The 113,382-nt window shown below is 62.1% G+C and carries 104 protein-coding genes and 1 tRNA gene (2 of these 105 only partly in view); 72 read left to right on the forward strand and 33 right to left on the reverse strand.

Going from position 1 to position 113,382, the window contains the following annotated elements; genetic code table 11:
• A protein-coding gene (locus ACHHRT_RS04045) for a methyl-accepting chemotaxis protein (RefSeq protein ID WP_395497953.1) crosses the window boundary here: on the reverse strand, positions 1-106 show its beginning. Its footprint begins 1,814 nt before the window's first position; the window shows 106 of its 1,920 coding nt (coding positions 1-106); it begins with the start codon at positions 104-106; its stop codon lies beyond the left edge, outside the window.
• Positions 107-118: 12 nt separating this feature from the next.
• Positions 119-430, reverse strand: coding sequence for an STAS domain-containing protein (locus tag ACHHRT_RS04050; RefSeq protein WP_395497955.1), 312 nt, complete (start codon positions 428-430; stop codon positions 119-121).
• 320 nt (positions 431-750) lie between these two features.
• On the opposite strand from ACHHRT_RS04050, the gene ACHHRT_RS04055 reads away from it, so the two are divergent.
• From ACHHRT_RS04055 to ACHHRT_RS04115, 13 genes are all read left to right on the forward strand, one after another.
• On the forward strand, positions 751-1,482 hold the full coding sequence (locus tag ACHHRT_RS04055) for an SIMPL domain-containing protein (protein WP_395497957.1): 732 nt from the start codon (positions 751-753) through the stop codon (positions 1,480-1,482).
• Between the two features lie 227 nt (positions 1,483-1,709).
• Positions 1,710-2,939: a tyrosine-type recombinase/integrase gene (locus ACHHRT_RS04060; protein WP_395497959.1), complete on the forward strand. Its 1,230-nt coding sequence runs from the start codon at positions 1,710-1,712 to the stop codon at positions 2,937-2,939.
• The gene (locus tag ACHHRT_RS04065) at positions 2,936-3,505 is read left to right on the forward strand and encodes a hypothetical protein (RefSeq protein ID WP_395497961.1); all 570 of its coding nucleotides are present in this window, start codon (positions 2,936-2,938) and stop codon (positions 3,503-3,505) included. Before ACHHRT_RS04060 ends, ACHHRT_RS04065 begins: the two co-directional genes overlap by 4 nt.
• Positions 3,502-4,065, forward strand: coding sequence for a hypothetical protein (locus ACHHRT_RS04070; protein ID WP_395497963.1), 564 nt, complete (start codon positions 3,502-3,504; stop codon positions 4,063-4,065). The genes ACHHRT_RS04065 and ACHHRT_RS04070 overlap by 4 nt, the downstream gene beginning before the upstream one ends.
• Positions 4,066-4,178: 113 nt before the next feature.
• On the forward strand, positions 4,179-4,385 hold the full coding sequence (locus ACHHRT_RS04075; protein WP_395497965.1) for a helix-turn-helix transcriptional regulator: 207 nt from the start codon (positions 4,179-4,181) through the stop codon (positions 4,383-4,385).
• 3 nt (positions 4,386-4,388) lie between these two features.
• Positions 4,389-6,863 (forward strand): DUF3987 domain-containing protein, encoded by a 2,475-nt coding sequence (locus ACHHRT_RS04080; protein WP_395497967.1) that lies wholly within the window; start codon positions 4,389-4,391, stop codon positions 6,861-6,863.
• Positions 6,864-6,869: 6 nt separating this feature from the next.
• Entirely contained in the window at positions 6,870-7,148 is a 279-nt protein-coding gene (locus tag ACHHRT_RS04085; RefSeq protein ID WP_395497969.1) for a hypothetical protein, read from the forward strand.
• A gap of 43 nt (positions 7,149-7,191) precedes the next feature.
• Positions 7,192-7,467, forward strand: coding sequence for a P27 family phage terminase small subunit (locus ACHHRT_RS04090; protein WP_395497970.1), 276 nt, complete (start codon positions 7,192-7,194; stop codon positions 7,465-7,467).
• 3 nt (positions 7,468-7,470) lie between these two features.
• Positions 7,471-7,689 carry a hypothetical protein gene (locus tag ACHHRT_RS04095; protein ID WP_395497972.1) on the forward strand — a complete coding sequence of 73 codons (219 nt, stop codon included), beginning with the start codon at positions 7,471-7,473 and terminating at the stop codon, positions 7,687-7,689.
• Positions 7,679-7,906, forward strand: a complete 228-nt coding sequence (locus ACHHRT_RS04100) for a hypothetical protein (protein WP_395497973.1) — start codon at positions 7,679-7,681, stop codon at positions 7,904-7,906. The genes ACHHRT_RS04095 and ACHHRT_RS04100 overlap by 11 nt, the downstream gene beginning before the upstream one ends.
• A 94-nt stretch (positions 7,907-8,000) precedes the next feature.
• Positions 8,001-8,192 (forward strand): hypothetical protein, encoded by a 192-nt coding sequence (locus ACHHRT_RS04105; RefSeq protein WP_395497975.1) that lies wholly within the window; start codon positions 8,001-8,003, stop codon positions 8,190-8,192.
• A 236-nt stretch (positions 8,193-8,428) separates the two neighbouring features.
• The gene (locus ACHHRT_RS04110; RefSeq protein WP_395497977.1) at positions 8,429-9,550 is read left to right on the forward strand and encodes a phage major capsid protein; all 1,122 of its coding nucleotides are present in this window, start codon (positions 8,429-8,431) and stop codon (positions 9,548-9,550) included.
• A 436-nt stretch (positions 9,551-9,986) separates the two neighbouring features.
• Positions 9,987-10,274 (forward strand): hypothetical protein, encoded by a 288-nt coding sequence (locus ACHHRT_RS04115; protein ID WP_395497979.1) that lies wholly within the window; start codon positions 9,987-9,989, stop codon positions 10,272-10,274.
• Between the two features lie 211 nt (positions 10,275-10,485).
• Here the strand turns inward: ACHHRT_RS04115 and ACHHRT_RS04120 are convergent.
• Positions 10,486-10,561, reverse strand: a tRNA-Arg gene (locus ACHHRT_RS04120).
• 110 nt (positions 10,562-10,671) lie between these two features.
• Here ACHHRT_RS04120 and ACHHRT_RS04125 point away from each other — a divergent pair.
• Both ACHHRT_RS04125 and ACHHRT_RS04130 read left to right on the forward strand, forming a co-directional pair.
• Positions 10,672-12,246: an NAD(P)H-hydrate dehydratase gene (locus ACHHRT_RS04125; RefSeq protein ID WP_395497981.1), complete on the forward strand. Its 1,575-nt coding sequence runs from the start codon at positions 10,672-10,674 to the stop codon at positions 12,244-12,246.
• 14 nt (positions 12,247-12,260) lie between these two features.
• A complete protein-coding gene (locus ACHHRT_RS04130; RefSeq protein ID WP_395497983.1) occupies positions 12,261-12,722 on the forward strand; it encodes a CBS domain-containing protein in 462 nt (153 codons plus the stop codon).
• On the opposite strand, the gene pabB is transcribed toward ACHHRT_RS04130, so the two are convergent.
• Positions 12,723-14,669, reverse strand: a complete 1,947-nt coding sequence (gene pabB / locus ACHHRT_RS04135) for an aminodeoxychorismate synthase component I (protein ID WP_395497985.1) — start codon at positions 14,667-14,669, stop codon at positions 12,723-12,725. It lies immediately after the preceding gene.
• A gap of 227 nt (positions 14,670-14,896) precedes the next feature.
• Here pabB and ACHHRT_RS04140 point away from each other — a divergent pair, with 227 nt between their 5' ends.
• Positions 14,897-15,574, forward strand: coding sequence for a CBS and ACT domain-containing protein (locus ACHHRT_RS04140; RefSeq protein WP_395497987.1), 678 nt, complete (start codon positions 14,897-14,899; stop codon positions 15,572-15,574).
• A 9-nt stretch (positions 15,575-15,583) separates the two neighbouring features.
• Here ACHHRT_RS04140 and ACHHRT_RS04145 read toward each other — a convergent pair whose 3' ends face one another.
• The 4 genes from ACHHRT_RS04145 to resB form a co-directional block, all read right to left on the reverse strand.
• Positions 15,584-17,611, reverse strand: a complete 2,028-nt coding sequence (locus tag ACHHRT_RS04145; protein WP_395497988.1) for a penicillin-binding protein 1A — start codon at positions 17,609-17,611, stop codon at positions 15,584-15,586.
• A 124-nt stretch (positions 17,612-17,735) separates the two neighbouring features.
• Positions 17,736-18,035, reverse strand: a complete 300-nt coding sequence (locus ACHHRT_RS04150; protein ID WP_395497990.1) for a c(7)-type cytochrome triheme domain-containing protein — start codon at positions 18,033-18,035, stop codon at positions 17,736-17,738.
• Positions 18,036-18,224: 189 nt separating this feature from the next.
• Positions 18,225-19,088, reverse strand: a complete 864-nt coding sequence (gene ccsB, locus ACHHRT_RS04155) for a c-type cytochrome biogenesis protein CcsB (RefSeq protein WP_395497992.1) — start codon at positions 19,086-19,088, stop codon at positions 18,225-18,227.
• A gap of 12 nt (positions 19,089-19,100) precedes the next feature.
• Positions 19,101-20,447 carry a cytochrome c biogenesis protein ResB gene (gene resB, locus ACHHRT_RS04160; protein WP_395497994.1) on the reverse strand — a complete coding sequence of 449 codons (1,347 nt, stop codon included), beginning with the start codon at positions 20,445-20,447 and terminating at the stop codon, positions 19,101-19,103.
• Positions 20,448-20,803: 356 nt separating this feature from the next.
• Here resB and rpmB point away from each other — a divergent pair, with 356 nt between their 5' ends.
• Complete coding sequence (rpmB, locus tag ACHHRT_RS04165; RefSeq protein ID WP_395497996.1) at positions 20,804-20,992, forward strand: 50S ribosomal protein L28; 189 nt, start codon at positions 20,804-20,806, stop codon at positions 20,990-20,992.
• A 5-nt stretch (positions 20,993-20,997) separates the two neighbouring features.
• On the opposite strand, the gene ACHHRT_RS04170 is transcribed toward rpmB, so the two are convergent.
• Genes ACHHRT_RS04170 through ispG form a run of 3 tightly spaced genes read right to left on the reverse strand, consistent with a single transcriptional unit; the run spans position 20,998 to position 26,035 of the window.
• Positions 20,998-23,187 (reverse strand): RelA/SpoT family protein, encoded by a 2,190-nt coding sequence (locus tag ACHHRT_RS04170; protein ID WP_395497998.1) that lies wholly within the window; start codon positions 23,185-23,187, stop codon positions 20,998-21,000.
• Between the two features lie 2 nt (positions 23,188-23,189).
• The gene (locus ACHHRT_RS04175; protein ID WP_395498000.1) at positions 23,190-24,917 is read right to left on the reverse strand and encodes a proline--tRNA ligase; all 1,728 of its coding nucleotides are present in this window, start codon (positions 24,915-24,917) and stop codon (positions 23,190-23,192) included.
• Between the two features lie 38 nt (positions 24,918-24,955).
• Positions 24,956-26,035 (reverse strand): flavodoxin-dependent (E)-4-hydroxy-3-methylbut-2-enyl-diphosphate synthase, encoded by a 1,080-nt coding sequence (ispG, locus tag ACHHRT_RS04180; RefSeq protein WP_395498002.1) that lies wholly within the window; start codon positions 26,033-26,035, stop codon positions 24,956-24,958.
• A 277-nt stretch (positions 26,036-26,312) separates the two neighbouring features.
• On the opposite strand from ispG, the gene ACHHRT_RS04185 reads away from it, so the two are divergent.
• Both ACHHRT_RS04185 and ACHHRT_RS04190 read left to right on the forward strand, forming a co-directional pair.
• Complete coding sequence (locus ACHHRT_RS04185) at positions 26,313-27,488, forward strand: hypothetical protein (RefSeq protein ID WP_395498004.1); 1,176 nt, start codon at positions 26,313-26,315, stop codon at positions 27,486-27,488.
• Between the two features lie 23 nt (positions 27,489-27,511).
• On the forward strand, positions 27,512-28,597 hold the full coding sequence (locus ACHHRT_RS04190) for a GGDEF domain-containing protein (RefSeq protein WP_395498006.1): 1,086 nt from the start codon (positions 27,512-27,514) through the stop codon (positions 28,595-28,597).
• Here ACHHRT_RS04190 and ACHHRT_RS04195 read toward each other — a convergent pair.
• The 5 genes from ACHHRT_RS04195 to ACHHRT_RS04215 are packed head-to-tail and all read right to left on the reverse strand — an operon-like array spanning position 28,582 to position 34,524.
• Positions 28,582-30,519, reverse strand: a complete 1,938-nt coding sequence (locus ACHHRT_RS04195) for a sensor histidine kinase (protein WP_395498008.1) — start codon at positions 30,517-30,519, stop codon at positions 28,582-28,584. The two genes, ACHHRT_RS04190 and ACHHRT_RS04195, sit on opposite strands and share 16 nt — an antisense overlap.
• A 13-nt stretch (positions 30,520-30,532) precedes the next feature.
• Positions 30,533-30,961, reverse strand: a complete 429-nt coding sequence (locus ACHHRT_RS04200) for a type 2 periplasmic-binding domain-containing protein (RefSeq protein ID WP_395498010.1) — start codon at positions 30,959-30,961, stop codon at positions 30,533-30,535.
• Positions 30,962-30,979: 18 nt separating this feature from the next.
• Positions 30,980-32,251 carry a 6-bladed beta-propeller gene (locus ACHHRT_RS04205; RefSeq protein ID WP_395498012.1) on the reverse strand — a complete coding sequence of 424 codons (1,272 nt, stop codon included), beginning with the start codon at positions 32,249-32,251 and terminating at the stop codon, positions 30,980-30,982.
• Positions 32,252-32,271: 20 nt separating this feature from the next.
• Complete coding sequence (locus ACHHRT_RS04210; RefSeq protein WP_395498014.1) at positions 32,272-33,462, reverse strand: cytochrome c3 family protein; 1,191 nt, start codon at positions 33,460-33,462, stop codon at positions 32,272-32,274.
• A 24-nt stretch (positions 33,463-33,486) separates the two neighbouring features.
• Positions 33,487-34,524, reverse strand: a complete 1,038-nt coding sequence (locus tag ACHHRT_RS04215) for a tetratricopeptide repeat protein (RefSeq protein ID WP_395498016.1) — start codon at positions 34,522-34,524, stop codon at positions 33,487-33,489.
• A gap of 267 nt (positions 34,525-34,791) precedes the next feature.
• Between ACHHRT_RS04215 and ACHHRT_RS04220 the strand changes: the two genes are divergently transcribed.
• From ACHHRT_RS04220 to queA, 17 genes are all read left to right on the forward strand, one after another.
• On the forward strand, positions 34,792-36,135 hold the full coding sequence (locus tag ACHHRT_RS04220) for a sigma-54-dependent transcriptional regulator (RefSeq protein WP_395498018.1): 1,344 nt from the start codon (positions 34,792-34,794) through the stop codon (positions 36,133-36,135).
• 417 nt (positions 36,136-36,552) lie between these two features.
• Positions 36,553-37,641 carry a cytochrome c3 family protein gene (locus ACHHRT_RS04225; RefSeq protein WP_395498020.1) on the forward strand — a complete coding sequence of 363 codons (1,089 nt, stop codon included), beginning with the start codon at positions 36,553-36,555 and terminating at the stop codon, positions 37,639-37,641.
• Between the two features lie 133 nt (positions 37,642-37,774).
• Entirely contained in the window at positions 37,775-38,809 is a 1,035-nt protein-coding gene (locus ACHHRT_RS04230; protein ID WP_395498022.1) for a cytochrome c3 family protein, read from the forward strand.
• A gap of 102 nt (positions 38,810-38,911) precedes the next feature.
• Entirely contained in the window at positions 38,912-40,714 is a 1,803-nt protein-coding gene (locus ACHHRT_RS04235) for a cytochrome c3 family protein (RefSeq protein WP_395498024.1), read from the forward strand.
• Positions 40,715-40,760: 46 nt separating this feature from the next.
• Positions 40,761-42,833 carry a hypothetical protein gene (locus ACHHRT_RS04240; RefSeq protein ID WP_395498026.1) on the forward strand — a complete coding sequence of 691 codons (2,073 nt, stop codon included), beginning with the start codon at positions 40,761-40,763 and terminating at the stop codon, positions 42,831-42,833.
• Positions 42,834-42,991: 158 nt separating this feature from the next.
• Complete coding sequence (locus tag ACHHRT_RS04245) at positions 42,992-43,525, forward strand: hypothetical protein (protein WP_395498028.1); 534 nt, start codon at positions 42,992-42,994, stop codon at positions 43,523-43,525.
• Between the two features lie 28 nt (positions 43,526-43,553).
• Complete coding sequence (locus ACHHRT_RS04250) at positions 43,554-45,035, forward strand: hypothetical protein (RefSeq protein WP_395498030.1); 1,482 nt, start codon at positions 43,554-43,556, stop codon at positions 45,033-45,035.
• A 1-nt stretch (position 45,036) separates the two neighbouring features.
• Positions 45,037-45,666, forward strand: a complete 630-nt coding sequence (locus tag ACHHRT_RS04255; protein WP_395498032.1) for a hypothetical protein — start codon at positions 45,037-45,039, stop codon at positions 45,664-45,666.
• Positions 45,624-47,282 (forward strand): peptidyl-prolyl cis-trans isomerase, encoded by a 1,659-nt coding sequence (locus ACHHRT_RS04260; protein ID WP_395498034.1) that lies wholly within the window; start codon positions 45,624-45,626, stop codon positions 47,280-47,282. The genes ACHHRT_RS04255 and ACHHRT_RS04260 overlap by 43 nt, the downstream gene beginning before the upstream one ends.
• A 4-nt stretch (positions 47,283-47,286) precedes the next feature.
• Complete coding sequence (locus tag ACHHRT_RS04265) at positions 47,287-49,206, forward strand: cytochrome c3 family protein (protein WP_395498036.1); 1,920 nt, start codon at positions 47,287-47,289, stop codon at positions 49,204-49,206.
• Entirely contained in the window at positions 49,206-50,375 is a 1,170-nt protein-coding gene (locus tag ACHHRT_RS04270) for a cytochrome c3 family protein (protein WP_395498038.1), read from the forward strand. Before ACHHRT_RS04265 ends, ACHHRT_RS04270 begins: the two co-directional genes overlap by 1 nt.
• A 94-nt stretch (positions 50,376-50,469) precedes the next feature.
• Entirely contained in the window at positions 50,470-51,330 is an 861-nt protein-coding gene (locus tag ACHHRT_RS04275; protein ID WP_395498040.1) for an NHL repeat-containing protein, read from the forward strand.
• 35 nt (positions 51,331-51,365) lie between these two features.
• Positions 51,366-52,475 carry a cytochrome c3 family protein gene (locus tag ACHHRT_RS04280; RefSeq protein WP_395498042.1) on the forward strand — a complete coding sequence of 370 codons (1,110 nt, stop codon included), beginning with the start codon at positions 51,366-51,368 and terminating at the stop codon, positions 52,473-52,475.
• A 9-nt stretch (positions 52,476-52,484) separates the two neighbouring features.
• Positions 52,485-53,804, forward strand: a complete 1,320-nt coding sequence (locus tag ACHHRT_RS04285; RefSeq protein WP_395498044.1) for a cytochrome c3 family protein — start codon at positions 52,485-52,487, stop codon at positions 53,802-53,804.
• A 75-nt stretch (positions 53,805-53,879) separates the two neighbouring features.
• The gene (locus ACHHRT_RS04290) at positions 53,880-55,283 is read left to right on the forward strand and encodes a YncE family protein (protein WP_395498046.1); all 1,404 of its coding nucleotides are present in this window, start codon (positions 53,880-53,882) and stop codon (positions 55,281-55,283) included.
• A 70-nt stretch (positions 55,284-55,353) separates the two neighbouring features.
• Positions 55,354-55,554, forward strand: coding sequence for a DUF2065 domain-containing protein (locus ACHHRT_RS04295; RefSeq protein WP_395498048.1), 201 nt, complete (start codon positions 55,354-55,356; stop codon positions 55,552-55,554).
• A 21-nt stretch (positions 55,555-55,575) separates the two neighbouring features.
• A complete protein-coding gene (queA, locus tag ACHHRT_RS04300) occupies positions 55,576-56,637 on the forward strand; it encodes a tRNA preQ1(34) S-adenosylmethionine ribosyltransferase-isomerase QueA (RefSeq protein WP_395498165.1) in 1,062 nt (353 codons plus the stop codon).
• Between the two features lie 83 nt (positions 56,638-56,720).
• Here queA and ACHHRT_RS04305 read toward each other — a convergent pair whose 3' ends face one another.
• Positions 56,721-56,987, reverse strand: coding sequence for an FmdB family zinc ribbon protein (locus ACHHRT_RS04305; RefSeq protein WP_395498050.1), 267 nt, complete (start codon positions 56,985-56,987; stop codon positions 56,721-56,723).
• A 257-nt stretch (positions 56,988-57,244) separates the two neighbouring features.
• Here ACHHRT_RS04305 and ACHHRT_RS04310 point away from each other — a divergent pair, with 257 nt between their 5' ends.
• The 8 genes from ACHHRT_RS04310 to ACHHRT_RS04345 all read left to right on the forward strand — a co-directional run bounded on the left by ACHHRT_RS04310 (position 57,245) and on the right by ACHHRT_RS04345 (position 66,527).
• A complete protein-coding gene (locus ACHHRT_RS04310) occupies positions 57,245-57,580 on the forward strand; it encodes a hypothetical protein (RefSeq protein WP_395498052.1) in 336 nt (111 codons plus the stop codon).
• Positions 57,580-58,476, forward strand: a complete 897-nt coding sequence (locus ACHHRT_RS04315; RefSeq protein WP_395498054.1) for an HDOD domain-containing protein — start codon at positions 57,580-57,582, stop codon at positions 58,474-58,476. The genes ACHHRT_RS04310 and ACHHRT_RS04315 overlap by 1 nt, the downstream gene beginning before the upstream one ends.
• A 3-nt stretch (positions 58,477-58,479) precedes the next feature.
• On the forward strand, positions 58,480-59,445 hold the full coding sequence (locus ACHHRT_RS04320; protein WP_395498056.1) for a diguanylate cyclase: 966 nt from the start codon (positions 58,480-58,482) through the stop codon (positions 59,443-59,445).
• On the forward strand, positions 59,442-61,697 hold the full coding sequence (locus tag ACHHRT_RS04325; protein ID WP_395498058.1) for a LysM peptidoglycan-binding domain-containing protein: 2,256 nt from the start codon (positions 59,442-59,444) through the stop codon (positions 61,695-61,697). The genes ACHHRT_RS04320 and ACHHRT_RS04325 overlap by 4 nt, the downstream gene beginning before the upstream one ends.
• 1 nt (position 61,698) lies before the next feature.
• Entirely contained in the window at positions 61,699-64,323 is a 2,625-nt protein-coding gene (pepN, locus tag ACHHRT_RS04330) for an aminopeptidase N (RefSeq protein ID WP_395498060.1), read from the forward strand.
• Between the two features lie 127 nt (positions 64,324-64,450).
• The gene (gene efp / locus ACHHRT_RS04335; protein ID WP_395498062.1) at positions 64,451-65,014 is read left to right on the forward strand and encodes an elongation factor P; all 564 of its coding nucleotides are present in this window, start codon (positions 64,451-64,453) and stop codon (positions 65,012-65,014) included.
• A gap of 4 nt (positions 65,015-65,018) precedes the next feature.
• Complete coding sequence (gene epmA, locus ACHHRT_RS04340; RefSeq protein WP_395498064.1) at positions 65,019-65,921, forward strand: EF-P lysine aminoacylase EpmA; 903 nt, start codon at positions 65,019-65,021, stop codon at positions 65,919-65,921.
• A 12-nt stretch (positions 65,922-65,933) separates the two neighbouring features.
• Positions 65,934-66,527: an NF038143 family protein gene (locus ACHHRT_RS04345; RefSeq protein WP_395498066.1), complete on the forward strand. Its 594-nt coding sequence runs from the start codon at positions 65,934-65,936 to the stop codon at positions 66,525-66,527.
• A 31-nt stretch (positions 66,528-66,558) separates the two neighbouring features.
• On the opposite strand, the gene ACHHRT_RS04350 is transcribed toward ACHHRT_RS04345, so the two are convergent.
• The 4 genes from ACHHRT_RS04350 to ACHHRT_RS04365 form a co-directional block, all read right to left on the reverse strand.
• On the reverse strand, positions 66,559-66,996 hold the full coding sequence (locus tag ACHHRT_RS04350) for a hypothetical protein (RefSeq protein WP_395498068.1): 438 nt from the start codon (positions 66,994-66,996) through the stop codon (positions 66,559-66,561).
• 183 nt (positions 66,997-67,179) lie between these two features.
• Positions 67,180-67,428 carry a hypothetical protein gene (locus ACHHRT_RS04355; RefSeq protein WP_395498070.1) on the reverse strand — a complete coding sequence of 83 codons (249 nt, stop codon included), beginning with the start codon at positions 67,426-67,428 and terminating at the stop codon, positions 67,180-67,182.
• Between the two features lie 93 nt (positions 67,429-67,521).
• Entirely contained in the window at positions 67,522-69,270 is a 1,749-nt protein-coding gene (locus ACHHRT_RS04360; RefSeq protein WP_395498072.1) for a YeiH family protein, read from the reverse strand.
• Positions 69,271-69,313: 43 nt separating this feature from the next.
• On the reverse strand, positions 69,314-69,736 hold the full coding sequence (locus ACHHRT_RS04365; protein WP_395498074.1) for a universal stress protein: 423 nt from the start codon (positions 69,734-69,736) through the stop codon (positions 69,314-69,316).
• Positions 69,737-70,099: 363 nt separating this feature from the next.
• Between ACHHRT_RS04365 and ACHHRT_RS04370 the strand changes: the two genes are divergently transcribed.
• Together ACHHRT_RS04370 and ACHHRT_RS04375 are read left to right on the forward strand one after the other, a co-directional pair.
• A complete protein-coding gene (locus ACHHRT_RS04370) occupies positions 70,100-71,890 on the forward strand; it encodes a c-type heme family protein (protein ID WP_395498076.1) in 1,791 nt (596 codons plus the stop codon).
• Entirely contained in the window at positions 71,890-73,308 is a 1,419-nt protein-coding gene (locus ACHHRT_RS04375; RefSeq protein ID WP_395498078.1) for a sigma-54-dependent transcriptional regulator, read from the forward strand. The genes ACHHRT_RS04370 and ACHHRT_RS04375 overlap by 1 nt, the downstream gene beginning before the upstream one ends.
• A 150-nt stretch (positions 73,309-73,458) precedes the next feature.
• Here the strand turns inward: ACHHRT_RS04375 and ACHHRT_RS04380 are convergent, their stop codons facing one another.
• On the reverse strand, positions 73,459-74,277 hold the full coding sequence (locus ACHHRT_RS04380) for a uracil-DNA glycosylase (protein ID WP_395498080.1): 819 nt from the start codon (positions 74,275-74,277) through the stop codon (positions 73,459-73,461).
• 174 nt (positions 74,278-74,451) lie between these two features.
• Between ACHHRT_RS04380 and ACHHRT_RS04385 the strand changes: the two genes are divergently transcribed.
• The 5 genes from ACHHRT_RS04385 to ACHHRT_RS04405 all read left to right on the forward strand — a co-directional run bounded on the left by ACHHRT_RS04385 (position 74,452) and on the right by ACHHRT_RS04405 (position 77,703).
• Positions 74,452-75,054, forward strand: coding sequence for a nitroreductase family protein (locus tag ACHHRT_RS04385; RefSeq protein ID WP_395498082.1), 603 nt, complete (start codon positions 74,452-74,454; stop codon positions 75,052-75,054).
• 86 nt (positions 75,055-75,140) lie between these two features.
• Positions 75,141-75,611, forward strand: a complete 471-nt coding sequence (locus ACHHRT_RS04390; RefSeq protein WP_395498084.1) for a Ros/MucR family transcriptional regulator — start codon at positions 75,141-75,143, stop codon at positions 75,609-75,611.
• Between the two features lie 11 nt (positions 75,612-75,622).
• Entirely contained in the window at positions 75,623-76,426 is an 804-nt protein-coding gene (murI, locus tag ACHHRT_RS04395) for a glutamate racemase (RefSeq protein WP_395498086.1), read from the forward strand.
• A gap of 26 nt (positions 76,427-76,452) precedes the next feature.
• Complete coding sequence (locus ACHHRT_RS04400) at positions 76,453-77,157, forward strand: LolA family protein (protein ID WP_395498087.1); 705 nt, start codon at positions 76,453-76,455, stop codon at positions 77,155-77,157.
• Between the two features lie 33 nt (positions 77,158-77,190).
• Positions 77,191-77,703, forward strand: coding sequence for a metallophosphoesterase (locus ACHHRT_RS04405; protein WP_395498089.1), 513 nt, complete (start codon positions 77,191-77,193; stop codon positions 77,701-77,703).
• Here ACHHRT_RS04405 and rlmB read toward each other — a convergent pair.
• From rlmB to ACHHRT_RS04425, 4 genes are read right to left on the reverse strand one after another with little or no spacing between them, the layout of a single operon-like run.
• The gene (rlmB, locus tag ACHHRT_RS04410; RefSeq protein WP_395498091.1) at positions 77,692-78,474 is read right to left on the reverse strand and encodes a 23S rRNA (guanosine(2251)-2'-O)-methyltransferase RlmB; all 783 of its coding nucleotides are present in this window, start codon (positions 78,472-78,474) and stop codon (positions 77,692-77,694) included. The genes ACHHRT_RS04405 and rlmB overlap by 12 nt on opposite strands.
• Positions 78,471-79,103, reverse strand: a complete 633-nt coding sequence (gmk, locus tag ACHHRT_RS04415; RefSeq protein WP_395498093.1) for a guanylate kinase — start codon at positions 79,101-79,103, stop codon at positions 78,471-78,473. The genes rlmB and gmk overlap by 4 nt, the downstream gene beginning before the upstream one ends.
• A complete protein-coding gene (locus ACHHRT_RS04420) occupies positions 79,100-79,396 on the reverse strand; it encodes a DUF370 domain-containing protein (protein ID WP_395498095.1) in 297 nt (98 codons plus the stop codon). Before ACHHRT_RS04420 ends, gmk begins: the two co-directional genes overlap by 4 nt.
• A gap of 16 nt (positions 79,397-79,412) precedes the next feature.
• Positions 79,413-80,297, reverse strand: coding sequence for a YicC/YloC family endoribonuclease (locus ACHHRT_RS04425; RefSeq protein ID WP_395498097.1), 885 nt, complete (start codon positions 80,295-80,297; stop codon positions 79,413-79,415).
• Positions 80,298-80,544: 247 nt separating this feature from the next.
• Between ACHHRT_RS04425 and ACHHRT_RS04430 the strand changes: the two genes are divergently transcribed.
• Genes ACHHRT_RS04430 through nosR form a run of 4 tightly spaced genes read left to right on the forward strand, consistent with a single transcriptional unit; the run spans position 80,545 to position 88,591 of the window.
• Positions 80,545-83,022, forward strand: coding sequence for a sensor histidine kinase (locus ACHHRT_RS04430; RefSeq protein WP_395498099.1), 2,478 nt, complete (start codon positions 80,545-80,547; stop codon positions 83,020-83,022).
• Positions 83,015-85,981 (forward strand): EAL domain-containing protein, encoded by a 2,967-nt coding sequence (locus ACHHRT_RS04435; protein ID WP_395498101.1) that lies wholly within the window; start codon positions 83,015-83,017, stop codon positions 85,979-85,981. The genes ACHHRT_RS04430 and ACHHRT_RS04435 overlap by 8 nt, the downstream gene beginning before the upstream one ends.
• Positions 85,978-87,267, forward strand: coding sequence for a sensor histidine kinase (locus ACHHRT_RS04440; protein ID WP_395498103.1), 1,290 nt, complete (start codon positions 85,978-85,980; stop codon positions 87,265-87,267). The genes ACHHRT_RS04435 and ACHHRT_RS04440 overlap by 4 nt, the downstream gene beginning before the upstream one ends.
• Positions 87,260-88,591, forward strand: a complete 1,332-nt coding sequence (gene nosR, locus ACHHRT_RS04445) for a response regulator c-di-GMP phosphodiesterase, NosR family (protein WP_395498105.1) — start codon at positions 87,260-87,262, stop codon at positions 88,589-88,591. Before ACHHRT_RS04440 ends, nosR begins: the two co-directional genes overlap by 8 nt.
• Positions 88,592-88,599: 8 nt before the next feature.
• Here the strand turns inward: nosR and ACHHRT_RS04450 are convergent, their stop codons facing one another.
• Positions 88,600-89,172 (reverse strand): hypothetical protein, encoded by a 573-nt coding sequence (locus ACHHRT_RS04450; RefSeq protein ID WP_395498107.1) that lies wholly within the window; start codon positions 89,170-89,172, stop codon positions 88,600-88,602.
• A 231-nt stretch (positions 89,173-89,403) separates the two neighbouring features.
• On the opposite strand from ACHHRT_RS04450, the gene ACHHRT_RS04455 reads away from it, so the two are divergent.
• The 7 genes from ACHHRT_RS04455 to aroB all read left to right on the forward strand — a co-directional run bounded on the left by ACHHRT_RS04455 (position 89,404) and on the right by aroB (position 95,931).
• Positions 89,404-90,123, forward strand: coding sequence for a YkgJ family cysteine cluster protein (locus ACHHRT_RS04455; protein WP_395498109.1), 720 nt, complete (start codon positions 89,404-89,406; stop codon positions 90,121-90,123).
• A gap of 107 nt (positions 90,124-90,230) precedes the next feature.
• Positions 90,231-91,640 (forward strand): flagellar filament capping protein FliD, encoded by a 1,410-nt coding sequence (gene fliD, locus ACHHRT_RS04460; RefSeq protein ID WP_395498111.1) that lies wholly within the window; start codon positions 90,231-90,233, stop codon positions 91,638-91,640.
• 39 nt (positions 91,641-91,679) lie between these two features.
• Positions 91,680-92,138, forward strand: coding sequence for a flagellar export chaperone FliS (fliS, locus tag ACHHRT_RS04465; RefSeq protein WP_395498113.1), 459 nt, complete (start codon positions 91,680-91,682; stop codon positions 92,136-92,138).
• Positions 92,139-92,157: 19 nt separating this feature from the next.
• A complete protein-coding gene (locus ACHHRT_RS04470; RefSeq protein ID WP_395498115.1) occupies positions 92,158-92,571 on the forward strand; it encodes a hypothetical protein in 414 nt (137 codons plus the stop codon).
• A gap of 68 nt (positions 92,572-92,639) precedes the next feature.
• Positions 92,640-93,050, forward strand: a complete 411-nt coding sequence (locus tag ACHHRT_RS04475; RefSeq protein ID WP_395498117.1) for a flagellar protein FlaG — start codon at positions 92,640-92,642, stop codon at positions 93,048-93,050.
• 337 nt (positions 93,051-93,387) lie between these two features.
• Entirely contained in the window at positions 93,388-94,665 is a 1,278-nt protein-coding gene (gene sat, locus ACHHRT_RS04480) for a sulfate adenylyltransferase (RefSeq protein WP_395498119.1), read from the forward strand.
• Between the two features lie 162 nt (positions 94,666-94,827).
• Positions 94,828-95,931 carry a 3-dehydroquinate synthase gene (gene aroB / locus ACHHRT_RS04485; protein ID WP_395498121.1) on the forward strand — a complete coding sequence of 368 codons (1,104 nt, stop codon included), beginning with the start codon at positions 94,828-94,830 and terminating at the stop codon, positions 95,929-95,931.
• Positions 95,932-95,935: 4 nt separating this feature from the next.
• Here the strand turns inward: aroB and ACHHRT_RS04490 are convergent, their stop codons facing one another.
• Positions 95,936-97,612, reverse strand: a complete 1,677-nt coding sequence (locus tag ACHHRT_RS04490) for a formylglycine-generating enzyme family protein (RefSeq protein ID WP_395498123.1) — start codon at positions 97,610-97,612, stop codon at positions 95,936-95,938.
• Positions 97,613-97,752: 140 nt separating this feature from the next.
• Here ACHHRT_RS04490 and ACHHRT_RS04495 point away from each other — a divergent pair, with 140 nt between their 5' ends.
• Entirely contained in the window at positions 97,753-99,906 is a 2,154-nt protein-coding gene (locus ACHHRT_RS04495; RefSeq protein ID WP_395498125.1) for a hypothetical protein, read from the forward strand.
• 2 nt (positions 99,907-99,908) lie between these two features.
• On the opposite strand, the gene ACHHRT_RS04500 is transcribed toward ACHHRT_RS04495, so the two are convergent.
• Positions 99,909-101,627 (reverse strand): FAD-dependent oxidoreductase, encoded by a 1,719-nt coding sequence (locus ACHHRT_RS04500; RefSeq protein ID WP_395498127.1) that lies wholly within the window; start codon positions 101,625-101,627, stop codon positions 99,909-99,911.
• A gap of 291 nt (positions 101,628-101,918) precedes the next feature.
• On the opposite strand from ACHHRT_RS04500, the gene dsrA reads away from it, so the two are divergent.
• The 4 genes from dsrA (at position 101,919) to ACHHRT_RS04520 (ending at position 106,346) form a co-directional block, all read left to right on the forward strand.
• Positions 101,919-103,196, forward strand: coding sequence for a dissimilatory-type sulfite reductase subunit alpha (gene dsrA / locus ACHHRT_RS04505; RefSeq protein WP_395498129.1), 1,278 nt, complete (start codon positions 101,919-101,921; stop codon positions 103,194-103,196).
• A 71-nt stretch (positions 103,197-103,267) separates the two neighbouring features.
• Positions 103,268-104,398 (forward strand): dissimilatory-type sulfite reductase subunit beta, encoded by a 1,131-nt coding sequence (gene dsrB, locus ACHHRT_RS04510; protein WP_395498131.1) that lies wholly within the window; start codon positions 103,268-103,270, stop codon positions 104,396-104,398.
• A gap of 23 nt (positions 104,399-104,421) precedes the next feature.
• Positions 104,422-104,652, forward strand: coding sequence for a dissimilatory sulfite reductase D family protein (locus ACHHRT_RS04515; protein WP_395498133.1), 231 nt, complete (start codon positions 104,422-104,424; stop codon positions 104,650-104,652).
• 101 nt (positions 104,653-104,753) lie between these two features.
• On the forward strand, positions 104,754-106,346 hold the full coding sequence (locus tag ACHHRT_RS04520) for a peptide chain release factor 3 (protein ID WP_395498135.1): 1,593 nt from the start codon (positions 104,754-104,756) through the stop codon (positions 106,344-106,346).
• On the opposite strand, the gene ACHHRT_RS04525 is transcribed toward ACHHRT_RS04520, so the two are convergent.
• On the reverse strand, positions 106,324-107,151 hold the full coding sequence (locus ACHHRT_RS04525) for a 50S ribosomal protein L11 methyltransferase (RefSeq protein WP_395498137.1): 828 nt from the start codon (positions 107,149-107,151) through the stop codon (positions 106,324-106,326). The genes ACHHRT_RS04520 and ACHHRT_RS04525 overlap by 23 nt on opposite strands.
• A gap of 8 nt (positions 107,152-107,159) precedes the next feature.
• The gene (locus tag ACHHRT_RS04530) at positions 107,160-108,944 is read right to left on the reverse strand and encodes a DUF748 domain-containing protein (protein ID WP_395498139.1); all 1,785 of its coding nucleotides are present in this window, start codon (positions 108,942-108,944) and stop codon (positions 107,160-107,162) included.
• Between the two features lie 157 nt (positions 108,945-109,101).
• Here ACHHRT_RS04530 and ACHHRT_RS04535 point away from each other — a divergent pair, with 157 nt between their 5' ends.
• Entirely contained in the window at positions 109,102-109,836 is a 735-nt protein-coding gene (locus tag ACHHRT_RS04535) for a lysophospholipid acyltransferase family protein (RefSeq protein ID WP_395498141.1), read from the forward strand.
• Here ACHHRT_RS04535 and ACHHRT_RS04540 read toward each other — a convergent pair.
• Complete coding sequence (locus ACHHRT_RS04540; protein WP_395498143.1) at positions 109,822-110,736, reverse strand: S66 peptidase family protein; 915 nt, start codon at positions 110,734-110,736, stop codon at positions 109,822-109,824. The genes ACHHRT_RS04535 and ACHHRT_RS04540 overlap by 15 nt on opposite strands.
• On the reverse strand, positions 110,720-111,502 hold the full coding sequence (locus ACHHRT_RS04545) for a type III pantothenate kinase (protein ID WP_395498145.1): 783 nt from the start codon (positions 111,500-111,502) through the stop codon (positions 110,720-110,722). The genes ACHHRT_RS04540 and ACHHRT_RS04545 overlap by 17 nt, the downstream gene beginning before the upstream one ends.
• A 229-nt stretch (positions 111,503-111,731) precedes the next feature.
• Here ACHHRT_RS04545 and cutA point away from each other — a divergent pair, with 229 nt between their 5' ends.
• The 4 genes from cutA to ACHHRT_RS04565 form a co-directional block, all read left to right on the forward strand.
• Positions 111,732-112,052, forward strand: a complete 321-nt coding sequence (gene cutA / locus ACHHRT_RS04550; RefSeq protein ID WP_395498147.1) for a divalent-cation tolerance protein CutA — start codon at positions 111,732-111,734, stop codon at positions 112,050-112,052.
• A gap of 1 nt (position 112,053) precedes the next feature.
• Positions 112,054-112,263 (forward strand): hypothetical protein, encoded by a 210-nt coding sequence (locus ACHHRT_RS04555; RefSeq protein WP_395498149.1) that lies wholly within the window; start codon positions 112,054-112,056, stop codon positions 112,261-112,263.
• A 153-nt stretch (positions 112,264-112,416) separates the two neighbouring features.
• Positions 112,417-112,938 (forward strand): hypothetical protein, encoded by a 522-nt coding sequence (locus ACHHRT_RS04560; RefSeq protein ID WP_395498151.1) that lies wholly within the window; start codon positions 112,417-112,419, stop codon positions 112,936-112,938.
• Positions 112,935-113,382 carry the 5' portion of a penicillin-binding protein activator LpoB gene (locus ACHHRT_RS04565; protein ID WP_395498153.1) on the forward strand. The gene runs 158 nt beyond the window's last position, so the window shows 448 of its 606 coding nt (coding positions 1-448); it begins with the start codon at positions 112,935-112,937; the stop codon falls past the right edge of the window. Before ACHHRT_RS04560 ends, ACHHRT_RS04565 begins: the two co-directional genes overlap by 4 nt.

Raw genomic sequence — 113,382 nt, forward strand, 5'->3', positions numbered from 1 at the left:
TGAGGACCAGCAGGGCGATCATTACCAGGAAGCCCAGGGAGATCTGTTGCTTGATCGTAAGGTTGCCGACCAGCGAATCGACTATTCTGCCTATGCCGTTCAACATGGGGGTGCCTCGTTATGCTTGTCGGGTCACGGTAAACAGGGTATCCAGTTTCAATTCCGTAAACAGCTCATGGATGGGGCCGGGCAGATTGACCACGGCCAGCTTTCCCCCCTGGCTGGTCAACGCTTTATAGAGCAAGAGGATTTTGCCGATCCCCGAGCTGCCGATATGTTGGACCCGACCGCAGTCGATCTCCACCTCCTCGACCGTTGCCAGGGATAACTGCTTGAAACAGCTTTTCAGCTCTTCAGCGCCCTTCTCGTTTATGGTTCCCTGGATGGAGACACGAACCTTGGCGTCCTGTTGGCTGGTTTCGATCTGCATGGCTGGCTACTCCTCGTCGGCAAAATGCTTTGTTTCCAGGTGATTTCCCGGTTGGCGCTGCCCGTGGTGTCGCAGATTGATAGCCGTGTTAGTATACAATGAAACAGTTATATTGGTAAAGTATTTTTACATTTTTGCCGAGCGTTGTCCGACCATAACGTTGGCTGGTGGTTATTCTTGACGAAGATTGCCAACTCGCGTTAGTTGTGGAGCGGGTCACTTTGTCCTGATGGCCGGCCGGGATCGATGGTATGCTGGCAAGGTGGCCGGTAAGTGCAAAACCCCGGCGGCATGGGATCGATCAAATTGAGGAGGCGCCGATGGTTGCTTTGCCGAGGTTGCGACGGTTACTGGCTGTGCTGCTGGTTTGGGGTTTGCTCACCCCCGGGCTTGTTAGGGCTGCCGATTTTCCCCGGAACCCTGCCGATGGCTTCACCGTGCAGTTGAGTGCCTGGGCCGAAGAGGAGGTCAACAACGATCTGCTGACCGCCACTCTGGCGGTTGAGCGTAGTGGCCCCGACAGTGCCCGGCTGGCCGCCACGGTGGCCGGAATCATGCAGCGGGCGTTGGGCGAGGCTGAACGTTATCCCGCGGTGAAGGTCAGAACCGCCGCCTATGCCACCCAGCCTGTTTACGAGCGGCGGGAGGGGGTCAGTCAGCGGACCGGCTGGCTGGTTCGCCAGCAGTTAATCCTGGAAAGTACCGACATCGAGGCGGCCGCCGCCCTGATCGGCCGCCTGCAGGCCATGGACCTGCAGCTCACGGGGATGGGCTTCACCGTTTCCGATCAGCGGCGGGAGGCCAGCCGGGCCAAGTTGACCGCCGCCGCCATTGATGCCTGGCGGACCAGGGCGGAGGCGGCGGTGAAAAGGCTGGGGGGGCGGAGTTGGCTGCCCCACGAACTGCAGGTCAAGGATGATTCCTACCAGCCGGTTCGTCCCCTGCTGGCGCGGGGCGAGGCCGCACTTTCCGCCGAAGCGGTTGCCCCCGCCATCGAAGCGGGCAGCTCCAAGATCCGGGTCACGGTCAGCGGGACCGCCTGGGGTCGTTGAGGAATAAAAGTTGATGGTTAAGAGCTGGTGCCCCCGGCAGGAATCGAACCTGCGACTCCAGGATTAGGAATCCTCAAGAATAGTGTTTTATGGGGTTTAACCCTGTTTTAGTAAGCAGCTTTTTCCTTGACATAGTGGGCGGTTAGCATTAGATAAAATCCTATGATGTTTTACCGGGTTTAATCTAATCTGCTTACTATGTGCTTACTATTTTTCAGGGGGCCACCATGAAGCTGACAAAAACCACCGTCGAGAAGCTACCACACCCGGCCACCGGCCAAACCTTCTTTTGGGATTCTGAACTGAAAGGTTTTGGCGTCCGTCTGAACCCGAACTCCCGCGTTTATATCGTCCAGGCCCGCATTCAGGGCAGAACCCGGCGCGTTACTCTGGGCAAGCATGGCGTGATCACCACCGACCAGGCCCGCGATAAGGCCCGGAAGGCCCTTGTTGACATGGCCGAGGGCAAAGACCCGGCAGCCGAGAAAGCCCGTCAAAAGGCCGTAGCCGTCACTCTGCGGCAGGTGGTGGCCGACTATATAGAAGCCCGGACCCTGGCCCCTCTATCCGTCGCCAGCATTCAGCATCATTTGAACAGCAACCTTGCCGCCCTGGCTGACAAGCCCATCTCCCATATCACCCGAGACACCGTAAAAAAAATGTATCTTGCCAAGGCCGAGCAATCCCCGAGCCAGGCGGTGCAATGTTTCCGCAACCTGCGGGCGCTGTTGAATTTTGCCCGCGCTACATATCGCCACAACGACAAGCCGATTTTGACGGAAAACCCCGTCCAGGTTTTGAGCGATGCCCGGCTATGGGCCACCGTCAAGCCCAAGCGTCGAAAAATACAGGTTTCCAAGGTTGGCGCGTTCTGGAATGGCTTGATGGCAATCAAGAACCACGAATTTACCAGGGCGGCCACCCGTACCGCCTGCGATGCGGTGGCCTTCATGCTGCTTACCGGCGGCCGCAAGGATGAAGTCCTGGGCCTGACCTGGGACCGCGTGAACCTTGACGAGGGCTGGTGGTATATCCCGGACCCGAAGAATAGGAACCCGGTTCATCTGCCCCTTGCCCCGCCCTTGGTTGAGCTTCTGCGGGCCAGGCCGCAAACAGGCCCTTTTGTGTTCCCTGGCCGACTGGCAGGTAAAAAGTTTAACAACGTCCGGCCGGTGCTGGTAAAGCTGGCCCCGCTTGCAGGGGAACAGGTAAGCCCCCATGACTTGCGGCGATCCTTCCGCGCTATCGCGGCCGAGGCTGGGGTTGAACTGTGGAAGACCAAGCTGTTGATGAACCACACAATACGGGGCGACGTGACGCTTGAGAGCTACACGGAAACGAGCGATTGCCGTTATCTGGCCCCGGAGGTCGCAAAGATAGCGGAGTGGGTACTAAGGCAGGCCGAGCTTGACGCGGCAAAGATTGTTGACCTTGCCACCAGGAGGGCCAAGGGATGACGGATTTTAACGCGACCTGGCACCTTGACGACTGGACGCTTGACGATCTGTTTCTCGAAATTCTGGCCGAGCGGCAACGAATCCTGGCCGGACGTTCAGAATTTTTGCTCGGGGAAAAAATCTCGGACGATTTGCGCGAATTAAAAACGTTGCACCTTGAGATAGGCGCACGGCTGGCCGAACTCCGACCGGAAGTTACTCCCGAGCAATTCGCCAAAATAGAAAGCATTGCGAAGGAGTCCTTTATTGCCGGTTCAGAAACCGAGCGGTTCGGATCATTCGGCCTCAACTCAAGGCTCGCAGGCAAAAAGAGAAAGTACAGCCGGAAGCAGCGGGAAAAAAGGCAAAAGCGCCAGACCTGGGCAGGGTTGAACACGGCCGGAAGGGAGGCCCGCGACGAACAGATTTTAGCCGACTACCAAGGAAAGGTCAGGAAGAATAGCCAGCTAACCATAAACAGCTTTGTGGAAAAATACGCGGCAAGGTACAGCCTAAAAAGCCGGAGAATGCGCGAAATACTCAAGGCGAAAGTTGCTGACCTTGACAGCAGGAGGGCCAAGGCATGAACAAGGCAGAAATTGTTGCCAACCTGTTCGACACCGCCGAGCAAGCCCACGCATTAGAGGTGCTGCGGGAAGCGGCCGAGACCGGCGAACCGGCCCCCGGTCTATTGCGGGCGTTTCGAGCTTATGTGATTACCCCGCTGGAGGCTTGGCAAGATAGCGCAACCCCTGGCACCGAGGCGGCAGACGCGGCCACCGTGTTGTGGTTTGCAGCGCGGGACGTGCTGGAGCGGCTGCGAGACGGTGGCCTTCACGCGGCACATGTTGCGCCCTTTGCCGGAGCCTGGAAGCGGTTCCACATGGTGGCCGGTTATGACGCCACACTTGCAACGGCGAAAGCAAGCATAACGGCCCAAAGAAAGCGCCAGAAGCGCAAAACCTGGAAGGGTTTGGATCCGGCCGGGAGAGAGGCCCGCGACTCCCAAATCGTGGCCGATTACCTGGCAGCAGTTAGGAAAAACAGCCAGCTAACTATAAACAGTTTCGCGGAAAAATACGCTTCAACGTACAATCTGAAGGTCAGGAGAACCCGCGAGATTATCGAGGAAGCAGTTGGCAGTTAACCGGGTTAAGTGCCAAAAAAGGTAGTGTATTCAGCTACATAGCTTTGACTTGTTCTGTTTTGTGCGCTACGGTATCGCCAGAAGTTAAATGAAAAACTTTTGGAGGTTCCGCCATGTCACACCCCCCGCAACACACCCCCCCCTTGACCCGGCAGGAAGCGGCAGACTTCCTTGGCCTCAAAAAAGGAACCCTGGATGTTTGGGCAACACGCGGCCAAGGCCCCCGCTATTTGAAGTTGGGCCGGGCTGTCCGGTATCGTCTGGCCGACCTTCAGGAGTACATGGAGCAAAGCGTCCGTTCGAACACCACGGAGGGCTGAACCATGGCCCCCAACGCAACCGGCCCCGCCCCCCCAAGCCTCGAAAGCACAGGGAGCAGGGCCAGAAAACACGAAACACGAAAAGATGTTACCACGGCCAGGCCGGTTTTGCAAGCGGCGCTTGCCCTGCTTGGCTGCGGTTTCTCGGTAATCCCCACCGGCCCGGACAAGCGGCCCCTGGGCCCCTGGAAGCGATACCAGACAACCCCCATGACCGAAGCCACGGCCCGGCGAGCTTTTACCAACGGCGCACGGCTGGCCGTGGTTGCGGGCAAGGTTTCCGGCGGCCTGGAGTGCTTGGATTTTGACGATCCACAAGCCTTTGAGCCCTACCTTGCAACGCTGGGCGAAGTGGCCCCCGGCCTACCTGGCAAGCTGATAAAGCGGCGCACCCCTTCCGGCGGTTTCCATCTGCTTTACCGAAGCCAGGCCCCGGTTTCCGGTAATCTCAAACTTGCTTGCAAATCAGACGGACAAGTCAGAATCGAGAGTAGGGGCGAAGGCGGCTATTTCCTGACCGCCCCAAGTCCCGGCTATGAGGTTTTAGCGGGTAGCCTGACCGATTGCCCCACATTGACGGCGGATGAAGTGGCGGCCATTCACCGGGTAGCCCGAGCTTTTGACCTGCGGCCGACTGTCAGCCCCGAACCGGAAACAAAAAACACCCCCCGACAATCAACCGCCCCAAGCCCCGGCGACTTGTTTAACCAGAGCCACACCGTGGCGGACATTTTAAGCGCCCACGGCTGGAAGCCCGACCGGCCCACCAGCGGCGGCATGGGATGGACCAGGCCCGGCAAGGGCGGCGGATGCTCTGGCGTACTGCTGGAAACCGGCAATTTCTATTGTTGGTCGAGCAACGCAAGCCCGCTGGAGCCTGGCAAGAGTTATGACCCTTTCGGCCTGTTCGCGGCTTTCAACCATAACGGCGAATATTCAGCGGCAGCGCGGGAACTGGCCCGGCAGGGCTACGGCGAAGTGTCGCAAAAGTCGCAACTGTCAGTGTCGCAATGGCCGGAGATTAGCCCCCTGGTGGAGACTGAACCGGCCGCCCCCCTTCCCTTGCAAGCCCTGCCAGAAACCATACGCGAAGCCGTCAACGAGGTTGTGAATTTTGTCCAGTGTCCGGTTGCCCTGGGCGCTTGTTGCGCTATTGCGGCCGTTTCAACCGTTGTTCAGGGGTTGGCGGATGTAAAGCGGGCCGACAAGCTGACGGGCCCCACCGGCGTTTACCTGCTGGCGGTTGCTGATTCAGGAGAAAGGAAATCCACGATTGACGGCTTTTTCCTTAAGGCTATTGAGCAATGGGAAAAAGAACAGCAAGAATATGTCAGGCCATTATTAAGGGAATATACGGCGGCCCTGGAAACCTGGACAGCCAAGCGGGCCGGACTGCTGGCGGCCGTGAAGGACCGGACCAAGGCAGGCAAGGACACCGGAGACCTTGAGCGGCAAATAGTAACGCTTGAGCTTGCCAAACCAATTCAGCCTAAAACCCCCCGGCTTTTGTTCGGTAGTATCACCCCCGAAGCCCTGGCCTACAAATTAGGGACCGGCTGGCAGGTTGGCGCGGTTAATTCAAGCGAGGCCGGCGTTGTCTTTGGCGGGCATGGGATGAGCAAAGATTCCGCCATGAACAATATGTCAACGCTCAATTATTTATGGGATGGCCGGCCCCTGGCGATTGACCGCCGAACAAGTGATTCTTTCCGGGTTGACGGGGCCCGGCTGTCAATGGGCTTGGCGGTGCAGCCTGAAACCGTCCGTGCGTTTCTGGATTCGTCAAAAGGGTTGGCGCGGGGGATTGGCTGGCTTGCTCGTTTTCTGATTGCCTGGCCGGAAAGCACACAAGGCGAAAGACTGTTTCAGGATCCCCCCGAACACTGGCCCCACCTGTCAAAATTCCATAGGCGGTTAGGGGCCCTGCTGGACACCACCCCTAATTTTACCGACACCGGCGAACTTTCCCCCCTGCTGCTGGAGCTATCACCGGAAGCTAAAAACCTTTGGGTGACATTCCACGATGACGTGGAACGGGAACTGAGGCCCGGTCGGGATATGGCAGAAACCAAAGACGTTGCCAGCAAGGCAGCAGATAACGCGGCCCGCCTGGCGGCTTTATTCCATGTTTTCGAGCATGGCCTGAGCGGAACCATTGCCCCCGAACACATGAAAGCAGCGGCGGCCCTGACCGGCTGGCATTTATACGAGGCCCGGCGGTTCTTTGGGGAAATAGCAATGCCGACCAGCAAGAGCAACGCGATCCGGCTTGAAGCCTGGATTGTTGCCCGTTGTCGGCAAACAGGGGTTGAGGAAGTACCGACGCGGGACATTTTGCGCTATGGCCCACCAGCAACCAGGACAGCCGATAAACTTAACCCTGTATTGGCAGAGCTTGCCGAGGCGGGACGGTTGAAGGTGATAACGGAAAACCGGCAAAAAGTCGCTAGAATACACCCTGACATTTTAAAAGATTAATATTGTATGGCTCTCAAAGATTGGATTTTTGATTCTGGAGAGGTTGCGACACTGACAGTTGCGACAGTTGCGACAGAAGAACCGGAAGAGGTCCGGGCGCTGGGCTACGGTTGCGGCCGGTGCGAGGCGAACAACTACCTGAAGGTTGACGGTGGCTGGCGGTGCGAAGGCTGCGGCAAGATATTTGAGATCATCGGCGGGACACGCGGCCCGGTGCTGGGGGGAGGGGGCGCTCACATCCTTGGAGCCGCGCAGGGTAAAACCGGTGGGATACCTTCGATTTAGTGCGCGGGAAAAATCCCTTTGAAAAATTATCGAGGTGCAAAAAATGAAAATTCGACCCGAAGCCAAAGCAGCAGCAGACAGGATTAGGGCAGAATATCAAATTCGCGACGCGGGCGGCTTGGAGCTGTTGGCCGTTTTTGCGGCAGCGTACACCAGCGAACTTGAGGCGGCCGCGCAAGTGGCCGAGCATGGCGTCGTGGTGATTGATCGTTTCGGGCAACCCAAAAGCAACCCGGCTTCTGCGGTGTTGAGGGATGCGCGATCCCAAAAAATGCAGGCGTTGAAGCTGCTCCAACTCCCCATTGATAGCGAGGAATAAACCATGTCAAGGAAACGGACCACCCGAAGCAGCAGAAAATTGACCCCCTACGACCATGCTTGCCTGACCTGCGGGATGGGGTGCAATTACTGGACACCGGCCGAGCGCGAACGCCTGCGGAAGCTCTGGCACATCCACGGCGCCGCTCTCATGCGAGAGCCTGGTGGTGCCGGCATGGGGCCACACTTGTTCGGCGAGCCGGGCGGGGCCGATGCCGGTTGAAGATTACCGCCGGTTGGCAGCGGCGATCCTGGCCGATGCGCTCCACGACCTCAGCACCGGCACACCCCGGCAAAGATGGAATGCGGCCCGGTTCCTTTGCTCTGGTTGCTGTCAGTTTTGGCTTTCTGTTGCTGGCTTTGAATCCGACCAGGCCAGGCGGGGATTGCAAAAGGTTCGGCCATTGATCGAAAAAATTCTTGAAGCGGGGAAACCATGATTTTTCAATTTTCCCAATTTTCCCACGGGCTATTGATTCCGCAATAAAAAAGGTTAGAATTGATAAAAACCAATAAACCAATGGAGGTTTGGAAATGAAACAGACAACTTTGTTGATGAGCGATGACACCCACCGGCAACTGAAATCTTTTGCGGCTCTGCAAGGCGTAAGCATGGGCGCGGCCATTCGTCAACTATTGATGGTGGCAGATGGTGCAAAACTGCCACCCGTGCCGTGCAAGGATGGCTTTGTGCGCGTCAAGCAGGTTGTGGCGGATCACCAATGAAAATGCAGGTTTTTGGAATCGCGCCGGGAGCAGTTGCCCGGCTCTTGAACGGGCACCGAGAGGGTCGTCGTTCACCCGCTGACCTGGGGGATGGAGGCTTGCCGACCACGAGACGCGCGAGGCAGACCACTGGCGACCAGGGAGGCAACCACAGCCCGTTAGCTCATCGAGACGTGAGGCAGGGTGTGGCCGGCAGTAGAGAAACTACAGAAAAACACATAATTAAAGGTGTAATGATGGAATTGGAAACCTTAGTAAAAGGCATTGAGACGTTAGGGGAAAACCAGGCCGCTTTCGTGAAAACCTTCGGCAGCCGCCTTGCGGCAGTGGAAAGCGAGATCGACGATCGGGCCAAGGCTGCGGGCCGTCAGGGCATGGGCAGCACCGCCGCCCCGGCCGACCAGGAGCACCGGAAGGCGTTTAGCGGCTGGCTGCGGCGCGGCGACGACTCCGAACTCCGGGGCATTCAGTCGAGCCTGAGCACCAGCAGCGATCCCGATGGCGGTTTTCTGGTGCCGGAAACCCTCGACCGGGAAATGGATCGAGTAGCCGGGGAATCCGTCGCAATGCGGCAGATTGCCACCGTCAAGCAGATCAGCGAAGGTGACTACAAAAAGCCCCTGAGTTTGGGCGGAGCTGCTGGTGGTTGGGTCGGCGAGATGGAGGCCCGCGATGTAACCGATGGCCCGGAATTGGCCATGTTCGCGCCGCCCTGGGTCGAGATGTATCATATGCCGGAAGTTTCCCAAAAGCTGCTGGACCTGGCCGGATTCGACGTTGAAGCCTGGCTGATGGATGAGATTACCACCGGCGAGATCGAGAAGGAAGGCGCGGGGTTCATCTCCGGAAACAGCGTGAAGCAGCCCAAGGGCATCCTGGCTTATACCACGGTCGCAGACCAGAACTGGGAGCATGGCAAGCTGGGCTTTATCGCCAGCGGCAGCAACAGCGCGATCACCGCCGACAACCTGATTGACCTTCAGTCCGCCGCTAAACCCGTTTACCGGGCCGATGGGGTATGGTTGATGGCTGACTCCACCTGGGCCTATATCCGCAAGCTCAAAGATGGCAATGGCGACTACTTGTGGCGGCCGGGCCTGGAGCCTGATGCCCCTGATGTATTGTTGGGCAAACAGGTTTATATCGACGACAACATGCCCGCCGTCGCACAGAACGCTTTCCCGGTCGCCTTCGGTGACTTCCGGCGCGGCTACCTCATTGGCGATTGGGCCGGTGGCCGCCGGTTGGTTCGTGATCAATACACGCGCAAAGGCTGGGTAAAGCTGTACGTGACCAAGCGCCTGTTCGGTGGCGTAAGCAATCACCAAGCGATCAAGCTCTTGAAGGTGGCCGCGTAATTCAACGGGGGGCCGGGTAACCGCCCCCCTTTTTTTTGGAGGTTGGCGCGATGAAGGAAACCGAAGTTAGAGCATGGGCCACCATGGCCCGCCGGTGGAATCTCTCGAAGCGTGAAACCGAAGCACGGTTAAAGCGGGGACATAAGATCGGCGCAACGGTGCGAAAAAAGATTGTCGCCTTGGCCGGCCTTGTTCAGCCGCCCCCGTCCCGCCTCCGCAGGCGGGTGCTATGATGCCGCAGGTACACCTTGCACTGATGGCCCTGCGGCTGGCGTGCTGGTTGATGCCGACCGATCACCCGGCCCGGTCTGCCCTGGCTGATGCTGGGCGGCGTATCAGGGCCACGATCATCCGGCGATAAAAAATCTTTGGGAAGATGCGACCGCCGAAACCGCGTATGATTGCACGGAGAAATTTAACCCCGGAGAAAAACCAAATGGCTGGAGTTAAAGGACGATCAGGAGGCCCCCGGCCCGGCTCAGGTCGGCCCCGTTTGAATATGGGCGAGGCGACCACCGGCAAGGTTTACGAAACCCCGGAGGATTTCTTGCTGGACGTGATGAACGACCCCGGCACTGATGCCCGTCTGCGAGTGGATGCGGCCAAGGCTCTATTGGCGCGTGGCAAAAAAGCTGGGCAGAAGGAGAAGGCGGCCAAGGCGGCCACCGGCAGATTCGCCCCCAGCAAGCAGCCGACGAACATCGTTGACTTGCATCGGCGCTAGACCGCCTTCATGGCGTAGGTTGCCCTTGAGGGTGGCCGGTTTTTTTGTGCCTGCGTTACGCAGTAACGGCCAGGGAGAAATGCCGATTGCCGCCCGGCGGTGGCCCTGGTAGACTGAAAAAATAGTAAGCAATGGGGGTGCCGCACTGCTTACTATGTGCTTACACAATCTGAAATCAGTTTTTAGCTTGTCGTGTAAGTTGTTGTTTTTGTGGTGCCCCCGGCAGGAATCGAACCTGCGACTCCAGGATTAGGAATCCTGTGCTCTATCCCCTGAGCTACGAGGGCTGCCGCTGAAAGGTCGCGGATGCTGGTTTTCAGGGGGCAAGAAAGCCGCCCGGTTTCCGCTTGAAGAGAAAGGCTTTTTAGCATACCGACGGGGAAAAAACAAGGACGCGATGAAGTTAGCCACGGCGGAACAGATGCGGGAGTGTGACCGGCTGGCCACCACCACCTTCGGGATAGCCGGCCTGACCCTGATGGAGAATGCCGGCCGGGGGGCGGTGGAGGTGTTGGTTCGGCGTTTCGGGCCGGTGGCCGGCCTGGAGATCGCCTTGCTGGCCGGTCCCGGCAATAACGGCGGTGACGCCCTGGTGATGGCCCGGCTGCTTAACCGGCTGGGGGCGCGCCCCTGGGTGCTGCTGTTGGCCGATCCGGCAAGGATCAGCCCCGATGCGGCGGCCAATCTGCTGCGGCTTAAGGAGGCGGCCGTGCCGGTGGAGGTGGTCGTCGACAAGGAAGGGCTGGCGGAGGTAGCCCCGCGGGTTTTGGCTTGCGGCCTGGCAGTGGATGGTATTTTCGGGACCGGCTTGAGCCGCCCCTTAAGCGGCCTTTTCCTGGCGGCGGTGCGTTTGCTCAACGATTTTTCCGGTCCGGTGCTGGCGTTGGATGCCCCCTCGGGACTAAACAGCGACAGCGGCCAGGTGTTGGGGGAGGCGGTTAAGGCCGCCTGTACCGTCACTTTTGCCCTGGCCAAACCGGGCCTGCTCCTGCCCCCGGGTAACCGGTGGGCCGGGACGGTGGAGGTGGTGGATATCGGCATGCCGCCCGGGGTTTACGACCGGGTGGCCATTGAGCTGGAGCTGTTGACCGCTCCGGAACTGGCTCCTTGGCTCTCCCGACGCCCGACGGAGTCCCATAAGGGCAGTTTTGGCCATTTGCTGCTGCTGGCCGGTTCCCAGGGGAAAACCGGGGCCGCTCTGCTGGCGGCCCAGGGGGCCCTGCGGGGCGGAGTTGGCTTATTGAGTGCCTGTGTGCCTCTACCCCTGTTGCCGATCTTTGCCACCGCGCTGCCGGAGCTGATGACCATTCCCCTGCCGGGCTCCGACCGGGCCCCGGGGGTGGCGGATCTGGAGGTGGCCCGTTCGGCCCTGGCCGGCAAGAGCGCTTTGGTGCTGGGGCCGGGTTTGGGGACGGCCCCGGAAACCGTGGAGCTGGTAAGAACCCTCTACCGGGAACAGGCGTTGCCCATGGTGGTGGATGCCGATGCCCTCAATATTCTGGCCCGCACTCCGGAGATTCTGGGCCAGGCCGCCGGCCCCCGGATTTTGACCCCCCACCCTGGAGAGATGGCCAGGTTGCTGGGCCTGGGCAGCGGCCAGGTGCAGCAGGAGCGACGGCGGCTGGCGGAAAAGCTGGCCGGTGAACAGGGGGTCTGGGTGGTTCTGAAGGGTGCCGGCACGGTTGTTGCCGCCCCCGATGGCGCCGTGGCGCTTAACCCCACCGGTAATCCCGGCATGGCCACCGGCGGGATGGGGGATGTCCTGGCCGGCCTGATCGGCGGCCTGCTCGGTCGGGGGCTGTCTCCCTGGCGGGCCGCCTGTCTTGGCGTTTATGTCCACGGCCTGGCCGCCGACCTGCTGGCTGCCGACCTGAATCTGGATTTTGGCTATACCGCCTCGGAAGTGGCGACAAAAATTCCGGCGGCCTTTAACCGGCTTTTGGTTGAAGGGCCATCGGGACAACCTGGATAGGGAGAAGAGAGACAATGCCTGTTGCGCGAGAGATCATGAGCCGGGAAGTGGTGACGGTGGGGCCTGAGATGCCGGTGGAGGAGCTGGCCGCCCTGTTGTGGGCCAAAAGGATCAGCGGGGCGCCGGTGGTGGACGGAGAGGGTCGACTGGTGGGAGTGGTGACCGAAAGCGACCTGATCGATCAGGCCAAAAAATTGCACATTCCCACCGCCATCACCATCCTGGAAGCGGTTATCTTTTTGGAAAGGGCGGGGAAGGTGGAGGAGGAGGTCAACAAGATGGCCGGCAGCCGGGTGGGAGACATCTGCACCAAAAAACCGGTGACCGTGGCCCCCGATACCCCCCTGGACGAGATCGCCACCATCATGGCGGAAAAGCATCTGCACACCCTGCCGGTCATGGAGGGTCAGCGTTTGGTGGGAGTGATCGGCAAATCCGATATCATTCGCACCCTGGCCCGGCCCCCCCAGGGCTGATCAGAGCCGGACCTGGATCAGCCCCCGCAGGGAGTTGCCGATATAGATCTCCTCGGCGGTGGTCAGATCCTCGGGGCGTAAGGTTTCTTCGTAAAGGGGCTGGTCTTCATGCTGCAGCAGGTGGCGGCGCAGTACGCCGTTGAGCAGGCCGGCGGTCAGTGGCGGGGTCAGCAGCCGCCCCTGGCGCCGGACAAAAAGGTTGCTCACCGCCCCCTCGCTCAACTCTCCCCGCTTGTTGGTGAACAGTACCTCACAGTACCCCGCCGCCAGGGCCCGGCTCCGCTCCTCATCATAAAGGCGGCGCTGGCTGGTCTTATGGTAGAGCAGGTAGTGGTCCGGATCGGTGGCCGCGGAGGAGATGGTCACCCGCGGCAGTTGCTCGATTCTGCCCGGGGGCAGTTCCTGCCAGGAAAAACAGCCCTGAGTGGTGAAGGGGGCGTGTTCAAGATCCAACTCGCCATCCTTGGCCAGGGTAAGGCGGACCCGCTGGGGGAGGGTAAAAGCTTGGGCCAACTGGTGCAGGCGCTGGCGAACCTCCTCCTCATCGGCGTAGAATCCCAGGGTGGCGGCGGAGGCAAGCAGCCGCTCCAGGTGCAATTCCAGCAAGAGATAACCCGCTGGCGGCCGCCAGAGCATGGTTTCGATCAGGAGGAACGGCGGAGTCGGATGGCTGAGGAATTTGCCCTTGAGCAGGCACTCCTGCCACTCCCGCTCCGGGTCGGAATCGTAGACGATGCCCGAGCCGATTCCCATGCAGGCCTTGCCCGGCTCTTCCAGGGTCACGGTGCGGATCGGTACATTGAAGACCATCTCGTTTCCGGCGGGGCTCATGAACCCCAGGGCGCCGGTATAGACCCCCCGGGGCTCGCTTTCCAGTTCCCGGATGATCTCCATGGTATGGATCTTGGGGGCGCCGGTCACCGAGCCGCAGGGGAACAGGGCGTGGAAAATTTCCGTCAGGCCAACCCCTTCCCGCAACTCCCCCTGGATGGTGGAGGTCATCTGGTGCAGGGTTTCGTAGCTCTCCACCTCGAAGAGGGCCGTGGTGCGCACCGAGCCGGGACGGCAGATCCGTCCCAGGTCGTTGCGCAACAGATCGACGATCATTACGTTTTCGCTGCGGTTTTTGCTGTCCTGGCCCAGGAAACTGATCAGGGCTTCATCCTCCTTCGGGGTCATCCCCCGGCGGATCGTACCCTTCATCGGTCGAACCAGGCAGACCTTTCCCCGTTTGCGAAAAAAGAGCTCCGGCGAGAAGGAGAGGGTGGTTTGCCCGCCCAGCTTAACCAGCCCCGCGTAGCAGACCCGCTGATTGCGGCGCAGGGCGCGGTAAAGGTCGCCGGCTGACTGTTCGTTGGCTTGGTACTGCTTGAGGGTGTAGTTGACCTGGTAGGTGTCACCGGCGGCGATATATTGCCGAATCCTCTGGATATGCTCCCGGTATTGGTCCGGGGCAAGACTGAGGTGCGGGGGGGCGAAGCTTGTCCGGCCGGTGGCGCTGGTGGCCATCGGCTTCCCGGGGCGGCCACTGTCGGCCCCCAGGGCTTCCCCTCCCGCCACGGTGGTGCCCTGGAGGTGGTCGTAGATTATGGGGGGATCAAACACCCCCAGGAGGGCCAGCGGCTGTTCTGTTTCCGGCAGCAGGGAGTAAAGACGGGGTTCCAGTAGATAGCCCAGCTCGTAAGCGAACCAGCCCGCCAGATAATGGCCCTGGCCCAGCTCGGCCTCCAGGGCGGCGAAAAAATCGGCGACCCGGGTTTGCGGGGTCATGATCAGGAGCTTGCGGGGGCGCAGGAACAGCAGGGAGCGGTGGTTTTCCTGCGAGATTCTGGCGCTTTCCAGCAGGACAAAACTCTCTTGCCCCTCCAAAAAATGGAGAATGGAGTCCAGTTGCCGGTCGGTGAAGGGTCGCCCCGGTTTGCCATCTGGAATTGCTTGTTGGCGCATGAGGGGTTTATTAAGGCCTGTGCCCGGGATTAGCAAGGAAAAAAGCGGCGGCGGCCTCCGGGCGCGGGGCCAAAAGTGCCCTGGCGGCCCTCCCTTTCTTTACTAATCCTGTTGCGGCAGTAAGGGTAATACTTTATATAAACAGGAGTTTCCCAAATTAAATCCATTTCGCCGAGACGGCCGGGAAAATCGGCTCGGCGGCCGCCCCTTTTAACCTGGAGGAGACCATGCTGATTGAAGACTGGATGGCCAAGAACGTTTTGACCGTTGATGAGAATACCTCGCTGATGCGGGCGACCCGGATCATGAAGGAGAACGCCATTCGCCGTTTGCCGGTGGTTTCCCATGGTAAGCTGATCGGCATCGTCACCGACCGTGATGTCAAGGATGCCTCGCCCTCCAAGACCGCCACCCTGGATATTCACGAGCTTTATTACCTGCTTTCCGAGATGAAGGTTAAGGACGTGATGACCGCTTCGCCCCTGACCCTGCGGGGCAAGGACAGCCTGGAACTGGCGGCGGTGATCATGCTGGAGGACAAGATCTCCGGTCTGCCGGTGGTTGATGATAGCGGCCATCTGGTGGGCCTGCTCAGCGAAACCGACGTGTTGCGCGCCTTTGTCCGCAGCACCGGGATCAAGGATGGCGCCCGCCGCTACACCTTCGATCTGCCCGATTCCCCCGGGTCGGTGACCAGGGTGGTTGAAACCCTGCGCCGTTTCGAAGCCCGGGTGATCAGCGTCTTGACCTCCTTCGAGGACGCTCCCGAGGGGATGAAGCGGGTGTCGATCCGGGTCACCGTGGCCGATCAGGCGGTGGCCGAGGAGTTGGACCGCGAACTGTTGGCCAACTTCACGGTGGTGGATATGGGGATTGACGACGTCAAAAACCGCCCCCGCAAGTAAATATTTTTTTCAACCCTCGGCCGGCAGGCCGCGCTCTGCTTCCGTAGGAGCCGGCGGCGGGGCCAGCAGGGCCGGGGGCAGATTGTCGGTGCGGAAGGCCTCCCAGGAGATGCGCGCTCCCTCCTCCTCGGAGTCACCGATGGCATTGTTGATCGGCATCAGCACCACCCCCGGCGGCCGGGGGAACTCCGCCGCGGCCAGCTGCCCCTTGGCCTCCCGCATAAAGGCCAGCCAGATTGGAGCCGCGGTGCGGCCGCCCCCTTCGTCGCTGCCCAGGGTGGTCATCCGGTCGAATCCCACCCAGACTCCGGCCACCAGCTCGGGACTGTAGCCGATGAACCAGGCGTCCATGTAGCGGTCGGTGGTGCCGGTCTTGCCGGCGGCGGGAATACCCAGGCTACTGACGCCGCGGCCGGTACCCTCCTTGATCACTCCCTCCAGCAGCCTGGTAACCTGATAGGCGGTGCGCTGGTCAAGGGCCCGTGTCGTGCCGGGACGGGCCTGTTCCAGCAGAAGGCCACGCCGATCCTTGATGCTCTTGATAAAAGCCGGCTGCTGGCCCATGCCGCCATTGGCAAAGGCGGCATAGGCGGCGGTAAGCTCCAGCATCGATAGTTCCGAGGAGCCCAGAGCCAGGGAGAGGTTGTCGGTCAGGGGGCTGGATATCCCCAGCCGACGAGCCAGCTCCACCACCGGCCTGATCCCGATCTGCTGCAAAATTTTGATGGTCACGATATTGCGCGAATAAACCAGGCCATCCCGCAGGGTGGTGGGGCCGTGGAAGCGGTTGCCGAAATTCCTTGGCTCCCAGACCTGGCGAGGGCCGGCCCCCCGCAAGCTGATCGGCTCATCGATGATGATATCCGCCGGAGTCATCCCCTTTTCCAGGGCGGCGGCGTAGATGATGGGCTTGAAGGCGGACCCGGGTTGGCGCCGGGCCTGGATCGCCCGGTCAAACTGACTTTCATTAAAGTCGATACCGCCGCTGACCGCCTTGACCAGCCCGGTTTTGCTCTCCATGGCGATCAGGGCGGCCTGGGGCCGTTCCGTGGCCTGGGCCCCTCGCCGTCGTTTTTCCCAGTCGCGAATTCCCTGTTCCACCGCTTTGGCCGCACTCCGCTGTAGCTCCTGGTCCAAACTGGTATAGATCCTCAGGCCCCCCTCATAGAGCAGCTGCCGGCCATAGCGCTGTTCCACCTGGTTCTTTACCTGTTGCAGGAAATAGCCGTTTTCTGGGGCAATGCTTTGGGGAGGGGCCCAGAGCAGGGGGTGAAGGTAGGCCCGACGGGCGCCGGTGGGGGTGATGTACCCCTCCTCGGCCATCCGATTAAGCACGTAGGCCTGCCGCCTTTTGGCCAGGGTGTACTGGCGGAAGGGGGTATAGCGGCTGGGGGCCTGGGGCAGGCCGGCCAGCAGGGAGATCTCCGCCAGATTAAGCTCGGCGGCCGATTTCCCGAAGTAGGTCTGGGCCGCCGCCTCCACTCCATAGGCGCCGCTGCCCAGGTAGATATGGTTGAGATAGATATGGAGAATCTCCTCCTTGCTCAGGCGGCGGTCGATCCGGTAGGCCAGGATCGCCTCACGGATCTTGCGGGTATAGGTTTTTTCCCGGCTGAGCAGCAGGGCCCGGGCCACTTGCTGGGTGATGGTGCTGCCTCCCTGCCGCCGCTCGCCGGAGCGCAGGTTGTGGATCAAGGCCCGGACGATGGACCAGGCGTCCACCCCGCCATGATCGTAGAAGCGGGCATCCTCGGCGGCGATAAAGGCCTGGGGCAACTGTTCCGGCAGTTGCCCCAAAGGCACCACCACCCGGTTTTCATGGAAAACCCGCTCAACCACCGCGCCCTGGTCATCATAGATCAGAGTGGTTTGGGCCGGTTGATAACTGTCCAGGGTGCTGATATCCGGCAGATCGAGGGTGATGAAGAGAAAGAGGATGAAGCAGATCAGGGTTGTCAGGCCGGTGGCGACCCCCAGCAGGAGCAGGGATAACTGGCTGTGATTCCAGACGGCTGGACGGGGGCGGCGGAGGGTCACTTAATTCTGCCCGGTGGACGCGAGTTGAGCCCTGGGGGCACGGAGAGGAGCCGAAGAAGACCGCCCGGCTGGGGCGGTCTTCTTCGCAGGCCAAGCAAAAAAGCTGCCTGTTGCGAGGCAGGTTTTACTTCTTGTGGCAATCGGCGCAGGTGGCGCTGGCGGTGCCGTCTTTCTTGTGGCAGCCGAAGCAGAGGTTGCCGGCGTTGTGGTCGGCCATGGTGATCTTGACACCCTTGCCCATGGCAAAGAGGTTGGGATGGCACTCATTGCAGCCCATGCCCTTGTGGGCCTCACCGCTGAAGGTTACCGCGCCCAGATTGCCGCCGGCGAATTCCACGGTCTTGCCGGGGCCTACGGCCAGGGCGGCGCCGGTGAAGGCCAGGGCAGCTACAGCGGTGATGATGCCTGTGGTGACGAATTTCATCTGTGTTCCTCCTTTTTATTGTTACTGGTTGCGAACCCGTCGGCCGGCGGACAACCAAGCCGGCGGAATCCATATTGTGATACAGTTCACAAAATATTTAGATGAGGGTTATAATCCAGCCCGTTTGGCGTAGTCAATCTTTTTGTCGGGTATCTCTCGGATTTATAAGCACGATCCCGGGGGTTGTCATCAACCGTAACTGTGGAGTCCGGCGAGCAGGAAGTTGACCCCGTAGTAGGTGAATACCGTTGAGCAGAATCCCAGGACCGCCAGCCAGGCGATCTTTTTGCCGCTCCAGCCCCGGGTGTAGCGCACGTGGAGGGTGGCGGCGTAAACGAACCAGGTGATCAGGGACCAGGTTTCCTTGGGGTCCCAGCTCCAGTAGGTTCCCCAGGCCGAGTTGGCCCAGATCGCCCCGAAGATCAGGCCGCCCACCGTGAAGAGGACAAAACCGAAGAAGATGGTCTTATAGATCACATCATCGATCACCTTCAGGGGGGGCAGGGCGGCAAAGAGGCCGGTCCCGTCCGGGTTGCCGCTCCTGTCGACGTTGCGGGCCTTGGTCAGGTACATCACCGCCATTCCGAAGGCGATGGCAAAGGCGGCGTAGCCGATGAAGCTGGCGATTACATGGGCGATCAGCCAGTTGCTCTGCAGGGCGGGCAGCAGGGGGCGCAGATCCTGGTTCCATTGGGGCCAGTATTCGGCAAAGGCCTGGGCCACGAAGGCGAAGGGCATGGCGAAGGCGCCCAGGGTCTGGTTCTTGTAAACGTATTCCAGCACCAGGTAACCCAGGGCGATACACCAGGCAAAAAAGACCAGGGATTCGTACATGTTGGAAAAGGGCGCGTAGTAGCCGAAGCCCAGCTTGAACGCCTCGTTCCAGCGCAGCAGAATTCCCATGGTGCTGAGCAGCAGGGCGCCCATGGTGACCAGGGTGGCAATCAGGCCCATGGTCCTGTTTTTGGCCCCGAAGATCAGGATCGCGACGTAGAGAATCGCCGAGGCCAGGTAGGCAAAGGTGGTGAGATTGAGCAGTTGGGCGCTTTCCATGGTCCTTCCTCTTTAGTTGATGGCTTGGTCTTGACGCAGACGTTGGGCCAGTTCCGTGAAACGCTGATCAAAAGATGCCTTGTTCCGGTTGCTGCCGCCGCAGAGCAGCAGCTTGCTGCCGCCGTTATCGGCCGGACTCAGGTAGGCCCAGACCCGGCGGTGGGTGATCATGAAGGCGACGTAGAGGCCCAGGATCATCAGGCCGCAACCCAGGTAGACGATCCAGACCCCGGGGTCGTTGGCCACTTGCAGGCCGGTGGCGTAGCGTTGCTGGACGTAGAAGCTGTAGTCGGCTTCCGGTCGCTGCACGGTCACGTTCTGCTTATCTTTCATCCCGAAGGTGGAGGGATCGGCCCCGGGGCTGTCGAACCAGATCCGGAACTCATGGACCCGACCCATGCGATCGGCCATGGTCTCGGTTACCCCGAAAACAACCCCTTCCTCCTCCCAGGTCACCTGGCGCCGGGGAGAGACCAGGGCCGTGCGTTCGAGTCCGGTTTTGGTGTTCCGGACCGTGATCAGGAACTCACTTAGGGGCTGATAGCTGGATTGGTAGAAGGTCAAGCCTCGATGTTTCAGGGGGTGGTTGACCCGGATGGCGGTGCGCAGGGGTTCGGCAAACATCTCCGGATCGATGATTATCACATCGGAGCGGTAATCCCGCACCATGCCGTTAGGGTAGTAGCCGATGGTGAAGGTTTCGCAGTGGAGACGGAAGCCAAGGGGAATCGGTTGACCGGTTTTCCGGTCGAAGAGATGTTCCACCGTCTCCCCCTCCGGGAACATGATGCTGGCCTTGTAGCCGAACACCGAGCCGGTCAGGGCGCCGATGAAGATGATCAGGATGCTGATGTGGATGATGTAGGCGCCCAGCCGCGACCAGGCTCCTTTTTGGGAGAAGAGCAGTACCCCCCCCTCCTTGTCCCGGGTCTCGGTCTTCCAGCCGGCATCGGCCAGCAGCCGGCGAACCCGCTCTCCGGCCGAGCCAACCTCCTCGTTGATCTGCATCTCGGCCTTCAGCGGCATCTTCTGCAACCGTTCGGGGGTGGTCTCCAGATTGTCAAGCACCACCATCCGCCAGGTGTTCGGTAGCCGGTCGAGGCTGCAGACGATCAGGTTGATGGAAAAGATGATCAGCAAGGCGACAAACCACCAGGAGCCGTACATGTTGGGCACGATGTCCATTACCTGGAGCAGGCGGGCCAATTCGGAACCGTACTCCTGGATATAGTACTCCGGGGATTTGTGCTGGGGGATAATGGTGCCGAGAATCGAGGTTGCGGCCAAAAGGCCGATGAGCCACAGGGCGAGTTTTACCGAGGCGAATAAACGCCACACCTGGTTTTGTTCTTTAGTCATTGGTGGTCCCGTTTCTGATTTAGTGTCTCTGAGTGATGCGGTCGGTGGGGAATGGGAGCGTGCCTTGGCGGCTGTTCGGGGGACGGTTGCGCCTAGTTCGCTTTATTACAATATTCCACGCGGTGGTGTCAACAGGAAAACGGGGTGGGGTATGGCTTCTCGACACCAGCCCTGAAAGGGCCGACCCTTGAAACAAAATATGGTTGTCAAGGTGCTTCGGTTGGGTTATAAGTACCGGTCTTGTGCTCACGACCACCAGCCCGGCCTGTTTTACGGCCATGTGGCGGAGGATGAGCGGTGGTTATCCAGATCAGTTTGCAACAATATAATAGATGCTTTCATTAAGGAGTACCGAGATGTCCAAGGTATGCGAAATCTGCGGCAAGAAGCCCGAAGTCGGTAACAATGTCAGCCACGCGCACAACAAAACCCGGCGCCGCTGGTTGCCCAACCTGCAACGGGTCCGGATGGCCACCGCCGGCGGTAACGCCCGCCGTACCCGGGTCTGCACCCGCTGTCTGCGCTCGGGAGCAGTGACCAAGTAATTTCTTCAGTTCCGGAAGGCGTCGCTGATCCCCTCCAGCTGCCGGATGTGCTGGAGGATGCGGTTGAGGTGTTCGATCCCTTCCACTTCCAGCACCATGTTGAAACGGGCACCGCCATCGGCGGCGGTGCTGGCTTCCAGGCTGGCGATGTCGGCGTCGTCGTTGGTGATGGTGCTGCTCAGGGCGGCCAGCAGCCCCTTGCGGTTCAGCCCCAGGGCCTGGACCGAAGCCCGGTAGGGAACTTTGCCCTCCCCCGACCAGCTCACCCCGATTCTTCTTTCCGCCTCACCGGCCAGCAGGTTGGGACAGTTGCTCTTGTGGACCGTTATCCCTCGGCCGGTGGTGATAAAGCCGATGATCTCGTCTCCGGGTACCGGCAGGCAGCAGTTGGCGATCTTGGTGGGAATTCCCACCGCCCCCTCCACTCTGACAATCTCCTCTTTGCCTTGCCTGCCCCGGCCCAAACGTCCCCGGTTGCTGCCGACCTGGCTCAGCAGGGCCTGCTCTTCGGCCAGCTCTTCCCGGCGCAGCTCTTCTGGCTGCAGCAGGCGGAGGATGGCGACCATGGGCAGCTTGCCCGCCCCCACCTTATGCATCAAATCATCCAGGGAGTTGCAGGAGAGCTTTTTGAGTACCTCCTTGAGATGGCCGGTGCGCAGCAGCTTTTTCAGGCTGATATCGTGTTTGCGCAGCTCCCGCTCGCAGATCTCCCGCCCCTTCTCCAGGTTCCGCTCCCGCTCTGCCTGGTTGAGCCATTGGCGGATGCGGTTGCGGGCCCGGCTGGTCTTGACGATATGCAGCCAGTTGCGGCCCGGTTTCTGGTTGGGCGAGGTGATGATCTCCACCACGTCGCCGTTTTTCAGCGGGGTCCGCAGGGGGGTGATCTGGCCGTTGACCTTGGCGCCGCTGCAGTGATGACCCACCTCGGTATGGATGCTGTAGGCGAAATCCAGGGGGGTGCTGCCCTTGGGGAAACCTTTGACCTCGCCGTTGGGGGTCAGGACATAGATATCATCCTCATACAGCTCTCCCTTGACCGTATCCAGCAGCTCCCGCGGGTCTTCCAGCTCCTGCAGCATCGCCACCAGTTGTTTGAGCCACTTGAACAGTTTGACGTCGCGGGTGCTGGCTGCCTGGCCCTCCTTGTAGGCCCAGTGGGCGGCAATCCCCTCCGCCGCCACCCGGTCCATCTCTTCGGTCCGGATCTGGATCTCCATGAAGTCGCCGTCGGGGCCGATCACCGAGGTATGGACCGATTGGTAGCCGTTGGCCTTGGGGTGGCTGATGAAATCCTTGAAGCGGCCGTCGATGGGGGCCCAGAGGGAGTGGATAACCCCCAAAGCCTGGTAGCACTCCTTGACGTTGTGGACAATGATCCGGAAAGCCACCTTGTCGTAAACCTTGTCCAGGGTGATATTCTGGACCAGCAGCTTCTTCTGGATACTGTAAAGATGTTTGGGGCGACCCAGGATCCGAAAATCCTCCAGGCCGTTCTGGCGCAGATGGCGGGAGAGGTGCTCCTTGACCCGGTCCACATAGGCTTCCCGCTCCGGCAGCGAGGTCTGGATGTTGGCCGCCAGTTGCCGATACTCTTCGGGATAGAGTTGGGCAAAGGAGAGATCCTCCAGCTCGCGCTTGATCCAGTCGATCCCCAGGCGACCGGCCAGGGGGGCGTAAAGATCCATGGTCTCCTGGGCGATCTCCACCTGCAGCTCACGGTCCACCACGTTGATGCTCTGCATATCGTGGAGGCGGTCGGCCAGCCTTACCAGTAGAACCCGGATGTCGCTGGCCATGGCCAGCAGCATTTTACGGATATTCTCCGCCTGGTAGGCCAGGCGGCTGTTGAATTGCACGGCGGTGATCCGGGTGGCGCCGGCGACGATATTGGCCACGTCCTCGCCGAACTCCTCCTTCAGTTTGGCCTGGCTGACCGGGTGTTCTTTCTGTTTGAGGACCCCGTGGAGGAGTCCGGCGGTGATGGTGGCCACATCGAGTCGCATGGCCACCAGGATTCCCGCCACCGCCAGGACATGCTGCAGGTACGGCTTGCCGGAAAGCCGGTGGCGCCCGCCATGGACCTTCTCGGCGAAGGCGTAGGCCTTGCTCAGCGGGGCTAAGTCCTCGTCGGGCATATATTCCGCCGCCCGCCGGATGATTTCAGCGATGGTATTGTGCATGGGCGCCAGGGTCACGTTCAGGGCCGATCGCCCGCGGGATTGAGGGCCTTGGCGATCATTTCGCCGATGACCGCCAGGGCGGCGGTCGGGGTGGCTTCACTGGTCTGCCCGTCGGCGCGGGTCCGGATCTCCAGCAGCCCATCGTTCTTGAAACGCTTGCCCACCATCAGTCTGATGGGAATGCCGATCAGATCGGCATCCTTGAATTTGCTGCCCGGGCGCTCATCCCGATCATCCAGCAACACCTCGACCCCCTGTTTTCGCAACTCGTGATAGAGTCGCTCGGCCTCGGCGCTGATCTCCTGATCCTTGGGGGTGAGGTTGAGGATAATCACCTGCATGGGGGCGATGGGGAGCGGAAAGATGATGCCGTCCCGATCGTGGTTCTGCTCGATGGCCGCCGCCACCGTTCGGCTGACCCCGATCCCATAGCAACCCATGATGAAGGGGTGGCTCTGGCCCTGGTCGTCCAGGAAGGTGGCGTTGAGAGCCTGGCTGTAGTTGGTGCCCAGCTTGAAGATGTGCCCCACCTCGATCCCCCGGGTCAGGGCCAGCTTGCCGCCGCAGCGGGGGCACTGGTCCTCTTCGGTGACCATCCGGATATCGGCCTGGTGGGTGGCGCTGAAATCGCGGCCGGGGTTGACATTGACCAGATGCTGGTCGGCCTGGTTGGCGCCGGTGACGAAGTTGCTCATCCCCGCCACCACCTCATCCATGACCAGGGGGATTTTGAGCTCAACCGGGCCCAGGAATCCGGCCGGGGCCCCGGTCAGTTCGGCGATCCGCTCGTCGTCGGCCAGGGTGACCTCCAGGGCCCCCAGCAGGTTTTGCAGCTTGACCGGCTGCACCTCATGGTCTCCCCGGACCAACACCGCCACCGGCTGGCCGTCGGCCAGCCAGATCATGGTTTTGACCAGGCGGTCGCTGGAGATCTGCAGGAAATCGCACACCTCGGCCACCGTCTTCCGGTCGGGGGTGGGGACCCGGTTGAGGGGCAGGGGCTGTTCGCGGGTTTCGCTCCGGATCTCCCGGGCGGTGGCCTTTTCCATGTTGGCGGCGTAATCGCAGTGCTGGCAGATCACCACCTGATCCTCGCCGGTGGCGGCCAGGACCATGAACTCGTGGGAAAAGCTGCCGCCGATGGTGCCGGTGTCCGCCTCCACCGCTCGGAAGGCCAGGCCGCAACGGGTGAAGATCCGCTGGTAGGCGTCATACATCTTCTGGTAGGTGGCGTCGGCTCCCGCCTCGTCGGCATCAAAGCTGTAGCCGTCCTTCATGATGAACTCCCGGCCCCGCATAAGGCCGAAGCGGGGGCGAATCTCATCGCGGAATTTGGTCTGCACCTGATAGAGGTTGAGGGGCAGGTCGCGATAGGAGTGGACGTTCATCCGCACCAGATCGGTGATCACCTCCTCATGGGTCGGCCCCAGGCAGCTTTCCCGCTGATGGCGATCCTTGAAGCGGAGCAGTTCGGGGCCGTACTTCTCCCAGCGGCCCGACTCCCGCCAGAGGTCGGCGGGTTGGACCATGGGCAGCAGAACCTCCTGGGCCCCGGCCCGGTTCATCTCCTCGCGCACGATCCGCTCCACCTTGCGGATCGCGGCCAGGCCCAGGGGGAGGTAGGAGTAAACCCCGGCGGTGAGCTTGCGGATAAAGCCGGCCCGCAGCAGCAGCTTGTGGCTGATGACTTCGGCCTCGGCCGGATCTTCTTTGAGGGTGGGCAACAGCAGTTGGGAAAAACGCATGGTGTGAATTCCTGGGTTGGTTTTTTGGTTTACTTTTGTCAGGGACGGTTTGGGGTCTGCTCCCTGGTCATTTTATCGATTTCAGCTAAAAAAACAGTCAGTAATTGGTTTTCGGGGACTTTTTTGAGGATTTTTCCCTTCTTGAAGATGATCCCCACCCCGTGGCCGCCGGCCACCCCGATGTCGGCCTCCCTGGCCTCGCCGGGGCCATTGACCACGCAACCCATCACCGCGATTTTCAGGGGGGTTGCGATCTTCTGGATGTGGCGCTCCACCTCTTCGGCCAGGCTGAAAAGATTGACTTGGCAGCGGCCGCAGGTGGGGCAGGAGATCAACTCCGGACCCCGCTGGCGCAGGCGCAGGCTCCGCAGCAATTCATAGGCCACCCGGATCTCCTCCACCGGGTCCCGGGTCAATGAAATCCGCAGGGTGTCGCCGATCCCCTCATAAAGCAGGATCCCTAAGGCGACGCTGGATTTAACGGTACCGGCAATCAAGCCTCCGGCCTCGGTGACCCCGAGATGGAGAGGGTAGTCGCAGACCTGGGCCAGGCCGCGATAGGCGGCAATGGTGGTCAGCACATCGGAGGATTTGAGGGAGATTTTCAGGTTGTGGAAATCGAGGGCTTCCAACAGGCCGATATTGCGGCGGGCGCTTTCCACCAAAGCCTCCGGGGTGGGGTGACCGTGGCGGGCCAGAATATCCTTTTCCAGGGAGCCGGCGTTGACCCCCACCCGGATCGCCACCCCATGCATCTTGGCGGCGGCGGCGACTTTGGCCAGTTTCTGCTGGCCCCCGAGATTGCCGGGGTTGATCCTGATTCCTTGGGCGCCATGCTCCATGGCGGCCAGGGCCAGTCGGTGATCAAAGTGGATGTCGGCAATCAGGGGAATGGCGATCTGGTCGCGGATCTCCCGGATGGCCCTGGCCGCTTCCGGGTCCAGCACCGCCACCCGGATTATTTCGCAGCCGGCCTCGGTTAGCCGCCCGATCTGGGCGACCGTGGCCGCCACGTCCCGGGTGTCGGTGTTGGTCATGGACTGAACCACCACCGGGGCCCCGCCGCCGATGGCCAGGCCGCCGACCTGGATCTGTCTGCTCTTTTTTCGAGTCTGCATAACCACCTCATTATAACGGGAGCCCGTCGATTGCGCATCCGGAAAGGAGGGAGGGCGGATAACATTTAATTAAAGGGCCCTTCCGGTAAGCCGGCTGGTCAGAAGCTGGTTAGCGATTGCGCAGAAACTGGAGAGTGGTGGTTGCCGGTCAAGTTTTAGTTCCTGCTTTTTTACAAAAAATTAGCAATATGGCCCTGCCGATAGCAGTGGCATCTTTATTGCATTCTCTCTTGTGACGGGGATTTGCGTTGATAAAGTTTACGCGAAAGGTGGGGATATGTGGCGAGGGATGGTGACGGGTTTGACGGGGCTGGTTGGTGGTTTGCTGGTGGCGCTGCTGGTCCAGGTGGGGGGGGTATCCCCCGCCGGGGCCACGATCCGGGGGGTGTGCGGAGATTGCCACACCATGCACAACAGCCAGGATGGCGGCTCCATGGCCTTTGATGGGGGCAGCCAGGTCAGTCCCATGCTGCTCCGTGACAGCTGTGTGGGCTGCCATGCCATGAATCTTGGAGAAAAGATCGTGACCAGCGGCGGCAACGCCTTTCCCCAAGTCTACCACACCGACCCCTCCGGAGATCTGGCGGCCGGCAATTTCGCCTATATCAGCGGCACCAAGGGGGGCGGGGCCGATGACCGCAAGGGGCACAACGTCATCGACCTGCTGGATCAGGACAGCCGTTTGTACCCGCCGCCGGGGGGAATGCGTTTCTTCTTTCATGATGATGGTGGCAACGTCAATCGCGGCAACCTGACCTGCGCCGGCACCAACGGTTGTCATGGTTATCGGACCGGGGATGGTTTCGCCAACGATCTTGGTTCGGGGGTCAAGGCCCTGCAGGGAGCCCACCACGGTAATGTTGGTGGCCTGCTGAACACCGCCCTGACCCTGCCGGAAAGTTACCGCTTTTTGCTGGGGGTGAAAGGGCTGGAGAATCCCAATCCCGACGATCGCTGGCAGAATGCCAGTCCGTCCAGTCACAACGAGTATTTTGGCGCCGCGACCCCCGGAGCTCACTATCCGGACTGCGGGGCCTGCCATAGCCCCATCGACGGCCATATCCGCACCCCCAACGGCACCATCAGCGGTTTCTGCGCCACCTGCCATGGCAATTTCCACACCCTGACCGCCGCCGCCTCGTCAGGGATCGGTCCCGATACCATCTCGCCCTTTTTGCGCCACCCCACCGATATCGTGATCAGAAATTCGGGGGAGTATGCGGACTATAACACTTATAGCATCACCGCCCCGGTGGGGCGGCAGGTACTGCCGGCCACCCCCAGCAGTGAAGTTACCCCCGGGAGTGACACGGTTACCTGTCTCTCCTGTCATCTGGCCCACGCCAGCGATTACCCCGGAATGCTTCGCTTTGATTACAGCCGGATGATGGCCCACGAGGGAGGGGATTTCTCCGGGGTTGGCTGTTTTGCCTGTCACACCACCAAAGATTAATTGAGCGCGGGGGAGATGGCTCCATGACCACAGAAAAAATGCCGACCTGGACGATCTCCGCCCTGCAAAGCCTGCCGGATCTCAGGAGTGAGAACGAGTTCCTCAAGGAGAGGCTGTTTGAGCTCTATCTGCTTTACAGTACCAGTCGAGTATGTTGCCAGTCGCTGCGAACCGATAAGTTGCTGGAAAATTTTTTTGATCTCTTGCGAAACACCATGCAGGTGGAGGAGTTTTGCCTGATGCTGCAAGACCCCGAAAAAGGGTGTTTTCAGGTTTGGGCCGGCAGCGATGGGGTGATGGAGCGGGCCGGCGCTTACACCTTTCGGGTGGGGGAGGGCCTGGCCGGGCTGGTGGCGGAGAGCGGCGAGGCGATCCTCTCCCAGGATGTCAGCCGCGAATCCTGCTTTTCCGATTACGACGGAATGTTGCCCGAGATCGCCGCCTTTCTTTCCGTGCCGTTGATTGCCAGGGATAATCAAGTTTTTGGAGTGCTTAATATCCACAAATCCCGCCCCCAGGGTTTCCGGGCCTATGACCGGGAGTTCTATGGCGCCGTGGCCGATAATCTGGCCATGGCCATGGAACGGGCCCGGCTCTATGAGAAGGCCCGGCAGGAGGCGATGCATGATGATCTGACCGGCATCTATAATCGTCGCTATCTCAACGATTACGGGGTGCGGGAGCTGCGCAAGGCCAAACGCAACAAGATGCCCCTCTCCCTGCTGCTCATCGATCTGGATAATTTCAAGGCGGTCAACGACACCTGGGGCCATGTTTACGGCGATGAGGTTCTGGTCAAGATGGCCGCCCTTTTAACCGAAAATGTCCGTCAGTGCGATGTGGTCTCCCGCTACGGCGGTGATGAGTTTGTGATCCTGTTGCCCGCCACCCCCAAAGAGGCCGCCTGCCATTTGGCTGAAAATCTGCGGCGGGCGGTGGAGCGGCAGTTGCTGCTCGATCAGGAGCCGGGGCCGGAGGTGAGTGTCAGTGTGACGGTGGGGGCGGTGGCCTTTCCCGAGGACGCCGAAGATTTTCTCGGCCTGGTCAAGGAGGCCGATTCCCGGCTCTACCGAGGTAAAAGCGGTGGTCGTAATCAGGTGATCTGCTGATCGTCGGCGGGACCGGCCAGCATCCGCGGCGGAATGGTCAGGTGGAAGAGGGCCCCTCCCTCGGGGAGGTTTTCGGCACTCACCGTGCCGCCGTGGTATTCAACAATTTTTCTGACGGTGGCCAGGCCCAGCCCGGTCCCACCCTGGCGGGTGGTGAAGAAAGGCTGGAACAGGCGGCGAATCTTTTCCGGGTTGATCCCCGGTCCCTGATCCCTGATCTGCAAGAGCAGCCGGGGAGCATACGCCTCTTCGATAAAGCTGGCGGTGATTTTGACCGTCCCTCCGGCCGGTGACCATTGGACGGCGTTGAGTAACAGGTTGGAGAGCGCCTGGGTCATCAGTTCCACATCCAGCAGCAGGGAGTGCTGATCGGTCTGGTCGACCACCTCGATATTCACCTCTTTGGCGACGATCTCCTGGCGGATGGCGGTAAGGGCCCCGTTTAAAAGGTCGCTTGTTGTGCTCCGGCCGATTTGCAGGGTCAGCGGCTTGCCGTAGTTGAGGAGGTCGTTCAGCATCTTCTCCAGGCGCAGGGACTGTTGACTGCTGATCTCGGCCAACTCGGCCACGGTTGCGTCCCGGCCCTCCACCATCCGTTGAATCATCTTGGCGTTCATCTTGATCGATGAAAGCGGGTTGCGCATCTCGTGGGCGATACTGGAGGTTAGTTCGCCGATGGCGGCCAGGGCGGCGGTTTTGGCCAGGGCCCGCTCAATCTCGATTTTCCGCAGCACCTCCTCGGTTTTCTTACGCTCGGTGATATCGTTGGCCACGCAGATGACGGCATCGATCTCTCCTTCGGCATTACGCATTACCGAGGCGGAAAAGAGCACGGGGATCTCCCGCCGCTCTCTGGTGAGCAGGCCGATCTCCAGATTGCTCACATCCTGTCCCCTGGTCAGCCGCTCCACCCCCCGGCTCTGGAACAGTTCCGCGGTATCGGCGGAGATGAACCGGGAAATCTCCTCTCCCAGCAGCTCCTCCTCCCCATAACCGAGCAGCTCTCCGGTGTTATCGTTGATTTTGCTCAGGGTAAGATCGGCGGAGAGTACCATGAGGCAACTGCTCATATGTTTGATTATGTTGTCGACATAGTCCCGGGAAACCATGGTTTGTTCCAGCTCCTGGGTCATCTCCCAGAAGGAGGTGGCCAGTTGGTTGATCTCATCATTTTCGTTGCCCAGAGGGGGGGGGCTGATCTTGCCGGTGCGGGCGAAATCAACCACCATCTGCTGGATGCGGCCCAGGGGTTGAATGAGCTGCCGGTTGGCAAAACAGCGGCTGATGAAGGTGGCGCTGAGCAGAACCAGCAAGAAGAGCAAGCCCAGGAAGATGGTGTTGAGTTGGGCGTACTGACGTTCCTTCTGGATGATCTGTTCCACGTTGTGGCCCAGATGTTGATTCAGTTTGATCAGATCCTGCAACAGACCGGTTTGCAGATTGCCCAAAAACTGGATGGTTTTCTGCATCTCCAGGGAGGCTTCGATGCTCTGGGTATCGAGATAGACCTCGGCGGCCAGGCGGTGGAAGCGCTGGTAGCGTTCGCCAAGATCATCGATCAGGGCGTTTTCAAAAAAGAAGGAGGGGTCGCCGGCGGCCACCTCCTCCATCTCCATGAGCAGCAGCATGATTTTACTACTGAGTTTGTTGGCCTGGATTACCTGTTCCGCCTCGCCGGTGAGAAAGGCGTCTTCATATTTGGCAAGCTGGGTACGGAAAATGCTGAGGGTTTCCTCGCTGAGCCGGGCCAGGGGGAAATGGATGGTTTGCAGGCTGGCCAATCTGGCGGCTTGCTGACTGTTGGAGTAGAAACTGGAAACGGTGGCGATGAAATAGCCCGCCAGGGCGATGAGCATGCAGGCCCGCACCTTGGTGCGGATGCTGCCGTCAACCCACAATAATTTAAAAAAATTACAGAACATTATCCTCATCGCCCTATTCGATGGTCACTTTCTTGACCTGGTGGTCAAGGGAACTCTTGTCGATGTAGCTGATCGCGTGACGATGCAAGGCGACATAGGATTTGGCGGCCTCGTCATCCCGGACCGCCAGGGGCAGGATACCGCTGCCGCTGTAAAGAATCTTTTTCCAGTAAACCGAAAGTTGGACCGGCGACTTTTCCAGCAGCTCCCGGGTGAACTTTTCATGGATATCATCATTGGTGTTCATGACCAGGGTAATGGAGCTGTTGTCCGGCCAGCGGAGCTGCTTGCCGAGAAAGATATTGCGCACCTCCTCGATCCCCAGCCGCTGGACGGGGTTGTCCTTATGGACCACGATGATGTATTCCGCGGCCCTGGCCGACCAATCCTGCCCCAGCAGGAAAATCGTGATCAAGACCAAAATATGGAAGGGTTTTCTCATGGGCCACGTTTGTTTCTTTTAATCCACCAGCGACTCTTCTTGCCAAATTTCTTCCTCAAATAACGAGGGGTCTGAGCTGGAGGCCCCGGGGGTAGCGGCGCCGGGCAAGGTTTGGAAGATGGGGAAGCGCACGTCGAAATCGGCCTGAATGATCTGGATCCGGTTGTTGAACAGGTCGGCGACGACCAGGCGGCCCCGGCGGTCCATGGTGATGGCGCTGGGAAAGTTGAACCAGAGTGGTCCGGTACCCCGACCGCCGAACTCAAAGACGAATTTGCCGCTGGTATCGTAAACCAAAATGGTGTGGCGCATGTAGTCCACCACATAAATGCTTTTACGGTCCTCATCGACGGCCAGGCCGCGGGGCCGGCTCATTTTGCCAGAAGAGCCCCCCTTTTCCCCGAAACTGAAGAGAAAATCCTCGTTGGGGGAGTAGACGTAGACCTTGCTGGTCTCCTCGCTGAGCAGAAAAAGCCGCCCATCCCGATCGCGGACGATGTCGTTGACGGTAACCGGGTGCCGGCCCGGACCGCCGCTCTCTCTGGGCTGGCGCAGCCGGGACTGGGGGAGCAGTTCCGGCGGCAGGCCCAGGGGGTTGTCGTCGAGCTGTTCCGGGGCCGGGGCCGGGGCCGTTTCCTCCAGCGGGCTGTCGACCCCCGGCACCAGGCCAAGTTCCTCCGGCGGCATGATCCGGTCCACGGGGCTCAGCCAGCGCAGGAACTTACCGTCCGGCCCCAGGACCAGCACCCCCCGGCGGTTGATGCCGCTCAGGTAGATGTTGCCGGTTCTGCCCACCACCCCCCTTTGCGGTGAAAAACCTTCCGCCTGGGGAAACTGGTCGAAGCGGATCTCCTCCACCGGGAAAAAAGCCCCGTTGAGGATGGTTAGCCGGGGTGGATGGCTGGACGAACGGCCTTGGCAGACAAAGATTCGATCGCTGCGGGGATCAAAAAAAACCCCCTGGGGAGCGGTCAGTCCCCGGCCGGGCCCCAGGAAAAGGTGGGGGAAAAGGGCGTTGTCGTAGATCACGAAACCTCTTTTGCCGCCACTGAGGACATAGACCTCCTCCTGCTCATAATCAAAGGCCACCGTGGAGGGGGAGCGCAGGCGCTGCCCCTGATGATCCTCGTTCAAAATGGCCACCACCGAGAACGGCTCCTGGGGGGGCGGCTCCGTTGTCCGGCCCGGCTGAGCCAGCAGAACGAGGACCGGGACCACCGACAGCAACGCCAGCAGAACCTTGCCCGCCGGCGGGCTGATTAGGGGAAAAAAGGAGACAAGTTCACGCATGGTCGATTCCGGTCGCCTCATCAGTAGTGGCATTGGCTGCAGATGTGACCGCCGAGAATGTCGCCGATCAGCAGATACTTGAAGTTGGAGTCATGGGGGTTATGACAGCTGGTGCAGGTAAAGCTCCGCTCCGGCCGGCGAGGATCCTTGGCTCCGGCCACCGGATGCCCCCCCACCGGATGGCCCCTGGTCACTCCGGCCAGGGAGGTGTGGCAGCTGACGCAGAGATCGTTGATCGATTTGTGGAGCATGAAGCGGTGATCCTCGGCGTGGGGGTCATGGCAGATGGTGCAGCCGATCCCCCTTAGGATCCCGTGGACGTAAAAAGCCGGATTATCGCGGCTCACCATGTTCTGCTTGTCGGTATGGCAGGCAACGCACAGGCTGTCTTTGCCTTCGGCCCAGAGTTGTCCCCGGTTAATATCCCCATGGGGATTGTGGCAGATGGTGCAATCGCCGGTGCCCACCGGGCCGTGAATATGTTTTTTGTCCAGCCAGCTTTTTTTGCTGATGTGGCAGCGGAAGCAGGTGTCCTCCACCTTGCCGGCGGGGATGGCGATACGCAGGGGCTCGTCACCCTGCTTGTGGCAGGCCAGGCATTGAAATTTGACCGCCGGGCTGTGTTGCCAGGGGGTCTTATCCAGCACGCTGCCGTGGCAGGAAAAGCAGAAGGATTGGGTCGCCTCCTCGGCCCTGCCCGGGCGATTGATCTTCTCGGTGTCATGGCACTGGGCGCAGGCGGCGGGCAGCAGTTTGTCGTCGTGGAACTGGTAGTAGTTGCGTTCCTTGCGATTGATCTGCATCAGGGAGCGCAGGGGGCGAAAGGTTACGGTTATGGTTTTGCCGGCGGGCAGCAGCTCAAAGCTGTTGCTGCCCGCTTTCAGCGGAACCCGGAAGTGGGCGTACCAGTTGCCGTCCACCGGCCACATCCCTTGGGGGGAGAAGAGCAAATCACCGCTCCTGACCTGCATCTTCTCCTGTCTGGCGGCTTCCTTTACCCGCACCACCACGGTGGTGGCCGGATTTTTGGCGTGAATCAGCGCCTTGTCGGGGGGGACCAGGATCTCCGCCCCGGCCGCCGGGGCGGAGATCGGCCATAATGAGGCCAGGGCCAGCACCAGGGCAAGAAACACCGGGTTCAGCCGCAAGTGGATCCGGCGGGTGAAAGGGGTTCCGGTGGGAATATTTTCGATCATCGTTGCGATCTCCATGCGAAATATGGAATTGGGCGCCGATCAATCATCCGATTGATGTGATCGCTCCAGTAACTCATAGGCTCGACGGAACTCCTCAGCCGCCTTCTGGTGCTCACCATTTTTGCTCAACAGAATGCCCAGGGCGGAGCGCAGCCGGTGGTCGCGGCCGTTGCGGAACAGCATGGCCCGCAGATCATCGATCGCCTCTTCCACCTCGCCCTGCTCGCCTTTGACCAGGGCCGCGCAGACTTCGCCCTGGAGGGAGTCGGGCTCCAGGCCCAGACCTTTGTTCAGGGAGCTTTCCGCCTCGGGCAAGCGTTTAAGCTCCAGGAAAATGCAGCCCAGCTCGATATGGGCTTCGGCCAGCTTGGGGTTCCTGCCGATGGCCGTTTGGAACTCCCGGGCCGCCGCCTCCACCTGTCCCTTGCTGCGCAAAGCTTTGCCCAGGCCCAGGTGGCGCCGGGCTGCCAGCTCTTCCGGATCTCGGACCTCCATCACCGGGTTCAGTTCCGCCTCCACCTGCTCCCTGGTTTTCTCCCCGCTCAGGATTTCGATCTCGCCTTTGATCGAGTCCACCATGGAACGACCATAGCCGAAGCCGTTGACCACCCGGCCTTGACCGTCCACCAGCAGAACCGCCGGCAGCACGAAGACCCCCAGGGCTCCGTAAACATCCTGAGTGGGATCAAAGTAGCCGGGAGAGGTGAAGCCGGCAGCCTGGGTCACCTCCCTGATCACCTCGGTGGAGTCCCCCTGGCCGTTGATGACCAGCAGACGTACCTTCTTGTCGGCAAAAAAAGAGTTCAACTTCTGCAGCTGCTCCAGAGCGGAGATGGAACGCTCTTTTTTGGTCGGCAGATCGGCCCCCCAGAAGGCCAGCACCACCGGCCGGTCGCCCAGCTGGTTAAGGGCAAGCTTCTCCTGGGATTCCACCGCCTGCAGCGCGGCGGCGGGCAGCATATCCCCCTGGTCTATGGCCCGGAAAGGGAAGGGCTCGGCGGCGCCGCAGTCGAGCAGCAGCGAAAAGATCGACAAGAAAGAGAAGATGATGGAATAGCGGAAGATTTTCAAGGACACACCTCTCTCCGAGTGGATGCCGCCCGGTGGGCCGCATACAGTTGCTTTTGCGGGTGGCCGCAGGTAAACCGGCACTGAACAGAGATGTGGGGGGAGGAGGGCGACGGGAACGCCCTCACTCATTCATACTCTATACAATGGGTCCGGCCAATGGGCAATGGAGAAAATCAGCATTAGACCAAAAAATCGTGGTTTGTCCGGCTCCCTTGGGGTAGTTTTCCGGTGATATCGGCTTAAGTTGAAATTTTAGTCTGGGAGATAAGTGAGATGAAGGTGTTGATCGTCGATGATGACCAGGCCCTCTGTCGATCCATGCAGATCACCCTTGGGCTCAATCGGCACGAGGCCCGCTGCTGTTTTGCCGCCGGGGCCGGGATCGAGGAGGCCCGGAAGTGGGGCCCGGATCTGATTTTTCTGGATGTCAATCTGCCCGACCAGAGCGGCTTGTCGGCCCTGACCGAACTGCTGGCCCTTTCCGGCCGGCCCACGGTGGTGATCATGACCGGTGAGACCGATAACTTCACGGCGGTGGAAGCGATGCGGGGCGGGGCCTTCGACTTCCTGCGCAAACCGCTGGACCTTGATGAGCTGCACGCCATTGTCAAGCGGGTCAGGCGTTTACAGGGGCGTCCCGGCAGCGGTCCGGGGGAGGCGGCTTTGCCGGCTGCGGCTTCAACCCAGGAGATGATCGGGGCCCACCCCAAAGTGGTCGAGTTGCATAAGCAGATCGGGCTGTTGGCCCGGAGTCGGGTGACGGTCCTGATCCAGGGGGAATCGGGTACCGGCAAGGAGCTGGCGGCCCGAATTCTCCATGAAGCGGCGGCCTCAGATCGCCCCTTTGTCGCCGTCAACTGTTCAGCCGTGGTTCCCACCCTGCTGGAGAGCGAGTTTTTTGGCCACGAAAAAGGGGCCTTTACCGGCGCCGACCGGACCAAGGTCGGCAAGCTGGAGCATGCCGAGCGGGGGACGGTCTTTCTGGATGAGATCGGCGATATGCCTTTGGATCTGCAGGCCAAACTGCTGCGGGTCCTCCAGGAGGAGGAGTTTGTGCGGGTGGGCGGGCTGGATACCATCCCCCTGCGGGCCAGAATGGTGGCGGCCACCCATTGCGATCTGCCCGCGCTGGTGCGGGAGGGGCGTTTTCGGGAGGATCTCTTTTACCGGCTCAGTGTCTCCATGCTGCGGATCCCTCCCCTGAGGGAGCGACGCAGTGATATTCCGTTGCTGGTGGAGGCCCTGCTGGCCAAGATCGCCGCTAAACTGCAGTGCGCCAAACCCCGCCTGGATGACGGGGCCATGCGGCGTTTGCTGGCCCACAACTGGCCCGGTAACGTCCGGGAGTTGGAGAACGTATTGACCCGGGCGGTGGCCCTGGCCGTTGATTCGGTGCTGACCGCCGGTGATCTGCAGTTGCTCGCCGCAGACGGCAGCCTGGCCGCGGAAGAGTCGGAGCTCCCCCTGACCCTGGCCGAGGCGGAGAAGATTCATGTGGAAAAAACCCTGCTGGGCCTGCGCTGGAATATCAGCCGGGCCGCCCGGCAACTGGATGTTTCCCCCACCACCCTGCGCAAAAAGATCAGCGACTATCACTTGGCCAATCCCTACGATTGATCCTGGCCACTCCTGCTGAATCCGACTGGCCAGTTTCTGAACGGTGGTCCCCAGAAACTGGTGGCCCGGCGGCTTGACCACCCGGGGGCGCCCCCCCCACGGAACAGCGCCCCGGGCCTGTTCTGTCAGTTTTTTGTAAATTTATGGTTGTCTGGCATTGATTTTGCTCAGGGTACAATGGCGTGTCCGGCACCCTCGTTTTGAGGTGGGGCAGCAATATTAAGAAAAATTAAATTTATGAAAAATTTTTGACAAAGATCGGGATGGTTTGATATTATACAACCATGGACGATGTTTAACTTTTTAGAGGAAGTGTTTAAGTCAAGAGGAGGTTTGCCAAGGTAACAGAGCGGCACAGTGTTGTGGGGGAGTAGTTAAAGTACATAATGTACGGGAAAACAAGGGGAGGTAGTAACTATGAAACTTGTAAACAGGAAAATCTTTGGTTTTACCGCGGTGGCGGCGACCTTGTGTCTGCTGCCCGCTCTGGCCCAGTCCCAGGTGCGCGGCCAGTGCGCCGATTGCCACACCATGCATAACAGCCAGGATGGCGCGGCCATGGCGACGGGTGGTCCCCACGGCATGCTGCTGACCGGCGACTGCATCGGTTGTCACACCAACCCCACTGATGGCAGTGGCCGCGGCGGCTCCAGCGACAACATACCCTTTGTCCATCACACCAGCGGCGCCCCCGACCAGGCCGCTGGCGGCATGTTGGCCGGCGGCAGCTTCTACTGGGTCCTTACCGATGATGCCAAGGGGCACAACGTCCTGGGGATTGCCGGTCCCGACGATAACTTTGGCAATCCGCTGCTGCCCCCCGGCGGCACCGCCCTGGGCGCCCAGTTGACCTGTGCCGGCACCAATGGCTGTCACGGTGATCGGACTGTGGAAGGTGACTACGCCGCCTTGAGCGGGGCCCATCACGCCGCGCCCAAGGCGGCTAATGCCGCTTCCGGTTACATGGATGGTGATGGCATGGCCAACAGCTTTCGCTTCCTGTTGGGGGTCAAGGGGATCGAGTCTCCCGACTGGGAGGCTCTGCTGGATCAAACCACCCGTAACGTTTATTACGGGATTGACCGGAGTGCCGATACCCAGAACGACACGGCCACCATCAGCAGCCTCTGTGGTCAGTGCCACGGCGATTATCATGCCAATGCCGCCGGGGAGATCAGTGTCGGCGGGGCCATGAACTCGCCCTGGGTTCGTCATCCCACCGATTTTGATATGGTGGGGATCGGTGGTGAGTATGCCACCTATGAGTACAGCATGGAAGCCCCGGTGGCCTCCAGCAACATCAGCGCCGCCTATACCAGGCCCCTTGCGGCGGAGATCATGACCACCCCCGGTGACGCCATTGTCACCTGTATCTCCTGCCATCGCGCCCATGGCTCCGCCCATGATGATTTGCTGCGCTGGAATTACGGCAGCATGCAGGCCCATGATGCCGGTGCCGCCGCCGGAACCGGCTGCTTCCACTGCCACACCACCAAGGACAGCTAATCCAGAAGGTCCAAGTTGTCCACTCCGGCTCACCATGAGTCGGAGTGGACAAGCTTTTTCAGCGGTGAGCGGTTTTGCTTTTTTTGACCGCTCCGGGGCTACAGTTGCGAAGAGATTCAGGGAGGCTTGGGCGATGGGAGGGGGTTGGGCCGCGGCTCTGCTGCTTGGCGTCGGGTTGTTGCTGGTGGCTGGCTCAAGCCAGGCCGGAGTCGGCAACTCCTGCTTCGATTGCCATACCATGCACCACTCCGAGGCCGGTTCGACTCTGCTGCTGATCTCCGGCTGTGTGGGTTGTCACTCCCACGACGGTCCGGAGACCGTGGTTGAAATGGGTGCCGCCCGCATCCCCATCGTCTACAATACCGGCGGACCGCCCGATGCCATGTTGGCCGGCGGTAATTTCCACTGGGTGGCCACCATGGGCGATAAGTATGGCCACAATGTTCTGGGGGTCAGCGGTCCCGATCAGTATCTGGCCACCGCCCCCGGCGGCTCGGCGGGTTGCGCCAACAGCTGCCATCAGAGCCTGGCTCGGGCCGAGGTTCATGTCCCGGGGGGCACTCTGGCCCTTGACGACGGTTGTCAAAGCTGTCACGGCAGCGTTAAGCATCATCGGCCGGAGCGGCCACCGGGAACCCCGGCCGATGCCGAAACCGGCTGGTACCGTTTTCTCAAGGCCCCCGAGCTGCACGGTTTTGCCGCCAACAAACCCGGGGTGGGTGGAATTGGCACCAACGATTGGGAGCGTCATGCCGATAGTTCTCACCACAACATCTACCTGGCCGATGACGGCAGCGGCAACCCGACGCAGCGCTCCCTCAGCCGTTTTTGCTCGGGCTGCCATCAAGATTTTCATACCAAGGTCGGTGGCGCCACCCCCTGGCTGCGCCACCCCACCAATTACGCCATTCCCGACCGGGGCGAATTCGCGGCGGTGATTGGAGCGCCTTACAACCCCCAGGTACCGGTGGCCAAACCCGATCTCTATAGCCATCGGCCCGAAGTGGTGGAGCCGGGCGACCAGGTGGCCTGCGTTTCATGTCACCGGGCCCACGGCAGTCCCTATCCCGATATGCTGCGCTGGGATTATAGTCAGATGCGGGCCCATCAGGGTGGTGAGGCCGCCGGCAACGGTTGTTTTTTCTGCCATACAGCCAAGGATGCCTGAGCGGGAGGCGGACCAGTCGCCCCGCTTCCAGCAAGGGTAATGCTGATGGTATTTTTACGTTTTGCTCAGTAATTTAAGTGGCGACACCCGGGAGGAGTGGAGATGGAGCGATTGGACGGCAGCATTGGACGGGAGGCCGATGTGGTGAGGGGTAAGGCGAGGAACGGGGGTAAACGGCCGGCGCGGCGCTGTTTGTGCTCGCTGTTGGCCATAATTGTCGGGGCGGCCCTGTTGCTGGCCTGTGGCAGTGCCGGTTACGCCCCCGCTCCGGCCTGGGCCGCCGAGGCCAAATTGAACGTGGTCTCTCCCCCCGACGGCTCCTGGGTAACCACCCAGGATCTTTACCTGGTGGGTTATCTGGAGGGGGACGCGGCTCGTCACCTGGAGATCGGTGGGGTGAGCAACAAGGCCCCCCGGGAGGGGATCCCGGTTGATGAGGGTGGCGCCTTCGGGGTGTTGATCACCCTTAAGCGCGGGGAGAATACCATCACCCTGGGCAGTGGCGCCCTGCAAACCCGGCTCAAGGTTTTTTACGCCCCGGAGGCGGACAGCAAGAGCGTGCCCCAGGGCTATCAGCGTTTTTATGTCCACAGCAACCCCCAGCCCCAGGATTGCCGGGAGTGCCATCGCCTGCGTAACGAGCGCTACAACTTCACCCGGATCATTCCGGCTCAATCCGACTGTATCAAATGCCATGCCGATATGGGCAAGGCTTCCTACGTGCATGGTCCGGTGGGGGCCGGGGTCTGCATCTCCTGCCACAACCCCCACGGTTCCACCAATCCCCTGAGCATGGAGCGGGTCGGACAGGATCTCTGCCTGGTTTGTCATCAGGAGAATCTGGAGGAGTTTGCCGGCGCCCATATCCATGCCCCGGTGGCCGCCGGCTGCGTTGACTGTCACAACCCCCATGAATCGCCGATGCGCTTTCAGTTGCGCGGTCGGGGTCCCGATGTCAGCAGCCTCTGCTTCAACTGTCATGAGGCTGCCATTTTTACCAAGGAGAACCGCCATGGCCCGGTGGGTTCGGGAGACTGTATCGCTTGTCATCTGCCCCACTCCGGGGAGCATAAAAATCTGCTGATCGCCACGGCGGACAAGGGTGAGGTCTGCTTTCAGTGCCACCAGGACCGGATGGAAGAGTTTACCATGCGCTACGTCCATGCGCCGGTGGCCAGTGATTGCGGCCAATGCCACGATCCCCACAGCTCCAATGCCCGCTTCCAGCTTTATGAGAGTGGCGGCAAGATGTGCGCCACCTGCCATGAGATGCTCAGCCCCGAGGTGTATAACGATATCAGGACGGCCACCTACAAGCATGAACCGGTGGATCAGGGCAAGTGCACCGAATGTCATCGGGCCCACTCTTCCGAGGTGCAGTCGCTGCTTAAGAGCAGCAACCTGCAGGGGTTGTGCTTTACCTGTCATGATGAGTTGAGCGACCATGTAGCCGGCAGCACCGCCCAGCATGGCCCGGTGATCACCGGCGACTGCATGGCTTGCCACAAGGCCCACGGCTCCACCTTCAGCCGGATTCTGGTCCGCTACTTCCCGGAAGATTTCTACCGGGAGTACAATCCCGAGTATTATGACCTCTGTTTCTCCTGTCATAACAAGGATATTGCCAAGAACAAGTTCACCAATACCCTGACCAATTTCCGGGATGGCAACTACAACCTCCACTTTTTCCATGTCAACATGCAGAAGGGGCGGACCTGCATCGCCTGTCATGACGCCCATGCCAGCGTGCAGCCCAAACATATCCGTACCGAGGTCCCCTTTGGGTTCTGGTCCTATCCCATCGCCCTGACCAAGACCGACGACGGCGGCACCTGCATCGTGGGCTGCCACGCTCCCAAGGGGTATGATCGTAAAAAACCGATCATCGAAAAACCCGCCAGATGAGTCTCGGGGTTGGGGCAGGCAGGGCGGCAATGGTTGAGCACGGGTGATGGAAAAGCTGATCTCCCGTGGTGGCGCGTTTCTGCTTGCTGTTTACCTCTTGCTGGCGGGCCTCTGGCCGGTCGGCGCCGCTGCGGAGCAGGCGCTGACCGGTCGGTGGACCCACCTGAAGGGCAAGGATCTCGACAGCCGGGACGACTACGCCCTCAGTTACACCCTGGACCACCGGCAGGAGCTTACCGAGGTTATGAATCTGCGAGGTTCGCTCCGCTATTCCCGGCAGTGGCGGGAGCAGGGTTATACCGAGGGGGTCGACCCCAGTCTGCGTTTTGATGTGAACAATGATCTGTTCCTGCTGGATATTCAGGGTTCGGCCGGTGAGCAGCGGAATGAGTATGAGGTGGGCCGCAGCCGTCGCAACTGGGGGGTGAACTGGAGCAGCGCCTGGCAGGAGCGCTGGCTGCCCCGCCTGCGCCTTTCCCATGCTCGGGATTACGCCTTCGATCATCATACCATCCGCCGGATGGATACGACCGGCGAACGGAGCCGGGCCGGGGTCAGTTGGGACCTGCGGCTGTTCCAGGTGCATTACAACATCAACCGCAATCTTAACCGCAACAAGGTGACCTTGGGGGAGACCACCACCACCAACCAGCTGGCCCGGTTTGAGACCGCCGGCCAGTTCTGGGACCGGCGCCTCTCCCTGGGTTTTTCCCAGCAGTACACCCAGAACCGCAACGAAACCGTCACCGCTGTGGGCGCGGGTGGATTCGCCCTGATTCGGCAAAATATCGCCCAGGTGCTGAGCGGCCGCGATGACACCCCCCTGGTTACCGACGATGACGAGCTGGTCAGTACCCCGCTGCTGATCGATGGCGACCTGGAAAGTCCCGCCGGCATCTACACCGACGGCATCGATACCCCGCCCCTCAACATTGCCGTGCGGATGGATCAGCGCCGGGTCGATCAGCTTTTTCTCTACACCGAGGAGGATGCCGCCGGGCTGTCGGGCTCGTTTGTGGTCGATCTTTATGTCAGCCCCAACGGCACCGACTACACCCGGCTGGTGACCAATCTCCCCTTCAATTACGATGCCACGGAAAGGCGTTTCGAGTTTGATCTCGGGGGGTTGAGCCAGCAGTGGCTTAAACTGGTGGTTACCACCAGCCCCTTGCCCCGGGTCGATTTTACCGAGATCGAGGCCTATGAACGGGTAACTTCGGCCGATGCCTTCGTCGCCCGGGAAGAGCGGCCCGAGAGTTATCTGAGCGACCTGAATCTGGCCTACCGCTTCTCCTCCACCCTGGGCTTTACCTACAACATCAGCCTGGAGAGCGGCGATTACGCTTCGGGGCAGGAGTTTGATCGGCGCAATCAGATCGCCCAACTCCGCTGGGTGCCCAATGGCCGGGTCTCCTCCTCGCTGGGGTTCAGTGAAAACAGCGAGGAGATCGAGGGAAATCCGGAAAGCGTAAACCGGCAGTACAGTGCACGGGTGGGGATGGCGCCTCTGCCCACCATGGATATGAGTCTGGGGCTCAGCCGCAGTGAACGTTACGAAGAGAGTGAGCTACAGTCCACCAACCATGAAGCGGGTCTTTACACCACCGCGGCCCTCTACCCGGATCTTGACGCCAATCTGGATCTGACCTGGGCAAGATTCGAGCAGGAAGAGGTGGATCAGGTCCGCGACTCCCTGGGCTCCCGCCTGGGCCTGACCGCCCGTCTGGTGCCGCGCCTCACCGCCGATCTGATTGTCGACTACCGCCATCAGCGGGCGGCCCAGGATAGTGAGGCCCTGGACAGTACCTTAACCTTAAACTGGCGTGTTTCCGATCTGCTCTCTTTTATGTCCTCGGCGGGCAAGAAATGGCAGGAGTGGGAGCCCACCCAGGAGAGCCTGCTGTTGCGGATGACGATGGCGCCCACGGATACCATTCAATTTTCTTTGAGTTACCAGTATAATGAAGACACTGAAACCACAAACCGTTACTCAGTGAACGGCAGCTGGGCCATCGACCGGCTGCTGACCTTTCAGGCCAACGCTTCCTACACCGAGCGGGGCGAGGTCAGCGACTGGCAGGCCAGGACCCAGCTTACGGCCCGCTTTGCCGGCCGTTGAGTTTAACCGGGAGCCCGATTGCGCGACCATGGGGCATGAGAACAGCAAGAGGATGGGATAAGATGCGAAAAAATGGTGCAAGAGGTGGAAGGCGGGTGGTAGGGCCGGGTTGGCGGAGATTTTTTCCGGCCGTTGCCCTGTTGCTCCTCGGGGTAATGATGAGCGGCTGCGCCCTGCATTCGGAGCGGGGAGGGAAGTCGTTTGTCCGTGAAAACGTGGACTTTGGCTATATCCGCCAGGTGGCGGTGCTGCCGCTGCAAAACAACAGCCGGGATGATTTCGCTCCGGAGATGCTGCGGGATATCCTGATCACCAGGGTTTTCTCCCAGGGCCTTTTTGATGTGGTGGACAAGGGTCTGGTGGACAGTCTGCTGCGGGAAAACGCCATTGAGCCGGGCCAGGCCCTGGATAGCCATCTTATCAAGCGTTTGGGACAGGGATTAAATGCCCAGGCTCTGCTGCTGGGCACCGTGGATGTGGCCGCCGAGGGGCGCAAGGGCTCGGTGGTCTACCCGGAGCTGGCCATGACCCTGCGCCTGGTTGACGTGGATAGCGGTCTGGTGATCTGGCAGGCCGGCGGTAACGCCAGTGGCGACTCCCTGAGCCGCCGCCTGTTTGGCTTGTCGGCCCGGGATCGTTACCAGGTGGGGAATCGGCTGGTCAAAAACCTGTTACGTTCCTTGCCGCGATGAGCGGAAGCCTGGTCCGGGGTCGGTGCTGATGGGGCGCAACGCGGCGAAATTTTTTTTATTGCTGGCCCTGCTGTTCTGGAGTGTCGATGCCGGGGCGGCCCGGCTGGCCATTTTGCCCCTGGAAGACTTGAGCCTGGGGGACAACGGGGTGGATCTGGCTTTCACCACCCGGTTGCAGGAGGTCCTGCGGGAGCGGGGCCTGGAGGTGGTGCCCCAGCGGGAGGTGCTGGCCTTCATGGCCACCAACCGGATGCGCTGGTTGGGGCGGATTGAAACCATCCACGCCACCCGAATGGGCCGGGAGTTGAACGCCGACTTTATCCTGCTGGGCTCGGTGAATCAAGCCCGGGAGCGTGATCCGGCGGCCCTGGCCTTGACCCTGCAGTTGGTGAGGGCCGTGGACGCCCAGCTGGTGTGGAGCGGGGGGGCGGAACTTTGCCGGGTGGATCGCCGGCGGCTGCTGGCCATCGCCGAGCCCCGGGAGCTGGAGAATCTCAAGGAACTGGTGCTGGTGGAGGCCCTGGCCGCTTGGCCGGCGGTTCTGCCCGCCGCGCCCGCCGACTACCCCGTGACCAGCCTGGCCGAAAGCATCACCATCACCCCCCAGGTGGTGCGCCCCGGCGAGACGGTGCGCTGCTGGATCCGTTTTGATGACCGCAGCCGGCCGGCGGGGGCGGTGATCGGTGTGCTGTTTGACCAGAAGATGATTCCGGCGCGTTATCTGCTGCGGGAGCAGCTCCATGAGGCCGCCTGGGAGGCTCCCAGCCGGGATGGCCGCTATCCGGTCTCGGTGACCGTGATAACCCCCGAGCTGGGCTCACGGACCGTTTTTGCCGGCAGTTTTCTGGTGGACGGCACTACTCCCGAGCCCCAGTTGATCCTGGGAGGCCAGGTGCTTGAAGGGATGGCGGTGATGCGGGGGCAACTGCGCATTACTCCCCTTCTCAAGGTGCCGGAACCCTTACGTAACTGGGAGATTGAGATTCTCGACACCGAGGGGGCGGTGATCAAGGCCGAGCGGGGTCAGGGTGGCCTGCCGGGCCGTTTCTCCTGGTGGGGGCAGCGCCAGGATGGTCGGAACAGCCCCGACGGGGAGTATGCCGTGCGCCTTACCGTTTGGGACCGGGCCGGCAACCGGGGGGAGGTTGAGGAAAAGTTTCTGGTGGTCCGCGACAAGCCGGAGGTTAGCTTGCGGGCTTTGCGGCGGGCGGATATCCTGGAGTTGGAGCTTGAACATCAGGGCCGGGCTCCCTTGGTTTACTGGCGGGTGGAGTTGCGGGACGAGCCGGGAACTCTGCTGTATGAGGCCGATGGCGTCGGTACTCCCCAGCCCTTGTTGGCCCCGCTTCCCGCCGCTGTCGAAAAAGTCGCGGCCCTGGTGCAGGCCCTGGATGCTTTGGGCAACCGGATCAGCCGACGTGTGGAAAATATTATGATTCAGGAGGGAGTTGCCCTGGATCAGGCCGAGGAGGAAGTGGTGGAGCCGGATGGTTGGGCGGAGGATTTTTAAGTTGAGCCGGGAGGAGCCAAGATACCGCCTGGTGTTTGCCGGGCTGCTGCTGGGCCTGGTCTGGACCCTGCTTCTTGCCGGCTGTGGTGCCGGCCGGCCCACGGTTCAGACGTTTCCGGGGGGTACCCTGGAGCGGAAGGTGGAGAGTGTGGCGGTGCTGCCCTTCATCGATCGCAGCGGTTACGGCCAGGGGGGCAAGATCGTCCAGCGCTTGCTGGTGGGCGAGTTGGTCCAGAGTTGTAACTGGCGGGTGGCCCTGGAAGGTGATATCATGAGGGTCTATCGTCAGGTCCGCCTGCGTCCCTGGGAGGAGCCTGATCCGGAGCAGTTGCGGATCATCGCCGCCCGGCTGGGGGTCGATCTCTTGATCACCGGTGAGATCCTGGAGATGGAGGAGAGGGTCGATTCCAGCGGGGTTGATCCCTTGCTGCTGTTGCAACTGCGGGTTTACGACGGCCAGGATGGCGCCCGACGCTGGGCCACCAGGCACCGGCGTCAGGGTGGTGATTATCAGCGGGTTATGCATTTTGGCACGGTTAATACCATCAGCGCGGTGAGTCGAAATGCCGTGCGGGAGATTTTAGAGGAATGGCGCAGAAAGGGTTTGCTGGTTTGTCCAAGTACTTCTTAGGGTTGATCTGCTGTGTGCTGCTGGCGGCGGCGGGTTTGGGGCGGCCGGCGACAGCCCAGGCCTGGTTCTGGGGGGAGCGGCCCTTGGCGGTGGTCAACGGTGAAGAGTTTTCCGCCGATGATTTCCGCAACTGGTGGCGTAACTGGCGGGAGCCGGGCATGGCCCGGCCGACCTCGCCGGATGCTTTTATCCAGTGGCAGCTCCTGGCCCAGGAGGCCGAACGGATGCAGCTTTTCCAGGAACCGGATTTCCGGCGGCGGGTGGCGGTCTTCCTTCGGGTGCGCTCGCTGATGATGTTGAAGGAGGAGGAGATCGACGGGGTGGTGTCGATCAGCGAAGGGGAGATCCAGGAGGAGTACCGGGCCCAATATACCCCCCGGTTGCGGGCCCACAGTTTTTTCTATTCCGATGAGGAGAGCGCCGCCCTGGGGGCCGCCGCCCTCCGTTCGGGAGCGCGCACGGTCGATGGCCTGCTGGAGCTGGAACCCGAGGCCGGCCGGCCGGTCCACCACGAGGAGCGATGGGTGCGTTTGACCCGGCTGCCCGAGGAGTGGCGGGGGTTGCTGGCGGAGGCCGAACCCGGCCAGGTGGTGGGGCCGCTGGCGGTTGAGCATGGCGCGGCGTTTATCCGGGTGGAGGAGCGCACCGCCGGCGACCCCCAGGATCTTGAGCGGGTGAGGGCCGGGATCGTCAAGGATCTGCGCACCCGGAAAAGCCATCAACTTACCGCCGAGCTGGTGGAAAAACTGCAAGAGAAGTTCGCGGTCCAGATTGATCGGGAAGTGCTGGAGTTGATCGGGCCGGAACCGCCCTCCGCCGAGCTGGCCGAGAGGGTGTTGATCAGCACCAGCCAGGGAGATATCGTTGCCGACGACCTCTGGCGGAACCTCCGGGGCGAACAGGCCTTTCGGGAAAAGAATCGCTTTGAGGCCGAGGAATTTGCCATCATGAAGGAGCGGGTGCTGGCCAACATGATCTCCCAAACCCTGGTCAGTTGGGAGGCGCTGGACCGCAACTATCAGGAGCGGCCGCCGCTCAAGGAGCTGTACGATTTCTATCGCCGCCATCGGCTGATCAAGGAACTGGAACGGCGTTTAGTGGAGCCGGCCGCCGCGGTGACCGAGGAGGAGATCGTCAATTTCCTGGCGGAGAACAGCGCCCGTTTTTCCCGACCGGAAAGCGTGTCGTTCATGCTGCTGGAGGGTGAGAGTGAAGTGGTTGAGCGGATGGGGCGGGAGATCGCTTCCGGGCGGGATTTTTCCGAAGTGGCGACCCGCCATCTCCCCGGCGGCCCCCCGGTGCAGCGGCTGCCGCTGGATCATCTTGATGCCGAGTTGGCCGCGGCCCTGGCCGATCTGCGGCAAGGGGAGGTGAGTCGCCCCTTTCCTTTCCGTGGCCACGCCGCTCTGTTGCGTCTGGTCAATCGCACCCCCGCCACCACCATGCCGCTGGAGGCGGTGCGCCAAAGTATTGAGGAGGAGTTGAGCGAGGCCAAATTCCGCCAGGCTCGGGAGGATCTGGTCAACCTGTTGACCGAACGCTCCGAGATCAGGGTCAATCAACGGGTTTGGAACACCTTGAACAGGGAGCTGGAAAAAGAAGATGTTTCGCTTTAACACTTTGAACTTATTGGTAATGGTGGCGGGCCTGCTCATGCTGACCGCCTGTGTCAAGGAGGTTGCCACCGATGCGTCCACCCGGCGCACCTGTGTGGATTGCCATGGTGAGCTGGCTGCCCGCTACCAGGTGGGGGTGGTGCATAAGCCGGTGCGGGAGCGGCGCTGCGATGCCTGTCATCTGCCCCACGGCATCATCGGCGGCATGTTTCTCCGCCAGGAGAAAAGCGAATTGTGCCGGCGCTGCCACCAGGACAAGGCTCCCGATCCGGTCGCGGCGGCGGTCCATGAGCCATTGGCGGCGGGCAACTGCTCCGCCTGCCATGCCAGTCATAACGCCGCCCAGCCCGCCCTGTTGCACCAGGAGGAGAAAACGCTCTGTTTTGACTGCCATGATCGGGCCAACTTTGAGAAAAAGCTGGTTCATGCCCCCATAAACGATAACTGCGTGGCCTGTCATGATCCCCACCAGGGCGCTCATTCATCCCTGCTGGTCCAGGCGGCGGACACCCTCTGCCAGGGGTGCCATCAAGAGGATGCCACCATCATCGCGGCCCATCGGGGTTACCTGTTGAACAGCAACTGCCTGGCCTGTCATAATCCCCACAGCACCGAGGATGACGGCCTGCTCCGGGCGGTGGTCCACCGGCCGGTGGCGGCGGGGCAGTGCGGCAGCTGCCATCCCGGTTCCGCTCCGGAGCTGGTCGCGCCGCTGGAGGCCGCCGATGGGCTCTGCCAGCAGTGCCACCCCCGCCCACCGGCCGCCGCTCCCAGGCAGCATGCCCCGGTGGAGGCGGGCGAGTGCAGCCAGTGTCATAACGTTCACGCCAGCGAAGAACCAGCCCTGCTCTCCGGCCCCGGCAAGGAGCTCTGCCTCCAGTGCCATGAGGTCGGCGATGATCAGCGGGCCCGGAGCATCCATCAGCCGGTGAAGGAGGGCGGTTGTCTGGAGTGCCATCTGGGTCATGGCCAGAGCGAGCTTAATTCCCTCAAGGAACAGCCGGGACCGCTCTGCGCCCAGTGCCACGATCGTAACCAGTATGGCGGGGGAGCCGGGGCCCATCCCCCGGCGGCGGCCAACAACTGCTCGGTTTGTCATCTGCCCCACCAGTCCCGGGAAAAAGCCCTCCTGGTTAAGCGTGACGGCGAGGTGTGCGTGGATTGTCACCGCCAGATCGATGAGGACCTGGCCCGCTACAGCCTGCACCGGCCCTTTGCCGCCGGCGAGTGCAGCCGTTGCCACAATCCCCATCAGGCTCGGCATCAACCTTTACTTACCCAAAGCGCCGGCGACGGCCAGCTCTGTCTCTCCTGTCACCGGAGCCTGGCCGACAAAATTGGTGGGCCCGGGCACGCCCCCTTCGTCCAGGGGGCCTGTCTCACCTGTCATGCCCCCCATGCCGGCGACCACGCTTTTGTCCAGAAGGCGCGCCCGGGTGAGCTGTGTCTCTCCTGCCATCTCGAGGTTGGTCGCCAACTGGAACAGAAACCCCATCTCCACGAACCGCTGGCCGCCCTGAACTGCGCCGCCTGCCATCTGGCCCACGGTTCGGGCGAACCCCAGCATCTTCTCCGGCCCAGCCCCGATCTTTGCCTCAGCTGCCACCAGGAGGTGGCGAGCCACTGGCAGGATGGCATCGCCCACGCCCCGGCCCGCCAGGACTGCGGTCTTTGCCATCAGGGCCATGGGGGCGACGAATCGGCCCTGCTGAAGACCAGCCGGGAGGGGTTGTGCCTGGAGTGTCATCAGGTCGATGGCCGGCAATTTGTGGAAAAACATGGCGGGGTGGTCCCCTCGGGGCGCTCCTGCCTCTCTTGCCATGATCCCCACGGAGCTCCGGAAACCGGGCTTCTCTACCCGGTGCAGCACGCCCCGTTCCAGCAGGGCCGCTGTATCGGCTGTCATCCCGGGAGGAAGAACTGATGCGGCGCCTGTTGATGATGATTGCCACGGCCGCTCTGCTGGGGGCCGGGCTGGCGGTTACGGCCCTGGCCCAGGAGGTCTGTTTCGAATGCCATGACCGGGCCAACTTCAGCGGTAAATATGTCCATGGTCCGGTGGCCCAGGGGGGGTGCGGCTCCTGTCATAATCCCCATGTCGCCAAATTTTCCGGTCTGCTGCAGCAGCAGGGGGCCGAGCTGTGCTATGGCTGCCATCGCCGCTCCCGGGTTGAGTTCGGCCAGGGGGAGGTTCATCAGCCGGTGCGGGAGGGCAAATGCCTGGAGTGCCACGCCCCCCACCGGGCCGAGCAGCCGGGGCTGCTGCGCCGGGAGTCGGCGGCCGGTTGTTTTGAGTGTCATCAGCAGTTGGAGCGGCAGTGGCCGGTCAGCCATGCCCCCTTCGGCGAGGGGCGCTGCACCACCTGTCACCAGCCCCACCAGAGCAAGCATGGCAATCTGCTGAAAAATCAAGCGGACGACCTCTGTCTCTCCTGTCACCGGGACCTTAAAAATCGGCCCGGCCATGGCGGTTTTCCCGGCGAACTCACCAACTGTCTCTCCTGTCATCATCCCCACGGGGGCGAGAAGAAGGGCCTGCTGCGCCGTCATCTGCATCAGCCCTTTGCTCAGCGGAACTGCGCTTCCTGCCACCAGCAGCCGGCGGTGGGTAGCGAAACCTGCCTCTCCTGTCACCCCTCCATCCGGGAAAGCATGCTCAGACCCTATAACCACATGATTGCCGGGGCCCACAACGGCTGCACCCAGTGTCACAGCCCCCATGCCGGCGATGACCGCAAGATGCTTCGGATGACCGGTAACAAGGTTTGCCAGGGCTGTCATACCGACACCTTCGCCCGGGGCAAGGAGAGTCTGCACCGGCATCCCCTGTACGCATCCTGTACCGAATGCCATGAGGTGCACGGTTCGGAGCGGGTGGCCATGCTGCGGGCCGACGGCAATCAGGTCTGTTCCCGTTGCCATCTCACCCAGGGTGAATTCAGCCATCCCGTGGGCGAGGAGGTGGTCGATCATCGCACCGGCCAGAATATGACCTGCGTTACCTGCCATGATCCCATGGGTACCGATTATCGCTTTCATCTGGTGTTGAGCGGCAGGAAGGAGTTGTGCGTGCAGTGTCATCGTGACTATTGAACAGTTGATCATCAACGACTTGGACCGAGGGAGTGGGGTAGTGAGACCGATGGCCAAAAAGAGAGTTGTTAAAAAAAACATAATCGGGTGGGGAGTGCTGCTGCTGCTGGCCCTGCCGGCTCTGCTCTGGGCCGCGACCGCCGGCGGGGGCGGCGCCCGCTCCCCCTGGCAGCTGGCCTTTATCCTCAAGGGTCAGGATAAAAGCATCGCCATGCCCATGGCCCTGTACGTCGACGGGGAACGGGAACGCTACTACGTGGTGGCCAGCGGCGACAATCGGCTGGTCTCCTTCGACCGTGACGGTAACTATCTGCGTGATTTCACCGCTGATGGCAATCTGCATCGTCCCCACCACATGGCCAGGCTGGCCGATGGCACCCTGCTGGTGGTGGAGCGGGGGCGCAACAGCCTGACCAGGATCGACCTCCAGCGCCGGACCACCGAACCGGTGGTGCTGAGCCACCAGGGCAAGGAGATCTTCGCCGACCGGCTGGAGTTTGCCGACGGCGAACTCTACCTCCTGGACCGGGCTTCGGGGCGGGTGTTGCGGCTTGACCAGCGGCTGAAGGTGGTGGGAACCTATGAGTTGCCCCCGGGGTTCGGCAATCTGGTGGACTTCACCGTGGCGGACAACCGGGTCTGGCTGCTGGATCAGCAGAACCGGCAGATCATTACGGTGGGAGCCGATGGCCGCAGTCGAGCCCCCTGGTCGGTGGCGGAGGTCTCCTTTCCCGTCTCCCTGGCGGTGGATCAGACCGGAACGGTCTATGTGCTGGACCGGCATCGGGGCTCGATCGTGGTCTATGGCCGCAACGGGGAGTACCTTTACCGTTTTCTGAGCAAGGGGCATGGCCGTCAGCATCTCTATTTTCCCCGGGAGCTGCGTTTCGACCCCTGGGGCCGGCTTTGCGTGGTGGATCAGGGTAACAGCCGGGTGCTGGTGTTCCGGCGTTAGGGGATGGCGGCGGCTGACTTGTGGCAAGGAGGTGGATGATGGTAGATCGGATCGTTGTGGGAGCGCTTTTGCTGCTGACGCTGGTCGTCGCCGCTCCGGGGCGGGCCGGGGTCAGTGGGCCCTGCGCCAACTGCCACACCATGCACAACAGCCAGGATGGGGTGACCATGGCCTTCAGCCGGGATCCCGACGGGACCCTGCGGGCGGAGACCACTCCCTACAACCGGCTGCTCAAAACCGACTGCGTCGGCTGCCACACCAATACCAGCAACGCCACCATCGCCAATCTGGGCCCGGAGACCCGGGTGCCCATCGTTTATAACACCATGGAGCCCACCTATCCCCCCGACGGCTCCTCCGCCTCGGCCCTGGCGGGGGGCAACTTTTACTGGGTGGCCAATCTGGGCGATGAGTACGGCCACAACGTCCATGGTATTTCCTCGTCTGATTCGCGGTTGAGCACCGCGCCCGGGGCTCCGGCGGGGGTAGGTGGCTGCAGCACCAGTGATTGTCATGGCAGCCTGGACACCCAGTACAGCGGCTGCCTGGGCTGCCATGTCCCCCAGCACCATGCCCGCGGCAGCGCGGTGGTGGCCGGCATGGAGGAGGGCTGGTATCGCTTTCTGGGCTCCACCATGCTCTCCCGGCTGGGTGACAATCCCCCCTCCAGCGGGGTGAAGGGAATTTCCGATCCCAACTGGGAGCAGAATCCGGCCGCCGGCCGGCACAACACCTATCAGGGGGCCATCGGCCCCTATAACGGCACCGACTTCATGCACACCGGCTCCATCAATCAGAAATGTGTGGGCTGCCACGGTGAATTCCATGAAAATATGGCCGCTGGCGGGGTTTGGCTCTATCATCCCAACGATGTGGTGATTCCCAATTCCGGGGAGTTCGCCGCTTATACCACCTATAATCCCCTGGTGCCGGTGTCCCGCCAGAGCGTATCCGCCGCTGACCAGAACTTCACCGAGATAAATCTCGGCTCGGACGTGGTCTCCTGCATCTCCTGCCATCGGGCCCATGGTTCGCCCTACCCGGCCATGCTGCGCTGGGGCTACCGGGACTGGCCGGGGACCGATTCCCACACCGGCGGGCCGGCCTTCAACGGTTGTGCCGTCTGCCACACCCATAAAGATTGAGGTTGCCCCATGCAGATCTTTAGACGTGCCGCCCCGGTCTCCGAATCACCCTCATCCCTGTTGCGCTGGCAGAACCTGCTGGCGGCGGGGCTGATCGGGCTGCTGCTGCCGGCTTCGGTGGCCGGGGGCAAATATACCGGTTCGGCCCATGGCTCGGCCTACGGGGTTTCCCGGGGCGCCATGGAGGGCTACGCCCGGGGCAACTGCGCCCACTGCCACGAGATGCATGCCAGTCTGGATGGGAGTGAACCGGACCCGGTGGGGGGCAGCGCTTCGCCCTTCACCCTCTTTGCCCGCAATTTCAACACCACCGCCGCCAGCAATCCCTATCTGGAGTCGGACAACTTCTGTTTTTATTGCCACAACCAGTTCGGTTCGGTGCAAGTGGTGGAGAATGCCGATTACAGCGCCACCTTTGGCGGGGCCACCACCGGTACCGGCCCCACCTCGATCATGGCCGCCTTCAACTCGAACTCCTATCATAACCTCAAAGATATCCACCAGTTTGTCCTGGACCGGCCCGCCGCCTACCCTTGGTACCGACCGGAGAGCAATCCCTGCAACGCCTGCCACAACCCCCATCTGGCCAAGCGCAACCGGGAGAACATCCCCACCCAGTCGGCCATCTCCAAGCCCAGCGACCATTTCAATCTCTGGGGGGAGAGCGAGCTGATCTCCACAGCCTACCCCAACCAGTATGAAGCTCCCTATGCCGCGAGCGCCAGTGTGCGCGAGCCTGCGGGCGATGCGGTCACCGACGGCAGCAAGACCCCGGATTACGTGGGCTTTTGCACCGACTGCCACAGCAGCAGCGATGAATTTATTTACAGCACCAATCTCGGGCGCAACCTTGATCCCATTGACTGGAGTTATGATAAGCACGGTACTGCCCCGCGGGACGGCGGAGATTATTTTAACGAACCCTATAATACCGCCGCCGCCGGCAAGTCCAACCTGGTGCTTGCCTGCCTGGATTGCCACGAACCCCATGGCTCAGAGAATATCATGCTGATCCGCCGGCGGGTCAATGGTCAGAACCTGGCCGGCGTTATCACCGGCACCCACGACATGATCGATCTTTGTTCCCGCTGCCACGCCGGGGTGGGGCGCGGGAACGCCATGAAAACCATGCATCACGATGATGCGGGGGCCCCCTATCCTTCTCCCAGCTGCGTGGGTGGCACGGGTGGTTGTCATGGCGGACAACCGGCAAATAATCCAATTGCATGTGGTGAGTGTCACTTCCATGGCGCCACAGACCAGTGGGCGTTTGACAACTTTTCAAACTTCTTTAATACAACTCTATATGGTGTGCAGAAGACATTTTAATATCGGAAAAATGAGATGATGAAGCCAGTTTGGCAGCAAGAACAGAGGATCGGCGAAGTTTTGGTTTTATGCGGGATGAGTCTTCTCCTTGCCCTGCTCCTCCTTGCCGGTTGCCAGGCCTCGGCCCCGGGCCGCTTGCAGGGACTGGCCCTGGAGCGGCCGGCCGGGGAGAACGAGGCTTTGCTTTCGCTCTTTCTCCATCTGGATCAACCCGACTCCCTGGGGCTGTGGATGGAGGTGACGGAGATCGAGCTGGTGGGGGAACAGTTGGTGGTGCCCCTGACCCTGGTCCGGGAGCCGGCCGAGCTGGCCGGCCCGGAGATTGGGGAGGGACAGCGCTTCCTGGCCCGGGGGGTGGTGCCGGCCGGGGTCTATGACGGGCTGCGCCTGCGCATCGGCCGAGCGGCCCGGCTGCGCGGTCAGGAGAAGCTCTTTCTGGCCACCCCCGAGCCGGAGCAGCTCCTGCCCTTGCCCGGGGATTTCCGTTTGCGGGGCGGCGAGAGCCGCACCCTCTTTCTGGCCTGGAAAACCGAGGATTCGTTGCGGGATCGGGCCTTCCTGGTTCCCGCCCTGGTGGTCCAGGACCAGGCCATGCCCCTGCTGGCCGATCTGGCCTACGTCAGCGCGCCCGAGCTCAACACCATTTTTCTGCTGCGCACCGATCATAACCGGGTCTGTGGCTCCCTGGCCATCCCCGGCGGCCCCACCCGGCTGGCCTTCGATGCCCGCCGCGAACTCCTCTACGTGCTGGCCGCCCAAAGCGGGGTGATCCATGTGGTGGAGGCGGCCACCAGCCGGGAGGTGGACCGGATCCGTATCCCCATGGTCAGCAACCCCTCGGCCCTTCGTATCAGTTCCGATGGCCTCTGGGCCTACATCCTGGATGAGGGGGGGGATGATCTGCTGCGGCTGGATCTGCTGCGCGGCGGCCTGGACCAGCGGGTACGTTTGGGTTACAAACCCCGGGGGCTGGTGCTGGTGGAAGATTGGGGGCTGCTGGCGGTTGCTTCCGCTCTCTCCCAGGAGGTTTACCTGCTGGACCCCGAAACCCTGGCGGTGAAGGAGGTTCTGGCGGTGGGCAGCGGCCCCGACGGCCTGCTGGCCCAGGGCGACTATCTTTACGTGGCGGAAAGCGGGGCCAACACCGTGGGGATCTTCAACCTGCGCAGCGGTCGGGCCAGCGCCCGGGTCAATACCGGTTTCATGCCCCGCCGGCTGGTGGGGGATAGTGAGCGGATCTACGTGAGCAACCATCGGGCCGGCACGGTCTCCCTGCTGGCCCCCCGCCAGCAGCGGGTACTGCGGGAGATTCCGGTGGGAGCCCTGCCCCTGGAGATGGCCATCTCCTCCCAGAACCGGTGGGTTTACGTGGCGGAACAGGGCACCGGCAACCTGGCGATCATCGATCAGGCCACCAACCGGGTGGTGGGGCAACTGGAACTGGGGACCCGGCCCGAGCATCTTTTGGTGATCAAATAGCGGGAGTGACCGGCGCTTTGCTCCCCTCTTCCGAGTTGCGCCGAAGCGGGGCAGCGGGTAGGATGCCGCCATGGAACTGCTGATATCCCTGATCGGTTTGCTGTTGATTGTGGAGGGGTTGCCCTACGCCGCCTTTCCCGAAGCGATGCAGCGCTGGCTGAGCCAGCTGCAGCAGCTTAATCCCGCCACCATGCGCAAGATCGGCCTGGTCATGCTGGGGCTGGGGCTGCTGCTTTGTTATCTGGCTCGACGCACCAACCTCTTTTCCTGATTGACCCCCAACCGGAATCCCATTTTGTCCTTTTCCCTGACCGACTACGACTATGACCTGCCCCCGGAGTTGATTGCCCAGCGGCCGGCCGCCAACCGTGACGCCTCCCGGCTGCTGGTGCTGGATCGCTCCCGGGGCACCCTGGCGGACCGAAACTTTCCCGCGCTGCTCCAACTGCTCTCGGCCGGTGATCTGCTGGTTTTTAACGATACCCGGGTTTTTCCCGCCCGTTTGCTGGGCCGTAAGGAGAGTGGCGGCCGGATTGAGCTGCTGCTGTTGGAGTATCCCCAGCCCTTGGCGGAGAGTGATTTCACCGCCTGGGGGCTGCTGAAAAGCTCCAAGGGGCCGCGGTTGGACCAGCGGTTGCTTTTTGGTGATGAGTTGCAGGCAAAGGTGGCGGAGGTGGGGGAGGGGGGCAAGGTGCGGGTGATCTTGCGCTGCGGCGGTGAGGGGCTGGATGCCTGCCTGGGTCGCCACGGGCGGATGCCCTTGCCCCCCTATATCCGGCGCGGGGAGGCGGAGACGGCGGCGGATCGCCGGCGTTATCAGACGGTGTATGCCGCGGTCACCGGGGCGGTGGCCGCCCCCACCGCCGGCTTGCATTTCACCCGGGAGTTGCTGGCCGCCATCGCGGCCAAAGGGGTGGGGCTGGCCCGGATCACCCTCCATGTCGGCTATGGCACCTTCGCGCCGGTGCGGGCCGAGGATATCCGCGAGCATGCCATCCACGCCGAACATTTTGCCATTTCGGAGGAAAATGCCGGGCTGGTCAACCGGACCCGGGCGGCCGGCGGTCGGATCTGGGCGGTGGGAACCACTTCGGTGCGGGCGCTGGAGGCCGCCGCCGATCCTGGGGGGTTGGTCCGGCCCGGCGGCGGCTGGTGCCGGCTTTATATCTATCCCGGCTACCGTTTCCGGGTGGTGGACAATCTGCTGACCAATTTTCACCTGCCCAAGTCGTCACTGCTCTTCCTGGTCAGCGCCCTGGCGGGGCGGGAGCGAATCATGGCGGCCTACGCCCACGCCGTGGCCCAGCGTTACCGCTTCTTCAGCTACGGCGACGCCATGGCCATCATCGGCTAAGGCCCGGCTTGGCCCTTGCCGGCGGCCAAGTCGGGACGTCACGTTATGGTTTGCGCCGGGCGTGTCGAAGGCCGAACCGGGTCTCAGCAGCCGCAGGCGGTGGCGGCCCCTTTGCAGGGGGAACTGGTACCGGCGGCCGGACAACCGCCGGTGGCGCAGCTTTTGGCCCCGGCACTGCTGTAACCATCGGCGTACCAGCCGCCGCCCTTTAGGGCGAAGGAGCTTTGCGAGATGATTTTGCTCACCTGGCCGCCGCACTCCGGGCAGGTGCTCAGGGGAGCATCATTGATGCTTTGCCGGGTTTCGGTAATTTTTTGACAGGCCTGGCATTCGTACTCATAGATCGGCATGACGGCAACTCCTTATCTTGCGGTTGCGCTTTTTTTGCCTTTGTTGCATCCTTACCACAGGTGGTTCTTTTCAGGATGACCACGACAAAAAAATCAATTATGTAAGTGGAGAACAACGGTTGTGTTAAGAGTAACGCTGTATGGTTGGGAGGTTAACCCCCCAGCCACAGCGCACTTTAATGCCGCTTGGGCAATCTGTCAATGCGGGGAGCTGGAATTTAGTTTCCACCGGGGGTTTGACGCTACATGGAGGAGATGTGCAACAGATAGCGATTGCCCAGGCGGCCGAGGGGATGGTGCTGGCCAAGGATGTGGAAACCGGCGACAACCGGATTCTCTGCGGCAAGGGCACGGCTCTGTCGGCCGCGATCATCGAGCGTTTCAGGAGAATGGATATCAGCCATATCACGGTGGAGGGACACCCCGTGGTGGAGGAGGGGGCCAAAAGCCTCAAGGAGGAGCTGTTGGATGTTGAAAACCGCTTCAGCAAGGTTCGCCATATCAAGCCACTGCTCTACCTGAAAAAGCGGATCCAGGAACGGCTGATCGCCTCCCGCCGTCCCCAGCCGGCGGCGAAATCGGAGGGATCGTGATGGCTCCGACGGTGGCCGCGGAACAGGAGGTGCGGCGGGAAGCGATCCGCAAGGCCCTGCGCGAGGTGAAAAATCTGCCCACCCTGCCGGGGATCATCAGCAAGCTGACCCGGATGGCCGATGACCCCGACACCACCACCGAGCAGATGGGCAAGGTGATCAGTAAAGACCATATCCTGGCGGCCAAACTGCTTAAGCTGGTCAATTCGGCTTTTTACGGGTTCCCCCAGCGGATCAGTTCCTTGGGCAGCGCCATTATTCTGTTGGGCTTCAGTGTTATCAAGAGTCTGATCATCAGTGCCTCGATCTTTGAACTGATGGAGGAGCAGGATGTGGAGTTGTGGGAGCATTCCCTGGGCTGCGCGGTGGTCTGCAGCGTTCTGGCCAAGCGTTTGGGGGTCAGCGATCCCGAGGAGGTCAGCACCGCCGGTTTGATCCACGACCTGGGCAAGGTGGCGATCAAAATGGAACTGCCCCGGGAGAGCGAGGCGATCAGCGCCCTGGTGGAGAGCCGGCAGCTCAGCCGGTTCGAGGCCGAACGGGAAATCTTGGGATTGGATCACGCCGAAGTGGGGGGCTGGCTGGCCAAAAGCTGGAACCTGCCGGCCAAGCTGGTGGAGCCCATCAGTTGCCATCACGATCCGGCCCGGGCCACCACCGAGCCGCTGGTGGCGGCCATTGTCCATTTTGCCGATATTGTCATTCGCGGCCTGGGCTATGGCCATGGCCGCGACATCTGGGTTCCGGTTCTCCAGCCCAAGGCCTGGGAGTTACTGCATCTCAAGGCGGCCGATCTTGATGAAATCTTGGAGGAGGTGGAGGAAAAACTCTGGGATGTCAAGGGGTTCAGTCTCGATATCAAGGCCGAGGCCGCCGCGGCGGCGGCCAAGGGGTGAACCATGAGCCGCTTGCTGGTGGCGGGAACCCCCGATTTTCTCCCCGCCCGGAGCCGGGTGCTGCTGGAGGCCAAGGGCTATCAGCTCAAGGGCTGTCAGCGGCTGCAGGAGGCGGTGGGCCTGGTGCTGGAGGACCCCCCCGACCTGTTGCTGGTGGAGAAGGGTTTTGGCGACAATGGCGACCGCCAGCTGATCCGGGCGGTGGCCTCCTGCCTGCAGAAGGCCAACATTCCCATCCTGCTGGCCCTGGAGGAGTCTGAGTTGGAGCCGGAGCTGGACTGGCATGAGTATCCGGTGGATGACCTCGTCCTCAAACCCCTCTTGCCGGCGGTTATCCTGGCCCGCCTGCAATTGGCCGAGGCCCGGATGGCCCGGGTTTTCGACAACAATCCGTTAAGTCGTCTGCCCGGCAACACCTCCATCCTGCGGGCGATCCGCAAAACCCTGGCCAGTGGCGAACGCTTCGCGGTCTGCTATGTCGACATCGACAACTTCAAGCCCTATAACGACCGTTACGGTTTCTCCCGCGGGGATGAAGTGATCCTGATGGTGGCCCGGATCATCGTCAACGTTATCGAGGAGAAGGCGCGCCAGGAGAGCTTTATCGGCCATGTGGGGGGGGATGACTTCGTTTTTATCGTCAGGGAGGAGCAGGTCCAGGAGGTTTGCGCCCAGATTATCACCAATTTCAATCTGGTGCGTAACCTGTTCCTCAGTGCCGAGGATGTGGCGGCCGGCGAATTTATCGCCCTGGACCGCCAGGAGAAGGAGACCCGCTTTCCCCTGCTCAGCATTTCGATCGCGGTGGTTACCACCGGCGATGGCCGTTATAACCACTCCGGCGAGATTGCCGCCGCCGCCTCCCAGCTCAAGCACTACGTTAAAAAACTGGAGGGCAGCAACTACCTGATCGAGCGACGTGACAGATCCGTCGGCAGCCGGGAGCTGGCGGCAGGGGAGAAAGCATGAAAAGGCCATCACTCTTTTTGCTCTTTTTTTTGCTGATCGCCCCGCTGGGTCTGCGGGCGGAGCCCTTTCCCCTGTATGAGGAGATTCGCCCCAACGTGGAGTTCTGGCAGCAGATCTACAGCCGCTATTACTCCACCCAGGGCCTGCTCCATGACAGTTACGATCTGAGCCTGGTTTACACGGTGCTGGAGGTGGAAAACACCTGGGATAACGCGGCCCGTCAGCGCACCCGGCGGACGATCAGCGATGCCCGGGAACGCTACCGGGCCGTCCTGCTCCATCTGGCCGCCGGGGGGGCGCCGCGCAACGCCGAGGAGCGGCGGGTTAAGGCCCTCTTCGGCCCCGAGCCAACCCCTGCCCGCTTGCGGCGGGCGGCCAACAATATCCGTTTTCAGCGGGGCATGCGGGACCGTTTCCAGGAGGGGGTTATTCGCTCCGGAGCCTATCTGGAGCAGATCAAGGGGATCCTGCGGGAGCACGGATTGCCCGAAGATCTGGCCTACCTGCCCCACGTCGAATCGTCCTTCAACTATGAGGCCTACAGCCGCCTGGGGGCGGCGGGGATCTGGCAGTTCATGCCCGCCACCGGTCGCCAGTATCTGACCATCGACTATGTGCTCGACGAACGGCGAGATCCCATCCGGGCCAGCCATGCCGCCGCCCGCCTGTTAGGGGATAATCTCCGGCGCCTGGGGGATTGGCCCCTGGCGATCACCGCCTATAATCACGGAGCCAACGGAATGGCCCGGGCCAAGGCCCAACATGGAGATTATCCCACCATTTTCCGGCATTATGAAGGTAGTCGTTTCGGGTTCGCCTCCCGCAACTTCTATGCCGAATTTCTGGCCGCCCGCCAGGTGGCCAAAAACGCCGAACGCCATTTCGGGCCCCTGCAAAGGGAGCCGGAGCGGCGCAGCCACGAGATCGAGCTGACCGGTTATCTGCCTTTAAGTGAGCTGGCCCGTCATCTGCAGCTGGAGATCACCACCCTGCGCCGTTACAATCCCGGGTTGCGCGAGCCGGTGTTCCGGGGTGAAAAATATCTCCCCCGGGGATACCGGCTGCGGGTGCCGGACACCCCCGCCACCGTGCGCCTGGCCGCCGCTCTGCCCGGTGAAATCTTTGCCGCCGAGCAGAAACGCAGCGCCTTTTATACCGTGCAGCGGGGGGATACCGCCGGTCAGATTGCCCGGCGCCACCGGGTCAGCCTGAGCGCCCTGATCGCCGCCAACCAGCTTGATCGGCGGGCCACCATCTATGCCGGCCAGAATTTGCGGATTCCGGGGCTTGGCGAGGAGGCGATTCTCCTGGCCGCCGCCAGCAAGGAGCCCAGGCCGGCGCGGGAGGAACCGCCGGTTTTGGTGGCCGCGGCGCCGCCCCTGGAGCCGGCCGCGACCCCGCCGGATGAAGATTTAATCGAGCTGGCCCTGGCCGAGCCTTCGCCTGACTCCGTTGCGGCCCTGCCGGTGGAACAGGCCGGGGAGCCCGCACAGCCTGCCATCATGTCGGCTGGCGGCCTGATGCTGGCCTCCGCCCGGCTTAACGGGCTCGCCCCCGGGGTTGGCGGAGAAACCACCGATGAAGCCATCGCCGCCGCCATTGCCGCCGTGGCCCAACGGTCCGGCGGAGCCGACGGCGAGGTGGCGCCGGCCGTTCTCCCCCTGCTGGGGACCCGGGTAGCCCTGGCCCTTTCCGGTGACGGTGGCCGCTTGCCGGCCCGGGAGCCGGTTGTTGAGGATGTTCTCGCGGCCGCTCTGCCGGAGATCAATCCCGGGGTGGTGGCCGGTCATATCCGGGTGGAGCGGGTTTGGCAAACCGCTGATGGCCGCCGGTTGGGGACGATCCGGGTGGAGGTGGAGGAGACCCTGGGGCATTACGCCGACTGGTTGGGGGTGAGGGCCCAGGATTTGCGGCGGCTCAACGGCTTCAGCTTCAGCCGGCCCATCCGTTTTGACCAGCGGCTGACCATCCCCTTGGACCGGGTGGAACGGGAGGTGTTCGAGGAGTTGCGCTACGAGTTTCATAAGGCGATGGAAGAGGATTTTTTCGCGGCCTTTCGGGTGGAAGGGGCGCAGAGTTATGAGGTGCGGCGGGGAGACAATATCTGGCAGCTCAGCCGCGACCAGTTTGAGTTGCCTTTGTGGCTGATCCGCAAATACAACCCCGAACTCAACCTGGACAACCTGCGGCCGGGACAGCAAATCATGATTCCGCAACTGGCAGCCCGGGGTGGGACGGACGACAGGAGTTAAAGTGGAAAAAAATAGCGGCGAGTTGCGGCCGGTGCTGCTTTCCGAGTACCGGCCGCCCCTGTTTCTGGTGGCCGGAGTGGAGTTGGCCATCGACCTTTATGACGACCATGCCCTGGTCAGGGCCCGGTTGGAGCTTTATCGCAATCCGGCCCGGGAGGGGGGAGAGCGCCCGGAACCCCTGATTCTGGACGGTGAAGAACTGGAACTTTTGCGCATCAACCGGGATGGGCAGCAACTGTCGGCGGAGAGCTATCGGCTGGAGGGCTCCCGGCTGGTGCTGCCGGACCCCCCGGCCCGTTTTACCCTGGAGACGACGGCTCGCATCCACCCGGAGCGTAATACCGCCCTGGAGGGACTCTACCGCTCCGGAACCCTCTTCTGCACCCAGTGTGAGCCGGAGGGGTTTCGGCGCATCACCTGGTATCCCGACCGGCCCGATGTGCTGGCCCCCTTTACGGTGACGATCAGCGCCGATCAGCAAAAGTGCCCGGTGCTGCTGGCCGGCGGCAACCCCGGGGAGCGGGGGAAATTGCCGGCGGGCCGTCATTATGCCACCTTCCGGGACCCCTATCCCAAGCCCTCCTATCTCTTTGCCATGGTGGCCGGCGATCTGGCCGGCATCCATGATTGTTTCACCACCGCCTCCGGTCGCCAGGTGGCTTTGGCGATCTATGTGGAGCATCACAACCGGGACAAGTGTGACCACGCCATGGCGGCCCTCAAGCAGGCGATGCGCTGGGATGAGGAGACCTTCGGCCTGGAGTATGACCTTGACCATTATCTGATCGTGGCGGTGGATGATTTCAACATGGGGGCCATGGAGAACAAGGGACTCAATATCTTCAACGCCGCCTACGTGCTGGCCCGGCCCGAGAGCGCCACCGACGACGATTTCGAACGGATCGAAGCGGTGATCGCCCACGAATATTTTCATAACTGGACCGGTAACCGGGTCACCTGCCGTGACTGGTTCCAGCTCAGCCTCAAGGAGGGGCTGACCGTGTTTCGGGATCAGCTCTTCAGCCAGAGTGTGCATTCCCCGGGGGGCAAGCGGATCGGTGACGTTCGCCTGCTCCGGGACCATCAGTTCGCCGAGGATGCCGGACCCCTGGCCCATCCGGTCCGGCCGGAGTCCTATCTGGAGATCAACAACTTCTACACCCTGACCATTTACGAAAAGGGGGCGGAACTGGTTCGGATGCTCCACACCCTGCTGGGGGCGGAGCGGTTCCGCCGCGGCCTGAAGCTTTATCTGGAGCGCCAAGACGGCACCGCCGCCACCGTGGAGGATTTTCTGGCGGCCATGGCCGCGGCGGGTGATCGTGACTTGGACCAGTTCAAACGCTGGTATTTCCGCCCCGGGACCCCGCGTTTGCAGGTGCGCGACTTTTTCGAGCCCGCCCGGGGCCGCTACCGGCTGCGGGTCGTTCAGAACGCGCCCCCCGAGGAGGCCTTGCATATCCCCCTGGCGGTGGGGCTGCTTGACGCCGCTGGCCGGGAGCTGACCGCCGCCCTGCTGGAGGTGACGGAGGTGGAACAGGAGTTTGTTTTCGAGGGGATGGCGGCCAAACCCACCCCCTCGCTGTTGCGCGGCTTCTCCGCCCCGGTCCGTCTGGATTATCCCTACAGCGACCAACAGTTGCAGCTGCTGCTGGCCCACGATTCCGACCCCTTCACCCGCTGGGAGGCCGCCCAGCTGCTCAACGGCAAGCTGATCCTGGAGCGGGCCGGCGACCAAGGGGAGCCGGCGGAATTGCCCGCTTCCCATGCCGCCACCTATCGGCGTTTGCTGACCGAGGCGGCCGAGCTGGCCGCCGGCAAAACCTCCCCCCATGGCACCGACAAAACCCTGGCCGCCCTGCTGCTGACCCTGCCCAGCGAGGATTATCTGGCGGAGCAGATGGAATTGATTGAGGTTGCGGCTCTCCACCGGGCCCGCCAGTCGGTCCGTCGCGATCTGGCCCTGGCTCTGGCCGCTGAATGGCGCCGGCTTCATGATGCCGCCGCCCCGCTGGAGCCTTATCGGTATGGGGCCGAACCGGTTGGCAACCGGCGGTTGAAAAATCTGGCTTTGGACTTTCTCCTGGCCACCGGGGAGGAGGATAATTTCGACTTGGCCCACCAGCAGTTCCGCCGGGCCGACAATATGACCGACTCCCTGGCCGCCCTGAAAGGGCTGGTACATGCCGCCGCTCCCCAGGCCCCCGAGACCCTGGCCGAGTTCGCCCGGCGCTGGCGCGACCAGCCGCTGGTGATGGATAAATGGCTGGCGGTGCAGGCCACCGCGCCCTACGCCGCCACCCTGGAGCAGGTCCGCCGGCTGCTGGCCCATCCCGCCTTCCGCATCGATAACCCCAACCGGGTCCGGGCCCTGATCGGCTCCTTTGCCGCCAATCCGGTGGCTTTCCATGCCGCCGACGGCTCCGGCTACCGTTTCCTGGCCGACCAGATCCTGGTTCTGGACCCTAAAAATCCCCAGGTCGCCGCCCGACTGGCCACCCGCCTCAGTCGCTGGCGACGTTACGCTGAGCCCCGCCGGGGCCTGATGCGTGGTGAGCTGGCCCGTTTGGCCGCCGCCTCCCAACTCTCCCGCGATCTCCGGGAGGTGGTGGGCAAAAGTCTCTAGGGGTGGGTTTTTGCTTGCGGAAGAGCGGATTTCCGGGTACTAAACGTCGTTTGTTGGGGCGGGGTGCCGGCGGTTCGGCGCCGGGCCGCCCCGATTTTTATAACTGTCAAGCCGGGAGAAACCGCGTATGTACACCGCCTCCGATCTGCGCAAGGGGCTGAAGATCAAGCTGGACAACGACCCCTATATCATCACCGACTTTGAATTTTCCAAGCCCGGCAAGGGCCAGGCCCTTTATCGCTGCCGGTTGCGCAATATGATCAGCGGCAACGCCTTCGATCGCACCTTCCGCTCCAACGACAAGTTCGAGCCCGCCCCCTTGGAGGAGCGGACCATGCAGTTTCTCTATGGCCAGGGTGACGAGTATCACTTCATGGACACCAAGAGCTACGAGCAGATCGTGATCCGCAAGGAGATGCTGGGTGATGATGTCAACTTCCTGATCGACAACATGGAGGTCAGCGTGCTGCTTTACGAAGAGCGGGCCATCGGGGTGACCATGCCCAACTTCGTCAACCTGACGGTGACCCAGGCCGACCCTTGGGCCAAGGGAGATACCAGCGGCAGCGACACCAAACCGGTGACCGTGGAGACCGGCTACGTGCTGCAGGTGCCCCCCTTTATCAACGAGGGGGACAAGCTCCAGATCGATACCCGCACCGGCCAGTACGTGACCCGGGTCAAGGAATAAAATTATGCTGCATCTCTGGGGGCGGGCCGGGATGATTCGGGCCGTCCGCCGCTTTTTTGACCAGCGCGGCTACCTGGAGGTGGAGACCCCCATCCGTATTCCCGCTCCCGCTCCCGAGCCCCATCTGATTCCCCAGGCCGCCGGCTCCTGGTTTCTGCAAACCTCGCCCGAGCTCTGCATGAAACGCCTGCTGGCTCGGGGAGTGCCCCAGCTCTACCAGATCTGTAAATGTTTTCGCCGGGAGGAGCGGGGTAGCCGCCACCTGCCCGAGTTCACCATGCTGGAGTGGTACCGGGCCGGGGCCGATTATTACGATCTGATGAGGGAATGCGAGGAGTTGCTGGCGGCGGTGGCCGGGGAGCTGGCCGCCGGGCACTACGGTTCGGTGGCCGCCCGGACCCTGGCCGGGCTCGATCTGGCTCCGCCCTGGGAGCGGCTCGGCGTGGCCGAGGCCTTCCACCGCCATGCCGGCATGGCGGTGGAGGAGGCGCTGGCTCGCGATCTCTTCGAAGAGTTGCTGGTGGAGAAGATCGAGCCCCATTTGGGCCGGAGCCGTCCCACCTTTCTCTATGATTACCCCGCCGAGCTGGGGGCCCTGGCCCGGCTCAGCCCGGATAATCCGGCGGTTTCCCAACGCTTCGAGCTCTATATTGGCGGCTTGGAGCTGGCCAACGGTTTTTCCGAACTGATCGACCCGGTGGAGCAGCGCCAGCGCTTTGTGGCCGATCGTCGCAAAATCCGGGCGGCCGGGCGGCGGCCGCCACCCATGCCGGAAAAATTTCTCACCGAGCTGGCCTTGATGCCCCCGGCCGCCGGAATCGCCCTGGGCCTTGATCGGCTGGCCATGATCATGCTGGGGGCCCACCGGATCGACGCGGTTTTGGCCTTTACCCCCGAACAGTTATGAGGAGGATTGCAGATGACTCCATCCATTGGCGCGAACCAGCGGCTGATCAGTGACTACGAGTTTGATTTCGCCAAGCGGCTGGCCCGGGAAGTGCTGGAGAAGCCGAAAATTTCGGTTTGGCTGGTGCTGATCCCCATCCTCTTTCTCTATTACGCCCATAAAATTCAGCAATACAAGGCGGGGCTGCAGGGGTTTTGCGACGGGGTGCTGCATACTCGGAAAATCGCCTTGGAGGCGGTGGTGGCCGAATTGCTGGGCAGCGATGGCCCCGATTATCGAGCCTCGTTTCTCGCGGCCCATCCCGAACCCACCCCCCAGGCCTTGAAGGTGCTGGAGCGACAGACGGCCCAGATCGAACTGCTCAAGGAGCACTATCGCCGTCTGCTGCTCGCAGCCGCTCCCGATTATCGGGGCCTGCTGCGGGGGGCCTATCGTAACAGTGGCGAATATGGGGATTTTCTCGACCGGTTGAACCGGGCGGAGGAGGAGGTGGGGCAGGCGGTGCTGGAGGCCTTTCAGCCCGGGGAAGAGGCTCGCCGGATCAATGGGCGGATGGTCAGGCTAAGCCGTGAACTGCGGGCCGAGGAGCAGCGCCGCTTCTTCTGAATCCGCCTTTGTCCGGGTGTTGACCGTCGGCTTACCGGCTGGTGTGTCGAACCTTGCCGCCGATCACGAAGGCGGCGCTAACCAGGAAAAGATTTTTGATGATGTACTGCCCTTCCAGGCTGACTCCGAAGGGGAAACGGGTAAAACAGACTTCCGGCAACAGCAGCAGGGGGAGCATGGTGCCGGGGATTTGCAGAATGAGCAACAGCAGGGCGACGCGAATCAGGGGGCGGCAGAGCAGACCAAGGCCGATGGCCATCTCCCACCAGCCCAGAATCGGGATAAAGGCGGAAGGTTCGATCCAGTAAACCGTGCTTTTGATCAGCTCCTCCTCGGGGCTCAGTCCTAACGGCTTGAGGGCTCCGAACCAGAGGAAGATGATGGCCAGGGAGAGGCGCAGCACCACCTGGCAATGTTTGTCCAGCCAGGCGGAGGTGCGGGCATCGAAGCGGTCCAGCCATCTCGGCATCCAACTCTCTTGCTGTAGCATCTCGATGTCGGTCGCTCCAAGGGCTCGCTGTTTCAAGGGAGGGGGGGGGCTGACAGCCGCGACGATTACGGTCGCCCGGTCCGGCTTGGGGGAGGAGAGGGGAGGGAACCCAAGCCGGACCGGTTTTCCGTAAACTTGCAGTGTTGCTACTTCATCTTGCTTTCAATGGCGCAGGGCGTTGCGGATATGGTTTTCCGCGCCGGCGGTCTTCTCCGACTGGCTGTACCAGTAGGTGCTGGTGTCCACGTCGGCGGCGATTATCGCGGCCATCACCGGCTGTAAGCCCGGCAGGTTTTGCCCCCAGGGCAGTACCACCCAGGTCAGCAGCCAGAACAGGCCCAGCCCCAGCAGCAATCCGGCCCAGCCCCTGCTTGCTTGCTTCCGTTTTGTCTGCTCCATGGTGGTCGGCATCTTTTAGCTCCTCAATAGCTGTAATCCTAAAACCCATCCAGGGGAGTTGTCCCGGCGACCCCCTTGAAGAGGGGTTGCCGCCGGGAGCTTATCTTATTGCATCAGGCTCTCGGTCACCCCCGGGAAGACCAGGAAGAACATGATGTAGGCCATCAGCAGGGTCAGAGCCACGTTGAGGCTCTGGCCGCAGACATAGAGAATGGCCGGTTTGCCGCCCTTGAAGTGCGCGGCCATCTCCCGGAAGTTGGAGGAGAGACCGATGCTGGCAAAGGCCAGGATGAAGAACCAATCCCGCAGCGGCCGGCTGAAGCCGCGCAGCACGCCCTGGTCGATCATCACATCACCGACGCTGCCCATGTAGGCAAGCATGGCGGAGAAGATGATCGAGGCGGAGATAAAGCCCAGGACGAACTTGGGAAAGCGGTACCAGATCTCCATCTTGCTCACCGTCTGGCCCTGGACGCAATCAACCCGGGCGCACCAGTAAACCGCCACGCCGAAGGCGATGATCCCGATCATCACGTTCTGGATCATCTTGATGGTGGCCGCGACAAACATCCCGGTCTCACCCAGGAAGGCGCCGGCCGCCACCACCGCGCCGGTGGAGTCGATGGTGCCGCCGATCCAGGCGCCGCCCAGTACCGGGTGCATCCCCACCGCCACGATAAAGGTGGGCAGGGCGATCATCATCACCGCGGTGAAGAGCATCGACATCCCGATGGCGATGGTCAGCTCCTCCTTCTTGGCCCGGCAGGCCGCCGCGGTGGCGATGGCCGCCGAGACCCCGCATACCGACATGTCGGCCGAAACGGTAATATTGAGGGTTTTCGATTGCAGGCCGATCACCTTCTGGCCCAGGATGTAGGTCAGAATCAGGACGGTGGGGGTTACCACCCAGGCCACGAAGATGCCCGGGAGGCCGATGGCCAGCATCTTGCCGAACAGGATCTCCGCGCCCAGCAGCACCAGGCCGGTCTTGATGAAATATTCGGTCTGCAACGCCGCTTTGAGGAAGGCCGGGGTGCCCACGGTGTTACTGATCAGCATCCCGCCCAGAATCGCCCAGATGATGGCCCCGAAACCATACTCCCGCATGGTGGTCTGGTTGCCGATGATCTCGGCGACCACCGCCAGCAGAAAGACAAACCAGAACCCCTGGATGAATTTGGCGGTGCTGATTCCCATGAAGCGGGTGCCGATGGAGAAGATCAGCATGGTGATCACCAGGGCGCCGATCAGGTAGGGAATCTTGTTGTAAGCCTGGACGGTGGCTCGGCTGCGCAGGCTGCCCCGCTCCTTTTCCCGGGCCTGGCGCCATTCACTGATCGCCGTCTCGGCCTGGTCGTTGAGCGCTGTACTCTGGAATCCCGCCGCTTCAGCCATGGCCTGGGCCGTTTTGGCGTTGGCCAGGGCGGCTTTGGTTTTCTCCTGGGCCTCTTCGTAAGCGGGCAGGGCCGCCGCCCGGCGGGCCGCCGCCGCCTCCTCGCTCAGATAGAGCGATTCCAGGGGATTGGAGCTCCAGCGGCCGGGCCGCTGCAACCATTGGCCGATGCTCTTGGCATAGGGTTCGTTGCGGGCCCGCAGGCCCGACTTGGCATCATTGGCCAGATGCCACTCGATGGTCTGGAAGGTGGCCCGGGCCGCTTCGGCACTCAGGGTGTTCTCGGCGCGGGTTAACTTTTCATGCATCTCGGCCGGGGGGCGGGGCAGGAAGATCATCAGGCCCACCGCCAGGATCGCAAACCCCAGCCAGATCGCCCACCAGTCCTCCTTTTTCCACATCTCCGACCATTCCCATTTTCCTTTATCAACAACTACATCGCTATTGGTTGGCGCGGTCATATCTGTTTCCTCCTCGTCTGGCATTACATTGTCTGGGGCGGGCTCAGCGGATCACCAGGACGCTGCGGCTGCTCCTGCTGACCACTTTGTGGGCCACGCTGCCCAAGGCGCCCCGACCGCCATGGCCATGTTTGCCCCCGGCCCCGATGACGATCAGGTCGGCTTTGATTTCGTCGGAGCTGTCCAAAATGCAATCCTCGGCCGAGCCGGGCTTGATCAGCACCTCGGCGCTGAAACCGCTGCCGGCCAGTTTGTCCTTGATCTTCTCCCTGATCCCTTCGGCCTCCTTGTGGAGGGTGTCGGTGATGCTCTTACATTCGTCGATGCCGACGTCCAGCAGGCAGAGGTCGGGTACGACGATCAGCACGATGATCTCGGCTTCGCCGAGTTTGCCGGCCAGCTTTACAACCTCATCCAAGGTTTTGTAAGCCTGGTCCGAACCGTCATGGGGCACGAGCAGCTTCATGGTGGCCTCCTTTGTTGAGGTTTGGTCTCCTAAATTGTCGTGGCGGTGATGGTCGCCGTCATGGTCGCCAATTAGCAACAATCGTTCCAGGGCCGGTGATGGTTGCGATAATATATTTTTTACCTTTTAAAACGAGATGTTATCAGGTGGGGACGGGGTGGGCGGTCATGGCCGGCGATCCTGAAGCGGCCCTTCTGGTGCCTACCTGCGGCAACAGGTGCCAACCGGAGTTGGCGCCTGGAGTGTCCCTGGGGTGTTCTGGGGTGAATAGCACAGTGAATTGCGCTATAATCTCCCACGGGCACGGTGGCTAACGGTGCTGGATCGCTGGCGCTGGGCCGTTTACAGGTTGGGGAGGTGTTGATGAGCGGAGAGCAGAACCGGATGGATCAGATCAATGATGCCCGTGGCGGCAGGGTGCGGCGGCCGCTGCGGGATTCCATGGGCGTCCAGGCCAAATTTCTGCTGGTTACCGGCCTGATTCTGCTGTTCAACTGCCTGATGATGGCCCTGATTATCTATCACCACGAAAAAAGTCAGCTGGAGCAGGCGGCCCATGCCAAGTCGGAGCTGGTGATGGCGGCGGTGGAGGCCAGCCGCTCCTATGTCCGCGAGGAGCTGCGACCGGCCATGTATCGCCACTTGGGTCCTGATTACTTCGTCCCCGAGGCGATGTCCACCTCCTATGTGGGGCGGGCGGTGGTGGAGCGCCTGGCCCCGGCCATGGAGGAGTTCAATTACCGGCGGGTGGCGATCAACGCCCGTAATCCCCGCTACGAGGCCAATCCGCTGGAGTTGCGGATGATCGGCTTTTTTGGCGAAAACCCGCAACTGACCGAGTGGCGGGGCCTGGTGGAGGGGGAGCACCGGGAGAAGTGGTTCATGCGCTTCCGCCCGGTTCGCTTCGAGCAGGAGTGTCTGGTTTGTCACGGTTTGCCGGAGGCGGCCCCGGCGGTTCTGGTTGATGCTTACGGGGCCGAGCGGGGCTTTGGTCGCCATCCGGGGGAGCTGGCCGGCCTGATCGCGGTGGGGGTGCCGGTGGAGGCGGCCCTGGCCAAGGCCCGGGAAAAGGCGGTTTCGATCTTTTTGGTGGTTTTTGCCGGCATGGCCATGGTTTTCATGGTCTTAAACTTCTTTTTTCACCGGATGGTGGTGATCAATCTGCGAGGGTTGCTGGAGATCTTCCAGGATCACGGTGAGCCCTCCCCCCCCGATCCCGATGGGTGCGCGGCGGAGTTGGCCGGGGGCTCCCGCACCTTGCCCTATAAGGATGAGCTGGCCGAGTTGACCGTGGCGGCCTGCACCATGGCCGGCCACCTGCATCGCACCCGGGAGCAGTTGCGCCGATATGCCCGGGAACTGGAAAGTCGGGTGGAGGATCGCACCCGGGCCCTGCGTCTTACCGAGGCTCGCCTCCAGCAGAAGGAGCTGGAGGAGAAGATTCGCCAGGCCGAAAAGATGGTGGCCATGGGCCAACTGGTGGCGGGCTTGGCCCATGAGATCAACAACCCCCTGGGAATTATCCTCTGCTATCTCGATCTGGTTAAGCGGCAGGCCCTGACCGATCCCCAGGCCTTGCGGGATCTGGAGGTGATTGAAAAACAGGCCCGCAGCTGCAAGCGAATTGTCGGTGATCTGCTTGATTTTGCCCGAGGGGGGGCGGGCAACAAGGAGCAGGCCTCGCTGAACCGAGTGATCGAAGAGGTGGCCGGGATGGTGGCGCCCCAATTCAGCAAGCAGGGGGTGGAGGTCAGGCTTGAGCTGGCTCCCGAGCTGCCCCGGTTGTGGCTTGATGTCAATAAGATCAAGCAGGTGATCCTCAATCTGCTGATGAATTCCCGCCAGGCCATGCCCGAGGGCGGGGGGCGAATCGAGATCGGCAGCAGTTGGCTGGCCGAGGCCGGCGTGGCGCGGGTGCGGGTTTGGGACAACGGCCGGGGGATCGCCCCGGAAAACCTGGGCAAGATCTTCGATCCCTTTTTCAGCACCAAGGGGACCGGCGAGGGTACCGGCCTGGGATTGTCGGTAAGCTATGGAATCATCAAGGAACATGGGGGCGAGATCGAGGTGAGCAGCCAGTTGGGCGAGTGGACCTGCTTTGTCCTGGATCTGCCGGTGGTGGCGCATGATTCGGAACTGGAAGGGGAGCGATAATGGCGGCGCGTTTGCTGGTGGTGGATGACGAGCGGGATCTGCTGGAGGCCCTGGGCCGCATTCTGCCCCGGGAGCTGGCGGATCTGGAGGTGATCACCCGCCATCGGGCCGCTGAGGCCCTGGCGGTGGTGGGGGAGCAGAGTGTGGATGTGCTGCTCCTTGATATCCGGATGCCGGAGATGGATGGTCTGGAGCTGTTGAGCGCGGTCAAGGAGCTGGACCCCTGGGTGACGGTGGTGATGATGACCGCTTATGGCGGCATTGAAACGGCGGTGGAGGCGGTCAAGCGCGGAGCCTACGACTTCATCACCAAACCCTTCGAGATCCCCGATCTGGTACGGGTTCTGCAGAAGGCCCTGGAGCGGGGCCGCCTGCTGCGGGAAAACATGAACCTGCGTCAACGTTTGCCCGAACAGGCGGGGTTTGCCGGTTTTGTCGGCCAGTCGCCGCCCATGCGCAAGCTTTACGATGCCATCCAGGCCCTGGCCCGCACCGATTACAGCGTCCTGATCCGCGGCGAGTCCGGCACCGGCAAGGAGCTGGCGGCCCGGGCGATCCACGATTTGAGTTCCCGCGGGCGGCGGCAGATGGTGACCGTCAACTGTCCGGCCATCCCCGAACATCTGCTGGAGAGTGAGCTGTTTGGCCACCGCAAGGGGGCTTTCACCGGGGCTGATCGCGACCATTCCGGATTGTTTGCCGAGGCCGATGGCTCAACCCTGCTGCTGGACGAGGTGGCAGATATCCCGGTTTCGGTCCAGACCAAACTGCTGCGGGCCTTGCAGGAGCAGGAGATTCGCCCGGTGGGCAGCGAGCGTTCGGTTAAAGTGGATGTCCGGATCATCTCCAGCACCAATCAGGATCTGGAGGCCAAGATCCGGGAGCGCACCTTTCGCGAGGATCTTTATTACCGCCTCAACGTGGTCACCCTGCGCACCCCATCCCTGGGGGAGATCCGGGAGGATCTGCCCCTTTTGGCCGATTATTTCCTGCGGGCCGCCTGCCGGGAGCTGAACCTGCCCCCGAAAAGCTTCTCGGTGGCCGCCATGGGGGAGATCGCCCGCCGCGACTGGCCGGGCAATGTCCGGGAGTTGCAGAATTTTGTCCGGCGGGTGGTGTTGTTTGCCCCGGAGCGGGAGATCAGTCTGGCGGAGATCAAGGCGGTGGGGGATGGCGGTGGCCGTCTTGGGGGGCAAGCCCCCGGTCTGACCGCCGCCGTCGGCGACGGCGGCATCGAGCCCTATCTGCGCTGCCGGGACCAGTTGGTGGAGCGGTTCACCGACGACTATGTCCGCCAGCTGCTTACGGTTTGCGAGGGCAACGTTACCCGGGCGGCGGAAACGGCCGGCCTGAGCCGGGCGGCTCTGCAGAAAATTCTTCGCCGGCTGGACCTGCAATCCCGGGACTTCCGGCCTTAACAGCCCGTTGAAAAACGGGCTGTTAAGGCCCATGGACGGGCCGCCGAATTCGTTGGCACTGAAAGTGGCAATGAATTCGTGAGGTTGGCCAAAGCCATCTTTGGCCAACCGTTAGTTGAAAAAGCCAGGGATGGCTTTTTCAACGGACTGTTAAAGGAAGCGAGCCAGCCTTTTCTGGAGCAGCTGCAGATCCTCCCAGGCGGCCTTTTTCATCTCCGGATTGAGCAGGAGAAATTCCGGCGCCAGGGTTGGGATCAGGGGAATCCCCTGAAGGTCGTGGACCCTGCCCCGCAACTGCAGGAGATTGAGTTGGCTGCGCAGCAGGGCCTGGGCCGGCTCCTGGCCCAGGGTGCAGATCAGGGCCGGCCGCAGGGCGGCGATCTGGGCCAGCAGGTTGGGCAGGCATTCCCGGACCTCTTCCGGGGTGGGGGGGCGGGAGTTGGGAGGGGCGCATTTGACCAGGGTGGTCAGATAGATCTCCTCCCGCTTGAGCTTGATGGCGGCCAGCATCCGGTCCAGCAGGGCCCCGGCCTCTCCCTGGAAGGGTAGGCCGACCGCCTCTTCCGCCGGACCCGGGGCCGCGCCGATGATCAGCAGGCGGGCCCGGAGGTTGCCCTGACCGCAAACCGGCCGGGTCGTCTGGCCACGCAGTAGGCAGCGGCGACACTCCCCCAGCCGGGTTTGCAGGGCGGTCAGATCGCCCCCCCTCACCGGCTGCGACCCCGGTTTGGCCGGCGCGGCTGGAGCCCGGCTCGCCGGACCGCCCGCGGGTGGTTTGCCAGTTCCGGTCGTTGGAGGTTTGCTGGTGGTTCCGGCGGCCCCGACCGGCGGCGGCTTCAGTAAACGGGCCAGCTCGGGGGAGGCTGGATAGCTGTTAATCCCAACGCTCTGATGCAGCAGAATCAGGCCGCGCAGATCGGTCAGCAGGTGTCGCAGTTCGGCGGGGTCCGGTTTGGCGAGGCTGGTCATGGCGATCTTGCGGCTGAGTTTGATCCGGGGGGTTGGCGTCGGGGGTAAGGGCTGGTCAATTCGTCCCCACTGGGTTATGCTGTGCGAGCATACTTTTAACCCTGTACCTAATCACTGTGGTCGGGGGCTGTCAAGCTCGATCTGCCCCCGCCCCTTGCCGTCAGGAGATAAGCCATGGACACCATCAAAGCGATCGAAGGTCGTCGGGCCGTTAAGCTTTATGATCCCAGCCACCGCATAAGTGAGGCCGACGAGCGCAAGCTGCTCTCCCTGGCCATGCTCTCTCCCACCGCCTTTAATATTCAGAACTGGCGTTTCGTGGTGGTGAAAGACCCCATCCTCCGCCAGCTGATCCGGGCGGAAGCCTGGGATCAGGCCCAGGTTACCGACTCCTCTCTTTTCATCGTGCTCTGTGCCGATCTTAAAAGCTGGGAGAAGGAGCCGGCCCGTTATTGGCGCAATGCCACCGAGGAGGTGCAGGGGTTCATCCTCCCGGCCATTGAAGCCTATTATCGCGATAAACCCCAGGTGCAGCGGGATGAGGCGATGCGCTCCTGCGGGATTGCCGCCCAGACCCTGATGCTGGCCGCCAAGGCCATGGGCTATGAATCCTGCCCCATGGACGGCTTCGACTATGAAGCGGTTTCCCGGCTGATCAATCTGCCGGAGGATCATCTGGTGACCATGTGCGTCGCCATCGGCAAGGGGCTTAAGCCTGCCTGGCCCCGTGGTGGTCAACTTACTTTAGATGAAGTGGTGATTACTGATCGCTTTTGAAATTAGCAGTAAAAAATGTTGCAACTTTAAGCTTCCTGCGATAGCTTCCCCCTTCACCTGTTAATAAAATCCGATGGAGGATGACAATGGCTAAATCACTGGTGGAGATGGCGGCCGAACTTGTGCAGGCCCAGTGTTCTTCTACAAGCATGACTGCCGAAGAAGTTGCCCAGGCATTGCAGGCCACATATAACGCTCTGCGAGGTTTGCAGCTGGATGAAGCCCAGGGTGCGGCGGCCGCAGGTGGTGGTGCCGAGCCGCCAATCAGCCCGGAGAAGTCGATCCAGAAACATAAGATCGTTTGTCTGGAGTGTGGCCAGGAGTTCAAGATGATCTCCCCCAAGCACCTGAAGTCCCATGGCCTTACCGGACGGGAGTACCGTAAGAAGTGGGGTCTGCCCCTGCGCCAGGCCTTATGCGCCAAGGAGTTGTCCGATCGCCGCAAAAAGGCGGGCAAGGCCCGCGGTTTGCCGGCCAACTTGCGCAAGTCCATTGCCGAACGCTCCGGCAAGGGTAAGGTCAGGAGAGCCCCCCGGGCCGCTGCCAAAAAGGCGTAAAATTCCTTTCCATGATAGGTATATTCGATTCCGGGGTGGGGGGAATGACGGTGGCCCGGGCCATCGAGCAGGCCCTGCCGGATTACCGCTTGGTCTATTTCGGGGATCTGGCCCGCACCCCTTACGGCTCCAAAAGTCCCGATACCATCTCCCGCTACTCCTGTCAGAACGTGGATTTCCTCCTGGCCCGGGGGGCCAGACTGATTGTGGTTGCTTGCAACTCGGCGGCCAGTGTCGCGGCGGAACGCTTGCGGGCCACCTATGATCTGCCCATCTTCGAGGTGATCGGACCGGCGGTGGAGCAGGCGGTGCGATCCAGCGCCGGGGGGCGGGTCGGAGTGATCGGCACCCGGGCCACCATTCGTAGCGGGGTTTATGAGCGGCTGATCCGGGAGCGGCGGGATGATTTTCAGGTTTTCTCCGCCCCCTGCCCGTTGCTGGTGCCCCTGGTGGAAGAGGGTTGGCTCGACAAGCGGGAGACCAAGATGATTCTGCGCCGCTATCTGGCCCCCCTGAAGCAGCAGCAGGTGGACACCCTGGTGCTGGGCTGCACCCACTATCCCCTGCTCAAGGAGTTGATCCAGCGCCGGATTGGGGATCGGGTCAAGGTGATCGACTCCTCCCGGGCTTTAGCCGCCGATCTCCGGGACTTTCTGACCACCAACCCGGAGGTGGCCCAAACCCTGAGCCATCGCGGCGAGGGGGAAAACCTCTACTATGTGTCGGACGTTACCGAAGCGGCGGCCCAGATCGCCCGCCGTATTTTCGGCCGGAACATGGAGTTGCGGCCGGCCGACGATACCGGCGATCAATAATACCGGCGATCAATAATGGAAGGCAGATGAGCAAAGGAATCAACTTTTATCCCCGTCACCCCGGGCTTGGGTCCAGGTTGGCTTTGCTGCTGGCCCTGTTGCTGCTTCTGGCTCCAGCTCCGGCCCCGGCCGCCGATGCCCCCACCGAGCTGGAAAGGGTGGCCCGGCAATTACAGGAAACCTATAACCAGACCGGCAGTTTCCGGGCCCAATTCCGGCAGTTGACCACCATGCCCATGGGGGGGCGCCAGCGGGAGGGCGCGGGCACGGTGATCTTCCGCAAGCCCCACCAGATGCGCTGGGAATATGATTTTCCCGATCATCAGGTCCTGGTCAGCGACGGCCGTCAGGTCCGGCTCTATTTCGCCGCCAGCCGGCAGCTGATGTTGCGGGATGTGGCTGACTATCTGGAGAGCGATGTCACCTACGCCTTCTTCTCCGGCACCGGTGATCTGCTGCGTGATTTCAGCGTCGAGGAGGTTCCGGCCGCCGAGGCCCGTCCCGGCCGGGGCCATCTCCTGCGGCTGGTGCCCCGCGAACTGCACCCCCAGGTGGAGTATCTTGATCTGGAGGCCGACCGGGACAGTTTTCTGATCCGCCGCCTGGAGATTGTCGACCACTTCGGCAGCGTCACCACCCTGACCTTCTCCCGGATCGAACTCGATCCGGAACTGCCCCCCGACTTTTATCGCTTCACCCCGCCCGATGGTACCGAAATTCTCGGTCAGTGAACCGTAATTTGTTAGGAAAAGGAGTTTGTTGAGATGCGTGTCGCCATTATGTCGGATACCCACGACCAGATCGCCAACCTGCGGGCGGCGGTGACCTATTGCAACGCCTACCAGGTGGGGATGATCATCCATTGCGGCGACCTGGTTTCCCCCTTCATGCTGGATGAGCTGGCCCGATTTGGCGGAGCGGTGCATCTGGTTTACGGCAACAACCCCGGCGACAAGCATCTGATCGCCCAGTTTTGCGGAACCAGGTTTCCCTCCCTCACCCATCACGGTGATTTCGGGGCGGTGGAGGCGGCCGGCCTGAAGTTCGCCTTCACCCACTATCCCCAGTTGGCCCGGGGCCTGGCGGCGCCGGGCAACTTCGATGTGGTCTGCTGCGGTCATAACCATCGCTATCAGGTGGAGCGGATCGGGCCGACCCTGCTGATCAATCCCGGCGAGCTGCTGGGCAAGGATGACCAGCCCGGTTTTGCCATTCTGGACGCGGGCAGCATGCAGGTTGAGCGGGTGGAGATCGGCTCTCCTTTTTCAGCCGACTGAGGGGGGGAGCTGCCGCCGTCTGATCTCGGCCAGCATGATTCCGGCCGCCACCGAGACGTTGAGGGACTCCACCCCGGCGGCCAGGGGGATGGAGATCAGGAAGTCGCAGTGGCGGCGGAGGAGGGGGCGGATTCCCTTCTGCTCGTTCCCCACCACCAGGCAGATGGGGCCGTTGAAGTCGGTCTGGTAGATGGTGGTCGGGGCATCGCCGGCAGCGCCGTAGATCCAGAACCCCTGCTCCTTGAGCTTGCGCAGGGAATCGGCCAGATTGGTTACCTGGCAGATCTCCACCAGCGGCAGGGTGCCGGCGGCCGCCTTCATCACCGTGCCGGTGATGGGGGCGCTGCGATCCTTGGGAAGGATTACGCCGTTGACCCCGAAGGCGGCGGCGGAGCGGATCACCGCTCCCAGATTGTGCGGGTCCTGCAAGGAATCCAGCATCAGCAGCAGGGGGGGGCCGGTGGTCCGGGCCAGGAGCTCCCCCAGGGAGAGTGGGGTCGGAGTCTTGATCAGGGCCGCCACCCCCTGATGGGCGGTGGTTTCGGCCTGCTCCGGCGGCAGACCCTGCTGGACCCGGATCCGGTGGTGGACGGCCAGTTCGCCGATGTTCCGCGCCTTGGCGTCATCCCGTTCCGGAGCCAGGAAAACCGTCAGAACCAGGTTGGGACGGCGGCGCAGCAGTTCGCTCACCGGATGAATGCCCCAGATCATGGCGGTGCCGGCGGGGCCGTCAACCCCCGGTTCGCTTTTACTTCGGCGCGGCTTTTTCATCCCTCGGCCCCGGCCTCCTGGCCCTGATAGGGGGGCAGGGGCCGGCCGTCGGGCCCGCGCCGCCGCCGGCAGCGCTCGGCGATGATGATCGCCCGGAGCAGGGCCTCCGCCGCCGTCAGCTGGTCATTGACGATCAGATAGTCATACCAGGAGGCCTCCACCATCTCCCGGCGGGCGTTTTCCAGCCGCAGGGCGATCACCTCGGGTTGGTCGGTGTTACGGCCCCGGAGCCGCTGCTCCAGCACGGCGGGGGAGGGGGGGGCGATGAAGAGAAAGACGGCGGCAATCTCGCGCAGATCGCGGATCTGGCGGGCCCCCTGGACATCGATATCGAGGAAAATGTCCTCGCCCCGGTCCAGGGCTGCCTGGACCGCCCGGCGGCTGGTGCCGTAAAAGTTGCCATGCACCTCGGCCCACTCCAGGAACTCCTGCCGCTCCCGCATCCGGTCGAAGGTCGCCCGGTCCACGAAATGGTAATCCGCCCCGTCCTGTTCGCCGGCCCGGGGTGCCCTGGTGGTGTGGGAAACCGAAAACCCGGCCCGGGGAGTGGTGGTCAGAATCCGTTTCAGCAAGGTGGTTTTGCCCGCCCCCGAAGGGGCGGAGACGACAAAAAGGCAACCCTGGCTCATAGCTTGATCTCCTTGATGGGCTGTTCCTCTTCGCCCTTGCCGCGGGCTTCGGCCCCGGCGCTATAGCGCAGGGTGATGGTTTCCGGCTGGACCGAGGAGAGGATCAGGTGGTTGCTGTCCAGGATGATGATCGAGCGGGTCCGTCTTCCCTCGGTTACGTCGATCAGCCTTTTTTGCTCCCTGGCCTCGTCCCGCAGCTTCTTCATCGGCGAGGACTTGGGGTTGACCACCGCCAGCACCCGCCCGGCCGCCACCGCGTTGCCGAACCCCACATTGATCATTCGTTGATCCATGCCGTTGTTCTCCCCGCTACTCCAGGTTCTGGACCTGTTCGCGCATCTTTTCCACTTCGTTTTTCAACTCCACGCTGAGGTGGGCCACCTGCGAGTCGTTGATCTTGGAGGCGATGGTGTTGATCTCCCGAAAAAATTCCTGGAGGAGAAAATCCAGCCGCCGGCCGGTGGGTTCGTCCGCCTCCAGAAAGGAGGCGAATTGATCGAGGTGGCTGTCCAGCCGGACCATCTCTTCGCTGATATCGCTGCGGTCGGCCAGCAAGGCCACCTCTTGGGCCAGGCGCCAGGGGTCCAGGTCGACCCCGTTGAGCAGATTCTCCAGCCTTTCCCGCAACTTGTGCTGCCGCCGCTGGGTCAGGGCGGGAAGATCGGCCTCCAGCTGCTCCAGCACCCGGCTAATTCCGGCCAGCCGGGTCAGCAGCTCCCGTTTGGTGGCCTCTCCCTCGCTCTCCCGCATCAGCCCGGTGTTTGCCAGGGCGGCATTCAGGGCCGTTTGGATCAACGGCCAAGCGGCCTCGGGCTCTTCCGGCCGCTCCTCCTCCGGACTGAGAACTCCCGGCAGCTCCCGCAGCATGGCCAGGTCGGGCCGGTCGGTCAAGCTTAACTCTACCCGCAACCGTTCAAGGGCATGCAGGTATTCCCGGGCCAGGGGCAGATTCACCGCCAGGGAGGGCGCGGCGGCTTCCCCGGTCAGGTAAAGGGAGACCTCCACATGGCCCCGGCTGTAAGCGGCGGCCACCTCCCGCTTGATCATCTCTTCCAGGGGGGCGTACTGGCGGGGCAGGCGGACCTTGATATCGCGGTAGCGATGGTTGAGCGAACGCACCTCCACGGTCCAGGTGCGTTCCTGGTCGACGGCCTCGCCGCGGCCGAAAGCGGTCATGCTGCGGGGATAACTCATCGGCAAGTAACCAGGGTTGGGTTTGTTGGGGTCGCACGGGACAGGGATAAGCCACCCAATATAAACCCAGCCGCTCCGGTTGGCAAGAAACTCTTGGGGTGGTGCCCCTTTCTTAGAGGGGGAAGGCCCGTCTGCCGTTTGTGGGACTTGCTTTTTGAGGCGAGATGTGAGACTAAAATCAATGGATGTTTGTGGCGATTTCCCCAGTTGCCGCAATTGGTCTTGAAGCGGGAAGGAGAAGAGCCCGATGAACGACGGGTCGCGAGGCGACAGTCTGACAGGAACGAGGCCGGAACTTTTGGCCCGGTTGGCGGCGGGTTTTGCCCTGGCCGTGATCGGCCTGGGGGCCCTGGCCCTGGGCGGCTGGCTGATGGAGCTGCCTCGGCTGACCTCTTTCGGGGCCGGCAAGATTCCCATGGCCCCCAGCACCGCCCTCTTTTTTACCCTTTATGGCGGCGGCGTGCTGGCGGCGAACTCCGAACGCCCCTCTCCCCAACGCTCCCGGGCCGTGGCCCTCCTGGCCGGCGCCTTGGGGGCGGCCGCATTGCTCCTGCTGCTCTCCGCCCTGGGCGGAACCTATTGGGTCGTTGAACATCTGGGCTTGGAGATTGCCGGGCTGTTCAACGGGGTTCCCCTGGGCCATATGTCGCCCTTGACCGCCTTCTCCTTTTTGCTGGCCGGTTTCGCCCTGCTGGCGTTGGCTGCCGGAGAGAGGGGCCGGTGGTGGCCCCTGCGCCCGCTCCTGGGGCTGGGCTGCGCTTCCCTGCTCAGTCTGCTGGGTTTCGCCCTGCTGCTGGCCTACCTGATTGGGGCGCCGCTATTGCAAGGCAGCGGCCAGGTGCCGCCGGCTCTGCCCACCTCCCTGGCCTTTTTCTTGTTGGCCACCGCCCTGCAGCTGCTGGCGGCGCGCCGGTTGTGGCGGAGTGGCTCCTGGGCCGGGGGCGGCGCTTCGCCGCTCCATTACGCCCTGGTGCTGATCTTTCTGGTGCTGATCGGCGGCATTGTAACCGCCGGTTTTGTCTCGGTGCGCCATCATGAAAAGGAGCATCTGGCGGCCATTGCCCAGCAACTAAACGCCGTGGCCGCCCTCAAGGTCGAGCGGATTGCCGCTTGGTTGCGGGAGGCTCGGATCCAAGGCCTGGAGCTGGCCGCTAACCAGGGTTTTGCTGCCCGGGTGGAGCAGTGGCTGGGGCACGGCTCTCAGGTGGACCGGGAGATTGTGCTGGCTCGGTTGGCCAGCCAGTTTGCCACCCACGACTACGATGGGTTATTGTTGGTTGATGCCCAGCGGCGCATCCTGCACGGCCTTGGTGACTGCCTGGAGCTGGACCAGACCATCCTGACCACCATCGCCCGGGCCCAGCGGCGGAACCAGGTGGAGCGCAGCGACCTTTATCGCTGTCCCAGCGGGAAGATTCGCCTGGTCTGGGTGGTGCCCATCAGGTCCCCGGAGGATGGTCGCCCCCTGGCCTTCCTGATCCGCCTGGTCGAGGCCCGCCGTTTTCTCTTTCCCTTCCTGGCCGCCTGGCCCGGCACCAGCCAGAGTGGAGAAACCCTGCTGGTGCGCCGGGAGGGGGATGGGGTGCTGTTCCTCAGCCCCCATGGAGAGGACCCGGATGCCGCTCTGAAGCTGCGGCTATCCCTGGCTCGGCGGGAGATGCCGGCGGTGCAGGCGGTTCTGGGGCGGGAGGGGCTGGTTGAGGGGCGCAACCACCGGGGAGTGGCGGAGATCGCGGTCCTGTTGGCGGTGCCGGATTCCGAGTGGTTTCTGGTGACCAGGCTCGACACGGCCGAGGCTTACGCCCCCCTGCGGGAACGGCTGTGGATGTTGCTGCTGGTGGTCCTGCTCCTCTTGCTGGGGGCGGCGGCGGGGGTCTTTCTCCTCTGGCGTCGCCAGCGCCGGGCCCACGGGTTCGCCCTGCTGGCCCTGGCGGTGGCCCGGGATCAGCAAATGAAACTTGAACTGGAGGAACAGGTGGCTGAGCGAACCGCTCAACTTGCGGAGCTGAATCGAGAGCTGGAGGCTTTTTCCTATTCGGTCTCCCATGATCTCAAGGCACCGTTGCGCGGCATCGAAGGCTATTGCCGTCTGCTGGAACGGGATTATGCCGCCAGGCTGGACGATGAGGGGCGCGCCTTTATCGCCAACATCTGCCGGGGGGTTGAGCAGATGCGGGAGCTGATCAACGCGCTGCTGGCCTATTCCCGCCTGGAGCGGCGGCAGATGGGCCTCAAGTCCGTGGCCCTGCTCGATCTGGTGCAGCGGGTGGTGGCCGGTTGCCGGGAGGAGATGGCCGCCGCCGGGGTGCAACTGGCGGTGGCGGTTCCCGACCTCAAGGTGTGGGTCGATTCCGACGGCCTGGAGATGGCCTTGCGCAACCTGGTGGATAACGCCATCAAATTCAGCCGCGGTGCCGCCCCGCCCCGGATCACCATCGCCGGAGAGCTGCGCGAGGGGAGCTTGCTGCTGAGTGTCCGGGACAACGGAATTGGGTTTGAGATGAAATTTGCCGACCGGATCTTCGAGATCTTCACCCGCCTGGAGGCGGGCGCTGATCGCCCCGGAACCGGGGTGGGGCTGGCTCTGGTCCGCAAGGCGGTGCGCCGAATGGGCGGTCGGGTGTGGGCGGAGTCCACGCCCGGCCGGGGTGCCGTCTTCCTTTTGGAAATTCCGCAAAAGCTCGGGCTGGCCGGCGGCGGAGCAGCAGGGGAGAATGATGATTGATTTACCTCCGTTTCGAATCCTCTACCTTGAGGACAGTCCCGCCGATGCCGATCTGACCCGGCGGGCCCTGGCCCGCTTGGCGCCCCAACATCGGCTGGAGGTGGTGGGCAGCGTGGCCGCGGCCATGGAGTTGCTGGCTCCCGGGCCTCCGGCCTACGATGTGGTGCTGGTTGATCTGCGTCTGCCCGACGGCAACGGTCTGGAGGTACTGGGGCAGATCCGGGCCCGAAAACTGCCCCTGGCGGTGGTGCTGCTCACCGGCTCCGGCAGTCGGGCGGCCGCCGTCGCCGCCCTGCGGGCCGGCGCCGATGACTATCTGGTCAAGGAGGGGGATTATCTGGAGCGACTGCCGGGGGCCCTGGCTGCCGCCCTGGCCCACTACCGGGAGAACGCGGCTCATTGGCACCGGGCCTTGCGGGTGCTTTATGCCGAACACAATCGGGGGGATATCGAGCGGGCCCGCCGCCATCTTGAAACCCACGCCCCCCACATCACCCTGGAGACGGTGGCCGGGGGGCGGGAGCTGCTGACCCTGGTGGGGGGAGGTCGGCAAGCCCCGCTCCCTTACGATCTGCTGCTGCTCAATGCCCAGATCCCCGATCTCGATGCCCTGGAGATCGTCAAAACCCTGCGCGATGATCCGGAGTTTAATCTGCCGGTGGTGCTGGTTGGTGAACGGGGCGACGAAGAGGAGGTGGCTGCGGCCCTGCACCTGGGGGTAACCGACTACCTGATCAAACAACCCGGCTATCTTTTCGGCCTGCCCGCCACCCTGGAGCAGGCGGTGCGTCTGCGCCAGCTGTTGCGGGAACAGGCGGCCCTACGGGCCAGCGAAGAGCGGTCGCGTCTGCAGGTCGCCGCCCTGGAAGCCAGCCGGGACGGGGTGATGATCACCGATCTGACTTCCACCATCATCGCGGTCAATCCCGCTTTCAGTGCCATCACCGGCTATAGCCGGGAGGAGGTGGTGGGCCAAAAACCCCGGATTCTCAACTCCGGTCGTCACGATCGCCTTTTCTATCAGGCCATGTGGGCCCATCTCAAGAGGGATGGCTACTGGCAGGGGGAGATCTGGAACCGGCGTAAGAACGGGGAGATCTATCCCGAGCTGCTTTCGATCAGCACGGTTTACGATGAACAGAAGCGGCCCAGTCACTATGTGGCGGTGAAGACCGATCTTACCCGGCTGCGGCGCAGCGAGGAGAAGTTGCAGCATCTGGCCCACCATGATCCCCTCACCGGTCTGCCCAATCGCCTGCTCCTGGAGGCGCGCCTGGAACACAGCCTGGAGCGGGCTCGGCGGGAAAAGAGCAAGCTGGCGGTCCTGCTGCTAAATATCGATCGTTTTCGGGCCATCAACGAAAGCCTGGGTTATGCCGCCGGCGATCAGCTGCTGGTGGAGGTGATCGCCCGGCTGCGGGAGCGCCTGCGGGCCGAGGATACCCTGGCTCGGCTGGCCGGTGACGAGTTTGCCATGGTTTTAGAGGCCCTCAAGGATCACCAGGAGGCGGGGCTTAAGGCCCAGTGGGTCAAGGAGACCCTGGCCCAGCCCTTTGCCCTGGCCGACGGCAGCGAGATTTATCTGCAGGCCAGCATCGGGATCAGTGTCTACCCCCAGGAGGGCGACACGGTGGCCACCCTGCTGACCGGGGCTGATGCCGCGGTCCGCCAGGCCAAGGAGGCGGGCGGCAATCAATTCTCCTTTGCCACCTCCTCGCTCAATCAGCTGGCCCGCCGGAATCTGGACCTGGAGAGCGCCCTGCGCCGGGCTCTGGAGCAACAGGAGTTTCTGCTCTACTACCAGCCCAAGATGGCCCTGCTCAGCGGGAAGATAACCGGGGTTGAGGCCCTGATCCGTTGGCAACGACCCGGCCACGGTCTGGTGCCGCCCGGGGATTTTATTCCGGTGGCCGAGCGCAGCGGCATCATCGCCGAGATGGGGGCCTGGGTTATTGCCGAGGCCTGCCGGCAGATGGAGGCCTGGCGTCGGGAGGGGCTGGGCGGGATCCGGGTGGCGGCCAACGTCTCCGCCCGCCAGTTTCTCGGTGATGGCCTTGGTCAGATCCTGAGCGACACCCTGGCCCAATACCGGGTGCCGGCCGACCGGTTGACCCTGGAGCTGACCGAAAGCATGCTGATGCTCAAGCCGGAGGAGGCGATCGCCCGGATGCGGGAGCTGAAAAGGATCGGGGTGGGGCTGGCGCTGGATGATTTCGGCACCGGCTACTCCAGTTTTGCCAACCTGAGCCGCTTCCCCATCGATCAACTGAAGATCGACCGCAGCTTTGTCGAGGAGATCATCACCAGTCCCGACGCGGCCACCATCGCGGTGTCGATCATCGCCATGGCCCATCGCATGCGGTTGCGGGTGGTGGCCGAAGGGGTGGAGACCGAGGCCCAGTGCGGCTATCTTCGCCGCAATGGTTGTGATGAGATGCAGGGTTTTCTCTTCAGCAAACCGTTGCCCGCCGAAGAGTTCGCCCAGTTGCTGCGCCGGGGAGATTCGCTGCCGATCCCCGATGAGTCGGGTGCCCTGCGGACCCTGCTGATTGTCGACGATGAACCCCATGTGCTCTCCGCCCTGCAGCGGCTGTTCTCCGACGAAGGTTACCGGGTGCTGGCCGCCGCCGATGCCGCCGAGGGGCTGAGGCTGCTGGCCGAGAACCGGGTACAGGTGATCATCTCCGATCAGCGGATGCCGGGGATGAGCGGGATCGAGTTTCTGAGCCGGGTCAAGGATATCTATCCCGATACGGTGCGGATGATCCTCTCCGGTTATGCCGATCTGGAAACTGTGGTGGAGGCGGTCAACGAGGGCGCTCTGTACAAATTCCTCGCCAAGCCCTGGAAGAACAAGCTGCTGTTGGCCCATGTCGAGGACGCCTTTCTCTACCACGAGGCGATTATCATGCCCCGCTATCAAGGGGGAGACCGTGGCCCACGCGAGGTGGAACCATGAAGCCACTGGAGACCGACGATCTCTTCGGGCCGGCGACCCGGGACCTGGAACGGGGGGAGCTGACGGCTCAGTTTGAAAGGATTTGGCGGGCCAAACGGGAGTGGGAATCCATTGTGGATTTCCTGGATGACATGGTCCTGCTGGTTGACGAGCGGGGCCTGGTGCGCCGCTGTAACCAGGCGCTCTCCTGCTTCCTGTGCCGTCCCTTTGAGGAGGTCAACGGTCGCCGCTGGTCCGATCTGCTGGAACAATCCGGTCTGGTCCGGGAAGAGGGGCTGGAGCGGGTGGCGGAGTACAGCCATCCCCCCACCGGCCGCATCTTCAGCTGCCATACTTTTCCCTTTGTCTCCGACTATGATGAGCTGAAGGGGACGGTGATTACCCTGTCCAATGTGACCGAGCGCCAGCGCGCTACCCAGGCCCTGCAGGACAAGAACCGGGAGCTGGCCGCCGCCTACGATGAGCTCAAGCTCTCCCAGGCCAAATTGCTCCAGCAGGAGAAGCTGGCCTCCATCGGGCAGTTGGCCGCCGGGGTGGCCCACGAGATCAACAACCCGGTGGGCTTTGTCACCAGCAATCTCGGCTCCATGGTCAGGTATCTGGATCGGCTGCGGCAGTTTATCGAGCGCCAGCAATGGCTGCTGGCCGAGGTTGATCCGGCCGGGGGGGAGGCCGGGGAGAAACTGCGCCGGGAGATGAAGATCGATTATCTCCTCGAGGATGCCGCCGCCCTGCTCCAGGAATCCCTGGAGGGGGTGGAGCGGGTCAAGGTGATCGTGCAGAATCTGAAAAATTTTTCCCGGGTGGACCAGGCCCAACTCGCCCAGGTTGATCTCAACCGCTGCCTGGAAGACACCCTCCATATCGTCTGGAATGAGCTGAAGTACAAAGCCGTGGTCCTCAAGGACTATGGCGAGCTGCCCCCCACCTGGTGCTATCCCCAGCAGCTCAACCAGGTTTTTCTGAACCTGCTGCTCAACGCGGCCCAGGCGATCCCCGACCAGGGGGAGATTAAGATTGCCACCCGGACGAAAAACGGGATGATCTTTGTGGTGGTCAGCGACAACGGCGCCGGGATCGCCCCGGAGCATCTGGGCCGAATTTTCGACCCTTTTTTCACCACCAAGGAGGCGGGCAAAGGGACCGGTCTGGGGCTGAGCATCGCCCATGACATCGTGGCCCGCCACGGCGGTGAGATCACGGTGGCCAGTCAATCCGGCCGGGGCACTTCGTTTCGGGTCCGCCTGCCGATCAGAACCAGGGAGGAGTGCGAGAAGTATGACTGAACCGGCGGGCGGTTGTGTCCTTTTCGTTGATGACGAGGAGAATATCCTCCGGGCCCTGCGGCGTCTCTGCATGGAGGAAAGCTTCACGGTGCATACCGCCTCTTCCGGGTCGGAAGCCCTGGCCATGCTGGCGGACCTTGATGACCTGGCGGTGATCGTCTCCGATCAGCGAATGCCGGAGATGAGCGGGGTGGAGATGCTGGAACAGGCCCGGCAGCAACACCCCCTGGCCATCAGAATCCTGCTCACCGGCTATGCCGATATCGGGGCGGCCATGGATTCCATCAACCGGGGCGGAGTATATCGCTATATCACCAAACCCTGGCAGGATGAGGATCTGCTCCAGACCCTGCGCGGCGCCGTTCAACACTACCAGCTGGTCAAGGAAAACATCCGCCTCAATGCCCTGGTCAAAAAGCAGAACCTCGAACTGCAGCGGTGGAATAGTGAGCTGGAGATAATGGTCCAGGAGCAGACCATGGAGTTGCAGCGCAACTACGATGACCTGAAAAAACTCAATATCCGACAGCGGGCCAACTTCAAGGCGGTGATCACCGCCTTGGCCGGCCTGATGGAGATGCGGGACAAAAGGATGCGCAGCCACGCCCAGGATGTGGCCGAAATCGCTTTTCGGGTGGGCGGGGCCCGGAAGATGAGCGCCATGGAGCGGGAAACGCTGGTGGTGGCGGCCCTGCTCCATGATATCGGCAAGATCGGAATGCCGGATGTGCTGTTGCTGGTGGATGAAGCCCAGATGGACGCAGCCGAACTGGAGGAGTACCACAAACATCCGATCCGTGGCCAGGCGGCCCTGGATCGGATCGCGGATTTGCGGGAAGTGGGCGAGATTATCCGTCATCACCATGAACATTATGACGGCGGCGGCTTCCCCGACCGGCTGCGCCACCGGCAGATCCCCCTGGCCGCCAGGATCATCGCGATCATCGACTTCGTCGACCGGGAGGTGCGGCGCTACCAGGGGGACAGCGGGGTTTCGCTCACCTTCAAGAAGGTTTATGAGGAAGCGGGGCGTCGTTTCGATCCCAAACTTATCGCGGTGGTGGAACAGGTGGCGCGGGCCTTCTATCGTGGCCGGTTGCCCCGGGCCGATTTCGTGGAGATGGAGCTCCACCCCAAGGATCTGGCGGCGGGCATGACCCTGAGTCGCGATGTCTTCAGCGGGACCGGGATTCTGCTCCTGAGCAAGGGCTCACTCCTCAACGAGAACAGTATCGGCCTGCTGCGTCGCTACTCCCAGCTGGATCCCGGCAAACGCGGGGTTTTCGTCTCCCTGCGGGAGGGGGCGGAGGCGGCGGTGGATTGAGGCCGGATTCAGGCGCTGCGGTCGATCACCGTGCCTCCCAATTGGCGAATCCGGTCGTCGATGGCGGCCAGGGCCCGCTCCAGGGTCTGGTGGGAAATTTCCGGCAACCCGCCGCCCCAGATCTTCTCCGCCTCTTTGAATCCCCGCAGGACCCCCTCCCGGCCGGCCCGCAGCATCTCCAGGTTGTCGCCGGCTCCCTTGAGGACGAACTCGGCCAGCCGGGTCGAGGTCTGGTTGATTCCCCAGTAGCCATCTTCGGCCACCAGCGCCTGGGCCTCCCCGGGGGAAAGCTCCAGGATCGAGCGGCCCTGGTGGCTGAATTGGTCCGGATCGATCCCGTGTTCCGCCAGCATATCGGCCAGGCGAGAAGCCACCGCCGCCTGGGTTCCCGTTTGGGAAGCGCCGGCCTGGCGCACCTCCAGACGAAATTCCAGCGCTTTGGTGGTAAGCGAGAACAGCTCAGTGCCGCCGGCAACAGTCCCCGACCCCTTACCCGTACTCTGGGTGGAGCGGGACCAGTTGATGTTTTGTTCGTAATAACGGACCATAAGGCTATGGGCCTGGGTGTTGGCGCTGAGCATGGTGACCTCCTCCCGTGCCGACAGGCGGCCCGGAATATGGAATTATGATGATAAAGTCTGGATTAATCACTCTATCGGCAGCCGCCGGGCCGTAGATAAGAAAAATCGCCGCCGCTTGATCTTTGGGCGGCCAACTGTTACCTTACCCGGCTTTGGGAGTTCGGCTTTTTAACCAGTGCCAGGGATCAGGGTCGCAAAATGATGCCGTCGGAAAAAAAATTCCCCCAAGGGATGGAACCGCTGGGGCCTGAAGGTTTCTGTTTTACCTGCAACCCCCAGATCCCCTGTTTCACCCGCTGCTGCCGTAAGCTGGAGCTGGTGCTCTATCCTTACGATATCCTGCGCTTAAAGCAGCGGCTTAAGATCACCTCCGAGGAGTTTCTGGAGCGCTACACCGGGGTGGTTCAGGGCCAGAATCCCTTTTTCCCCTCGGTGATTCTGCGGATGCTGCCCAACCCCGAATACACCTGTCCCTTCCTTGATCCCGCCGCCGGTTGCACCGTCTATCCCGACCGCCCCTCGGCCTGCCGGACCTACCCCCTGGAACGGGCGGTGGATCGGCGTCCGGAGGTCGGCCGGGCCAAGGAGTTCTACTTTCTGGTCCGCCACGATTATTGCCTGGGCCACGACCAGGGCCGGCAATGGTCGGTCAAGGAGTGGCTGGCCGATCAGCAGCTGCTGCCATACAACGCCATGGCCGATCGCTGGGCCGAAATGGACACCCTCTTTGCCTCCAACCCCTGGCGGGGGGAGGGGGCGGCCGGTCCCCGGCAACTGTTGGCCTTCATGATCTGTTACAATGTTGACCGCTTCCGTGATTACGTTCGTGATCACGATCTCTTGCGGCGCGCCGGCCTGGATAAGGCCCGCCGCCGGGCCATCGCCCTTGATGACGAGGCCCTGCTCGCGTTTGGCCTCGACTGGCTGCAAAATCTGCTCAGCAGCCGTTGAACAAAAAAAATTCAAGGTTGCTCCCGTAAAACCGATAAGATAGTCAAGAACACCTTTGCGGGTGCCTTGTCCCTATCTTTAGGTTTTTTGTTAAACGGGAGAGTCTTATGTCTGTCGGCAGCATTTCCACCTTGGGAGTCGGCTCCGGTTTGGAGCTGCAAAGCATCCTGGATGATCTGCGCGGCGTGGATGAACGCCAGCGGTTGGCGCCGCTGGAGAACAACATCACCCGCCTGGAGTCCCAGCTGGAAGCTTTTTCCGTGCTCCAGAACAAGCTGCTGGACATGCGCGGTTATGCCCGCAACCTCTCCCTGGAAACCACCTATCTCGCGCGCACTGTCAGCAGTTCGGCGGAAAACGTGTTGACCGCGGCGGTCGGCGACGGGGCGGGAATCCAGACCAATACCATCGAGGTGGAGCGGCTGGCCACCCGCAGCTCCTGGCAGTCGGAGGGGTTCGCCAGCCGGGACGCCCTGCTGGAATTCGAGCCCGACCTCCCGCCGAAGTTTGAATATCAATTCGGGGCGGGGGAGTCGCAGGTTACCGTCTCCCTGGAACTGGAAGAGGGAACCACCCTGGCCCAGCTGGCCGACCGGATCAACAGCCAGGACAATCCCGGGGTAACCGCTTCCATCGTCGACACCGGGGTTCCCGGCAGCCCCTATCGCCTGGTGCTGCGCGCCAATGAGGTGGGCGAGAACAGCCGGATCGCCATCGGCGCCGAATCCGGAGTTACCAATCTGGGGTTCAGCGAGCAGCAGGGGGCCGATGGCGCTTCGCTCAACGCCCAGCTCAGTATCGACGGGATTGTCTATCAACGCCAGAGCAACACCATTGAAGATATCTTCCCCGGGGTCAGCCTCACCCTGCAGAATCCCGGCACCTCCACCCTCAGCGTGGCCGATAGAACCGATGATCTCCGGGAGCTGGTGGTGGGTCTGGTGGGGGCGTATAACGAGGTGGTCCAGTTGGTGGCCGACCAGGTCCGCTATGACGAGGAGAGCGGTCAGCCCGGAGTTCTGGCTCGCACCACGGTCCAGGGCCTGCGTTACGAGCTGCAGGACCTGATGACCTCGATGATGCAGGGGGATGAATCCGGCAAGGTCGGCAGCCTGTTCGATCTGGGCATGGAGTTCCAGCGGGACGGCAGCATCACCCTGGACACTCTGGCCCTTGACCGGATGCTGGCCGAGGAGGGGGAGGCGGTCCGGGCCTTCTTTCTGGGGGATGAGCAGCGGCAGGCCCCCGGTTTCGCCGATCGCCTCCATGAGCGGCTGGGCGGCATCGCCAGCTGGGGCGGGATGCTGGATGTCGAGAAAAATACCGCCCAGGACAGGGTTCGGGACCTGGAGGATCGCCTGGCCTCGGAGCAGGAGCGCCTGGATCGTCGTTACGCCGTCCTCACCCGGCAGTTTGTCGATCTTGATCGCTACATGAGCCAGATGACCAATATGTCCAGCTATCTGGAGTCGCAGTTTGACAGCCTGAGCAGTCTGTTGGCACCCAAGAAAAAGTAGCAGTTAACTGAATAATCAATCAGCAGGGGAGAAGAAGCCATGCTTGCACGCAACCGGGTTAATGCCTATCGCCAAAGTGAAATCAGCGCCGCCGTCCACCCGGTGAAGCTGATCCACATGATGTATGAGCGGGTATTGACCCATCTCAGTTACGCCGAGGAGGCCATTGTCGAGCAGAGCCCCCGCAAGCGCGGCGAAAACCTGAGCAAGGCGATCGCTTTGATCTCCGAACTCAACGCGGCGATCAACCCCAAGGACCAGTCCGAGGCCGCCGCTTTTCTGCGCGGTCTTTATGGGGCGATCATGGTGGAGCTGCCCAAGGTGGCGGTGAGCGAGGATGCCGAAATCTTGCGGCAGGCGGCCCGCTACATCAGTGAGTTGAAGAAGGTTTGGGAAGAGACCGCCATGCGGGAAAATGGCCTGATCAATCGGGGGGCCGAGGCGATGAAACCTTCACAGGAGGCGGCCAAGGCCGCTCCGGTGTCGGTTTCGATCTGAACCAGCGGGAGATTTGCCGATGAACCATGGCACCGTAAAAAAAGCACTGCCCGCCGAGGTGGAGTTGGGGGCGGTGATCGACCGCTACGCGGCCATGCAGGAGGAGCACCTGGCCGCCCTGGGCCGGGGAACCCTGCAGGGGGTGATGCAGTGGCAGGTCGAGCGAGAGCGGGCCTTCAACGCCCTGCGCAAAGGCCTGGATGCCCTGGGTGATCTAGGTTCCCTGGCTGATCGTTCGTTGGCTCTGCGGTTGAGTGAGCGCATCGGAGCTCTTTTGGCCACGGAGAACCGTTTGCAAAAAATGGTAAGAGATGGGCGCAAAAGTATCAGGGAGCAGCAGATCGCCTTGCGCAAGGGGCGTAAGGTGGTGGGCCGCTTGCGGGCCCAGCCCGAGGCCGGGGCCGCCCCAAGATTTGTCAGCAGTATGGCCTAGTGCCGGTAGTCGTGGTGGCGAGGTACTGTCAGCAGATTTGCTGAAGGTTATGATGAGGAGGAGAAGTCATGGACGTCAATTTGCACAATGAGGTCAAAAGTCATGTTCTGCCGGCCGCCACGGCGGTGGAGCGGGAAGAGAAGAATCGACCTCCGGTTACCCCCGTGGCCGACAGCGGCTCCGCCGCCCGGAGCAAGGCCGATGATCGCTCCCGTTTCGACCAGAAGGCGGCGGAACAGCAGCGCAAGGTCTCTCCGGACGAGGCCGAGGAGATCGCCAAGGAGATGCAGAGTCGCCTGGACTCCATCGGCAATACCCGGCTGCTCTTTGCTCTGCACCGGGATCCGGAGGCGGTGGTGGTTCAGATCACCGATCGGCAAAGCGGTGATGTCATCAGGCAGTTCCCCGCCGAGGAGAGTCTGGCCCTGCGCCAGAAGCTGAACGAGCTGGTCGGAATGTTGTTCGACGGTAAGGCGTAATCGTCCGGTTCCGTTCCAAACAGCTCTCATTTTCTCAATTCTAACCTTCTCCTGTTTGGCGAACATGCCGTCCTTTCCCCCGTGGGCCGTGGGCCGTGGGGGAAAGCTTGGCTTGCGCCTGCCCAATCTTGTTTTCTTATCTTTTTGTTTTTAGGTTACAGTCTCTATTTGCCCCCCCCGCTTGGCCCTCTCCGTGTTTTTCCCTTGACAAGTTTCCGGACCTTTCGTATAGGTAGGCGTTATCGAAAAAAAAATGAACCCTCGTTCAATTTTTTTGGCGCGCTTTGCGTTTCCTTACTTATCTGTTCAATCCAACAACGAACAAAGGAGAAAAGGTATGTCTAATCTGGTAGCCCCCCATGGCGGTAAAGGTCTGGTTTGTTGCAAGCTGCATGGCAGCGAACTGGTTGCTGAGCAGGAAAAGGCCAAGGGCCTGAAGAAAGTCGCCATCAGCGCCCGGGCCAAGGGCGACCTGATCATGATGGGTATCGGCGGCTTCAGCCCGCTGGACGGTTTCATGACCAAGGCCGACTGGAAGGGCGTTTGTGAGAACTTCACCATGGCCGACGGCACTTTCTGGCCCCTGCCGATCACCCTGGACGTTGCCAAGGCCGATGCCGACGGGATCAAAGTTGGTGACGAGATCGCCCTGGAGCGGGATGGGGTTATCTACGCTACCATGAAGGTCACCGAGAAGTACGAGCTGAGCGAGAACGATAAGAAGTGGGAGTGTGAGAAGGTTTTCAAGGGCAACGGCGAAGAGTCCGCCGATGACAAGTTCTGGAAGATCGCCATGGAAGACCATCCCGGCGTGCAGATGGTAATGGCCCAGAAGGAAGTGAACCTGGCCGGCCCGGTCAAGGTGCTTTCCGAAGGCGAGTATCCCGAGCAGTACAAGGGAGTTTACCTGACCCCGGCCGAGACCCGCGCCATGTTTGACGAGCGGGGCTGGAAAGAGGTTGCCGCTCTCCAGCTGCGCAACCCCATGCATCGCTCCCACGAGTTCCTGGCCAAGATCGCCATCGAGGTTTGCGACGGCGTGCTGATCCACTCCCTGATCGGCAACCTCAAACCCGGCGATATCCCCGCCAATGTCCGGGTCAAGGCCATCGACTGCCTGGTTGAGAACTACTTCGTTAAAGATAACGTCATCCAGGCCGGTTACCCCCTGGATATGCGTTATGCCGGTCCCCGCGAGGCCCTGCTCCATGCCACCTTCCGTCAGAACTACGGGGTCAGCCGGATGATCATCGGCCGCGACCATGCCGGGGTTGGCGACTTCTACGGCCTGTTCGAGGCCCAGGAGATTTTCGAGAGCATCCCGCAGCCGGCCGACGATGCCAAGCGGCTGCTCTGCACCCCGTTGAAGATCGACTGGACCTTCTACTGCCACAAGTGTGACGGCATGGCCTCCCTGCGCACCTGCCCCCACGGCAAGGAAGACCGGGTAATCCTCTCCGGTACCAAGCTGCGCAAGGCCCTTTCCGAGGGTGCTGAAATTGTCGATCACTTCGGCCGTGACGAGGTGCTTGTTATTCTGAAAGAGTACTATCAGGGTCTGACCGAGAAGGTTGAGGTCAAGATGCAGGGTGCCGCTTCCGGTTCCAAGATGTAATTGCTGTTGCTGCCCCTCCGGAAGGTTGAGGGGGTATTTCTGGCAAGCAATTATCTTTGCCGGTAGAATACAAGGGGTGGGAAGGTGCGAATCGCGTACCTTTCCACCCCTTTTTTGTAAGGCGTGAATTTGGCTGGTGAGCACAACCGGGGAGCAGATGGAATGAAGAGACAAGCGATTATGGTAGCAGCGGAACGGCGGGTGCTGGTGGGGTTGGGGGCGCGGGCCTATGAGATTGTGATCCGCCAGGGGCTGCTGGCCGGGGTGGGTAAGGATCTGGCCGAGCTGAAGGTCGGACGTCGCTATGCAGTGATAGCCGATGACCGAGTGGCCGCTCTCTTTGGCCGGCAGTTGTTGGCCGGTCTGGCGGCCGCCGGGGTCCGGGCCGAGCTGATCACCTTTCCCCATGGCGAGGCCGCCAAAAACATGGCCACGGTGGCTGAGTTGGCCGGGCGGCTGGCTCGGTTGGGGCTGGATCGCGGCGATGCCTTGATCGCCTTGGGTGGCGGTGTAACCGGTGATATCTGCGGATTTCTCGCCTCAATTTACATGCGGGGGATCCCTTTTGTGCAGGTCCCAACCTCTCTGCTGGCCCAGGTGGACAGCTCGGTGGGCGGCAAGACCGGGGTCGATATTCCGGAGGGGAAAAATCTGCTTGGCACCTTCTACCAGCCCCGCCGGGTTTATATCGATCCCGAGGTTTTGACGGTCCTGCCGGAGGAGGAGATGCTCAACGGCCTGGCCGAAGTGATCAAGTATGGCGTGATTTACGACGCGGAACTCTTCCGGGAACTGGCGGAGCAACGGGCGGCGGTCATGGCCCGTGATCTTGGGGTGCTGGCGGCCATCATCGAGCGTTGTTGCCAGATCAAGGCGGCGGTGGTGGCGGCCGACGAACGGGAGGCCGATCTGCGCCGCATTCTGAATTTCGGCCACACTCTGGGGCATGCGGTGGAAGCCGCTTCCGGCTATACCCTGGCCCACGGTTTGGCCGTGGCCATCGGCATGGCCACCGTGGGCGAGATCGCCGTGGAGCAGGGGTTGTGGAGCAGAGAGGATGCCGATGCCCTGCGGGGCTTGCTTCAAGCCTATGGGTTGCCGGTGCTTGTGCCGGCGGGGCTTGATCGCCTGGCAATTAAAAACTACCTCAAAACCGACAAGAAAACGGTGGCCGGCCGCCCCTTCTTTGTGCTGCCCACCGCCATCGGCCAGGTGATAATCACCGACCAGGTGGAGGAGGCGCTGATCGACCGGGTTCTGGGTTGATCGCTCAACCGGCGCAGCGGAACCCGATAATGTTTGACCAGGTGGCGGCCCGCTCAATCTCCCGGTGACCAAGGGTGATAACCCCCCGGGAACACCAGCAGCCCCCCTTGAGCACCATGATGGCCGCCGGGGTGGCTTTCGCCCCCTGGTATGGGGTGGTGGTCCACTCATAGACATTGCCCAGCAGCTCCAGGACTCCGAAGGGGCTGGCCGCTTCCCGGCCATGTTCCGCCGCCGGCGCAGTGTCGCCCAGACGGGATGATTCGAAGTTGCCCCGTTTCTCGCCCCACTCCGGGCCCCAGGGAAAGGGATGACCCTTCGGGCCCCGTCCCGCCGCTTCCCACTCCTCTTCGCTGGGCAGCCTTCGGCCGGCCCAGGCGGCAAAGGCCAGGGCGTCGTGGTAGCTTACCTGTAACACCGGATGCCGATGCCGTCCCGCCAGGTTGCTGTCGGGCCCGTGGGGGCGGCGCCAGCAGGCCCCCGGTATTTGTTGGGAAGTAACCCCTTGATTGATGGTGATAATTGCCCGGCCACTGTCCGGATCGCTGGTGGTAACCCAGCGGCCTTCGTAGACCAGGCCGTAGCCGGCCTTTTCGGCGCTGCTTTCGTAGCCGGTTGCCCGCACAAAGAGTTCAAACAGCTCGTTGGTCACCGGGGTTTCCGCCAGTTGAAAGGCCGGCAGGGTCACTTGCCGCCGGGGAGCGGTATTGCCCGAGGCCCCGGGGATCCGATCGGCGCCGACGGAGTAGGTCCCGCCCGGGATCTCGATGAACCGAGGCATCAGGTGTTCGATGATCCGGCCGGCAAGCTCTCCGGCCGGGGATGGTCCCGGCCCGGCTGAGCCTGCGCTTTCTCCAAGGCCCCCGGGTTCCCCGACCTCGAAAATCTCCTCCAGGAGCTCTTCGTCGATCTCCTCCAGCTCCTCCTCGGCAACCTCCTCAATCTCCTCTTGCTCCTGGAGAGCGATTTCGGTGATTGGGGTCAGTTCGCCGGCGCCTTCCTGGCCGCCGGGCTCGCCGATTTCGCCGATCTCCTCCAGGAGCTCTTCGTCGACCTCCTCCAGTTCCTCCTCGTCAACCTCCTCGATCTCCTCCCCATCGACCGCCGCCAACCCTTCCTCGGCAAACGTGGGGGGCGAACCCAGAGGTTCCGCCGGGAGGCCGGTCTCGGTGGCGCCGCCGAAGCCGCCCAGCAGCCGGCCGGCATTCAGCTCTCCAACGATATCCTGGATCTCCTCCATCCCGTGCTCTCGCACCACCTGGGCCAAAAGCTGTTTGAAACCGCGGAAGAGTTCGCGCAGGTCGCCAGGAGAGGCCCCGCCCAACTCCATCTCCCGCAGCAGGTCATCCTTGCGTTCTTCGGAGATGATGAAGGTGTTGCCCTTGCCGATCACCACCCCCTCGGGATTCTCCTGCCCGGAGAGCTCGCGCAGGCTCTTGTTGAGGGCCGATTTAAGGCTGCTCAGGCCTTTGCGCTTGCTCTTGATCTCGGCCGGAGTGGTGACATCGTACACCTGGCGTACCAACTCTTCGCCATCGATGGCAGTCAGTTGCCGCAGGGTGGTCTCGTCGGCGAAACGGGAGCGGATGGCCAGGGCCAGGCGCCCTTTAAGGGTGTCCGGATTGAGGTTGAGAGCCGCCAGGGCCCGGTCGATGCCGGCGATGGTGATTAAGTTGGCCATAATCAGGGATAAGCCTCGAAAGTCGTTTCCTTCAACTATTTTTTATCCTATCATGCCTGGGCACGGTGGCGAAGCCAGGTTGTCCAACCCTCAACATATTGGCAACGGAGCGGAAAGTCCATGGCGGCAAGGGGATTCCCATGAGTAAAGTGCTGGTGGTTGTCGAGTCGGAACAGAAGGCCCGTACCATTCGGGCCCAAATGGGTGAGCAGTTTGTGCCGGTGGTGATCGCATCCCCGCCGGCCAGGGCTCTCTACCAGCCGCCCGCGGCTCCCGACCGCCGGGACCCCCTCAACTTTTCCTTCCAGCCTTTACCGGTCACCGCCAACCTTCTGGCCCAAATAGATGGTTCCCCCGCCGATACGGAAATTCTGTTGGCATTCGATAGTGATCGCCGGGGTGAATACTGGTCTTGGCTCCTCAATGGCTGTTTGATCCAGACCACCGCCGGGCGGCGGCGGGTTCACCGCCTGCGGCTGGCTGGTCTGGCCGCCGAGCAGATCAGGCTGGCTCTGCGCCAGACCGATCTGGTTGCCGAAGAGGCTGCCCTGGCCCAGATAGTGCGCGATACTTTCAACGAATGCTTTGTCCGCCACTGCCGGCGTCTGCTCGGCACCACCACTGGCCCCAGGGGTTTGCCGCTGACCATGACCTCTCTGCTGCCGCTTTTTTTGCTCCAGGAGAGGGCGGCGGAGCTTAAGAGCAACCGGTCGGCTCCCCGCACTGAAATCAAGGTGAGGGCCGCCGGGCCGGGAGGTGAGTTTGACCTCCGTCTGGTGGAGGTTTACGGCCTGGTCAGCGACGGGGTTTTCCGGGACGGGGGGCAGGTCCGACGGGCGCTGGAACTGTTGCGTGATCAGCCCCTGCGGGTGCAGGCGGTCAAAAGCACTCCGACTGAGATCAAGCCTCCGCTTCCCTTGCAGTTGGCGGAGCTGTTGGCCATGGCCCGGCGTCTTGATAGCCTATCGCCTCGGCGGGCCTTTCTGGCCCTGCGGAGCCTTTATGAGGGGTGCCGGGTCGGGGGGGAAGAGCGCGGGCTGGTGAGCGGTTGGGGATTATGGGGCGGCAGAGAGTCGCACTCCTCGTTGCTGCAAAACTCGCGGCGCCGGGCCCAGGAACTGTGGGGGGAAGCCGCCCTCGGGCCGGAGCGGGATGCCACTGGTGCAGGTGGGCTGCTTTTGCCCCTGCGGCCGGAACTGACCCCGGAGATGGTCGGTTCCGAATTGGGTGAGGAGCGGGCGGCAATCTACCGCCTGATCCATCAGCGAGCCCTGGCGTCCCAACTGGGACCGGCCCGGTGCCAGGAGCTTGAGTTGGAGGTGATGGCCGGATCCGCTTGTCTGCTCCAGACCACCGGCCTGGCGCTGGCGACTCCCGGCTTTCTGGCGGCGGAACCCGACGGGGTCCGGCGGGAGCTGTTGCCGCCCTCTCCCCTGGCCGAGTTAAGTGAGGGCGCCGAGCTTGTCCTGCGGCGGATTGTGCCGGAACAGGCGGTCCCGGATGGTGCCGGCTATTTTACTTTGGAGGAGCTGGCCCAACAACTGCTTGATTTCTCCGTGGAGCCCGACGCGGGCTTGCCGATGCTGCTGGACTCTCTGCTGGCCGGGGAGTATCTCTCTCTGGCGGCCGATGGCTCCCTGCGCTGTCGGGAGAACAGTGACCGGTTGCTGGCGGTGCTGGCCCGGGCGTTTCCAACCATGGGCGGGATCAGCCTGGCCGCCTATTTTGAACAGACCGTGGGGGAGGTGCTTTCCGGGCGGAAAAGTTTGCGGGCGGCATTGCAGCAGTTTGATCAGACCTTGATGATCCAGGGGCATCCCCTGGTAAAACCCCGGATGCCTTCCTTGCCGCCCCGGCGCAGTGGCTCCTCCGGCTCCATTATCAAAGGAGGGGCGGCGGTGGTGGCCGAGGAGGCGGCTCCTCCGCCAGTTGTGCCCTTGGAACAGGAGCAACCTTCGCCGGCGGATGGGGGGAGGGAGGAGCCCGCTTGGGAACCCGAACTTGCCCCCGAGCCCGAGCCCGAGCCCGAACCCGAACCCGAGCCCGAGCCCGAACCCGAACCCGAGCCCGAACCCGAACCCGAGCCCGAACCCGAACCCGAACCCGAACCCGAACCGGAACCCGAACCTGAACCGGAGGCCGAGTCGGAACCCGAGCTCGAATCGGAACCGAATCCGGCGGTCGGGCTTGAGGCTGTGGCGGCACCGCGCAAAAAAATTCTGGTTCGCCGGGTCAAGGGTGCCGGCCAGGGCGGCGCCAAGCGCAAACTGGTCCGGGTTATCCGCCGCAAATAAGATTACAGCCAGTCAACTCCGATGCGGCGGATAACGTTGAACCCCCCGCCCAGCACCAGGGTGTTCGGCAGACCGACGCTCTCCAGGAAGAGCTGGATCTCGGAGGAGCGGGTGCCGGCGTCGCAGATAATCAGCAGGGTGCGGTCGGCGGGCAGCTCCCGGTGGCGTTCCCGGATCTCGATATAGGGAATGGTCAGCCACTGGTCAGGGCCGAACTTTTCCGCCATCGCCGAGGCCTCGTTGGGATGGCGGATATCCAGGGCCGCCCATTGCGGCTGGGTGGAGAAATCGTTCATCCAGTTGAGAAAATCGAGGGTCTCCACGCAGCGCAGCCGGCCGGCCGCCAGGTTGTCGGCCACGTTGCCGGCGGCGTTCAGGGCATCCAGGGCGGTGGCGAAGGGCGGGGCATAAGCCATCTCCAGCTGGCTGACATCGTCGATGGTGGCACCCTGCTGCAGCAAAGCGGCGGCGGCGTCGATCCGGGCCAGCACCGCGTCCCCCATGGGGCCGAAACCCTGGACCCCCAGCAGGCGGCGGCTGGAGCGGTCGAAAACCAACCGCAGGGGGATCACCGCCTGGCCGGGGAAAAAATGGGCTCGATCGGACTGGGCGGTGGTGACGGCGGCGGCATTAAAACCTTCCGCCAGGGCGGCCTCCAGGGAGAGACCGGTGGCCCCGATGCAGCGTTCGAAGGCCTTGAGGGTGAAGCTGCCGACCCAGCCCTGGTAGTTGGTGGGAATCCCGGCCAGATTGTCGGCCACGATTCGCCCCTCCTTGTTGGCCAGAGAGCCCATGGGGGCGATCCCGCTCTTGCCGGTGAGGCGATGGGGAACCGCGATGCAGTCGCCGGCCGCGTAGATATCGGGGTCGGACGTTTGCAGCCGCTGGTTTACCACGATATTGCCCCGCTCATCCACCAGCAGGCCCGCCGCCTTTGCCAGGTCGCCGCGGGCCCGGACCCCCACCGCCATCACCACCAGGTCGGCCTCCAGGGTCCGCTGGGGGGTGACCACCCGCTTGACCTTCCCGCCCTCGCCTTCGATGGCGGTGGCCGCTTCGCTGGTGAAAATATTAACTCCCTTCTCGGTCAGGTGGGTTGCCAGCATCCGGGAGAACTCCCAGTCCACCAGGCGAGGCAGCAGTTGGGGCATGAACTCGAGAATATCGGCTTCCAGGCCCCAGAGATCGACAAAGGCCTCGGCCATTTCAATCCCGATGGCGCCGCCGCCGATGATCACCGCCCGGCCCACTTCGCCCTTGGCGATCCGCTCCTTGATCCTGATCGCCTGATGGAGGTCGCTGATGGTGAACACTCCATCCAGATCGGCCCCGGGGATCGGCAGCCGGTTGGGCTCGCTGCCGGTGGCGATCACCAGCTGATCGTAGGGAATCTCCTCCCGGCCGCTCCCATCCAGGCCCTCCACCTCGACCTTCTTTTGGCGGCGGTCGATGGCCAGGGCCCGGGTCCGGGTTCGCACCGTTACCCCTTTGGCCCGCAGGAAGAAGTTCTCATCCCGGGTCAGGTGAAAGGAGGTACTGCGCAGTTCCTGCTCATCGGAAACATCGCCGGAAACATAGTAGGGAATGCCGCAGCCGCCATAGGAGATCAGGTTGTCCTGGTCGATTATGGTTACCTCGGCGGCGGGCAGCAGGCGCTTGACCCGGCAGGCGGTTTTGGGCCCGGCGGCAACCCCGCCGATAATCACGATTTTTTTCTTCATTTCGGCTCCTTCTCGATATTGATGGAAAGCCACAACATATCGTGGAAAGAACGGTCTGTCAAAGAGTGTGAAAAGGTGAAGGTAGCCGGGCTTATTTTTTATTGACAAAGCCCGACCGGCTGGATATTGTCCTCGGAATCTGAATAACCATTCAGGTTTAGTGTCGTTTTGCCACCCTTCGTGATTTTCGCCGGCTCGTTGAGGATTCCTGACGCAATCCATGCGGTTTAGGTCCGAAGGGTATGGGGTTTTGTTTCCGTTCAATCCATATTCAACCAAGGAGGAGAAGAAATGCCGAAGCATGATACGCCGTTGATGGACGAGCTTGAGAAGGGTCCATGGCCAAGCTTTGTCAGCGACCTGAAGCGCCAGGCCGAGAAGAATCCCCAGTGCTGGGATATCGTCGGCCAGATGGAGTTGTCCTTCAAGGACAGAATGACCCACTGGAAACACGGCGGTATCGTGGGTGTTTTCGGCTACGGCGGTGGTATCGTCGGCCGCTACTCGGACGTGCCGGATAAGTTCCCCGGCGTGGCCCACTTCCACACCGTCCGCCTCAACCAACCCTCCAGTAAGTTCTACCGCACCGATCTGCTGCGCAAACTTTGCGATCTCTGGGAGCGCCGCGGTTCGGGGATGACCAACTTCCACGGTTCCACCGGCGATCTGGTTCTGCTGGGTACCCGGACCGAGGAGCTGGAGCCCCTCTTTTACGAGCTGACCCATGATCTCGAGTGGGACTTGGGTGGTTCCGGTTCCAACCTGCGGACCCCGGCCTGCTGCATCGGCAAGGCCCGCTGCGAGTGGGCCTGCTATGACACCCAGGCCACCTGCTACGGGATGACCATGAAGTACCAGGACGAGATCCATCGTCCCGCCTTCCCCTATAAGTTCAAATTCAAATTCTCCGGTTGCGCCAACGACTGCGTGGCGGCCCTGGCCCGTTCCGACCTTTCCGCCATCGGTACCTGGCGTGACAACATCCGGATTGACCAGGCCGAGGTTAAAAACTATCTCAGCGGCGCCTCCAAGGCCAACGGCGGCGGCATCCCCGCCAAGGGCGGCAAGTTCGACATCCAGAAGGAAGTGATCGACCTCTGCCCCACCGGCTGCATGTGGATGGAAGGCGACACCCTGAAGATCGACGACGCCGAGTGCACCCGCTGCATGCACTGCCTCAACGTTATGCCCAAGGCCCTGCGGCCCGGCCTGGATCAGGGCGCTTCCATCATGATGGGCGCCAAGGCCCCCATCCTCGATGGCGCCCAGCTCGGCACCCTGGTCGTGCCCTTCATCAAGATGGATCCGGAGAACGAGTTCGAAGAGCTGGTGGACGTGATCGAGAAGTGCTGGGATTACTGGATGGAGCACGGCAAGAACCGCGAGCGTCTCGGCGAGACCATCCAGCGGGTCGGTCTGCCCACCTTCCTGCGGGTAATGGAGATTGAGCCCATTCCCCAGCATGTCAAGGAGCCCCGTTCCAACCCCTACGTCTTCTGGCGCGAGGAGGAGGTTGAGGGTGGCTGGCAGCGTGACGTCAAGGAATTCCGCAAGAAGCACGCCCAATGATCCTGACTGGCATTGAGATAACGAGCGAAACATTGCTATAAATTTTTAGAATCTTTAAGGAGGTATCAGATATGGGTTACGATCCGCAAAATCCGATGAAAGACAGGATCACGGATATCGGTCCGCCACACTATGAAAAGATGTTCCCCCAGGTGATCAAGGACAACTACGGCAAGTGGTTGTACCATGAGATCGTTCGCCCCGGCGTGCTCAAGCATGTCAGCGAGACCGGCGCCGAGTGCTACACCGTTCGGGTGGGCAGCGCCCGCCTGCTTTCCCTTGAGTTTATCCGTGAGGTTTGTGACATCGCCGACGCCCATTGTGACGGGGTGATGCGCTGGACCACCCGGAACAACATCGAGTTCATGGTTGACGCCGAAGCCAAGGTTCAGCCCCTGCTGGACGACCTGGCCAGCCGTGGCAACAAGTTCCCGGTGGGCGGCACCGGCGCCTGCGTTTCCAACGTGGTTCATACCCAGGGCTGGATCCACTGCCATACTCCGGCCACCGACGCTTCCGGCGTGGTCAAGGCGGTGATGGACGAGCTGTTCGATCACTTCACCAACATGGATCTGCCGGCCAAGTGCAAGCTGGCCCTGGCCTGCTGTCTCAATATGTGCGGCGCGGTCCATTGCTCCGACATCGCCATCCTGGGCGTGCATCGCAAGCCGCCGATGATCGATCATGACGCGATCACCGGCCTCTGCGAACTGCCCCTGGCCGTTGCCTCCTGCCCCCTGGGCGCCATCAAGCCGGCCACCGTTACCCTGGACGACGGGAAAGAGATCAAGTCGGTCAAGGTTAACGCCGAGCGCTGCATGTTCTGCGGCAACTGCTACACCATGTGCCCGGCCATGCCGTTGGCCGATCCCGAAGGTTCCGGTATCGCCATCCTGGTGGGCGGCAAGGTTTCCAACACCCGTTCCGGTCCCGCCTTCTCCAAGATGGTGATCCCCTTCCTGCCCAACACTCCGCCCCGCTGGCCGGAGACCGTTGCGGCCGTGAAGAATATCCTGGAGACCTGGGCGGCCAATGCTCGCAAGTACGAGCGGGTTGGCGAATGGGCCGAGCGGATCGGTTGGGAGAAGTTCTTTGAAAAATGTGACATCCCCTTTACTGACAAATCCATCGACGATTACCGGTTGGCTTATACAACCTGGCGGACCACCACTCAGTTCAAGTTCACCAGCCACATAAAATAATTCCGGGATAAAGGAGAACTCTTATGGCTTTAAGTAACGATGAACTGAAAGAGAAAATTCTGGAAAAGTCGCTGAAAAGTCCCAAGGGTCAGCTTTATGTAAAGGACTTTTACGCCTGTGATCCCGAGGCCAAGCCCCGGGCGGTGAAAAACGCGGCCAATGACCTGGTGAAGGAGGGCAAGATGGTTTTCTGGTCCTCCGGTAGTACCACCATGTACGCGCACAAAGATCGGGCCAAGGAAGGCGATAAGTAGTAGAACGTCGTCAGCCTTATCTCTAAACCGGGCCAGCGTTTGCTGGCCCGGTTTTTTTGTTATGCCTTGAAACGTAGAACAAAGAACCAAGGGGAATTAAATTGTCCAACCAGTTGTTAAAAGAGATTGCCAGGCGGCGGACTTTTGGCATTATCAGCCATCCCGACGCCGGCAAGACCACCCTGACCGAGAAATTACTGCTTTTTGGCGGAGCGATTCAGTTGGCGGGTTCCGTCAAGGCCCGCAAGGCCTCCAGTCATGCCTTAAGCGATTGGATGGCCATTGAGAAAGAGCGGGGTATTTCGGTGACCTCCTCGGTGATGCAGTTTGATTACCGGGATTACACCGTCAACCTGCTGGACACTCCCGGCCATCAGGATTTTTCCGAGGATACCTATCGGGTACTGACCGCGGTTGACAGTGCTTTAATGGTGATCGATCACGCCAAAGGGGTGGAGCCCCAAACCGAGAAGCTGATGGAGGTCTGCCGGATGCGTAATACGCCGGTGATCACCTTTATCAACAAGCTGGATCGGGAGGGAATGGATCCCCTGGAGATTCTGGCCCAGATCGAGGATAAACTGCAGATTGAGTGCGTGCCGCTATCCTGGCCCATCGGGATGGGTAAGCAGTTCAAGGGGGTTTACAACATCTACCGGGGCACTCTCCATCTCTTCAGTCCGGGGCGCGATACCCAGCCGGACCAAGAAGGGGTGACGATCAAGGATTTGGCCGATCCCCGGCTGGATGAGCTGCTGGGGTCGGCGGCCGACAAGCTGCGGCTGGATCTGGAACTGCTGGCCGGCGCGGCCAACCCCTACGATCATCAGGAATTCCTCAAGGCCAGTCAAACCCCGGTTTTCTTTGGCAGCGCCATCAATAACTTCGGGGTCCAGGAGCTGTTGGACGCCTTTGTCGAGTTGGCCCCCGCCCCCGGATGCCGGCCGGCGGCTCCGCGTTCTGTCTGCCCGGAAGAGGAGGATTTCTCCGGTTTCACCTTTAAGATTCAGGCCAACATGAATCCGGCCCACCGGGACCGGATCGCCTTTTTTCGGATCTGTTCCGGGCGCTTCACTCGGGGGATGAAGGTGCGCCATATGCGGCTGGGCAAGGAGGTGGTCTTGAGCAACGCCACCATCTTCATGGCCCAGGACCGAACCAATGTCGAGGAGGCCTGGCCCGGCGACATTATCGGCATTCACAACCACGGCACCATCAAGATCGGTGATACCTTCACCACCGCCAAGGAGGATGTCCGGTTCAGCGGAGTGCCCAATTTCGCCCCGGAACATTTCCGCCGGGTGATCCTCAAGACTCCCCTCAAGGGCAAGCAGTTGAGCAAGGGGTTGGTTCAGTTGGCGGAGGAGGGGGCTATTCAGGTGTTTCGCCCCCTGCAGGGCCCCGATTTTATTCTGGGGGCGGTGGGGGTGTTGCAGTTTGAGGTAACGGTGGCCAGGCTGCGGGCGGAGTACGGGGTTGATGCCCTCTATGAGCCGGTACCCTTCGGGGCCGCGCGCTGGATCGCCTGTGACGACCGGCGCAAGCTGGAGGAGTTTAAGGCCAGAAACCAGGCCAACCTGGCCCTGGACGCCGAAGAGCACCTGGCCTTTCTCAGCGAAAGCCCCTGGATGCTCTCCCGGACCATGGAGCTCTATCCCCAGATCACCTTCCTCAAAACCCGCGAGCACGGTTAGCGAGGACCCAGACGCACCAGCGATCGCGGGAGTTGCGCTCGAGAAAACGGAGCTGGCTGCCGGGCACGGCCGCCAGCAGTTTCTCCTCCATGGGAGAGATAAAACCGGCCAGGATATGGAACCGGGCCTGCCAGAAGGCCTCCCGGGCGAATAGCTCGGCCATCAGGCCCTGGTAGAGATTGGCGATCACCAGGTCGAAACCGTCGGTGTCCGGGCACTTCTGCCGCAGGTCGGCCTGCCGGATCGTAACCAGTTTTTCGACCCCATTACGCGCGCAGTTGGCTTGGGCCACCTTGCAGGCCAGGGGGTTGTGATCGATCCCCACCACCCGCTCCACTCCCCGCCGGGCCGCGGCGATGGCCAGCAAGCCGGTGCCGCAGCCCAGGTCAAGGGCCGATGCGATGTTACTCTCCGGGGCGGCCAGGTATTTAAGCAGCATCTCCAGACAGAGCCGGGTGCTGGGGTGAAAGCCGCTGCCGAAGATCACGCTGGGATCGAGTTTGATCTCCGCCTGTTGCGCCGCCCAGACGGGGGCCACGGTCAAGCCGGCCACCGTGAAGGGGGCGATCTCTCGGCCCGCCTCCCACTCGTCGTAGGTCAGGTCGGCCTGGTAGATCAGGCCGGCCCCGGTCCGGCGGCAGAGTTCCTCGATCAGCCGCTCCTTGGGCCGGTGGAAAAAGAGGACCGCACTCTCATCTTCCAGCCAAACTCCGATCAGATCAGGATCATCAAGCTCCGGCAGTTCGGGCAGGTCGAGATGATAGGTGTAGAGCCGGTCGTAAGCGGTATAAGGCGGTTGCAGCATTTTATTCCTCAGGGTTGGAATTGGAGTTTTACCGTGGCGCAGGGGGTGTCATCCGCGGTCGGGTCCCGCCGGAGGGAGGGGGGCGGGGTAAGCAGGCGGTTGGCGGCGGAGGGCGGTGGCGAAGGCGCGCTGCCATTTTCCACGCCCAGGGCCACGGCCAGCCGGCGACGCACCACCTGCTGGCGGGCGGCGGCCAGCTCGAGCAACTCCCTTTCCCCGATCGTAACGTTTTCCGGGCGCAAGCCGGCGAGCTGTTGAGCGGTGACCGTGATCTCACCGCCGGCCGCCATCTCCCGGGCCAGGGTGGTCACCGCCTGGCGCCGCTGTTCGGTGATCAGTTTCTGCTCTCTGAGTCGCAAGGCCTCCTGGTCGCAGGCAAAACCGGCCCAGCCCGTTATTTCCACCCGGAGCAGAGGGTAATCGCCCAGGGCGGCCGCCAGCAGGTCCAGCCCCCGCCCGGCCTCCCGGCTCAACTCGGCGCTGCCGGGGGTAAAATCGATCTGTTTTACCAGGTGGGGATGGTTGGCGGCCAGCAAGGTCTGGGGGTTGCTGGCCGCCTGTTGCCGCATTTGGTCCAGAGCGGCGGCCAGCTCACGCAGGTAGGGGGAGTTTTGGTGGTTGCTCTCAATCTTCAGGGGCAGGTGAAGCTTGAGGTTGCCGTTCCGATCGGTGAGCAGGGCCTGCAGCAGTTGCCAGCTTCCCGTTGCACGAGGACTTGCCGGTTGTTGCCCCAGGCGCAGCTCCCCGATCTCCAGCCATTGGTCGATCTTCAGTTCTCTTGCCGAATCCCGGAGAAAGTGGGCCCGCATGGTCAGGACGCCACCGTCGATCTCCTGGGCCAGCAGGGGGTGCAGGTAGGCGGCGAAAGCGATCAGCGGCAACCCTTGGAGGGAGAGTTGGAGATCTGTGGGGGCGACCGGATCTGCCGAACCCAGGGCCAGCAGGCCTTGCAGGCCGATGGCGGCCCCCCCCGGCCCGGCGGCCTGGAGGGAGATCTCCAGGGTGGTCGGTCGCCCCTTTTTCGGGCCAAGCTGCCAGCCGCCGCTGATCTCCCGTGCCTCTTCCTGAAAAACTCCACGCCTTGCCCCCGGTTGAGAGGGAAGGGAAAAGCCCTGGTCGGTGTAGATCAAGCGGCCGTTGCCGATGGTCAGCTCCCCGGGCAACAGTCGATCGCCGCTGGTGGTTGCCAACCAGGGCAAATTATAGTTGCCTGCTTCATCGCGCGCCAGATGGAGAAAAGGTTGTTCCAAGTGCAACTCCTTGAAAAGCTGGCCGGAGCGAAACAGGGCGGTGGGACGGAGGCTGACCCGCAGGGTGCGAAAGGAGAGCAGGGGGTCCACCCGGTCATGGGGGTCGGAGAGTCGGGGGCCGACAATGCCGTTGTGCAGGGTCAGAACCATGGTCAACGGTCGCCACTCCGCCCGGGCAATGGTCACGGAGCGGCCCGAATTTTTACTCCAGTAATCGGCCAGCAGGCGGGGCAGGAAAAGGGAGACGAAAAGCTGGGACAACAGCAGGTAGCCAACCAGCAGGCCGATTCCCGCCAGCACGGTCGGCCAGGGTCGCAGGGGAAGAGCATACTTGGCGCGGCGCCTGGGTCCACCGGATTTCAGGCTCGGCGATCTTCCCTGCTCATCCGGGCTGGAATCGCCTCTAAGGGGAGGGGTTGCGGGTTGTTCCTTTGCTGCCTCCGGTTCCGGCTGGGTGGGGGGAAGATCCCCTTCGGCAATGGGGATGGCCCCGATATCGAAGGGGGAGTGGGGCCGGCTGGGATCAATAATTTTATCGTTCATAATCCGGGAAGAGAGAAGCGCCGAACAGGCTCGCGTGCTATAGTGCGCAGCCGTTCTCCTTGCTGAAAATGCCACCCAGGGGATCGCGGCTGGTCGAGTCTGGTATCTTACCCAGCTTGCTGGCCCCTGGCAACAGGGGAAAAACCGGAGATAATTTATGGGGTATTTACGGGAGTTGGAAATATTTTTCCGGGGTGGGCTGGCCCTGGTGCTGATCCCTCTGCTCACCGGCCTGATCAGCCTGATCGCCCTGCTGCTGGTTTTCCTGGCCGGCTGGTCCGGGGAACGCCTGCAATTTCTGCCCCGCTGGTGGGGCCGGCTGATCTGCCGACTGGTTGGGGTTAGGGTGGAGATCGACGGTCTGGAACGGCTGGATCGGAGCCGGCCCTATATTTTCGCGGCCAATCACCAGAGCCAGTTTGATATCTTTGTGGTTCAAGGCCATCTCGGTTTTGACTTTCGCTGGCTGGCCAAGAAGGAACTCTTCGCGATTCCGGTGTTTGGCGCGGCAATGCGGCGGGCGGGCTATATTCCGGTGGATCGCAGCCATGGCCGCCGGGCTCTGGCCAGCCTCAACGAAGCGGCCGAGCGGATCGCCGCCGGGACTTCGGTGATCATCTTCCCCGAGGGCACCCGCAGTCCCGATGGCAGGTTGCAATCCTTCAAGGCCGGGGCCATGGTCCTGGCCATCAAGGCCGGAGTGGAGGTGGTGCCCATGGCGATCTCCGGCACCCATGAGATTATGCCCAAGGGCCGCCTGCTGGCCCGGCCCGGCCTGGTAACCATCCGGCTGGGAGAGCCCATCGACATAAGCGCCTATAACCTGAAGCAGAAGCAGGAGCTGGCCGAACTGCTGGAGAGCCGGGTGCGGGCACTGTTAGCGGTCCCATGAGAGGGTGCGCTCCCCGCTGTCCAGGGTGGCCATGGCCCCCAGGGGCAGGGTCAGGTTCCGTCGGCCGTGACCGGCGGGAAAGTTGGCCCAGATGGGAATATTGGCCCCGGCGGTGAGCTCCAGGGCGCGCTGCCAGACCTCTTCAACAGCTCCACAATCCGCGAATTCCCCCAGGATGATGGCCGCCACCCGCTCCAGCCAACCGGCCAGGGCCAGATGGGTCAGGGCCCGATCCAGGCGGTAAGGGGCCTCCCCCACATCTTCCAGCAGCAAAATCGCTCCATCCAGCAAGGGCTCCCAACCGCTGCCCGGCAGGTGACTCAGGCAGGTGAGGTTGCCGCCGATCAACGGGCCCCGGGCTCGGCCAAAGCGTAAAATCTCCAGACCGGCGGGCCGGACGATTGCCGGCCAGTTGCCGCCCAGGGCCTGGAAGAAGTTGTGCAGCGTATCCCGGTCACTGGTCACCAGGGTGTTGAGCATGGGGCCATGCAGGGTGATGAGATCGGTGCGGCGTTGGAAGGCGGTGTGAAGTATGGTAAGATCGGAAAAACCGATCAGCAACTTGCGCTGCTCGGCCAGCAGCTCCCAGTCCAGCAGGTTGAGCAGGCGCAGGCAGCCGTAACCACCCCGCAGGGCCAGCAGGGCCTTGACCTCGGGGTCGCGCCAGAGATCGTGCAGCTCGGCGACCCGCTCCCGGTCATCTCCGGCCAGGTAACCCCGGCGGCGTTCGGTCAGGCCGGTTTGCAGGCGGGTTTTAAAGCCCGCCTCGCGCAGCAGGCCCAGGCCCGCCGCGGCGTTTTGGCCGCCGTCATTGACCGGACCAGCCGGGGCGAAGATTCCGATGGTGTCCCCCGGCTTGAGGGGGGGCGGGAGGAGGCGCCGTTCAATGGTTGCGTTCATAAATCAGCCGCAGACCATTGAGGGTGAGCAGGGGATCGACCTCTTCGATCACCGGGGCGTAGGGGGCGATCAGCTCGGCCATGCCGCCGGTGGCGATCACTTTGGGTTTTTCCGGCGCCATCTGGGCCTGGATTCGCCGCACCAGGCCCTCGATCATGCCGGCGTAACCGTAGAGGATGCCGGCGCGGATCGCCTCCACGGTATTGCGGCCGATGGGTTGCCGGGGCGGGGTGGCGATATCCACCCGGGGCAGTTTGGCGGTCCGCTGGTTCAAGGCGTCCAGCGAGATGGCCACGCCGGGGGTGATGGTGCCGCCCAGGTATTCCCCGGCCGCGGAAACGCAATCCAGGGTGATGGCGGTGCCGAAATCAACGATAATCAGGGGGCAATGGTAGAGCTGATAGGCTGCGGCCGCGTTGACCAGCCGATCGGCCCCCACTTCGGCCGGATGATCGGTGGCCACCCGGATGCCGCTCTCCAGTTGGTTGTCGACCACCATGGGCTTGATCCCCACCTCCAGTCCCAGATACTTGCCGGTAAAGGAGCTCCAGGTGGTGGCCATGGGCGGCACCACACTGGCGATGATCACCCCGCTGACCTGGCCCAGGGTGGCGTTTTCCATGGCGAACAGTACGTGGAGCCGGGCGGCCAGTTCATCCACCGTGACTCCCCGGTTGGTGCCCAGGCGCCACTGGCAGCGGAGACGGGGGCCGTCGAAGAGGCCGATGACGGTGTGGGAGTTGCCCACGTCGATGGCGAGCAGCATGGAGGCTCTCCTTGCCTTGCGGGTTGGATTGATTGTTGCGGTTAGTAAGGCTTACGACTGTAACAGATGAAAAAGCCGCTTGTCCAGCATGTCGCTGCGGCGGATAATTATGGTCGACGTCGCCAAAAGCCGCGACGACGACGGGAAACGCTTTGTAACTTGTTGTTTCGGCATTACCGGCCAACATATTTGGCGGGTTTTTGCGGGATCATCGTTATTGGGAGGTGAAATGATGGAGTATATTCAGATTATGACCACCGTGGGCACCAGGGAAGATGCCGAACGGATCGCCAGAACCCTGCTGGAGGAACACCAGGCCGCCTGTGTCCAGATCGTTGGGCCGATCACCAGCATGTACCGCTGGGAGGGCAGTGTCGAACGAACGGAGGAGTATCAGTGTCAGATTAAAAGCCGGGCCGATCATTTTTCCCAGGTGGAGGAGAGTATCGTCCGGATTCACCCCTATGATGTGCCGGAGGTGGTGGCCATTCCCATGCCATCCTGCGGCGGGGCCTACGAACAGTGGTTGCGGTCCGAACTGCAGGGTTAGAATGAGCGAGAATAGCTCGGCCAACCCGCCCCGCCGGCGCCGGCGGCGGCAAGGATTCACCTGTCACTGCTGCGGGCGGGGTTTACCCTTTTGCTGGAACTGCCCCTGTGGTTTCGAGATCTGTGACGAGTGCTTCAAGGAAAACCGCTGGGGGCTGAGCAACGGTCCCACCTGGGTCTGCCCCGATTGCGGCCGGATCAGGATGATGTAGGGGGAGCGCCGGCTGCGGCCGGATTCCCGCTTGACAACCGCTTAGGCAATGGGGAAGAGTGTAAGCGAGTTGCCCTCTCATAACCAGTTGGAGGTCATTATGAGCCTGTTTGCACGTTGTTACGCGTCTGTTTGTTGGTCCTTGGCTTTGTTGATGGCAGCCTCGCTGCTGGTTGGCTGCGCCAGCCGGACCGTGGTGGAGAGCGACCTGCGGATCAAGGGGGCTCCCGACTGGGTGAATCGGGGCTCCCAGGCCCTTAATGACCGCGATGGTCGGCTGTTCCATGGCGTGGGTTCAGCCCCGGCCATGGGGGATCTCTCGCTGCAGACCTCGGTTGCCGATGATCGGGCCCGGGCCGAGCTGGCTCGGATCCTCTCCTCCTATCTGCAGATCGTCTCCCGGGAGTATCTGGTGGCCGGTGGCGGTGGGGCCAGCGAGCAGGCCTTATCGCGTCAGATCGAAAACGTCACCCGGGTCAACTTGAGTGGGGCCCGGATCATCGGGCGGTGGCGGGATCGGCGCACCGAGACCGTTTATGCCCTGGCCGAGCTGGATATGCAGCAGGTCAAATCCACCGTGGCCATGGTTAAGGAGATGGACGAAGGGTTGAAAATTCACGTCGGTCGCCACGCCGATAATATCTTTGATCGCATGGTGGAAGGAGATTTGCAATGATACGGACCATACTTTACCACACCGGCCTGCTGTTGCTGGTTCTACTGCTGAGCGTCGCCTGCTCCACCAGGGTTGAAAGGATTGAACCCGATCAGGTGCGGGATCTGAGCGGCAACTGGAACGATACCGATTCGCGGCTGGTTTCCGAAGAGATGGTGCAGGATGTGCTGGCCCAGCCCTGGCTGGGCCAGCATATCAGGACCCAGGGCGGTCAGCCGGCGGTGATCGTGGGTGAGATTCGCAACCTCAGCCATGAGCATATCAACCTGCGCACCTTTGTCGCCGATATCCAGCGGGCTCTGATCAATTCCGGGCGGGTGGATTTTGTCGCCTCCCGGGATGAGCGGGACGAGATTCGGGAAGAGCGCCGGGACCAGGATCTCCACGCCCGCGAAGACACCCGCAAAGCCATGGGCCGGGAGTTGGGGGCCGACTATATGCTCC

The organism is Desulfurivibrio modestus (assembly GCF_044068625.1).
In the GTDB taxonomy this organism is placed as follows: Bacteria; Desulfobacterota; Desulfobulbia; order Desulfobulbales; family Desulfurivibrionaceae; genus Desulfurivibrio.

Bases quoted from the DNA above. Each gene is read 5' to 3' on its own strand.
- ACHHRT_RS04050 (WP_395497955.1), bottom strand. From the start codon at position 430: ATGCAGATCGAAACCAGCCAACAGGACGCCAAGGTTCGTGTCTCCATC.
- ACHHRT_RS04055 (WP_395497957.1), top strand. From the start codon at position 751: ATGGTTGCTTTGCCGAGGTTGCGACGGTTACTGGCTGTGCTGCTGGTT.
- ACHHRT_RS04060 (WP_395497959.1), top strand. From the start codon at position 1,710: ATGAAGCTGACAAAAACCACCGTCGAGAAGCTACCACACCCGGCCACC.
- ACHHRT_RS04065 (WP_395497961.1), top strand. From the start codon at position 2,936: ATGACGGATTTTAACGCGACCTGGCACCTTGACGACTGGACGCTTGAC.
- ACHHRT_RS04070 (WP_395497963.1), top strand. From the start codon at position 3,502: ATGAACAAGGCAGAAATTGTTGCCAACCTGTTCGACACCGCCGAGCAA.
- ACHHRT_RS04075 (WP_395497965.1), top strand. From the start codon at position 4,179: ATGTCACACCCCCCGCAACACACCCCCCCCTTGACCCGGCAGGAAGCG.
- ACHHRT_RS04080 (WP_395497967.1), top strand. From the start codon at position 4,389: ATGGCCCCCAACGCAACCGGCCCCGCCCCCCCAAGCCTCGAAAGCACA.
- ACHHRT_RS04085 (WP_395497969.1), top strand. From the start codon at position 6,870: ATGGCTCTCAAAGATTGGATTTTTGATTCTGGAGAGGTTGCGACACTG.
- ACHHRT_RS04090 (WP_395497970.1), top strand. From the start codon at position 7,192: ATGAAAATTCGACCCGAAGCCAAAGCAGCAGCAGACAGGATTAGGGCA.
- ACHHRT_RS04095 (WP_395497972.1), top strand. From the start codon at position 7,471: ATGTCAAGGAAACGGACCACCCGAAGCAGCAGAAAATTGACCCCCTAC.
- ACHHRT_RS04100 (WP_395497973.1), top strand. From the start codon at position 7,679: ATGCCGGTTGAAGATTACCGCCGGTTGGCAGCGGCGATCCTGGCCGAT.
- ACHHRT_RS04105 (WP_395497975.1), top strand. From the start codon at position 8,001: ATGAAACAGACAACTTTGTTGATGAGCGATGACACCCACCGGCAACTG.
- ACHHRT_RS04110 (WP_395497977.1), top strand. From the start codon at position 8,429: ATGGAATTGGAAACCTTAGTAAAAGGCATTGAGACGTTAGGGGAAAAC.
- ACHHRT_RS04115 (WP_395497979.1), top strand. From the start codon at position 9,987: ATGGCTGGAGTTAAAGGACGATCAGGAGGCCCCCGGCCCGGCTCAGGT.
- ACHHRT_RS04125 (WP_395497981.1), top strand. From the start codon at position 10,672: ATGAAGTTAGCCACGGCGGAACAGATGCGGGAGTGTGACCGGCTGGCC.
- ACHHRT_RS04130 (WP_395497983.1), top strand. From the start codon at position 12,261: ATGCCTGTTGCGCGAGAGATCATGAGCCGGGAAGTGGTGACGGTGGGG.
- pabB (WP_395497985.1), bottom strand. From the start codon at position 14,669: ATGCGCCAACAAGCAATTCCAGATGGCAAACCGGGGCGACCCTTCACC.
- ACHHRT_RS04140 (WP_395497987.1), top strand. From the start codon at position 14,897: ATGCTGATTGAAGACTGGATGGCCAAGAACGTTTTGACCGTTGATGAG.
- ACHHRT_RS04150 (WP_395497990.1), bottom strand. From the start codon at position 18,035: ATGAAATTCGTCACCACAGGCATCATCACCGCTGTAGCTGCCCTGGCC.
- ccsB (WP_395497992.1), bottom strand. From the start codon at position 19,088: ATGGAAAGCGCCCAACTGCTCAATCTCACCACCTTTGCCTACCTGGCC.
- resB (WP_395497994.1), bottom strand. From the start codon at position 20,447: ATGACTAAAGAACAAAACCAGGTGTGGCGTTTATTCGCCTCGGTAAAA.
- rpmB (WP_395497996.1), top strand. From the start codon at position 20,804: ATGTCCAAGGTATGCGAAATCTGCGGCAAGAAGCCCGAAGTCGGTAAC.
- ACHHRT_RS04175 (WP_395498000.1), bottom strand. From the start codon at position 24,917: ATGCGTTTTTCCCAACTGCTGTTGCCCACCCTCAAAGAAGATCCGGCC.
- ispG (WP_395498002.1), bottom strand. From the start codon at position 26,035: ATGCAGACTCGAAAAAAGAGCAGACAGATCCAGGTCGGCGGCCTGGCC.
- ACHHRT_RS04185 (WP_395498004.1), top strand. From the start codon at position 26,313: ATGTGGCGAGGGATGGTGACGGGTTTGACGGGGCTGGTTGGTGGTTTG.
- ACHHRT_RS04190 (WP_395498006.1), top strand. From the start codon at position 27,512: ATGACCACAGAAAAAATGCCGACCTGGACGATCTCCGCCCTGCAAAGC.
- ACHHRT_RS04195 (WP_395498008.1), bottom strand. From the start codon at position 30,519: ATGTTCTGTAATTTTTTTAAATTATTGTGGGTTGACGGCAGCATCCGC.
- ACHHRT_RS04200 (WP_395498010.1), bottom strand. From the start codon at position 30,961: ATGAGAAAACCCTTCCATATTTTGGTCTTGATCACGATTTTCCTGCTG.
- ACHHRT_RS04205 (WP_395498012.1), bottom strand. From the start codon at position 32,251: ATGCGTGAACTTGTCTCCTTTTTTCCCCTAATCAGCCCGCCGGCGGGC.
- ACHHRT_RS04210 (WP_395498014.1), bottom strand. From the start codon at position 33,462: ATGGAGATCGCAACGATGATCGAAAATATTCCCACCGGAACCCCTTTC.
- ACHHRT_RS04220 (WP_395498018.1), top strand. From the start codon at position 34,792: ATGAAGGTGTTGATCGTCGATGATGACCAGGCCCTCTGTCGATCCATG.
- ACHHRT_RS04225 (WP_395498020.1), top strand. From the start codon at position 36,553: ATGAAACTTGTAAACAGGAAAATCTTTGGTTTTACCGCGGTGGCGGCG.
- ACHHRT_RS04230 (WP_395498022.1), top strand. From the start codon at position 37,775: ATGGGAGGGGGTTGGGCCGCGGCTCTGCTGCTTGGCGTCGGGTTGTTG.
- ACHHRT_RS04235 (WP_395498024.1), top strand. From the start codon at position 38,912: ATGGAGCGATTGGACGGCAGCATTGGACGGGAGGCCGATGTGGTGAGG.
- ACHHRT_RS04240 (WP_395498026.1), top strand. From the start codon at position 40,761: ATGGAAAAGCTGATCTCCCGTGGTGGCGCGTTTCTGCTTGCTGTTTAC.
- ACHHRT_RS04245 (WP_395498028.1), top strand. From the start codon at position 42,992: ATGAGCGGCTGCGCCCTGCATTCGGAGCGGGGAGGGAAGTCGTTTGTC.
- ACHHRT_RS04250 (WP_395498030.1), top strand. From the start codon at position 43,554: ATGGGGCGCAACGCGGCGAAATTTTTTTTATTGCTGGCCCTGCTGTTC.
- ACHHRT_RS04260 (WP_395498034.1), top strand. From the start codon at position 45,624: ATGGCGCAGAAAGGGTTTGCTGGTTTGTCCAAGTACTTCTTAGGGTTG.
- ACHHRT_RS04270 (WP_395498038.1), top strand. From the start codon at position 49,206: ATGCGGCGCCTGTTGATGATGATTGCCACGGCCGCTCTGCTGGGGGCC.
- ACHHRT_RS04280 (WP_395498042.1), top strand. From the start codon at position 51,366: ATGATGGTAGATCGGATCGTTGTGGGAGCGCTTTTGCTGCTGACGCTG.
- ACHHRT_RS04285 (WP_395498044.1), top strand. From the start codon at position 52,485: ATGCAGATCTTTAGACGTGCCGCCCCGGTCTCCGAATCACCCTCATCC.
- ACHHRT_RS04290 (WP_395498046.1), top strand. From the start codon at position 53,880: ATGAGTCTTCTCCTTGCCCTGCTCCTCCTTGCCGGTTGCCAGGCCTCG.
- ACHHRT_RS04295 (WP_395498048.1), top strand. From the start codon at position 55,354: ATGGAACTGCTGATATCCCTGATCGGTTTGCTGTTGATTGTGGAGGGG.
- ACHHRT_RS04305 (WP_395498050.1), bottom strand. From the start codon at position 56,987: ATGCCGATCTATGAGTACGAATGCCAGGCCTGTCAAAAAATTACCGAA.
- ACHHRT_RS04315 (WP_395498054.1), top strand. From the start codon at position 57,580: ATGGCTCCGACGGTGGCCGCGGAACAGGAGGTGCGGCGGGAAGCGATC.
- ACHHRT_RS04320 (WP_395498056.1), top strand. From the start codon at position 58,480: ATGAGCCGCTTGCTGGTGGCGGGAACCCCCGATTTTCTCCCCGCCCGG.
- ACHHRT_RS04325 (WP_395498058.1), top strand. From the start codon at position 59,442: ATGAAAAGGCCATCACTCTTTTTGCTCTTTTTTTTGCTGATCGCCCCG.
- efp (WP_395498062.1), top strand. From the start codon at position 64,451: ATGTACACCGCCTCCGATCTGCGCAAGGGGCTGAAGATCAAGCTGGAC.
- epmA (WP_395498064.1), top strand. From the start codon at position 65,019: ATGCTGCATCTCTGGGGGCGGGCCGGGATGATTCGGGCCGTCCGCCGC.
- ACHHRT_RS04345 (WP_395498066.1), top strand. From the start codon at position 65,934: ATGACTCCATCCATTGGCGCGAACCAGCGGCTGATCAGTGACTACGAG.
- ACHHRT_RS04350 (WP_395498068.1), bottom strand. From the start codon at position 66,996: ATGCCGAGATGGCTGGACCGCTTCGATGCCCGCACCTCCGCCTGGCTG.
- ACHHRT_RS04355 (WP_395498070.1), bottom strand. From the start codon at position 67,428: ATGCCGACCACCATGGAGCAGACAAAACGGAAGCAAGCAAGCAGGGGC.
- ACHHRT_RS04360 (WP_395498072.1), bottom strand. From the start codon at position 69,270: ATGACCGCGCCAACCAATAGCGATGTAGTTGTTGATAAAGGAAAATGG.
- ACHHRT_RS04365 (WP_395498074.1), bottom strand. From the start codon at position 69,736: ATGAAGCTGCTCGTGCCCCATGACGGTTCGGACCAGGCTTACAAAACC.
- ACHHRT_RS04370 (WP_395498076.1), top strand. From the start codon at position 70,100: ATGAGCGGAGAGCAGAACCGGATGGATCAGATCAATGATGCCCGTGGC.
- ACHHRT_RS04375 (WP_395498078.1), top strand. From the start codon at position 71,890: ATGGCGGCGCGTTTGCTGGTGGTGGATGACGAGCGGGATCTGCTGGAG.
- ACHHRT_RS04380 (WP_395498080.1), bottom strand. From the start codon at position 74,277: ATGACCAGCCTCGCCAAACCGGACCCCGCCGAACTGCGACACCTGCTG.
- ACHHRT_RS04385 (WP_395498082.1), top strand. From the start codon at position 74,452: ATGGACACCATCAAAGCGATCGAAGGTCGTCGGGCCGTTAAGCTTTAT.
- ACHHRT_RS04390 (WP_395498084.1), top strand. From the start codon at position 75,141: ATGGCTAAATCACTGGTGGAGATGGCGGCCGAACTTGTGCAGGCCCAG.
- murI (WP_395498086.1), top strand. From the start codon at position 75,623: ATGATAGGTATATTCGATTCCGGGGTGGGGGGAATGACGGTGGCCCGG.
- ACHHRT_RS04400 (WP_395498087.1), top strand. From the start codon at position 76,453: ATGAGCAAAGGAATCAACTTTTATCCCCGTCACCCCGGGCTTGGGTCC.
- ACHHRT_RS04405 (WP_395498089.1), top strand. From the start codon at position 77,191: ATGCGTGTCGCCATTATGTCGGATACCCACGACCAGATCGCCAACCTG.
- rlmB (WP_395498091.1), bottom strand. From the start codon at position 78,474: ATGAAAAAGCCGCGCCGAAGTAAAAGCGAACCGGGGGTTGACGGCCCC.
- gmk (WP_395498093.1), bottom strand. From the start codon at position 79,103: ATGAGCCAGGGTTGCCTTTTTGTCGTCTCCGCCCCTTCGGGGGCGGGC.
- ACHHRT_RS04420 (WP_395498095.1), bottom strand. From the start codon at position 79,396: ATGGATCAACGAATGATCAATGTGGGGTTCGGCAACGCGGTGGCGGCC.
- ACHHRT_RS04425 (WP_395498097.1), bottom strand. From the start codon at position 80,297: ATGAGTTATCCCCGCAGCATGACCGCTTTCGGCCGCGGCGAGGCCGTC.
- ACHHRT_RS04430 (WP_395498099.1), top strand. From the start codon at position 80,545: ATGAACGACGGGTCGCGAGGCGACAGTCTGACAGGAACGAGGCCGGAA.
- ACHHRT_RS04435 (WP_395498101.1), top strand. From the start codon at position 83,015: ATGATTGATTTACCTCCGTTTCGAATCCTCTACCTTGAGGACAGTCCC.
- ACHHRT_RS04440 (WP_395498103.1), top strand. From the start codon at position 85,978: ATGAAGCCACTGGAGACCGACGATCTCTTCGGGCCGGCGACCCGGGAC.
- nosR (WP_395498105.1), top strand. From the start codon at position 87,260: ATGACTGAACCGGCGGGCGGTTGTGTCCTTTTCGTTGATGACGAGGAG.
- ACHHRT_RS04450 (WP_395498107.1), bottom strand. From the start codon at position 89,172: ATGCTCAGCGCCAACACCCAGGCCCATAGCCTTATGGTCCGTTATTAC.
- ACHHRT_RS04455 (WP_395498109.1), top strand. From the start codon at position 89,404: ATGGAACCGCTGGGGCCTGAAGGTTTCTGTTTTACCTGCAACCCCCAG.
- fliD (WP_395498111.1), top strand. From the start codon at position 90,231: ATGTCTGTCGGCAGCATTTCCACCTTGGGAGTCGGCTCCGGTTTGGAG.
- fliS (WP_395498113.1), top strand. From the start codon at position 91,680: ATGCTTGCACGCAACCGGGTTAATGCCTATCGCCAAAGTGAAATCAGC.
- ACHHRT_RS04470 (WP_395498115.1), top strand. From the start codon at position 92,158: ATGAACCATGGCACCGTAAAAAAAGCACTGCCCGCCGAGGTGGAGTTG.
- ACHHRT_RS04475 (WP_395498117.1), top strand. From the start codon at position 92,640: ATGGACGTCAATTTGCACAATGAGGTCAAAAGTCATGTTCTGCCGGCC.
- sat (WP_395498119.1), top strand. From the start codon at position 93,388: ATGTCTAATCTGGTAGCCCCCCATGGCGGTAAAGGTCTGGTTTGTTGC.
- aroB (WP_395498121.1), top strand. From the start codon at position 94,828: ATGAAGAGACAAGCGATTATGGTAGCAGCGGAACGGCGGGTGCTGGTG.
- ACHHRT_RS04490 (WP_395498123.1), bottom strand. From the start codon at position 97,612: ATGGCCAACTTAATCACCATCGCCGGCATCGACCGGGCCCTGGCGGCT.
- ACHHRT_RS04495 (WP_395498125.1), top strand. From the start codon at position 97,753: ATGAGTAAAGTGCTGGTGGTTGTCGAGTCGGAACAGAAGGCCCGTACC.
- ACHHRT_RS04500 (WP_395498127.1), bottom strand. From the start codon at position 101,627: ATGAAGAAAAAAATCGTGATTATCGGCGGGGTTGCCGCCGGGCCCAAA.
- dsrA (WP_395498129.1), top strand. From the start codon at position 101,919: ATGCCGAAGCATGATACGCCGTTGATGGACGAGCTTGAGAAGGGTCCA.
- dsrB (WP_395498131.1), top strand. From the start codon at position 103,268: ATGGGTTACGATCCGCAAAATCCGATGAAAGACAGGATCACGGATATC.
- ACHHRT_RS04515 (WP_395498133.1), top strand. From the start codon at position 104,422: ATGGCTTTAAGTAACGATGAACTGAAAGAGAAAATTCTGGAAAAGTCG.
- ACHHRT_RS04525 (WP_395498137.1), bottom strand. From the start codon at position 107,151: ATGCTGCAACCGCCTTATACCGCTTACGACCGGCTCTACACCTATCAT.
- ACHHRT_RS04530 (WP_395498139.1), bottom strand. From the start codon at position 108,944: ATGAACGATAAAATTATTGATCCCAGCCGGCCCCACTCCCCCTTCGAT.
- ACHHRT_RS04535 (WP_395498141.1), top strand. From the start codon at position 109,102: ATGGGGTATTTACGGGAGTTGGAAATATTTTTCCGGGGTGGGCTGGCC.
- ACHHRT_RS04540 (WP_395498143.1), bottom strand. From the start codon at position 110,736: ATGAACGCAACCATTGAACGGCGCCTCCTCCCGCCCCCCCTCAAGCCG.
- ACHHRT_RS04545 (WP_395498145.1), bottom strand. From the start codon at position 111,502: ATGCTGCTCGCCATCGACGTGGGCAACTCCCACACCGTCATCGGCCTC.
- cutA (WP_395498147.1), top strand. From the start codon at position 111,732: ATGATGGAGTATATTCAGATTATGACCACCGTGGGCACCAGGGAAGAT.
- ACHHRT_RS04555 (WP_395498149.1), top strand. From the start codon at position 112,054: ATGAGCGAGAATAGCTCGGCCAACCCGCCCCGCCGGCGCCGGCGGCGG.
- ACHHRT_RS04560 (WP_395498151.1), top strand. From the start codon at position 112,417: ATGGCAGCCTCGCTGCTGGTTGGCTGCGCCAGCCGGACCGTGGTGGAG.